The organism is Variovorax sp. 10L426 (genome assembly GCF_056395305.1).
Genome location: NZ_JBFTJF010000003.1, coordinates 56,809 through 168,636, shown reverse-complemented (window position 1 = coordinate 168,636; position 111,828 = coordinate 56,809). Strand labels below are relative to the sequence as shown.

At 66.0% G+C, this 111,828-nt stretch carries 106 protein-coding genes, 1 tRNA gene and 1 pseudogene (1 of these 108 only partly in view); 63 read left to right on the top strand and 45 right to left on the bottom strand.

Features of this window, described 5'->3' with window-relative positions:
• Nucleotides 1-138 precede the first annotated feature (138 nt).
• The 16 genes from ribD (at nt 139) to AC1DHL_RS05360 (ending at nt 13,202) form a co-directional block, all read left to right on the top strand.
• Entirely contained in the window at nt 139-1,269 is a 1,131-nt protein-coding gene (gene ribD, locus AC1DHL_RS05435) for a bifunctional diaminohydroxyphosphoribosylaminopyrimidine deaminase/5-amino-6-(5-phosphoribosylamino)uracil reductase RibD (protein WP_478161182.1), read from the top strand.
• A 44-nt stretch (nt 1,270-1,313) separates the two neighbouring features.
• Complete coding sequence (locus AC1DHL_RS05430) at nt 1,314-1,967, top strand: riboflavin synthase (protein ID WP_478101632.1); 654 nt, start codon at nt 1,314-1,316, stop codon at nt 1,965-1,967.
• Nucleotides 1,964-3,124 (top strand): bifunctional 3,4-dihydroxy-2-butanone-4-phosphate synthase/GTP cyclohydrolase II, encoded by a 1,161-nt coding sequence (gene ribBA, locus AC1DHL_RS05425; protein WP_478101630.1) that lies wholly within the window; start codon nt 1,964-1,966, stop codon nt 3,122-3,124. The genes AC1DHL_RS05430 and ribBA overlap by 4 nt, the downstream gene beginning before the upstream one ends.
• A gap of 32 nt (nt 3,125-3,156) precedes the next feature.
• Nucleotides 3,157-3,621, top strand: coding sequence for a 6,7-dimethyl-8-ribityllumazine synthase (ribH, locus tag AC1DHL_RS05420; protein ID WP_478101628.1), 465 nt, complete (start codon nt 3,157-3,159; stop codon nt 3,619-3,621).
• Nucleotides 3,618-4,151 carry a transcription antitermination factor NusB gene (gene nusB, locus AC1DHL_RS05415; RefSeq protein ID WP_478101626.1) on the top strand — a complete coding sequence of 178 codons (534 nt, stop codon included), beginning with the start codon at nt 3,618-3,620 and terminating at the stop codon, nt 4,149-4,151. The genes ribH and nusB overlap by 4 nt, the downstream gene beginning before the upstream one ends.
• Nucleotides 4,148-5,347 (top strand): pyridoxal phosphate-dependent aminotransferase, encoded by a 1,200-nt coding sequence (locus AC1DHL_RS05410; protein ID WP_478161180.1) that lies wholly within the window; start codon nt 4,148-4,150, stop codon nt 5,345-5,347. Before nusB ends, AC1DHL_RS05410 begins: the two co-directional genes overlap by 4 nt.
• 61 nt (nt 5,348-5,408) lie before the next feature.
• Complete coding sequence (gene ybgC, locus AC1DHL_RS05405) at nt 5,409-5,873, top strand: tol-pal system-associated acyl-CoA thioesterase (RefSeq protein ID WP_478161178.1); 465 nt, start codon at nt 5,409-5,411, stop codon at nt 5,871-5,873.
• Nucleotides 5,870-6,583, top strand: a complete 714-nt coding sequence (tolQ, locus tag AC1DHL_RS05400) for a protein TolQ (RefSeq protein ID WP_478101620.1) — start codon at nt 5,870-5,872, stop codon at nt 6,581-6,583. Before ybgC ends, tolQ begins: the two co-directional genes overlap by 4 nt.
• 16 nt (nt 6,584-6,599) lie before the next feature.
• The gene (locus tag AC1DHL_RS05395; protein WP_478101618.1) at nt 6,600-7,037 is read left to right on the top strand and encodes a biopolymer transporter ExbD; all 438 of its coding nucleotides are present in this window, start codon (nt 6,600-6,602) and stop codon (nt 7,035-7,037) included.
• 3 nt (nt 7,038-7,040) lie between these two features.
• A complete protein-coding gene (gene tolA, locus AC1DHL_RS05390) occupies nt 7,041-8,000 on the top strand; it encodes a cell envelope integrity protein TolA (RefSeq protein WP_478161176.1) in 960 nt (319 codons plus the stop codon).
• A 10-nt stretch (nt 8,001-8,010) separates the two neighbouring features.
• On the top strand, nt 8,011-8,973 hold the full coding sequence (gene dmeF / locus AC1DHL_RS05385) for a CDF family Co(II)/Ni(II) efflux transporter DmeF (RefSeq protein WP_478161174.1): 963 nt from the start codon (nt 8,011-8,013) through the stop codon (nt 8,971-8,973).
• On the top strand, nt 8,864-9,400 hold the full coding sequence (locus tag AC1DHL_RS05380; protein WP_478161172.1) for a DUF2946 family protein: 537 nt from the start codon (nt 8,864-8,866) through the stop codon (nt 9,398-9,400). Before dmeF ends, AC1DHL_RS05380 begins: the two co-directional genes overlap by 110 nt.
• A 104-nt stretch (nt 9,401-9,504) precedes the next feature.
• Nucleotides 9,505-10,917 carry a TolC family protein gene (locus AC1DHL_RS05375; protein ID WP_478101610.1) on the top strand — a complete coding sequence of 471 codons (1,413 nt, stop codon included), beginning with the start codon at nt 9,505-9,507 and terminating at the stop codon, nt 10,915-10,917.
• 10 nt (nt 10,918-10,927) lie between these two features.
• Nucleotides 10,928-12,295, top strand: a complete 1,368-nt coding sequence (locus AC1DHL_RS05370) for a multicopper oxidase family protein (RefSeq protein ID WP_478161170.1) — start codon at nt 10,928-10,930, stop codon at nt 12,293-12,295.
• A gap of 29 nt (nt 12,296-12,324) precedes the next feature.
• The gene (locus AC1DHL_RS05365) at nt 12,325-12,825 is read left to right on the top strand and encodes a cupredoxin domain-containing protein (protein ID WP_478161168.1); all 501 of its coding nucleotides are present in this window, start codon (nt 12,325-12,327) and stop codon (nt 12,823-12,825) included.
• 44 nt (nt 12,826-12,869) lie between these two features.
• Nucleotides 12,870-13,202: a copper-binding protein gene (locus tag AC1DHL_RS05360; RefSeq protein ID WP_478161166.1), complete on the top strand. Its 333-nt coding sequence runs from the start codon at nt 12,870-12,872 to the stop codon at nt 13,200-13,202.
• Nucleotides 13,203-13,230: 28 nt separating this feature from the next.
• Here the strand turns inward: AC1DHL_RS05360 and dnaE are convergent, their stop codons facing one another.
• Nucleotides 13,231-16,731: a DNA polymerase III subunit alpha gene (dnaE, locus tag AC1DHL_RS05355; protein ID WP_478161164.1), complete on the bottom strand. Its 3,501-nt coding sequence runs from the start codon at nt 16,729-16,731 to the stop codon at nt 13,231-13,233.
• Between the two features lie 72 nt (nt 16,732-16,803).
• On the opposite strand from dnaE, the gene AC1DHL_RS05350 reads away from it, so the two are divergent.
• Nucleotides 16,804-17,589, top strand: a complete 786-nt coding sequence (locus AC1DHL_RS05350; protein ID WP_478161162.1) for a sulfurtransferase — start codon at nt 16,804-16,806, stop codon at nt 17,587-17,589.
• 99 nt (nt 17,590-17,688) lie between these two features.
• Here AC1DHL_RS05350 and AC1DHL_RS05345 read toward each other — a convergent pair whose 3' ends face one another.
• The 4 genes from AC1DHL_RS05345 to AC1DHL_RS05330 all read right to left on the bottom strand — a co-directional run bounded on the left by AC1DHL_RS05345 (nt 17,689) and on the right by AC1DHL_RS05330 (nt 20,507).
• Nucleotides 17,689-18,579: a pirin family protein gene (locus tag AC1DHL_RS05345; RefSeq protein WP_478161160.1), complete on the bottom strand. Its 891-nt coding sequence runs from the start codon at nt 18,577-18,579 to the stop codon at nt 17,689-17,691.
• A gap of 28 nt (nt 18,580-18,607) precedes the next feature.
• On the bottom strand, nt 18,608-19,159 hold the full coding sequence (locus AC1DHL_RS05340; protein WP_478101596.1) for a flavodoxin family protein: 552 nt from the start codon (nt 19,157-19,159) through the stop codon (nt 18,608-18,610).
• A 153-nt stretch (nt 19,160-19,312) separates the two neighbouring features.
• Nucleotides 19,313-19,753 carry a DoxX family protein gene (locus tag AC1DHL_RS05335; RefSeq protein ID WP_478161158.1) on the bottom strand — a complete coding sequence of 147 codons (441 nt, stop codon included), beginning with the start codon at nt 19,751-19,753 and terminating at the stop codon, nt 19,313-19,315.
• A gap of 52 nt (nt 19,754-19,805) precedes the next feature.
• On the bottom strand, nt 19,806-20,507 hold the full coding sequence (locus AC1DHL_RS05330; RefSeq protein ID WP_478161156.1) for a pirin family protein: 702 nt from the start codon (nt 20,505-20,507) through the stop codon (nt 19,806-19,808).
• 143 nt (nt 20,508-20,650) lie between these two features.
• On the opposite strand from AC1DHL_RS05330, the gene AC1DHL_RS05325 reads away from it, so the two are divergent.
• The 4 genes from AC1DHL_RS05325 (at nt 20,651) to trmB (ending at nt 24,434) form a co-directional block, all read left to right on the top strand.
• On the top strand, nt 20,651-21,604 hold the full coding sequence (locus tag AC1DHL_RS05325; RefSeq protein ID WP_478101590.1) for a LysR family transcriptional regulator: 954 nt from the start codon (nt 20,651-20,653) through the stop codon (nt 21,602-21,604).
• An 80-nt stretch (nt 21,605-21,684) separates the two neighbouring features.
• Nucleotides 21,685-22,755: an NAD(P)/FAD-dependent oxidoreductase gene (locus AC1DHL_RS05320; protein ID WP_478161154.1), complete on the top strand. Its 1,071-nt coding sequence runs from the start codon at nt 21,685-21,687 to the stop codon at nt 22,753-22,755.
• Between the two features lie 21 nt (nt 22,756-22,776).
• Nucleotides 22,777-23,691 carry a tRNA glutamyl-Q(34) synthetase GluQRS gene (gene gluQRS, locus AC1DHL_RS05315; RefSeq protein ID WP_478161152.1) on the top strand — a complete coding sequence of 305 codons (915 nt, stop codon included), beginning with the start codon at nt 22,777-22,779 and terminating at the stop codon, nt 23,689-23,691.
• Nucleotides 23,661-24,434 (top strand): tRNA (guanosine(46)-N7)-methyltransferase TrmB, encoded by a 774-nt coding sequence (gene trmB, locus AC1DHL_RS05310; RefSeq protein ID WP_478161150.1) that lies wholly within the window; start codon nt 23,661-23,663, stop codon nt 24,432-24,434. Before gluQRS ends, trmB begins: the two co-directional genes overlap by 31 nt.
• Nucleotides 24,435-24,444: 10 nt before the next feature.
• On the opposite strand, the gene AC1DHL_RS05305 is transcribed toward trmB, so the two are convergent.
• Nucleotides 24,445-24,864: a hypothetical protein gene (locus tag AC1DHL_RS05305; RefSeq protein ID WP_478101583.1), complete on the bottom strand. Its 420-nt coding sequence runs from the start codon at nt 24,862-24,864 to the stop codon at nt 24,445-24,447.
• A gap of 238 nt (nt 24,865-25,102) precedes the next feature.
• Between AC1DHL_RS05305 and AC1DHL_RS05300 the strand changes: the two genes are divergently transcribed.
• Nucleotides 25,103-26,281, top strand: coding sequence for an ABC transporter substrate-binding protein (locus AC1DHL_RS05300; protein WP_478101582.1), 1,179 nt, complete (start codon nt 25,103-25,105; stop codon nt 26,279-26,281).
• 16 nt (nt 26,282-26,297) lie between these two features.
• Here AC1DHL_RS05300 and AC1DHL_RS05295 read toward each other — a convergent pair whose 3' ends face one another.
• Entirely contained in the window at nt 26,298-27,026 is a 729-nt protein-coding gene (locus AC1DHL_RS05295; RefSeq protein WP_478101580.1) for a Crp/Fnr family transcriptional regulator, read from the bottom strand.
• A 170-nt stretch (nt 27,027-27,196) separates the two neighbouring features.
• Between AC1DHL_RS05295 and AC1DHL_RS05290 the strand changes: the two genes are divergently transcribed.
• Nucleotides 27,197-29,179: a helix-turn-helix domain-containing protein gene (locus AC1DHL_RS05290; RefSeq protein WP_478101579.1), complete on the top strand. Its 1,983-nt coding sequence runs from the start codon at nt 27,197-27,199 to the stop codon at nt 29,177-29,179.
• A 49-nt stretch (nt 29,180-29,228) separates the two neighbouring features.
• Here AC1DHL_RS05290 and AC1DHL_RS05285 read toward each other — a convergent pair whose 3' ends face one another.
• Nucleotides 29,229-31,007 carry a tannase/feruloyl esterase family alpha/beta hydrolase gene (locus tag AC1DHL_RS05285; RefSeq protein WP_478161148.1) on the bottom strand — a complete coding sequence of 593 codons (1,779 nt, stop codon included), beginning with the start codon at nt 31,005-31,007 and terminating at the stop codon, nt 29,229-29,231.
• Nucleotides 31,008-31,373: 366 nt separating this feature from the next.
• Between AC1DHL_RS05285 and AC1DHL_RS05280 the strand changes: the two genes are divergently transcribed.
• From AC1DHL_RS05280 to AC1DHL_RS05270, 3 genes are all read left to right on the top strand, one after another.
• A complete protein-coding gene (locus AC1DHL_RS05280) occupies nt 31,374-32,165 on the top strand; it encodes an SDR family oxidoreductase (protein WP_478161146.1) in 792 nt (263 codons plus the stop codon).
• A gap of 76 nt (nt 32,166-32,241) precedes the next feature.
• Nucleotides 32,242-32,835, top strand: coding sequence for an HD domain-containing protein (locus AC1DHL_RS05275; protein WP_478161144.1), 594 nt, complete (start codon nt 32,242-32,244; stop codon nt 32,833-32,835).
• 33 nt (nt 32,836-32,868) lie between these two features.
• Nucleotides 32,869-33,636 (top strand): class II aldolase/adducin family protein, encoded by a 768-nt coding sequence (locus AC1DHL_RS05270; RefSeq protein ID WP_478161142.1) that lies wholly within the window; start codon nt 32,869-32,871, stop codon nt 33,634-33,636.
• A gap of 108 nt (nt 33,637-33,744) precedes the next feature.
• On the opposite strand, the gene AC1DHL_RS05265 is transcribed toward AC1DHL_RS05270, so the two are convergent.
• On the bottom strand, nt 33,745-34,347 hold the full coding sequence (locus tag AC1DHL_RS05265; protein WP_478161140.1) for a MarR family winged helix-turn-helix transcriptional regulator: 603 nt from the start codon (nt 34,345-34,347) through the stop codon (nt 33,745-33,747).
• Between the two features lie 217 nt (nt 34,348-34,564).
• Here AC1DHL_RS05265 and AC1DHL_RS05260 point away from each other — a divergent pair, with 217 nt between their 5' ends.
• The 9 genes from AC1DHL_RS05260 to AC1DHL_RS05220 all read left to right on the top strand — a co-directional run bounded on the left by AC1DHL_RS05260 (nt 34,565) and on the right by AC1DHL_RS05220 (nt 43,837).
• Complete coding sequence (locus AC1DHL_RS05260; protein WP_478161138.1) at nt 34,565-36,892, top strand: xanthine dehydrogenase family protein molybdopterin-binding subunit; 2,328 nt, start codon at nt 34,565-34,567, stop codon at nt 36,890-36,892.
• Nucleotides 36,885-37,823 (top strand): FAD binding domain-containing protein, encoded by a 939-nt coding sequence (locus tag AC1DHL_RS05255; RefSeq protein ID WP_478161136.1) that lies wholly within the window; start codon nt 36,885-36,887, stop codon nt 37,821-37,823. Before AC1DHL_RS05260 ends, AC1DHL_RS05255 begins: the two co-directional genes overlap by 8 nt.
• A gap of 3 nt (nt 37,824-37,826) precedes the next feature.
• Nucleotides 37,827-38,303 (top strand): (2Fe-2S)-binding protein, encoded by a 477-nt coding sequence (locus AC1DHL_RS05250; RefSeq protein WP_478161134.1) that lies wholly within the window; start codon nt 37,827-37,829, stop codon nt 38,301-38,303.
• Nucleotides 38,293-39,105, top strand: coding sequence for a CoxG family protein (locus tag AC1DHL_RS05245; protein WP_478161132.1), 813 nt, complete (start codon nt 38,293-38,295; stop codon nt 39,103-39,105). The genes AC1DHL_RS05250 and AC1DHL_RS05245 overlap by 11 nt, the downstream gene beginning before the upstream one ends.
• A gap of 65 nt (nt 39,106-39,170) precedes the next feature.
• Entirely contained in the window at nt 39,171-40,394 is a 1,224-nt protein-coding gene (locus AC1DHL_RS05240; protein WP_478161130.1) for an ABC transporter substrate-binding protein, read from the top strand.
• Between the two features lie 15 nt (nt 40,395-40,409).
• The gene (locus AC1DHL_RS05235) at nt 40,410-41,279 is read left to right on the top strand and encodes a branched-chain amino acid ABC transporter permease (protein ID WP_478101559.1); all 870 of its coding nucleotides are present in this window, start codon (nt 40,410-40,412) and stop codon (nt 41,277-41,279) included.
• Nucleotides 41,276-42,301 carry a branched-chain amino acid ABC transporter permease gene (locus tag AC1DHL_RS05230; RefSeq protein ID WP_478161128.1) on the top strand — a complete coding sequence of 342 codons (1,026 nt, stop codon included), beginning with the start codon at nt 41,276-41,278 and terminating at the stop codon, nt 42,299-42,301. Before AC1DHL_RS05235 ends, AC1DHL_RS05230 begins: the two co-directional genes overlap by 4 nt.
• Before the next feature lie 80 nt (nt 42,302-42,381).
• Entirely contained in the window at nt 42,382-43,119 is a 738-nt protein-coding gene (locus AC1DHL_RS05225) for an ABC transporter ATP-binding protein (protein ID WP_478101555.1), read from the top strand.
• The gene (locus AC1DHL_RS05220) at nt 43,106-43,837 is read left to right on the top strand and encodes an ABC transporter ATP-binding protein (RefSeq protein WP_478101553.1); all 732 of its coding nucleotides are present in this window, start codon (nt 43,106-43,108) and stop codon (nt 43,835-43,837) included. The genes AC1DHL_RS05225 and AC1DHL_RS05220 overlap by 14 nt, the downstream gene beginning before the upstream one ends.
• On the opposite strand, the gene AC1DHL_RS05215 is transcribed toward AC1DHL_RS05220, so the two are convergent.
• The 19 genes from AC1DHL_RS05215 to AC1DHL_RS05125 are packed head-to-tail and all read right to left on the bottom strand — an operon-like array spanning nt 43,834 to nt 61,659.
• A complete protein-coding gene (locus tag AC1DHL_RS05215) occupies nt 43,834-45,129 on the bottom strand; it encodes an MFS transporter (protein ID WP_478161126.1) in 1,296 nt (431 codons plus the stop codon). The two genes, AC1DHL_RS05220 and AC1DHL_RS05215, sit on opposite strands and share 4 nt — an antisense overlap.
• Nucleotides 45,130-45,163: 34 nt before the next feature.
• Nucleotides 45,164-46,270 carry a porin gene (locus AC1DHL_RS05210; protein ID WP_478101549.1) on the bottom strand — a complete coding sequence of 369 codons (1,107 nt, stop codon included), beginning with the start codon at nt 46,268-46,270 and terminating at the stop codon, nt 45,164-45,166.
• Between the two features lie 38 nt (nt 46,271-46,308).
• On the bottom strand, nt 46,309-47,277 hold the full coding sequence (locus AC1DHL_RS05205) for a PDR/VanB family oxidoreductase (RefSeq protein WP_478161124.1): 969 nt from the start codon (nt 47,275-47,277) through the stop codon (nt 46,309-46,311).
• A 29-nt stretch (nt 47,278-47,306) separates the two neighbouring features.
• Complete coding sequence (locus AC1DHL_RS05200) at nt 47,307-47,756, bottom strand: RidA family protein (RefSeq protein ID WP_478101545.1); 450 nt, start codon at nt 47,754-47,756, stop codon at nt 47,307-47,309.
• Nucleotides 47,753-48,781 (bottom strand): Rieske 2Fe-2S domain-containing protein, encoded by a 1,029-nt coding sequence (locus tag AC1DHL_RS05195; protein WP_478161122.1) that lies wholly within the window; start codon nt 48,779-48,781, stop codon nt 47,753-47,755. The genes AC1DHL_RS05200 and AC1DHL_RS05195 overlap by 4 nt, the downstream gene beginning before the upstream one ends.
• Before the next feature lie 41 nt (nt 48,782-48,822).
• A complete protein-coding gene (locus AC1DHL_RS05190) occupies nt 48,823-49,053 on the bottom strand; it encodes a recombinase-like helix-turn-helix domain-containing protein (protein ID WP_478161120.1) in 231 nt (76 codons plus the stop codon).
• Between the two features lie 48 nt (nt 49,054-49,101).
• Entirely contained in the window at nt 49,102-49,437 is a 336-nt protein-coding gene (locus AC1DHL_RS05185) for a hypothetical protein (RefSeq protein ID WP_478101539.1), read from the bottom strand.
• A complete protein-coding gene (locus tag AC1DHL_RS05180; protein ID WP_478161118.1) occupies nt 49,434-50,609 on the bottom strand; it encodes an FAD-dependent monooxygenase in 1,176 nt (391 codons plus the stop codon). Before AC1DHL_RS05180 ends, AC1DHL_RS05185 begins: the two co-directional genes overlap by 4 nt.
• Before the next feature lie 20 nt (nt 50,610-50,629).
• Entirely contained in the window at nt 50,630-51,640 is a 1,011-nt protein-coding gene (locus AC1DHL_RS05175) for a Bug family tripartite tricarboxylate transporter substrate binding protein (RefSeq protein WP_478161116.1), read from the bottom strand.
• A complete protein-coding gene (locus tag AC1DHL_RS05170) occupies nt 51,637-52,608 on the bottom strand; it encodes a VOC family protein (protein WP_478161114.1) in 972 nt (323 codons plus the stop codon). Before AC1DHL_RS05170 ends, AC1DHL_RS05175 begins: the two co-directional genes overlap by 4 nt.
• A gap of 16 nt (nt 52,609-52,624) precedes the next feature.
• On the bottom strand, nt 52,625-54,103 hold the full coding sequence (locus AC1DHL_RS05165; protein ID WP_478161112.1) for an aldehyde dehydrogenase: 1,479 nt from the start codon (nt 54,101-54,103) through the stop codon (nt 52,625-52,627).
• 15 nt (nt 54,104-54,118) lie between these two features.
• The gene (locus AC1DHL_RS05160) at nt 54,119-54,937 is read right to left on the bottom strand and encodes an aspartate dehydrogenase (protein WP_478161110.1); all 819 of its coding nucleotides are present in this window, start codon (nt 54,935-54,937) and stop codon (nt 54,119-54,121) included.
• An 8-nt stretch (nt 54,938-54,945) separates the two neighbouring features.
• Nucleotides 54,946-56,646: a thiamine pyrophosphate-binding protein gene (locus tag AC1DHL_RS05155; RefSeq protein WP_478161108.1), complete on the bottom strand. Its 1,701-nt coding sequence runs from the start codon at nt 56,644-56,646 to the stop codon at nt 54,946-54,948.
• A complete protein-coding gene (locus tag AC1DHL_RS05150; protein ID WP_478101525.1) occupies nt 56,639-57,478 on the bottom strand; it encodes an SDR family oxidoreductase in 840 nt (279 codons plus the stop codon). The genes AC1DHL_RS05155 and AC1DHL_RS05150 overlap by 8 nt, the downstream gene beginning before the upstream one ends.
• A 19-nt stretch (nt 57,479-57,497) precedes the next feature.
• Entirely contained in the window at nt 57,498-58,337 is an 840-nt protein-coding gene (locus AC1DHL_RS05145; protein WP_478101523.1) for an IclR family transcriptional regulator, read from the bottom strand.
• Between the two features lie 31 nt (nt 58,338-58,368).
• Nucleotides 58,369-59,217 (bottom strand): alpha/beta fold hydrolase, encoded by an 849-nt coding sequence (locus AC1DHL_RS05140; RefSeq protein WP_478161106.1) that lies wholly within the window; start codon nt 59,215-59,217, stop codon nt 58,369-58,371.
• Nucleotides 59,218-59,240: 23 nt separating this feature from the next.
• Nucleotides 59,241-59,783: a cupin domain-containing protein gene (locus AC1DHL_RS05135; protein ID WP_478161104.1), complete on the bottom strand. Its 543-nt coding sequence runs from the start codon at nt 59,781-59,783 to the stop codon at nt 59,241-59,243.
• Nucleotides 59,784-59,807: 24 nt separating this feature from the next.
• Complete coding sequence (locus tag AC1DHL_RS05130; protein WP_478161102.1) at nt 59,808-60,623, bottom strand: SDR family oxidoreductase; 816 nt, start codon at nt 60,621-60,623, stop codon at nt 59,808-59,810.
• Between the two features lie 52 nt (nt 60,624-60,675).
• Nucleotides 60,676-61,659 carry a Bug family tripartite tricarboxylate transporter substrate binding protein gene (locus AC1DHL_RS05125; RefSeq protein ID WP_478161100.1) on the bottom strand — a complete coding sequence of 328 codons (984 nt, stop codon included), beginning with the start codon at nt 61,657-61,659 and terminating at the stop codon, nt 60,676-60,678.
• A gap of 378 nt (nt 61,660-62,037) precedes the next feature.
• On the opposite strand from AC1DHL_RS05125, the gene tcuC reads away from it, so the two are divergent.
• Nucleotides 62,038-63,345, top strand: coding sequence for a tricarballylate/proton symporter TcuC (gene tcuC / locus AC1DHL_RS05120; protein ID WP_478161098.1), 1,308 nt, complete (start codon nt 62,038-62,040; stop codon nt 63,343-63,345).
• A gap of 6 nt (nt 63,346-63,351) precedes the next feature.
• Here tcuC and AC1DHL_RS05115 read toward each other — a convergent pair whose 3' ends face one another.
• Together AC1DHL_RS05115 and AC1DHL_RS05110 are read right to left on the bottom strand one after the other, a co-directional pair.
• Nucleotides 63,352-64,281 (bottom strand): dihydrodipicolinate synthase family protein, encoded by a 930-nt coding sequence (locus tag AC1DHL_RS05115; protein WP_478101513.1) that lies wholly within the window; start codon nt 64,279-64,281, stop codon nt 63,352-63,354.
• A 40-nt stretch (nt 64,282-64,321) separates the two neighbouring features.
• Nucleotides 64,322-65,086 (bottom strand): SDR family NAD(P)-dependent oxidoreductase, encoded by a 765-nt coding sequence (locus tag AC1DHL_RS05110; RefSeq protein ID WP_478161096.1) that lies wholly within the window; start codon nt 65,084-65,086, stop codon nt 64,322-64,324.
• A 93-nt stretch (nt 65,087-65,179) separates the two neighbouring features.
• On the opposite strand from AC1DHL_RS05110, the gene AC1DHL_RS05105 reads away from it, so the two are divergent.
• A complete protein-coding gene (locus AC1DHL_RS05105) occupies nt 65,180-65,929 on the top strand; it encodes a transporter substrate-binding domain-containing protein (protein WP_478161094.1) in 750 nt (249 codons plus the stop codon).
• A 14-nt stretch (nt 65,930-65,943) separates the two neighbouring features.
• Here the strand turns inward: AC1DHL_RS05105 and AC1DHL_RS05100 are convergent, their stop codons facing one another.
• Together AC1DHL_RS05100 and alaS are read right to left on the bottom strand one after the other, a co-directional pair.
• Entirely contained in the window at nt 65,944-66,963 is a 1,020-nt protein-coding gene (locus tag AC1DHL_RS05100) for a 2-dehydropantoate 2-reductase (protein ID WP_478161092.1), read from the bottom strand.
• Nucleotides 66,960-69,596: an alanine--tRNA ligase gene (alaS, locus tag AC1DHL_RS05095; RefSeq protein WP_478161090.1), complete on the bottom strand. Its 2,637-nt coding sequence runs from the start codon at nt 69,594-69,596 to the stop codon at nt 66,960-66,962. The genes AC1DHL_RS05100 and alaS overlap by 4 nt, the downstream gene beginning before the upstream one ends.
• 117 nt (nt 69,597-69,713) lie before the next feature.
• On the opposite strand from alaS, the gene AC1DHL_RS05090 reads away from it, so the two are divergent.
• Nucleotides 69,714-70,085, top strand: a complete 372-nt coding sequence (locus AC1DHL_RS05090) for a DUF2784 domain-containing protein (protein WP_478161088.1) — start codon at nt 69,714-69,716, stop codon at nt 70,083-70,085.
• 26 nt (nt 70,086-70,111) lie between these two features.
• On the opposite strand, the gene AC1DHL_RS05085 is transcribed toward AC1DHL_RS05090, so the two are convergent.
• The gene (locus AC1DHL_RS05085) at nt 70,112-74,230 is read right to left on the bottom strand and encodes a CHASE domain-containing hybrid sensor histidine kinase/response regulator (RefSeq protein ID WP_478161086.1); all 4,119 of its coding nucleotides are present in this window, start codon (nt 74,228-74,230) and stop codon (nt 70,112-70,114) included.
• Nucleotides 74,227-75,198, bottom strand: a complete 972-nt coding sequence (locus AC1DHL_RS05080; RefSeq protein WP_478161084.1) for a diguanylate cyclase domain-containing protein — start codon at nt 75,196-75,198, stop codon at nt 74,227-74,229. The genes AC1DHL_RS05085 and AC1DHL_RS05080 overlap by 4 nt, the downstream gene beginning before the upstream one ends.
• Nucleotides 75,199-75,395: 197 nt before the next feature.
• Between AC1DHL_RS05080 and AC1DHL_RS05075 the strand changes: the two genes are divergently transcribed.
• Genes AC1DHL_RS05075 through AC1DHL_RS05055 form a run of 5 tightly spaced genes read left to right on the top strand, consistent with a single transcriptional unit; the run spans nt 75,396 to nt 81,001 of the window.
• On the top strand, nt 75,396-76,517 hold the full coding sequence (locus AC1DHL_RS05075) for a sugar ABC transporter substrate-binding protein (RefSeq protein ID WP_478101496.1): 1,122 nt from the start codon (nt 75,396-75,398) through the stop codon (nt 76,515-76,517).
• A 31-nt stretch (nt 76,518-76,548) separates the two neighbouring features.
• The gene (locus AC1DHL_RS05070) at nt 76,549-78,069 is read left to right on the top strand and encodes a sugar ABC transporter ATP-binding protein (RefSeq protein WP_478161082.1); all 1,521 of its coding nucleotides are present in this window, start codon (nt 76,549-76,551) and stop codon (nt 78,067-78,069) included.
• Entirely contained in the window at nt 78,069-79,052 is a 984-nt protein-coding gene (locus AC1DHL_RS05065) for an ABC transporter permease (RefSeq protein ID WP_478161080.1), read from the top strand. Before AC1DHL_RS05070 ends, AC1DHL_RS05065 begins: the two co-directional genes overlap by 1 nt.
• A 10-nt stretch (nt 79,053-79,062) precedes the next feature.
• The gene (locus AC1DHL_RS05060) at nt 79,063-80,031 is read left to right on the top strand and encodes an ABC transporter permease (protein ID WP_478161078.1); all 969 of its coding nucleotides are present in this window, start codon (nt 79,063-79,065) and stop codon (nt 80,029-80,031) included.
• Nucleotides 80,032-80,065: 34 nt separating this feature from the next.
• Nucleotides 80,066-81,001: an SMP-30/gluconolactonase/LRE family protein gene (locus AC1DHL_RS05055; protein WP_478161076.1), complete on the top strand. Its 936-nt coding sequence runs from the start codon at nt 80,066-80,068 to the stop codon at nt 80,999-81,001.
• Here the strand turns inward: AC1DHL_RS05055 and AC1DHL_RS05050 are convergent.
• A complete protein-coding gene (locus AC1DHL_RS05050) occupies nt 80,975-81,760 on the bottom strand; it encodes an FkbM family methyltransferase (RefSeq protein WP_478101486.1) in 786 nt (261 codons plus the stop codon). The genes AC1DHL_RS05055 and AC1DHL_RS05050 overlap by 27 nt on opposite strands.
• Before the next feature lie 182 nt (nt 81,761-81,942).
• Here AC1DHL_RS05050 and AC1DHL_RS05045 point away from each other — a divergent pair, with 182 nt between their 5' ends.
• A complete protein-coding gene (locus AC1DHL_RS05045) occupies nt 81,943-82,494 on the top strand; it encodes a 2'-5' RNA ligase family protein (protein ID WP_478161074.1) in 552 nt (183 codons plus the stop codon).
• 22 nt (nt 82,495-82,516) lie between these two features.
• Here AC1DHL_RS05045 and AC1DHL_RS05040 read toward each other — a convergent pair whose 3' ends face one another.
• Nucleotides 82,517-84,748, bottom strand: coding sequence for a galactose oxidase-like domain-containing protein (locus tag AC1DHL_RS05040; RefSeq protein ID WP_478161072.1), 2,232 nt, complete (start codon nt 84,746-84,748; stop codon nt 82,517-82,519).
• Between AC1DHL_RS05040 and AC1DHL_RS05035 the strand changes: the two genes are divergently transcribed.
• The 7 genes and pseudogenes from AC1DHL_RS05035 to AC1DHL_RS05005 all read left to right on the top strand — a co-directional run bounded on the left by AC1DHL_RS05035 (nt 84,747) and on the right by AC1DHL_RS05005 (nt 90,288).
• Nucleotides 84,747-84,893, top strand: coding sequence for a hypothetical protein (locus AC1DHL_RS05035; protein ID WP_478161070.1), 147 nt, complete (start codon nt 84,747-84,749; stop codon nt 84,891-84,893). The genes AC1DHL_RS05040 and AC1DHL_RS05035 overlap by 2 nt on opposite strands.
• A gap of 567 nt (nt 84,894-85,460) precedes the next feature.
• Entirely contained in the window at nt 85,461-86,045 is a 585-nt protein-coding gene (gene cysC, locus AC1DHL_RS05030) for an adenylyl-sulfate kinase (RefSeq protein WP_478161068.1), read from the top strand.
• A complete protein-coding gene (locus AC1DHL_RS05025; protein ID WP_478161066.1) occupies nt 86,042-86,938 on the top strand; it encodes a hypothetical protein in 897 nt (298 codons plus the stop codon). The genes cysC and AC1DHL_RS05025 overlap by 4 nt, the downstream gene beginning before the upstream one ends.
• Nucleotides 86,939-86,979: 41 nt before the next feature.
• Nucleotides 86,980-87,053: transfer RNA gene (locus AC1DHL_RS05020), tRNA-Gly, on the top strand.
• A gap of 60 nt (nt 87,054-87,113) precedes the next feature.
• Nucleotides 87,114-89,093 carry a DUF6538 domain-containing protein gene (locus AC1DHL_RS05015; protein ID WP_478161063.1) on the top strand — a complete coding sequence of 660 codons (1,980 nt, stop codon included), beginning with the start codon at nt 87,114-87,116 and terminating at the stop codon, nt 89,091-89,093.
• 13 nt (nt 89,094-89,106) lie between these two features.
• Nucleotides 89,107-89,259 (top strand): annotated as a pseudogene (locus AC1DHL_RS05010) (DUF4236 domain-containing protein); the annotation flags it as partial.
• Nucleotides 89,260-89,334: 75 nt separating this feature from the next.
• A complete protein-coding gene (locus tag AC1DHL_RS05005) occupies nt 89,335-90,288 on the top strand; it encodes a hypothetical protein (protein ID WP_478161438.1) in 954 nt (317 codons plus the stop codon).
• Nucleotides 90,289-90,423: 135 nt separating this feature from the next.
• On the opposite strand, the gene AC1DHL_RS05000 is transcribed toward AC1DHL_RS05005, so the two are convergent.
• The 3 genes from AC1DHL_RS05000 to AC1DHL_RS04990 all read right to left on the bottom strand — a co-directional run bounded on the left by AC1DHL_RS05000 (nt 90,424) and on the right by AC1DHL_RS04990 (nt 96,265).
• Complete coding sequence (locus AC1DHL_RS05000; protein ID WP_478161061.1) at nt 90,424-91,197, bottom strand: hypothetical protein; 774 nt, start codon at nt 91,195-91,197, stop codon at nt 90,424-90,426.
• 497 nt (nt 91,198-91,694) lie between these two features.
• On the bottom strand, nt 91,695-92,060 hold the full coding sequence (locus tag AC1DHL_RS04995) for a hypothetical protein (RefSeq protein WP_478161059.1): 366 nt from the start codon (nt 92,058-92,060) through the stop codon (nt 91,695-91,697).
• Nucleotides 92,061-93,133: 1,073 nt separating this feature from the next.
• Entirely contained in the window at nt 93,134-96,265 is a 3,132-nt protein-coding gene (locus tag AC1DHL_RS04990) for an adenylate/guanylate cyclase domain-containing protein (RefSeq protein WP_478161057.1), read from the bottom strand.
• Nucleotides 96,266-96,554: 289 nt separating this feature from the next.
• Here AC1DHL_RS04990 and rnk point away from each other — a divergent pair, with 289 nt between their 5' ends.
• Nucleotides 96,555-96,956, top strand: coding sequence for a nucleoside diphosphate kinase regulator (rnk, locus tag AC1DHL_RS04985; RefSeq protein WP_478161055.1), 402 nt, complete (start codon nt 96,555-96,557; stop codon nt 96,954-96,956).
• A 12-nt stretch (nt 96,957-96,968) separates the two neighbouring features.
• Nucleotides 96,969-97,514 carry a hypothetical protein gene (locus AC1DHL_RS04980; RefSeq protein ID WP_478161053.1) on the top strand — a complete coding sequence of 182 codons (546 nt, stop codon included), beginning with the start codon at nt 96,969-96,971 and terminating at the stop codon, nt 97,512-97,514.
• Here the strand turns inward: AC1DHL_RS04980 and AC1DHL_RS04975 are convergent.
• Nucleotides 97,496-97,846, bottom strand: coding sequence for a hypothetical protein (locus AC1DHL_RS04975; protein WP_478101474.1), 351 nt, complete (start codon nt 97,844-97,846; stop codon nt 97,496-97,498). The two genes, AC1DHL_RS04980 and AC1DHL_RS04975, sit on opposite strands and share 19 nt — an antisense overlap.
• Before the next feature lie 154 nt (nt 97,847-98,000).
• Nucleotides 98,001-98,915: a hypothetical protein gene (locus AC1DHL_RS04970; protein WP_478161051.1), complete on the bottom strand. Its 915-nt coding sequence runs from the start codon at nt 98,913-98,915 to the stop codon at nt 98,001-98,003.
• A 39-nt stretch (nt 98,916-98,954) separates the two neighbouring features.
• On the opposite strand from AC1DHL_RS04970, the gene AC1DHL_RS04965 reads away from it, so the two are divergent.
• On the top strand, nt 98,955-100,115 hold the full coding sequence (locus tag AC1DHL_RS04965; RefSeq protein WP_478161049.1) for an NAD(P)/FAD-dependent oxidoreductase: 1,161 nt from the start codon (nt 98,955-98,957) through the stop codon (nt 100,113-100,115).
• Nucleotides 100,116-100,124: 9 nt separating this feature from the next.
• On the opposite strand, the gene AC1DHL_RS04960 is transcribed toward AC1DHL_RS04965, so the two are convergent.
• Nucleotides 100,125-101,003 carry a LysR family transcriptional regulator gene (locus AC1DHL_RS04960; RefSeq protein WP_478161047.1) on the bottom strand — a complete coding sequence of 293 codons (879 nt, stop codon included), beginning with the start codon at nt 101,001-101,003 and terminating at the stop codon, nt 100,125-100,127.
• Nucleotides 101,004-101,136: 133 nt separating this feature from the next.
• Here AC1DHL_RS04960 and AC1DHL_RS04955 point away from each other — a divergent pair, with 133 nt between their 5' ends.
• The 6 genes from AC1DHL_RS04955 to AC1DHL_RS04930 all read left to right on the top strand — a co-directional run bounded on the left by AC1DHL_RS04955 (nt 101,137) and on the right by AC1DHL_RS04930 (nt 108,082).
• Nucleotides 101,137-102,117 carry a DMT family transporter gene (locus AC1DHL_RS04955; RefSeq protein WP_478161045.1) on the top strand — a complete coding sequence of 327 codons (981 nt, stop codon included), beginning with the start codon at nt 101,137-101,139 and terminating at the stop codon, nt 102,115-102,117.
• An 84-nt stretch (nt 102,118-102,201) separates the two neighbouring features.
• Nucleotides 102,202-103,230 carry a TRAP transporter substrate-binding protein gene (locus AC1DHL_RS04950; RefSeq protein WP_478101463.1) on the top strand — a complete coding sequence of 343 codons (1,029 nt, stop codon included), beginning with the start codon at nt 102,202-102,204 and terminating at the stop codon, nt 103,228-103,230.
• A 50-nt stretch (nt 103,231-103,280) separates the two neighbouring features.
• On the top strand, nt 103,281-105,128 hold the full coding sequence (locus tag AC1DHL_RS04945) for a TRAP transporter large permease (protein WP_478161420.1): 1,848 nt from the start codon (nt 103,281-103,283) through the stop codon (nt 105,126-105,128).
• A gap of 19 nt (nt 105,129-105,147) precedes the next feature.
• Nucleotides 105,148-106,236 carry a LacI family DNA-binding transcriptional regulator gene (locus AC1DHL_RS04940; RefSeq protein WP_478101462.1) on the top strand — a complete coding sequence of 363 codons (1,089 nt, stop codon included), beginning with the start codon at nt 105,148-105,150 and terminating at the stop codon, nt 106,234-106,236.
• Complete coding sequence (locus tag AC1DHL_RS04935) at nt 106,233-107,264, top strand: hydroxyacid dehydrogenase (RefSeq protein ID WP_478161043.1); 1,032 nt, start codon at nt 106,233-106,235, stop codon at nt 107,262-107,264. Before AC1DHL_RS04940 ends, AC1DHL_RS04935 begins: the two co-directional genes overlap by 4 nt.
• Nucleotides 107,261-108,082 (top strand): amidohydrolase family protein, encoded by an 822-nt coding sequence (locus AC1DHL_RS04930; RefSeq protein ID WP_478101458.1) that lies wholly within the window; start codon nt 107,261-107,263, stop codon nt 108,080-108,082. Before AC1DHL_RS04935 ends, AC1DHL_RS04930 begins: the two co-directional genes overlap by 4 nt.
• Before the next feature lie 22 nt (nt 108,083-108,104).
• Here AC1DHL_RS04930 and AC1DHL_RS04925 read toward each other — a convergent pair whose 3' ends face one another.
• From AC1DHL_RS04925 to AC1DHL_RS04915, 3 genes are all read right to left on the bottom strand, one after another.
• Nucleotides 108,105-108,293 carry a hypothetical protein gene (locus AC1DHL_RS04925; RefSeq protein WP_478161041.1) on the bottom strand — a complete coding sequence of 63 codons (189 nt, stop codon included), beginning with the start codon at nt 108,291-108,293 and terminating at the stop codon, nt 108,105-108,107.
• Nucleotides 108,294-108,399: 106 nt separating this feature from the next.
• Nucleotides 108,400-109,971: a cation:proton antiporter gene (locus tag AC1DHL_RS04920; protein WP_478161039.1), complete on the bottom strand. Its 1,572-nt coding sequence runs from the start codon at nt 109,969-109,971 to the stop codon at nt 108,400-108,402.
• 36 nt (nt 109,972-110,007) lie between these two features.
• A complete protein-coding gene (locus AC1DHL_RS04915) occupies nt 110,008-110,340 on the bottom strand; it encodes a hypothetical protein (RefSeq protein ID WP_478161037.1) in 333 nt (110 codons plus the stop codon).
• Between the two features lie 165 nt (nt 110,341-110,505).
• On the opposite strand from AC1DHL_RS04915, the gene AC1DHL_RS04910 reads away from it, so the two are divergent.
• The 3 genes in view from AC1DHL_RS04910 to AC1DHL_RS04900 are tightly spaced (at most 7 nt apart) and all read left to right on the top strand, a layout consistent with a single transcriptional unit that may run on beyond the window.
• A complete protein-coding gene (locus AC1DHL_RS04910; protein WP_478161035.1) occupies nt 110,506-111,393 on the top strand; it encodes a S1C family serine protease in 888 nt (295 codons plus the stop codon).
• The gene (locus tag AC1DHL_RS04905; protein ID WP_478161033.1) at nt 111,390-111,767 is read left to right on the top strand and encodes a response regulator transcription factor; all 378 of its coding nucleotides are present in this window, start codon (nt 111,390-111,392) and stop codon (nt 111,765-111,767) included. The genes AC1DHL_RS04910 and AC1DHL_RS04905 overlap by 4 nt, the downstream gene beginning before the upstream one ends.
• A 7-nt stretch (nt 111,768-111,774) precedes the next feature.
• Nucleotides 111,775-111,828, top strand: partial view of a S1C family serine protease gene (locus AC1DHL_RS04900; protein WP_478161031.1) — the 5' end (the start) only. 945 nt of this gene lie beyond the right edge of the window; only the first 54 of its 999 coding nucleotides appear in the window; its start codon is at nt 111,775-111,777; the stop codon falls past the right edge of the window.

Sequence of the window (111,828 nt, the reverse complement as noted above, 5' to 3'; positions counted from 1 at the left end):
AGTCTAGTGACGGCTCACGTCGGTGCGCCGCCGTTCATCTCCGTTTGGCTACCGCTCGTATGATTCGACCGGTGCGTCGCGCGACGATCTTCCAGACTCTCGCAGCGCGGTACTCCGTTCGACTACATGGTTGCTTCCATGCCCCCTCTCAACGCCGATGCGCAACAGATCGCTGCAGCACTACAACTCGCCGTCGATGCGTGCTATCTCACCGATCCCAACCCCCGTGTGGGCTGCGTCCTGACGGATGCCGCCGGCAACATCGTCGGAGTCGGCCACACACAACGCGCAGGGGGCCCCCATGCGGAGATCGTGGCATTGCAGGATGCTGTGGCGCGAGGCCATTCGGTCAAAGGCGCAACGGCCTATGTCACGCTGGAACCCTGCTCCCATCATGGCCGCACCGCGCCCTGCTGCGATGCCTTGGTTGCCGCGGGCATCCGCCGTGTGGTCGCCTCGGTCTCGGATCCGAATCCGCTTGTCGGCGGTCAGGGCTTCGAGCGCCTTCGCGCCGCGGGCATCGAGGTCGTGGTCGGGCCCGGCGGCGCCGAATCGCGCGAGCTCAACATCGGCTTCTTCAGTCGCATGGTGCGCAAGACGCCCTGGGTGCGACTCAAGGTCGCCGCATCGCTCGACGGCAAGACAGCCCTGACCAATGGCGTGAGCCAGTGGATCACCTCCGAATCCGCGCGCACCGACGGCCACGCGTGGCGGGCGCGAGCGAGCGCGGTGCTGACCGGCGTCGGCACGCTGATGGACGACAACCCTCGCCTCGACGTGCGCCTGGTCGAAACCCCGCGGCAACCGCATCTGGTGGTGGTGGACAGCCGGCTCCAAACGCCGCCCGAGGCGAATATCTTCGACGTCCCCGACCGCAAAGTCTGCATCTATGCAGCGAGCAGGGACGAAGCCAAAGCCCGAGCCCTGGAGGCGCGGGGCGCCACAATCACGGTTCTGGCCAACGCAGACGGCAAGGTGGATCTTGCCGCCATGCTGCACGACCTGGCGGCGCGCGAGATCAACGAGTTGCATGTGGAGGCCGGCCACAAGCTCAATGGCTCACTGATCCGCGAAGGATTGGTCGATGAATTCCTGGTCTACCTGGCCCCGAAATTCCTCGGCGACGGCTTGGACATGGCAAGCCACCCCTTTGCCGGCGGCCCGCTGACAGCCCTGGCGGGGGCCCTCCCCCTGGATTTCCGCTCCGTCGATCGCTTCGGATGCGACATCAGAATCCTGGCCCGAATCGCGGGCCGAGACGCTTTCTAGGGTCTGCACACAGCAGGGGCCCGCATCTCTGCGAAAATGCCGGGATGTTCACCGGAATCATCACCGGCGTGGGGCGCATCGCCGCCGTCCACGACCTCGGCAGCTCTTCATCCCACGGCAAGCGCCTCAGCATCGCGGTGCCTGACGGCTATCTCGACGACGTGGGCCTCGGTGACAGCATCGCGCTCAATGGCGCCTGCATGACCGTCACCACACTCGACCCGGCGCAGCAAGTCTTCACCATCGACATTTCAGCCGAATCGCTCGACAAGACGGCCGGCCTGTCGGAGGAGGCGACGCGCGTCAATCTCGAAAAGGCATTGCGCGCCAGCGACCGGCTGGGCGGCCACATCGTGTCCGGCCACGTCGACGGCATCGGCACGGTGAGCCATTTCGCGCCGGTCGGCGAAAGCTGGGAGCTCCGCGTGCTCGCCCCGCCCGTCCTGGCCCGCTTCCTGGCCTACAAGGGCTCGATCACCGTGAACGGCGTGAGCCTGACGGTCAACACCGTGAGCGACGGCCCGAACGGCAGCGAAATCAGCATCAACCTGATCCCCCACACCGTCGAGAACACCGCCCTCGGCAGCCTGAAGGACGGCAGCCGCGTGAACCTCGAAATCGACACTGTGGCGCGCTACGTGGAGCGCATGCTCCAGGCGGGCGCCCTTCCCTTTGCAAAGAAAGACAACGCGCCATGAATGCATCCGTCACACCGATCGGAACCCCGCGGGGCGCCCGAGCACCGGCCCCCATCTCGCCGGTTGAAGACATCGTGGCCGAACTGCGCGCCGGCCGCATGGTGATCCTGGTCGACGAGGAAGACCGCGAGAACGAAGGCGACATCGTCCTCGCCGCCGACCATGTGACGCCGGAGGCCATCAACTTCATGGCGCGCCATGCCCGTGGGCTGATCTGCCTCACGCTGTCGCGCGAAATGTGCGAGCGGCTTCAGCTGCCGCCGATGGTGGCGCGCAACGGCGCAAAGCATTCGACTGCATTCACCGTGTCCATCGAGGCCGCGGAAGGCGTGACGACCGGCATTTCGGCAGCGGACCGCTCGCGTACCGTGCAGGCCGCCGTCGCGCCCAACGCTGTCGCCGCCGACCTGGTCCAGCCGGGGCACATCTTCCCCCTGCAGGCCGTGGATGGCGGCGTGCTCATGCGGGCCGGCCACACTGAAGCCGGCTGCGACCTCGCCGCCATGGCCGGCTGCTCGCCGGCTGCTGTGATCTGCGAGGTGATGAACGAAGATGGCACCATGGCCCGGCTACCCGACTTGCAGCTCTTCGCAGCCGAGCACGAGATCAAGATCGGCACCATCGCCGCCCTGATCGAGCACCGCAGCCGCACCGAGTCCCTGATCGAAAAAGTGGGCTGCCGCGAGATCGAAACCGCGTGGGGGCCCTTCACCGCCCACGCGTTCAGGGACAAGCCCAGCAACGGCGTGCACCTGGCCCTGGTCCGCGGCAAGTGGAACGCCGCCGACACAGTGGACGTGCGCGTGCATGAACCGCTCTCGGTCCTCGATGCGCTCGAACGCAATCGCGCCCTGCATTCCTGGAGCCTCGACGCCAGCCTCGCCCATCTTGCGGCCGAAGGCAAAGGGGTTGCCGTTCTGCTGAACTGCGGCGAAACCGGCGCCGAGCTGCTGGCGCAGTTCGACGGCACCGCACGCCCTGCCCAGGCACCCGAGCGCGGCCGCATGGACCTGCGCAGCTACGGCATTGGCGCACAGATCCTGCGCGAATGCGGCGTGCACAAGATGAATCTCCTGGGCGCGCCGCGTCGCATGCCCAGCATGGCGGCAGGCTACGGCCTCGAGATCGCCGGCTACATCTCCAAGGACAACGAATAAATGAACCACCGACACCTAGGGCGGGCCGACTGATGCAACACGCGAACAAGGGCGCCGACGTCGAACTCGACGGCAAGGGGCTGCGCATCGGCATCGTGCAAGCACGCTTCAATGAAGACATCACCAATGCGCTCGCCGAGGCCTGCCTCGGCGAACTCGCCGCGATGGGCGTCGCCAAGGCCGACATCGATCACGTGAGCGTGCCCGGCGCGCTCGAGGTGCCGGTCGCGCTGCAGGCGCTGGCCGAGCGGAACCGCTATCAGGCGCTGATCGCACTGGGCTGCATCATCCGCGGCGAGACCTATCACTTCGAACTGGTCGCGAACGAATCCGGCGCGAGCGTGAGCCGCCTGGCGCTCGACTACCGCATCCCGATCGCGAACGCGATTCTCACGACCGAAAACCTCGAACAGGCGATCGCGCGGCAAACCGACAAGGGCCGCGACGCTGCACGCGTGGCCGTCGAGATGGCGCGACTGCTCGCCACCCTTTCATGACCGAAGACACCAAAGCCACCGGCGGCAAGCCGCGTCAAACCCGCACGGGCCTCACCAGCACCGGCGTACGCAAGGCTTCCGCCAAGTCCACGCGCAGCCGTGCGCGCGAATTCGCGTTGCAGGCGCTCTACCAACATCTGGTGGGCCACAACGACGCGACGGCGATCGACGAATTCACGCGCGACCTCGCCGGCTTTCACAAGGCCGATGCGGCGCACTACGACGCGCTGCTGCATGGGTCGATCGCGTCCGCCGAGCAGCTCGATGCGCTGATCGTCCCGCTGCTCGATCGCAAGCTCGCGGAGATCTCGCCGATCGAGCACGCGGTGATGTGGATCGGCGTCTACGAATTCCAGAATTGCCTGGACGTACCGTGGCGCGTGGTGCTGAACGAATGCATCGAGCTCGCCAAGGAATTCGGCGGGACGGACGGCCACAAGTACGTGAATGCCGTGCTCAACGGACTCGCGCCGCAACTGCGCGCATTGGAGGTCGAGGCCGACCGCGCGAGTGGGAAGGCGAGGCCATGAGGATTTCGAAGCGCGCGGAGCGCATCGAGCCTTTTTATGTGATGGAGGTCGCCAAGGCCGCGTCAAAGCTCGCTCGCGAAGTGGCGCACACCGACCGCCCGATGATCTTCCTCAACATCGGCGAACCGGACTTCACCGCACCGCCGCTCGTGCAGGAGCACGCCGCCCGCGCCGTGCGTGCCGGCGCCACCCAATACACACAGGCCACCGGGCTCGACCACCTGCGCGAACGCATCAGCAACTGGTACACGCAGCGCTTCGGCGTCGACGTGCCGGCGCGCCGCATCGTCATCACAGCGGGAGCTTCGGCTGCCCTGCAGTTGGCCTGTCTTGCCCTGATCGACGCCGGCGACGAGATGCTGCTGCCCGATCCGAGCTATCCGTGCAACCGCCATTTCGTCACCGCCGCAGACGGCCGCGCCGTGCTGGTGCCGACCACGGCGGCCGAGCGCTTCCAGCTCAGCGCCGCCAAGGTCGAAGCCGCATGGACCGACCGCACGCGGGGCGTGCTGCTGGCATCGCCATCCAACCCGACCGGCACCTCGATCGCGCCGGGCGAGCTTCGCCGCATCCACGAGGTTGTCAGCCGACGTGGCGGCATCACGCTCATCGACGAGATCTACCTCGGCCTGTCGTACGACGATGCCTTCGGGCAGACCGCGCTGGCGATCGACGACCAGGTCATCAGCATCAACAGCTTCAGCAAGTACTTCAACATGACGGGCTGGCGTCTCGGCTGGCTGGTGGTGCCGGAGTCGCTGGTGCCTGCGGTCGAGCGACTGGCGCAGAACCTCTTCATCTGCGCGAGCACGGTGTCGCAATACGCCGCCCTCGCCTGCTTCGAGCCCGACAGCATCGCCGAATACGAGCGGCGTCGCGCGGAGTTCAAGGCGCGGCGCGACTGGTTCATCCCGCAACTCAATGCGCTGGGCCTCGAGGTGCCGGTGATGCCCGACGGCGCCTTCTACGCCTGGGCCGACTGCACCAGCTTTGCTGAGCGGCTCGGCATCTCCGGCAGTTGGGACTTTGCCTTCGAGGCCATGAAGCAGGCCCATGTCGCTGTCACGCCGGGCCGCGATTTCGGTACCGCCGAAACCTCGCGCTTCATCCGTTTCTCGACGGCGAGTTCGATGGCGCACCTCGAAGAATCGATCGCGCGGCTGCGAGCCTGGGCAGGCGCCGCCGTTCCCGCATGAGCGCAGCGCCGGGCCGCCCCAAGCAAGCTCGCACCGCAGTGCGAAGCACGAAGGTACTCCAGTGAGCTTCGCGCTGCCCATCCGCGTCTACTGGGAAGACACCGATGCGGGTGGCATCGTGTTCTACGCCAACTATCTCAAGTTCATGGAACGCGCCCGCACCGAATGGCTGCGCTCCATGGGCATCGCCCAACGGCAACTGCGCCAGGAAACCGGCGGCATCTTCGTCGTCAGCGAGACGCAACTCAAGTACCACCGTCCGGCACGGCTCGACGATGAACTGCTGGTTACAGCCGAGCTTCGCCAGATCGGTTCCGCGTCGCTCATAATCGCGCAGCGCGTGCTATCAAAATCAGAGCAATACGCGGAGGTGGAGAAGATGGCGGATACCGCCCTCTTGTGCGAAGGCACGATCCGCATCGGCTGGGTCCATGCCGACACGCTGCGGCCTGCGCGCATCCCACGCCAAGTTTCGGGAACCCTCGAGCGCCACGCCGGCTCCATGTCTCAACCTTTCAAGCCATGAATCAAGAACTCTCGATCATTTCCCTGCTGCTGCACGCCAGCCTTCCGGTGCAGCTCGTGGTGCTGCTGCTCATCGTCGTTTCCGTCGCAAGCTGGGCCGCGATCTTCCGCAAATACTTTGCGCTCAAGCGGACCCGCTCGCTCAACGAAGACTTCGAGCGCGACTTCTGGTCGGGCACCAGCCTGAACGAACTCTTTTCCTCGGCCGCGCAGAACGCCAAGTTCGCCGGGCCGATGGAACGCATCTTTGCGTCCGGCATGCGCGAATACCAGAAGCTGCGCGAACGCCACGTGTCCGACACCGGCACCCTCCTCGACGGCGCACGTCGTGCGATGCGCGCGAGCTTCCAGCGTGAACTCGATGCGGTCGAGCAGAACCTCTCCTTCCTCGCGACCGTCGGCTCCGTTTCGCCTTACGTCGGCCTGTTCGGCACGGTGTGGGGGATCATGCATGCCTTCACGGGTCTCGCGGCCCTCGCACAGGTCACGCTCTCCACCGTCGCGCCCGGCATCGCAGAAGCACTGGTCGCCACCGCCATCGGCCTGTTTGCGGCCATTCCGGCCGTGGTCGCCTACAACCGCTTTGCGCGCGAAATCGACAAGATCGCCATCGCGCTCGAGACCTTCATCGAAGAGTTCTCGAACATCCTGCAGCGCAACCTGACGGCGCACGTGCATCCGGCGTCCGTCACCGCGGCCACGGGCCGCTGAAGCGGAGCATCCCACCATGCCAGCCCTGTCCTCCCGCGGCCGTGGCCGCCGAACGATCAACGAGATCAACATGGTCCCGTTCATCGACGTGATGCTGGTGCTGCTGATCATCTTCATGGTCACCGCGCCGCTGATCACGCCGAGCGTGATCAACCTGCCCACGGTCGATCGCGCCAACAAGCAGCCCGACAAGCCGATCGAGATCGTCATCAAGAGCGACGACGAAGTGCAGATCAAGAAAGACCCGTCGACCGGCAGCGGCGGCAGCTCCATCCCGATGACGCAGATCGGCTCGGCCGCCAAGACCGCGCAGGGTGGCGACGTCGACCGCCCGGTGGTCATCAGTGCCGACAAGTCCGTGAAGTACGAGACGGTCGTCAAGGCGATGAACCAGCTCAAACGCAGCGGCATCGAGCGTGTCGGCCTCTCTGTGCAGACGACAGGCGCGAAGTAAGGCATGTCGCTGGCCGCAGACCGCCCCGAATTCGCGCCGCCGCCGCAGCGCGGCACGCCGCGCGCGGTGTTGCTGGCGCTGATTGCGCACGCGCTGCTCATCGCCGCCCTGACCTGGGGCGTCAATTGGCGCAGAGAAGCCGAGAACGACGCGGTCGAAGCCGAGCTGTGGTCTTCGACCGTCCAGCAGGCCGCGCCGCGTGCCGTTGCGCCAACGCCCACGCCGCCGGTACCGACGCCGACCCCCGCCCCGCCGCCACCGCCCCCTCCGCCTCCTCCGCCGCAAGCGGTGAAGCCACCAGAGCCCACACCGGCCCCGCGCGCGCCCGACATCGCGCTCGAACGCGAGAAGAAGCTCAAGGAGCAGAAGGAACGCGAACTGGAGCAGCAGGCGCAGCAACAGAAGAAGCTCGATGCCGCCAAGAAGGCCGCGCAGGAAAAGAAGGACGCCGAAGCGAAGCAACGCGCCGAGGACGAAGCCGAGCAGAAGAAGGAAGATCAGCAGAAGCAGGCGGAGCTGAAACGCAAGCAGGAAGCCGAGGCCAAGCAGGCCGAAGCCGCGAAGAAGAAGGAAGCCGAAGCCAAGCAGGCGGCGCAGGCCGCCGCCGACCGCGCAGCCACGCTCAAGCGCATGCAGGCCATGGCCGGGTCGGGCGGAGAAGGCGCCGCGGCGAAGTCTTCGGGGCCTTCCGGCAGTTACGGCGGCAAGGTCGCCGCGGCCGTGCGGCCCAACGTCGTGTTCCCCGACGCAGACCTCGTCGCCGGCAATCCTGCGGCCGAGTTCGACGTCCGCCTTGCGCCCGATGGCACCATCGTCGGCACGCCGACGCTCACGAAGTCGAGCGGCCTGCCGAATTGGGACGAGGCCGCGTTGCGCGCGCTACAAAAGACGGAGAAACTCCCACGGGACGTCGACGGAACCGTGCCACCGCGGTTGGTCGTGTCGCTGAAACCGAAGCGCTGAGTTCCGTCCAATGCACACCAACGACCTGACAGCGTGGCAACACGACCACGTATTCGACCAGGGCAACGCCGCCGGCGAGCGCGGCACGAAGCTCGTGATGTGGATCACGGCCATCATGATGGTGGCCGAAATCACCGCCGGCTGGGCCTACAACTCGATGGCCCTGCTGGCCGACGGCTTTCACATGAGCTCTCATGCGGTCGCCATCGGACTCAGCGCATTCGCGTACGCGGCAGCGCGGCGCCATGCCAAGGACCGGCGCTTTGCATTCGGGACCTGGAAGATCGAAGTTCTCGGCGGCTTCGCCAGCGCGATCTTTCTGCTGGTGGTCGTCGGGCTGATGATCGTGGGCTCGGTCGAGCGGCTGATTTCCCCTGCGCCGATCCGTTATCAAGAGGCCATCGTCATCGGTGCGCTCGGCCTGGTGGTCAACATCGTGTCGGCATTCATCCTGGGTGCGGCGCATCACCACGGGCACGATGACCATCATCACGATGGGCACCATCACGGGCACGGCCACCACCACGACCTCAACCTCAAGTCGGCCTATGTCCACGTCGTTGCCGATGCGGCGACGTCCGTGCTGGCGATCGTTGCACTCGTGGGCGGCTGGCTCTACGGCTGGTCGTGGCTGGACCCCGTCATGGGCATCGTGGGCGCAGTCGTCGTGGCGCTTTGGGCCAAGCGCCTGATCGCCGATACGAGCAAGGTGCTGCTCGACCGCGAAATGGACCACCCCGTGGTGGATGAGATCCAGGAAGTCATCGAAGACGGCGGCCGTGCCAGCGAAACGCGCGTGACAGACTTGCACGTCTGGCGGGTTGGCAAGGCGACCTACGCCTGCGCCGTCAGTGTCGTCACGCATGACGAGGCGCTCACCCCGGAAATCGTTCGCCGCTGGATCTCGGTGCACGAAGAGGTCGTCCACGCCACGATCGAAATCAACCACTGCCCGGACGATCACGGTTCTTGACACTCCCACAGTGGCAAGCTTTAGAGTCGCAGCTTCGCCTGAAACTCGGTCCATCGTCTTCTTGAAGTTCCTTCGGATATTCCTCCTGCTCATGCTTGCGATCTCGCTGCCCATCCGGGGCGCGAGCGCAGCGGCCATGCCGTGCATGCCGGCGGCAGCGGAAATCCATACATCGGCAGCTGCGGCCGGTCACGACCACACGGCGCATGTCCACGACTCGACGGCGCATGAACAGCACGACAAGTCCGCCGGCACTTCGCACAAATGCAATCTCTGCTGCGACCTCTGCTCCCTGACGCCGCTGGCGAGCAGTTGGCCCACCATCCCGATGCCGCAAGACACTGCATCGGTCATCTTCCCCGACGTTTCCGCTCCCTCTCCGAGCTTCCTCTCGGAGCGGCAGGAGCGACCTCCACGAAGCATCTGACCCCACACGGCCTCCATTGCGAGGCCTGAAGGCGCTCGTGCGTCCGCCGCACGGGCAATGGTTGGCCGGCCCAGACCCAGGCCAACGGCTCAGATGCTTCCAACATGAATATCTACGTCAAGACAATGGCGGGCGCTGCGGCACTCGTCCTTGCTGGCTGCGCCTCTTTCTCGAAGGACGGTGGCTTTGACAAGGTCGCCGAACTGACGAAGGAGCGCACCGGGCAAACCGCCAAGTGGCAGCGCACGCCTTCGGACACCGACTCCGCCCAGAAGCGCACCAGTGAAATCCTGAGTCAGCCGCTCACGGCGGACGGCGCCGTTGAACTCGCGCTCCTCAACAATCCCGGACTGCAGGCCAGCTATGCCGACCTCGGTATTGCCGAATCCGACCTCGTTCGGGCCGGGCGCCTCGCCAACCCGTCCTTCGGCTTCGGGCGGCTGAGCGGCGGCGGTGTCACCGAAATCGACCGCTCCATCCTGTTCAACGTGCTGGGGCTGCTGACGCTGCCCGTTGCCCAGGAGGTGGAGCAACGCCGCTTCGAGCAAGCCCAATACCAGGCCGCCTCCAACACCGTGGCGCTTGCGGCCGACACGCGCAAGGCGTTCTTCGGCGCGGTGGCGTCGCGTGACCTCGTCACGTACTACCAGCGCGTCGAGAAAGCCGCGGACGCCTCCAATGAGCTCGCACGCCGCATGGTTCAAGCCGGCAACTTCAACAAGCTGTCGCAGATGCGCCAGCAATCCTTCCATGCGGATGCGACTTCGCAACTGGCCCGCGCTCAGCATCAGGCGATCGCCGATCGGGAGCGTCTGGTCCGGCTGCTCGGCCTGCCCGGCAGTCCGAACGCCCTCCAGCTTCCCGAGCGCCTGCCGGACCTGCCGAAAGAGCCGTTGGAGCCCAAGGACGCGGAACAGACGGCGATGGACAAGCGCCTCGACGTTCAGATGGCCAAGCGCAATTCGGAAGCCACCGCCAAGGCCCTCGGCCTGACCCGGGCGACGCGGTGGGTCAACGTCCTGAACGTGGGCTATGCGAACAAGAGCCAGACAGGCGAAGAGCGCGAGAACGGCTACGAAATCGAGGTCGAGCTGCCGCTGTTCGATTTCGGGACGGCACGCACCACGCGCGCCGAAGCGACCTACATGCAGTCGATGCACCGCGCCGCGGAAGTCGCCCTCAACGCGCAGTCGGAGGTTCGGGAATCGTATGCCGCCTATCGCACGGCCTACGACCTGGCCAGGCACTACCGCGATGAGGTGGTGCCGCTGAAGAAGCGCATCTCCGACGAGAACCTGCTTCGCTACAACGGCATGCTCATCAGCGTCTTTGATCTCCTTGCCGATTCGCGCGAACAGGTGATGAGCGTCACGGCATACATCGAAGCGCTACGCGACTACTGGGTCGCCGAAACAAACCTCCAAACGGCGCTCACCGGCCGATCGCCTGGCGCGGGCGGCCCATTGTCGCGCCCCTCCGCAAGCGCAGCCGCCTCTGGCGGCGACGCAGCGCATTGAGAGAACAGCCATGAACAACCGCAGAAACTTTCTCCGCAGCGCCGGCGCAACGGCACTTGGCACGACGGTCGTGAGCCGCGTCGGCGCGGCGTCCTTGCCGGAAGCCGCCACCCAGGCATCGCCGGCCACGCAGCCGCCGCTCGCCCCGAAAACGGGTCGCCCGTACAACCCCGTCGTCACGCTCAACGGCTGGTCGCTGCCGTGGCGCATGAAAGGTGGCGCCAAGGAGTTCCACCTCGTCGCAGAGCCCGTGGTGCGCGAACTGGCACCGGGCATGAAGGCGAACCTGTGGGGCTACAACGGCACGAGCGCAGGTCCGACCATCGAAGCCGTCGAAGGCGACCGTGTTCGCATCTTCGTGACCAACCGGCTGCCGGAGCCAACCAGCATCCACTGGCACGGGATGCTGCTGCCCTCCGGGATGGACGGGGTGACCGGCCTGACACAGCCGGCCATCGCACCCGGCAAGACCTTCGTCTACGAGTTCCTTCTCAAGAAGTCGGGCACCTTCATGTACCACCCTCATGCGGACGAAACGCTGCAGATGGCGATGGGAATGATGGGCATGTTCATCGTCCATCCGAAGGATCCGGACGCGTTCAAGGTCGACCGCGACTTCGTCTTCCTGCTCGCAGCCTATGACATCGAGCCGGGCTCGGCGACGCCCAAGGTCAACACGATGCTCGACTTCAACCTCTGGACCTGGAACAGTCGCGTGTTCCCCGGCATCGACCCCCTCGTCGCGAGGACCGGCGACCGCGTGCGCATTCGCGTCGGGAATCTCACGATGACCAATCATCCGATGCACCTCCACGGGCACCACTTCGAGGTGACCGGCACCGATGGCGGCTGGGTGCCGCCATCCGCCCGCTGGCCGGAAGTGACGACCGATGTGGCGGTCGGGCAGATGAGAGCGTTCGAGTTCGACGCAACCGCCGGCGACTGGGCGTTCCACTGCCACAAGTCACATCACACGATGAACGCGATGGGTCACGACGTCCCCACGATGGTGGGTGTCGATGCCCGCGATGTCGCCGAGAAGATCACGCAGCTCATCCCCGACTACATGCACATGGGCGACCGCGGCATGCACGACATGGCGGAAATGGAAATGCCGCTGCCGGACAACACGCTGCCGATGATGACGGGCTCCGGTCCGTTCGGTGCCATCGGCATGGGCGGCATGTTCAGCGTGGTCAAGGTGCGCGACAACCAGAAGCCCGGCGACTACAAGGACCCCGGTTGGTTCAAACATGCCGCCGGCACGCTTGCGCGGGAATACACGGGCCACCTCGAACAACCCGTTCGCGGTCGAGCACCCGCCGCGGACGCTGGCACGCTCAACGCCCGCAAGCCATCGGGCCATCAAGGCCACTGACTCTACGCAATCCCATTGAAAGCATCGCCATGAAAACCAAACTCGGCCTGCCTGTCCTTGCCGCTTCTCTTTTGTTCGCGTCGAACGCAGCCCTCGCTCACGGTGACGAAGACCATGCCGCAACACCAAGGAAATACGACGCCGGCAAGGTGGAAGCAAAGTCCTTCGGCCAGGAAGGCGACCCGAAGAAGGTGACACGCACTGTCAAGGTGAGCATGGCCGACACCATGCGATTCACGCCCGGCAACGTCACGATACGTCGAGGCGAAACCGTCAGGTTTCTCGTTCACAACGATGGGACGGTGCTCCACGAAATGGTGCTCGGCACCCCGGAAGAACTCAAGTCGCATGCCGAGTTGATGAGGAAATTCCCGGAGATGGAGCACGCGGACGCGAACATGGCGCACGTCAAGCCCAACGCCAGCGGTGAAATCGTCTGGCAGTTCACCCAGCCGGGTGAGTTCCAGTTTGCGTGCCTCATTCCCGGCCACTTCGAAGCAGGAATGGTCGGCAAGATCACCGTCAGATGAAAGCCTTCGCCTACCCTCCCCGACTTATTTCAAGAAGCACTCCCATGAAAAAACTACATCTGTTGACCGCCGCACTTGTCGTTGTTTCCGCCGTAGGCGTTCATGCACAAACCAACCCGGCCGCGCCCCCGGACTCAGCTGCTGCGGCAGCGACATCCATGACTGACGGCGAAGTCCGGAAAGTAGACCCTGGCGCGGGGAAGGTGACGCTGCGTCACGGCCCCATCGCCAACCTCGACATGCCTGGCATGACGATGGTCTTCAAGGCCACGGACCCGAAGATGCTGGAGCACCTCAAGGAAGGCGACAAGGTTCGGTTCTCGGCGGACCGCGTCAACGGCACGATCGCCGTGACGCGCATCGAAGCGGTGAACTGACCGCGCTCACCGCGGGCGCCGCGCTCGCCTATTCGTAGACCACCGCCGCCTTGCCGGCCTCCGCCTGCGCCATCCAACTCGCCAGCGCAGCATCCGTCGGGAAGAACTTCGCGCGCTCGCCCAGTTGCAGTTCGACCTGCGCGCCGCCGCGCGCCATCGACAGCCGCACGCCGAGCCCTTGCTGCAGTTCGCCGTGCTCGCTCTGCTCGGTGCGCGGCGGGAACTCCCGCACCAGGCGCGCGATGTCCGGCGCCTTGCCGTTGACCGCCACGCGCAGGTACTTTCCGAAACGGCAACGCGCGGCCGCGAGATCCCAGACCTGCATGACCTGGAAGCGCGCCTCGAAGCCGCCGCGGCCCGGCTGAAGGCGGCCGCTCACGATGATCAGTTCGTCGTCCTTGAGAACGTTGCGGTTGTTGTTGCAGAGCGCTTCGTCGGCCGTCGCCTCGATCGAACCCGACTTGTCGTCGAGCTTGAAGATCGCCAGCCGGCCGCGCTGGCCGTTGATCACGCGGAAGTCGCTCACGATGCCGGCAATGACCTGCTGTTCGCGACTGTCGATCAGGTCATCGATCTCCCGCTTGCAGAAGCGACGCACTTCATGCGCGACTTCATCGAAGAGATGGCCCGACAGGTAGAAGCCGACCGCGGTCTTCTCGTAAGTCAGGCGCTCCTTCACGCCCCACGGCGTGGCGTCGATCAGATCGGGCTCTTGCGTCGCGGAGCCGTGCTCGCTGTCACCGAAGATATCCACCTGCGCCGCATTGGCGTCTGTGGCAACGGCGAATTCGAAAGCGCGGTCGAGCGATGCAATCAACGACGCCCGGTTCTGCTGCAACGAATCGAAGGCCCCGGCCTTGATCAAGGCCTCGACGGTGCGCTTGTTGATACGCTGCCGGTCCACGCGCACGCAGAAGTCGAAGAGGCTCTTGAACGGCCCGCCCTCTTCCCGCGCCCTGACGACCGACTCGACCGCCAGTTGGCCCGTGCCCTTGACCGCACCAAGGCCGTAGCGGATGACCTTGTCGTTGACCGGCTCGAAGCGGTAGTTGCCGCGGTTCACGTCCGGCGGCTCGAAGCTCATGCCGAAATTCTTCTGCGCATCCTCGAACAGCACTTTCAGCTTGTCGGTGTTGTCCATTTCCACGGTCATGTTGGCGCAGAAGAACTCTGCCGTGTAGTGCACCTTGAGCCAGCCCGTGTGATAGGCCAGCAGCGAGTAAGCGGCCGCGTGCGACTTGTTGAAGCCGTAGCCCGCGAACTTCTCCATCAAGTCGAAGATCTCGTCGGCCTTCTTCTGGTCGATGCCGTTCTTGGCGGCACCCTTGCGGAAGATCTCGCGGTGCTCGGCCATTTCCTCGGCCTTCTTCTTGCCCATCGCGCGGCGAAGCAAGTCGGCGCCCCCCAGCGAGTAGCCGCCGAGGATCTGGGCGGTCTGCATCACCTGTTCCTGGTAGACCATGATCCCGTAGGTCTCGGAAAGCATGTCGGCCACCAGCGGATGCGGATACTCCACAGGCTCGCGCCCATGCTTGCGCGCCACGAAGCTCGGGATCAGGTCCATCGGGCCCGGGCGGTACAGCGCGTTCAGCGCGATCAGGTCTTCGAGCCGCGTCGGCCGCGCGTCCTTCAACATGCCCTGCATGCCGCGCGATTCAAACTGGAACACGGCCTCCGTCTTCCCGTCGGCGAAGAGCCTGTAGGTCTGCGCGTCGTCGAGCCGAATGTTCTCGAAGGCGAAGTTCTCCTGGCCCTTGTGGCGCTTGACGATGAATTCCTTGGCGATCTCCAGGATCGTCAGCGTCGCCAGCCCCAGAAAGTCGAACTTCACGAGGCCGACGGCTTCGACGTCGTCCTTGTCGTACTGACTCACGGCCGAGTCGCTGCCCGGCTGCTGGTAGAGCGGGCAGAAGTCGGTGAGCTTGCCCGGCGCGATCAACACGCCGCCGGCGTGCATGCCGATGTTGCGGGTCATGCCTTCGAGCTTCTGGGCCAGCTCGACCAGGGTGCGGACTTCCTCTTCCTTCTCGATGCGGGACGCAAGCTGCGGCTCCATGTCGATGGCGTAGTTGTTCTTGTCGCCCTCGACCTTCGGACTCGGCGGGTATTGCAGCGTGACCGACATGCCCGGCTTGTTCGGGATCAGCTTGCTGATGCCGTCGCAGAACATGTAGCTCATGTCGAGCACGCGTCCCACGTCGCGGATGGCGGCGCGCGCCGCCATGGTTCCGAAGGTGGCGATCTGGCTGACGGCATCGCGGCCGTATTTGTCCTTGACGTAGTCGATCACGCGGTCGCGGTTGCCTTGGCAGAAATCGATGTCGAAGTCGGGCATCGAGACGCGCTCGGGATTCAGGAAACGTTCGAACAGCAGCTTGTATTCGAGCGGATCGAGGTCGGTGATCTTCAGCGCATAGGCGACCAGCGAGCCTGCGCCCGAGCCGCGGCCCGGGCCGACCGGGCAGCCGTTGTTCTTGGCCCAGTTGATGAAGTCGCCCACGATCAGGAAGTAGCCGGGGAACCCCATCTTGAGGATGGTGTTGATCTCGAATTCGAGCCGCTCGACGTAGCGCGGCCGCTCGCCATCGCGCTTGGTCACATCGGGGTACAAGTGCGCGAGGCGCTCTTCCAGGCCCTCGAACGAAGCGACCCGGAAGTACTCCTCGATCGGCATGCCGTTGGGCGTCGGAAAATTCGGCAGTTGCGGCTTGCCGAGCACGAGCGTCAGATTGCAGCGCTTGGCAATCTCGACCGTATTGGCAATGGCGCTCGGCACGTCGGCGAAAAGCTTCTCCATCTCCGCGGCCGACTTGAAGTACTGCTCGCGCGTGAACTTGCGAACGCGGCGCGGATTGCCCAGGATCTCGCCTTCGGAAATGCAGACGCGCGCTTCGTGCGCCTCGTAGTCGTCGGCCGTGCCGAACTGCACCGGATGCGTCGCCACCACCGGCAGCTTGAGCCGCGCGGCAAGTTGGACCGCCGCCACGACGTGCGGCTCATCCTCGGGACGTCCGGCACGCTGCAGTTCGATGTAGAAGCGATGCGGAAAGAGGCCAGCCAGTTGCAGTGCGACTTCGGCTGCCCGCTCGGCCTGGCCTTGCAGCAGCGGCGCACCCAGGGGGCCTGCCTGCGCGCCCGACAGCGCGATCAGCCCGCCCTGCAATTCCTGCAGCCAAGCCAGCTTGCAGGCGGCCTGCGCCTGTCCCCGGCCCACGTTCTGCGTCCAGGCGCGCGCGAGAAGCTCGGAGAGATTGAGATAGCCCTCCTTGTTCTGCACCAGAAGGATGATGCGCGTGAGCGAGCCGGGCTCCGCGCCGAACCCTTCGACGAACACTTCGGCGCCCAGCACCGGCTTGACGCCCTTGCCGCGCGCCTCCTTGTAGAACTTGACGCCGCCGAAGAGATTGTTGAGGTCGGTGATCGCCAAGGCAGGCTGGCCATCCTTGGCGGCGGCCTTGACGATTTCATCGATGCGGTTGGTGCCGTCGACGACGGAAAACTCGGTGTGCAGGCGCAGGTGAACGAACATCCGTCGATTGTAGGAAGGCCGCCCCCCACGATGTGATGTGGCTCTCCCTAGCCCCACCTAAAATCCCGCCCCGTGCAACAGATTTTGAATATCGCGGCCTACAAGTTCGTCCCGATTGACGACGCCGCAGAACTGCGTGAAGAACTTCGGACGAGCACCCACGCGCTCGCGCTCAAGGGCACGATCCTGATCGCGCCGGAGGGAATCAACCTTTTCCTGGCGGGCGCCCCCGAATCGGTGCATGCGTTTCTGGCGTCGCTGAGAGCGGATGCGCGATTTGCCGACCTGGAGGCCAAGGAAAGCTGGTCTGCCAGCCAGCCTTTCCGCCGCATGCTGGTCAAGCTCAAGCGCGAAATCATCCGAATGGACCACCCGGCCATCCAGCCGGCCGCCGGTCGCGCACCGGGGGTGGACGCGCCGACGCTCAAGCGCTGGCTCGACCAGGGCCACGACGATGCGGGCAAGCCGGTTGCGCTGCTCGATACGCGCAATGCCTTCGAGGTCGACTACGGCACCTTCGAAAGCGCCATCGATTGGCGCATCCACAAGTTCACGGAATTCCCGAAGGCCTTGCAGAAGCACCGCGACGACCTCGCGGGCAAGACCGTGGTCAGTTTCTGCACGGGCGGCATCCGCTGCGAGAAGGCCGCGATCCTGATGCGAGAGGTCGGCGTGGCCGATGTGCTGCAACTCGAAGGCGGCATCCTCAAATATTTCGAACAGGTGGGCGGCGCGCACTACCAGGGCGAGTGCTTCGTCTTCGACGGACGCGAATCGCTGTCGCCGGACCTGAAGGCGCGTGCCAGCGGCGTGAGCGCCCGGGCTGCCGAAGACCCGGACATTACGATCAAAAAATAAGCTCGCCCCCAGGTTGCCCGCACTTCGCGTCGGGCGCCCACCCCCTACCGGGGGCAACACCGGCGGCCCGGCAAAGCCGGTTCCGCGGTGTTCCCCCGATCAGGTCGGTGCCTGGACCTGGAAGGGATGACCCGGCAGCGGGATGAATTCGGTCTCGCCGGGCACATGGCCCATGCGTTGAGCGGACCAGTCCGTGCCGGCTTCGAGAATGCGCTCGCGCCGGCTGGAAACGAAGTTCCACGTGATGAAGCGCGGTCCGTCGAGCGGCTCGCCGCCGATGACCACGACCCGGACGGCGCCCTGGGTCGTCAGCACGGCGCCTTCGCCATCCGCCAGCATTGCCATCGTGTGCTGCTCGACGGGCTCGTCGTCGATCGACAGATCGCCATCGACCGGGTAGATCGCGAGCTCGGGCGCCAGGGCAGGCAACTCGAAACGCGCGCCGGCCGGTAACGCGAGATCGAGGTAGATGGTCTTGGAAAACGTCGCCACCGGCGAACGAGCGGCGAATGCCTCGCCCACCAGGACCCGGACCTTCACCCCTTGCACTTCCAGTGACGGAATGTCTTCCGCCGCCGTGTGCGCGAAGCTCGGTTCGACCTCCTCGTAGGCCTGCGGCAAGGCGGCCCACAGTTGAAGGCCGTGGTTTTCGTAGGTCGCTTCGAACAGGCGCTCGGGCTTGCGCTCCGAGTGCACGATGCCGCGCCCGGCGGTCATCCAGTTGATCGCGCCGGGGCGGATTTCCTGCACGCTGCCGAGGCTGTCGCGATGCATCATCGCGCCCTCGAAAAGATAGGTCACGGTCGCCAGGCCGATGTGCGGATGGGGCCGCACATCATGCTGGGAACCGGGCACTTCGGTCGCGGGACCGAAATGATCGAAGAACACGAAAGGCCCGACGGAGCGGCGCTTGGCCGCAGGCAGGAGGCGCCGGACCTTGAAGCCCCCGCCCAGATCCTTGTCATGTGGTTGCAGCAGCGTGGCGGTCATCGGACGTTCTCCATGGTCGGGCGGTGAATCAGCCGCGTGATCTTGCCACCTCGGCTACGCGTTCGCCAAATGCAATCGCGGTGTCGAGGTCGCCCCGCGCCATCTCGGCCGGACTGGCATCGGTAGGCGACGTGGTCAACAAGCCGTTGTAGCCGCCGACGTAGTTGATCGAATCGCGCTTCGCCGCCTTGTCGCTGCTCGGCATGATGCCGAGGCTGACCCACAGGCCGCCGTGCTGCATGGCGAGGTGCCAGAGGTAGGTCAGCGTGGCGTCCTTGTCGCCGTTCATGGTGCCGCTGTTGGTGAAGCCCGCGAAGAGCTTGTTCTTCCAGCCCTGGGTGTACCAGACCTTGGAAGACGCATCCGCGAACTTCTTGAACTGCCAGCTGACGCCGCCCATGTAGGTCGGCGATCCCATGATGATCGCATCCGCCGCCGCCAGCATCTCCCAGCCATGGGCCGGGAGGTTGCCGTCGGCATCGATCGCAAGCAGATGCGCGCCAGCGCCGTCGGCCACCGCCTGCGCAACGCGCTGCGTGTGGCCGTAGCCCGAATGAAAGACCACAACAATGTCGGCCATCACGTTTGTCCGAGTGAATGAACCCGCATCCTACGGCCGGCGCAGCCCTACCCAATTCGTGAAACACCGCGGAACCGGCTTTGCCGGGCCGCTGGTGTTGCCCCCGGTAGGGGGTGGGCGGGCTACACGAAGTGAGCCCAACCTGGGGGCGAGTTATTTCTTATCGATGCTGAAACGTCCTGCGCCGAAGGCGGCAACAAAGAGCAGGCCACCGGCGATCGCGATGTTCTTGAAGAACATCAGTTGGTTCACGTAGGCCTTCTCGACAGGCATGGCCCAGTAGTTGTGGAAGAACACCGCAGCAGCCACTGTGAACACGGCGAGGACGATGGCCGTCAGTCGCGACTTGAAGCCGACCAGAAACAGGATGCCGAAGCCGAGTTCCACGATGATCGCGAGCGCAGCGCCAAGCTGTGGCAACGGGAGGCCAGCAGAGGCGATATAGCCCACGGTACCGGCAAAACCGGTGAGCTTGCCGAAGCCGGCCGGAATGAAAAGCAGCGCGATCAGAACGCGACCGATCAGTGCCAGCGCGTCTTGTGCAGCGCCGGTCGTGGCCGGGGCGGCATAGTTGGGAGCAGTGGTGGTGGTCATGGGTGGACTCCTGGGTTGAAAAAGACTGTGGATTGAAAAAAAGCTCGCGGACTCAGGCCGCGAGGTCGAACACCAGCACTTCGGCCTTCTTGCCGGCGCCGAGCGTGAGTTGCGATTCGCCCTGGATCAGCGCGGCATCGCCTGTCGTCAGTTTCGTGCCATTGGCCTCGAGTTCGCCGCGCACCAGGTGCACGTAGCTCTTGCGCTTCGGGTCGAGCGCCATGCTGGCCTTTTCATCGCCGTCGAGCAGCCCTGCGAACAGCCGGGCATCGGCGTGCACCAGCACCGACCCGTCCGCGCCGTCAGGCGAAGCGACAAGGCGCAGCTTGCCGCGCTTCTCGGCTTCGGCAAAGGTCTTCTGTTCGTAGCTCGGCGCGATGCCGCGCACGTTCGGCTCGATCCAGATCTGCAGGAAGTGCGTCGTCTCGTCGGCCTTGTGGTTGAACTCGCTGTGCATCACACCGCGTCCGGCACTCATTCGCTGCACGTCGCCCGGCGGAATGGACTCGACATTGCCCATGCTGTCCTTGTGCGCGAGTTCGCCTGAAAGCACGTAGCTGATGATTTCCATGTCCTTGTGGCCATGGGTGCCGAAACCGGCGCCTGCCGCCACGCGATCCTCGTTGATCACGCGCAGGTTGCCGAAACCCATGTGCTCGGGATCGTAATAGCCGGCAAAGGAAAAACTGTGAAACGAGCGCAGCCAGCCGTGATCGGCATAACCGCGTTCCTGGGATTTACGGACTTGCAACATCGTTGAACTCCTGCCCTGTCGAGGGCCTTCTTGCATGCCGCGCCCTGTGCGCAGCGGATGTGAAGAACTTTAGGGCCCGCGCCGGCTGCGAAAAGCGATGCCGTTTGATGGCATCATTCAATTTTTTTGATCGATCGGCCCTCATGCCCACTGCCCGCGACGTTCTGACGCCCGATGCGCTGTCCATGCTGCAGACCGTGGCCAGCACAGGAAGTTTCGCGGCCGCCGCACGCTCCCTCAACCTTGTTCCCAGCGCGCTGAGCTACCGGGTGCGCCTCATCGAAGACGCGCTCGACGTGCTGCTTTTCGACCGCAGCGGCCGCCAGGCGCGCGTGACGGAGGCCGGCGTGGAGTTGCTGCGCGAGGCAACCCGTCTGCTCGGCGAGATCGATGCCGTGGCCAATCGCGTCAAGCGCATCGCGACGGGCTGGGAGCCGATGCTGACAATCGCCGTCGACAGCGTCATCGCGCGCGATCCGCTGCTCGACCTGGTCAACGCCTTCTATGCGCTCGAACCGCCCACGCGGCTCAAGCTGCGCGACGAAACGCTGTTGGGCACCATCGAGGCGCTGACGAGCGGCGAAGCCGACCTTGCGGTGGGCGCGGTACTCGATGCGGCCAGCCTCGCGTTCACCGCGACGGGCATCCGCAGCCGGCCGCTGGGCAAGCTGGCCTTCGTCTATGCGGTGGCGCCGCACCATCCCCTGGCGCGCATCGACGTGCCCTTGAGCGACGAGGTGCTGCGCCAGCATCGCGCCGTGGCAGCAGCCGATTCGTCGCGCGCCGGGCCCAGCATGACGGTCAATCTCGTCGGCGGCCAGGACGTGCTGACCGTACCGACCATGCAGGCCAAGCTGGCGGCGCAATTGCACGGGTTGGGGGGAGGTTTCCTGCCCGAGCCCATGGCGCGGCCCTACATCGAGGCCGGGCACCTGGTCGAGCGAAAGACGGAACGTGTCGCCCCGTTGGCCACCATGCATTGCGCCTGGCGCGTTCGCACCGCGGGCAATCCGGGACGCGCGCTGCAGTGGTGGCTCGAACAGTTCGAACACGAAGGCAGCCGCTTGGCGCTGCTCGAGCGTCACCGCGGACGATAGAAATGAACGGCCCGGCGCAGGCCGGGCCACCCGCCAACCCGGTTAGAGTGCTTTGCCTGCCACACATCAATGAGACTGCCATGACCATCCGACCCATTGCCGATCGCCACCGACCCACCCCCCAGCGCCACTTCGCCATCATCGGCGCGGGCATTGCCGGCGTGGCATGCGCCCGCACGCTGCTTCAGGCCGGCCACCGCGTCACCGTGTTCGAGCGCGAGTCGGTACCGGGAGGCCGCATGGCCAGCGTGTCGACACCTTTCGGCCGCTTCGACAGCGGCGCGCAGTATTTCACCGTGCGCGATCCGCGTTTCGCGCAGGCTCTGGAGACCGCACCCCGAATCTGCAAGCCCTGGAGCGCGAACCTGGTCCGCGTGCTCGACGCACACGGCCGCGTCGCCGAAGCCGCCCTGCCCGGCATGGAAAAGCACTGGGTCGCGCAGCCTGGCATGGATGCACTGGTCATCGATTGGGCGGCGCCGCTGGGCGACGCACTCATCACGCAGACGCAGGTGACGCGGATCGAACGCGACGCACTCGACGCGAAGCGCTGGCAGCTCCGCACCGCCGGCATCGATGATTCGCAGCACGTCTATTCGGGTTTCGATGCGGTGCTCCTCGCAGTGCCGCCGGCCCGCACGCGCGAACTGCTCGACAACGGCAGGCTCTCCGCTGAACTGAGCAAGAAGATCGAATCGGTGCGCATCGCGCCGTGCTGGACGCTGATGATTGCCTTCCCCCAGGCCAACCAGCCCACGCTGTCGCATCTCGGCCCGCAGTGGAACGCCGCACGCAGCAATCACCATCGCGTCGCCTGGCTGGCGCGCGAGTCGTCCAAGCCCGGCCGCGACCTGATCGAGCGCTGGACCGTGCAGGCCAGCCCGAAGTGGTCGCAAGAACATTTGCGCGACGACCACTCGCGCGTCGAGGCGAAGCTGCTTCGCGCCTTCGCGGAGATCACCGGCATTCGCGCCGAACCATCCCATGCGCAGGCACGCTGCTGGCCGGAAGCGCAGACCGACGTGTCGGTGGGCAAGCCACACCTGTGGGACCCCAAGGCCGGCATCGGCGTGGCCGGCGACTGGTGCACGGGCCATCGCGTCGAGGACGCGTTCCTGTCGGGGCTCACGCTCGCGCTCAAGCTCGCCTGATCTGCCCCCGATGTCGCGGTCATGACCCGGATCGGCCGCTTCGCCCCCTCGCCCACCGGACCGTTGCACGCTGGCTCGCTCGTGGCCGCGCTCGCAAGCTGGCTTGACGTGCGGGCCCGCGGGCCTCAGGCGCGTTGGCTGGTGCGGATCGAGGACGCCGACACTGAGCGTTGCCTGCCTGGCATGGGCGAAGTGATCCTGTCGCAACTGGCTGCCTGCGCCATGATTCCCGACGAAACGCCGGTCTGGCAGACACGGCGAACCTCGCTGTACGAGCGTGCATTCGAGCAGTTGCAGGCCGCGCAACGGGTCTACCCCTGCGGCTGCTCCCGCAAGGACATCGACGATGCACTGGCGCGCCGCGGCGTCGTGCACACCCGCCATGGCGAGCGCGTCTACCCGGGCACCTGCCGCAACGGCCTGCACGGCAAGCCGGCACGTGCATGGCGCTTCGCCACCACGAAATTCGAGGACTCGCCCGCGCACGAACCGATGCGGTGGCGCGATCGACGTCTCGGCACACAACAGCAGGACGTCACGCGCGAAGTGGGCGACTTCATCCTCAAGCGGGCGGACGGCCCCTGGGCCTATCAGCTTGCTGTCGTGATGGACGACGCCGATCAGGGCGTGACGGACGTCGTGCGTGGCGAAGACCTCGCGGACAACACAGCACGTCAGATCCTGCTGCAGCGGGCGCTCGGCCTGCCGACGCCTACCTACCTCCACACGCCGCTGGTGCGCGGCACGGACGGCGACAAGCTCTCGAAGCAGAACGGCGCGACCGCGCTGCAAACCGACACGCCCGCCGACGCGCTGGCGGCCCTGGATGCTGCCGCGCGGGTGCTGGGCCTGCGCTCGACCGCAGCCTCGTCACCCGCCGTGGCGCTCGCGCTCTGGATTCCGCAATGGCGCGATCTCTACAATGCGCGGCCGTGATCAGCCCCTCCATCGACCTCCCCCCCGATCCGCCGGACGACAACGCCGGCGACAAACCCACCGGCGAAGCGCATCCGTTGCACCGCCGCCTCAAGAGCTTCGTCAAGCGCGGAGGCCGCACGACCGAGGGCCAGGCACGCGCCTACGAGCAGTTCGGCCCGAAATTCCTGCTGCCCTACAAGGCCGAGGCGCTGGACTTCGAATCGGCCTTCGGCCGCAAGGCGCCAACCATCCTGGAAATCGGCTTCGGCATGGGCGAAGCCACCGCGCACATCGCCGGCCTGATGCCCGAGAAGAACTTCCTGTGCTGCGAAGTGCATGAACCCGGCGTCGGCGCGCTGCTCAAGCGCATCGGCGAGCAGAACCTGCAGAACATCCGCATCTGCGCGCACGATGCCGTCGACGTGATCGACCACATGCTGCCCCTCGCGACACTCGCAGGCGTGCACGTGTTCTTTCCGGACCCATGGCACAAGACGCGGCACAACAAGCGACGGCTGATCCAGCCGCCCTTCGTCCGCAAGCTGGCGGATCGTCTGGCACCCGGAGGCTACCTGCACTGCGCCACCGACTGGCAGCCCTACGCCGAGCAGATGCTCGAAGTGCTCTCGCAAGAACCTCTGCTGCGCAACACCGCGCAGGCCTATGCGCCCAAGCCGTCCTACCGGCCATTGACCAAGTTCGAGAACCGCGGCCTCAAGCTCGGCCACGGCGTGTGGGACGTGGTCTTCGAGCGTGGCTGAGCGACGTCCTTCAGTCGCTCAACGCAGCGAACATCGAACGCTCCCCACTGTCCACTGACGCGGCACGCTGCGTTGCCGGGGTGTTTTGCTGTGACGCCATGATCAGCGCAGCCCGGTGGGCAGACCGGCTGGCGATCTTGGTGTAGGTGATCATCGCTTCCCACTCGCGCTCGATGTCGTGCGACGCGCGTTCGCCGCGCGCGCTGATCAGCGTTCGGCTCACATCGACCAGGGCCGCCGCGGCACTCAGGCAGACGTTGGCCGCAGACTCCGCGGCACTGGAGTTGAATCGGTGCTGTCCGGCCCACGCGCGGGCGTTCAGACCTTCGAGGGACGCTTGTTGGGAGTTGCTATCGGCATGCGCAAGCACTTTCTCGATGGCCAGGAGCGCGTTTTCGAGCAGTGCAATATCAGTTGACTTTGGCTTCATTTCATCCAGCCGGATGTATTCCGGTCCGCCTCGGATTTGACCGCGGAACCCGCTTTGCCGCTGTGCAAAATGCCACAAGCGAGATACATAAGTTAACAAGCTGGCGATTGCCCTGATGGGTTGGAAGCATCATCCGACAGCTTTTTGACCGGGCACGCGTCACTCCCGTGAACTAATCCCTTCGTTTGTGACACTCGTGTTGCTACATTTTTCAAGATCTGCAACAAAGGGTTTTGACATGCAACTGACGCGCAGGAATTGGATGGGCAAGGCCGGCGCCACGTTGTGGCTCGGTTCCGGATTGTTGGCAGGCCGGGCGAGCCATGCCCAGGCGCAGACGGCCCCGCGCGCCGCCGCTTCCGCGACACGAACCGTCATCCTCGGGCAATCGGTCCCACTGACAGGCGCCGCCAGCGAGATCGGCCTGGCATTCGCCGCGGGAAGCAAGCTCTACGCGAACCAGTTCAACGACGCCAATGCGGCAAGCGGCTTGCAGCTCAAACTGCTGCAACTGGACGACGGCTACGACGCCACCCGCGCCGCCGCCAATGCGAAAACCCTGCTCGCCAGCGAGAAGGCCGACATCCTCTTTGGCTTTGTCGGCACGGCCAGCAGCGACGCCGCCGCGGCCGTCGCCACCCAGCAGGGCGCGGTGCTTTTTGCGCCCTTTGCCGCTGCCGACAACCTGCGGGGATCGAACTTTCCCAACGTCTTCCACGTGCGCCCCAGCATGGCCGACGAGGCCGTCAAGATCGTGCGCCAATGCGGCGCTGTCGGCCAGACACGCATCGCGCTGGTCGGCGATGACGATGCCATGGGCCGCGCCGGACTCGCTGCCGTGCAGCAGGCCCTGGCCGATCTCAAGCTTCAACCGCTCGTCGCAAGTGCACTCGTGCATGCGAATGGCGACAACCTGGATGCAGGGCTCCAGGCCGTGCAGAAACAGTCACCCCAGGCCATCGTGCTGGTATCGCTGTCCGGCACGACGGCCACCGTCGTTCGCAAACTGCGAAAGAGCAGCTACTTCGGCACTTTCATGGCCTTCTCGATCGTCGGCATCGACCCGCTTTTCACGGCGCTCGGCAAGGACGTCAGCGGCATCGTGATCTCGCAGGTCGTTCCGTCGCCGCGCCCCTCGGCGATTCCGATCGTCAAGGAGTATCTGGAAGCCATCGACAACTCGGACCAGTCGCCCTCCTACGAAGGCCTGGAAGGTTTCATTGCCGCCAAGGCGGCGGGCGAGGCGGTTCGCCGTGCGGGCAAGGGCTTCACGCCCGCGACGCTGCAACGCGTGATGGCGAGCATGACCGACTACGACGTCGGCGGCTTCCGCATCAACCTGCGGCCTGGGCTGCACGATCCGGCACGAAGCATCGACCTCGTGAGCATCACCAAGGAAGGCCGGATCCTGCGTTGACACCGGGGCCGCGCACTCATGCGCTGGCGGCCAGCCTGTGCAGTTCGTCGAGCGACAGCAGTTCGATGCGACCGTAGCCCAGCGCGATCACGCCGTCGCGCGCCAGCGCGTTGAGTTCCTTCGAGAGCGTCTGCCGCGTGACGCCGAGCATCATCGCGAAGGACTCCTGGGGCAGCGTCAAATGCCGTCGTGCAATAGGTGATTGCGTCACGTCGCCATGCGCGAAAGCCACCAGCCGGCGCGCCACGCGCGCACGCAGACCACGCAGCGTGGCGTCCTCCATCAGCCCGTAAAGGCCGCGCACGCGCGACGCGAGCAACGCTGCGATCGCCCTCGCGAAGCCCGCCCCCTGCATCTGCTTCGCGAAGGCCTCGTAGGGCACAACAAGCAGATCAATGGCCGAGAGGGCCGTCGCGTCGTGCGTGCGCGGGGATCCGTCGATCAGGCTGATTTCGCCGAACCAGTTGCCGGGTTCGAGCACCGCGAGGATGGCTTCGCGGCCATCCTGGCGCAGCGTCGAAATCTTGATCGTGCCGGCTGCCAGCCCGTAGAAACCCGCCCCCGCCACAGGGACGGGGTCGCCCTGGCGGAACACCATCGCGCCCCGTCGCACGTGGATCAGTTCGGCGGCGCCCAGCAGCGATTCGCGCTGCGCGCGAGGCATCGAAGCGAACCAGGGGTTGGCCTCGATGGCGGAGAAGTGGTCGGTGGCCGCAGCCGCCCGCGGCCGGGATTTCGAAGGCATGGAAGATCGGAGCTTACGGGGTTTGTCAGCGTTGACCGAGGCGCTTCACGACCTTACGGTCACGGCTTCAGTCTACTGGCGTTGACCGCCGAACCGCTGCCGTGGATCTCGTCTTCAATACCCAAGAATTCTCTGCCGCCAAGCGCTTTGAAGCGAAACACGATCACGACATGCCCGCAGGCATGATGAGCACGGTCCAGGCCGACGTCGGTCGGCAGGTCGCCAGTGCACTGATCGAACTGCTTCATCAAGGTGCAACCGCCGACGACTTCGCGCGTTGTCTCGCCGAGGTGGAGGCGCTGCCGGACGGATGCACGGGCAAGTCGAAACTGATCGAAACGGTTCGAATGGCGATGGGTGTTCGCAACCGGCTTGAACTGCTGCAACAGCGCGAGCGCGGCATGCTTGCCGTCATCGAGTCGGCCCAGGATCTTTCGAGCCGACTCGACCTGACCGGCTTGCTCAGCGCGATCGTTTCACGCGCTCGCAACCTGTTGGACTCGCATGTGGCGTGGCTCTCCACCTACGATGCGGAGCGCGGCGAGTATCAGGTGCTCGTCGCCGACGGTGCGCTTTCGCAGAGCACCTCGAGCATGGTCGCCAGCCGCGATCGCGGCGTGGGGAGCATCCTGATGTCGACGCGGCTGCCGTTCACAACGCCGGACTACCTGCATGACACGCGTTTCGCGCACGATGCCAAACTTGACGACACGTTTCGCGACGAAGGCATCGCCGCGCTGGTCGGGGTGCCGCTGATCTGGGACGGGGAAGTGATCGGTCTGCTTTTCGTGGCCGATCGATACCCACGCATGCATACGGCGCAGAGCGTCTCGATCCTCAGCACGTTGGCGACGCATGGTGCGGTCGCATTGAAAAACGCGAGGGATTTCAAGCGGGCCAATGCCGCGCTCGAAGCGGCCGAGCAGGCCCGCGCCGAACTCGAGCGGCACGTACGCGGCATTCAGGCTGCCGCCGAGGCGCACGAGCAGATGACATCGCTGCTGGCAAAAGGCGCATCGCTGTCCACGTTGTGCCAGGCGGTCGCGCGACTGCTCGGCGGCGGCGTGCTGGTGCTGGACGAAGCGGGACAAGTCGTCAGCAAGGGCACCGCGCCTGGTTACACCGGAACGGCCATCCAGACTTACGCTCCGCACGGAGATCGGAGTGTCGAACTGGGATCCGCACTGAGCCTGAGCCGCCAGTTGGGGCGCTCGGTTGTCGCCTACGAGACCGAGACCGAGGGCGAGTCATGCCGAGTCATGGCGGTGATCGGCGGCGACGACGTCCTGGGATCGACCGCGCTCTTTCATCGCGGCGACCTCGAGGAAATCTCGATCCGCACGTTCGAGCGCAGTTCGAGCGTCATCGGCATTGTGCTTCTGTCTCAGGAGCGCATGGAAGCGACGAAGAGCCGAGGCGTCTCGACTTTGCTGCGCGCGCTGGTCTCGCCACGACAGGACGAACCGGCTCTGATGGCGAACAATGCCGAGCGTCACGGCATGGATCTCTCGCAGCCGCTGTCGCTGATGCTGATCGAAATGGACGGCCCGAGCGCCGGCTACGCTGCGCGCCGGCTTAGGACCTTGACGCCGCTGGCGAATGTGCTGGTCGACGAGATCGACGGCATCCTCATCATCCTCTGCAGCGCAACCAGCGCCCCCGACGTGCGCCAGACCGTCTCGACCTGGGTACGGCGCGAGATCGGCGCCGTCCATCGCGGCGTGCTGTCGCGACCGGTGTCAGGCCCGGCGGAGATCCCGGCGTTGTACGCGACGCTCAAGCGCGCACTGGGGGTGCTTGGCCGCATCGGTGTCCACGGCCAAGTCATCAGCCAGAACGAACTGGCTCTCTACTCGACGTTGTTCGAGACTCATGATCAGGCGAGCCTGGCTGACTTTCTCGACGCGACGATCGGTGCGCTGATCTCGTACGACCGCAAGCGCGCCTCCGCGTTGACCCCCACGTTGCTGAGCTATTTCGACAGCAACCAGAATGCCACGATCACAGCTCAGCGGCTGCAGATCCATGTCAACACCGTCAGGCAACGGCTGGCCACCATCGAGGACCTGATCGGCCACTGGGGCAACGCCTCGCGGGCGCTCGAGATCTATGTCGCGCTGCGGTTATGGAGCCTCAACTCGTCGGCTGAGTGAGGTCGAAACTTGCGTCACCCCGGGTGCCACCGCGAGCCGGGGCGCGTACCTAGTCCGTGCAGGTGAACGAGGCCGCCAGGTTCACATCGCCTGCGCCCTTGTATTGAGGCCACTTCGGATAGTCGCAAAGGGGCCGGGTCCGACCCGGCACGCCTGCCGTGTCGGTCGTCACTTGCGCGCTCGGGCCGACGCCCTTCTCGACCCAGTTCTCAAGTGCCGTCAGCGAATCCCAGGTTGCGTTGAATACCGAACTGACCGCGTGCCCGAGGCCTGGCACCTCATAGTATCTGGCAAAGGTATCGACGTAGGCCGGTCCCATCTGCGCTTGCAGGCGCTGGTAATACTGCTCGGTCGCCCGCGTGCTGACCAGCACATCCGCCAAGCCGTGGGCGAGCAGAAGCTTGCCGCCGCGGTTCGCGAATGCCGAGATATCCGTGCTCGTGTCGAGCTGTGTGCTGAGCTCGCTGATCCGGCTGGCCCACGGTCCGGGGTTCTCGGGATCAAGCGTGAGCGAATGGAACGTCGGGTCACGTGTCACGGCGTACTTGACCCACTGGTCCAGCAATAGGCCAATATAGGGTGCACCTGCTGTCGGCATGGGGTCCGCCGGCGCGACGGTTCCCATGGCCAGGAAGGTGACGGTCGGCTGCAATGGCGAAGAACCCGCCCTGCCGAGGTCCCCGCCCCAGACGTTGTAGCCCGGGTATCCCGTCTCTCCACTGGCTAGCTGGAAGTTGAACCGTGCATCCGTGTTGAGCGTCTTGAGTGCGTTGATCTGCGCGTCCGACAGGCAGGTGTCGCCCGTATCTGCGCCGTTCGGGCAGCGCACGGCCACGCCGGCCAGGGTTGCGGTCGCGGGATCGAAGACGGCGTTGCATTTCGACTGGTTGCTGATGAGGCCGTCGACGACACCGTCCAACGCATCACAGGCCTCCATCGCGGCCTGGAAGATGACTCCCTTCTTGGCAGTGTTCGGGTAAGCGCCCGGCTGCGCCAAGGTCCGGTTGGCCTTCTGGCCGAACAGGAGGGCGGAAGCATCGTTCCAGGCCGGATACCAGGCGATAGCGCCGTTCCAGTCGGCTGGCCACCGCTGGATCGCTGCCAGCGCTTCACGCCCGCCGGTCGAGCCGCCGGCAAAATAGGCCTTGGCTGGAGCGCCGGCGGCGTAGCGGGCATTGATCAGGAAGATCGCGGCGTCGCGTGTCTTCTTGAGCGCGTCGCCTCCAAAGTTCCGCACGGCCTCGTCATTGACGAAGGAAGACCCGTCCTGCGAGCCGAACGCGTTGGCCTGGTGCCCGGAGTCGCTGGCGAACGTCGCGTAGCCGCGACCCAACGGCGTCGGTTGGTCGGTCGGACCATTCGGCACGTTGCCCGCCACGTTGGGAATGGTGCCATTGAAGCCACCGCCGCCGAACATGACGACCTTCGTGTTCCAGACGGTCGGGAGCGCGACCCTGAACAGGATCTTTGGTGCAGTACTGTCGACCGGCGAGATGCTGCCGTTGACGAGGCAGTATTCGGGAATGGCGGCGGCACCGGTTCCGCTGGGGGCAACCACAACGGCCGTCGTCACGGCCCCACCGGTCGTCGGCAGGCCTATCGAAGTTGCTGGTATTGCCATGCCCGCCAGTTGCGTGCAACTGAGCGGCGTGGCCGCTGACGGCGGCGCGGGAGGAGGCGCAGGCGCAGGAGCGGGCGCGGGCGCAGGAGTGGGCGCGGGCGCGGGAGTGGGAGTGAAAGCGAAGTCGTGGCTGCCGCCGCCGCAAGCGGCCAACTGCGCTGCGATCGCGAGTGTCCCAAGGAAAGGCCAGGGGCGCTTCATATTCATTTTGTCTCCTGAAGTTGTAGGTCTGTATGCCCGGTGACTTTGCAAATCGATACAGAGTGTCCGATTCGCAGTCTGATGCTCGCCGAGGCAAAAACCAATGTGGTTCGGCCACACATGGGAGAGACCTTGAATGTGCGAAGCGACGCGTCAAGGATGAGCGAAGCGCATCTCGCCCCGTTCAGCCTCGCCAGCAACCGACGCATCCGAGCCACCACCGCGGACGGCCACATTGTTTGGCCCGCAAAAGTGTGCGTGCGCCACATTGGGTTCGCACGTCCATCAGGCGAGACTTGGGTGATTCGGCGCCCGTCGGTGATGGCGCCAATGCACCGCTGGGCATCGAGCCGCGGTGGTGGAAAGACTCACATGCCCATCCTGGATTCACTTCGTCCGGCGCGCGACCTGCGCGTCCTTGTTACAGGGGCCGCCAGCGGCATCGGCGCAGCGATTGCACGCGCCTTTCATGAAGCGGGCTCGCGCGTGCACGTGTGCGACATCGATCGTGCCGCTCTCGATCGATTGAACGCGCAGGCGCCGGGCATCATGGCAAGCATGGCCGACGCCTCTGTCGCCGCCGATGTCGATCTCGTGTTCGACGACGTGAAGGGAACACTCGGCGGGCTCGACGTGCTCGTCAATAACGCCGGTATTGCCGGTCCCACGGGGGCGATCGAAAGCGTCGACACAGGCGGCTGGGAACGCACGATCGCGGTCAACCTGAACAGCCAGTACTACTTCGCGCGCCGCGCGGTACCGCTGCTGAAGCAGTCGAGCGCCAGCCCGTGCCTGATCGCGATCGGTTCGGTCGCCGGACGACTGGGTTATGCCTTCCGAACGCCGTACGCGTCGAGCAAGTGGGCGATCGTGGGTCTCATGAAGTCTCTCGCCATCGAGCTTGGCCCGCACGGCATCCGCGTCAATGCGATCCTGCCCGGTACGGTGGAAGGCGAGCGCATGCAGAGTGTCATCGCCGCGCGCGCCGCGGCCACCGGCGTCGGCGTCGACGCGATGCGCGAGCAGTACCTGAACAAGATCTCGCTGCGCCGCATGGTCAGCGCCGAAGACGTGGCCGCGATGGCGCTGTTCCTCTGCTCGCCGGCGGCGCGCAACGTCAGCGGGCAGGCGATCAGTGTCGACGGCAACGTCGAATACCTTTGACGGCAACTGTCAAATTCACGACAGTTTGAAAGCAAGCCGAGGTCTACAGTGCCTCACACCCACAGGAGACCTCACGATGAACGCAAGAGCGAATTTCACCCGCATGCAAGACAGCACGCGGGAAGACTGGCAACTGATCGGCGGCGAGTTCATGCAGTTCGCAGGCGCCCTGCCCGGACGCGTGATCAAGCACCTGCAGATCCTCGAAGGCGATTACGGCGGCTTCCCCATCGACCGCTATTCGCATTCGCTGCAAACCGCCACACGCGCCCTGCGGGATGGCCGCGACGAGGAATACGTGGTGTGCGCGCTGATGCACGACATCGGCGATACGCTCGGGACCTTCAATCATCCGGACATCGCCGCCGCCATCCTCAAGCCCTTCGTGAGCGAGGAGAACCACTGGATGGTGCAGCACCACGGCATCTTCCAGGGCCACTATTTCTTCCATCACATCGGCCTGGATCGCGACATGCGCGAGAACTTCCGCAGCCATCCCCACTTCGAGCGCACCGCCGAATTCTGCGAACTCTATGACAACCCGGCCTTCGACCCGAAGGCCGAGACCTTGCCGATCAGCGAATTCGAGCCGATGCTTCGGCGTGTGATGGCGCAGCCGCGCCAGAGCATCTACAAGTCGGCCGTGGCATCCGAGCCGGCCGCCACCTGATCCTCACCGCCAGATTCCGCCAGGAGACCCACCATGAACGCCACCTCCCCCTCCGAGATCCAGAAGCTTGTCAGCGCCGAAGAATGGCAGTTGCGCGTCGACCTCGCGGCCTGCTACCGGCTGGTCGCGCTGTACGGCTGGAGCGACCTCGTGTTCACGCACATCAGCGCGCGCGTGCCGGGTCCGGAACATCATTTCCTGATCAATCCGTACGGGCTCATGTTCGACGAGATCACGGCCTCGAGCCTGGTCAAGGTCGACCAGAGCTGCAACAAGGTGATCGACTCGCCCTACCCGGTCAATCCGGCGGGCTTCGTGATCCACAGCGCCGTGCATGCGGCGCGCGAAGACATCCAGTGCGTGCTGCACACCCACACGCGGGCCGGCATCGCTGTGAGCGCGCAGAAGAACGGCGTGCTGCCGATCAGCCAGCAATCCACCTTCGTGCTGGCCTCGCTCGCCTATCACGACTACGAAGGCGTCGCCTTCCGCGACGACGAAAAGCCGTGCCTGCAGGCCGACATGGGCGAGGCCAACTTCCTCATGCTGCGCAATCACGGGCTGCTGACGGTGGGCAAGACCATCGCCGATGCCTTCCTCAGCATGTACACCTTCGAGAACACCTGCCAGATCCAGATCGCGGCACAGGCTGGCGGCGGCGAACTCACGCAAGTCGATCCGCGCATCGTCGAAGGCGTGGGCCATGCGATGAAGGTGCAGACCGGCGGAATGGGCGGCGCCTTCGTCTGGCCTTCACTCGTCCGCAAGCTGGACCGCGTCGACCCGTCGTATAAGAACTGACCCCCCAGGCTGCGCGCACTTCGTGTCGCTTCGCCCACCCCCCTCTTCGGGGGGGCGCCGCCGACGGCCCGGGTTCCGTGGCGGCTCCCGATTCCCGTTGCAGGCGAATCAAATGTCTAGGGAAGAAGAATCGGGGGAATCGTCCTCGTGACCTCCTCGTCCTTCTCGCGCCTCTCGGGCCTCTTCCCCCTCTTCCTCCACCCGGCAGTACTCGCGCAGCTTGATGAGCGCGCGGTACATCGCATCCCTCTCTGCCGGCTCGAGCACGCGGATCGCCGCGGCCTGCCGCCTGCGCGCGATCGGAATCGCCTCGGCATGAAGCTTCTTGCCTTCCGGCGTGACGGTGCAGAAAACCTTCTTGCGCGGCGTGTTCCCTTCGGAACTCAGTTGAACCAGTCCTCGGCTCTCGAGCAGTTTGAGGGTTCGGCTGACGAGTGCCTTGTCGGATGTCGACTGGACGACCAGGTCGCTGAACGCCACGGTCTCGGCGTGCGCCACGAGCGCCAGCACGCGCCATTCAGACACTGACAAGCCGAACTGATCGGCATAAGGCAGCGTGATCGTGCGCCTCAAGGCGTTGCCCACCTGACTCATCATCGTCGTGATGAATGCATCCACCGTCAGGGTGGTGCCCGCTTCATCCAGGTGGGTCCAGGGCGTGGGCTTCGCGTCGGTCGAGGCAGCGGAAATGGTCTTGCTTTCGTCTGTCATGTGGCGCGCATTGTGTTCCAAGTCAATGACGCGCAAGCCCGCGCCTCGAAACAATTTTCCGAAATAATTATTGACGTAGTGTCAATTGGTGTTTACGGCAAGTTGATGCATCAACTTGATCCTCGACAATGAGCATTCATTGGTGAATCAGCGTTTCACCAATGAATCACCCTCGCCTTGCAACGTGCAGACGGGCCACTTTCGAGGACTTCAAACCATGCGCAATCCTCCAGATCTTCCGCCCGCCAGCGCTTCGACGCTGGGTACCGACATACCGCAGGTGACGGCGCGGTCCAAGGTATTGGGCCGGGCGATCTACGCGGGCGACCTCAAGGTGGCCGGCATGCTGCATGGCAAGGTGCTTCGCAGCCCCTACCCCCACGCGCGCATCGTTTCCATCGACACGTCTGAAGCGCTGGCGCTGCCGGGCGTGAAGGCTGTGCTCACAGGCGCCGAAGCCCCACGCGCCATGTGGGGCGTGCATCACAAGGAGCGACGCATCCTGGCCGAAGGCGTGGTGCGCTTTGCCGGCGAAGAAGTCGCAGCCGTTGCAGCGACGACCGAGGAGATCGCCCGCGATGCGCTGGACCTGATCCGCGTCGAGTACGAAGAGCTCCCCGCGATCCTCACGCCCGAAGAGGCGATGGATGAGGAAGCGCCCGGCGTGCATCCGGGCCGCGACAACGTCGCGCACGAGATCCGCTTCGAGCGCGGCGACATCGAAGCCGGCTTTGCCGCGGCGCACGTGATCCACGAAGCCACCTACGACACGCATGCCCAATACCCCGGCTACCTCGAGCCGATGGGCACCGTCGCCAGCATCGACCCGGACGGACGCCTCGTGGTGTGGACCTCGACGCAATCCGTCACCCAGGCCCGGCTGCGCTTGGCCGCCGCGCTGGAACGGCCCATCTCCAGCATCCGCGTGATCCAGGCAACCACCGGCGGTGGCTTCGGCGGAAAGATGGTGGAAGACGCCAACAACCTCGTCGCCGGATTGCTCGCCGTGAAGACAGGCAAGCCGGTGCGGGTGGTCAACAACCGGCTCGAAGACTTCCTCGCGGCCTGCTCCAGCGTGCCGGAGCGCATCACGCTCAAGCTGGGCATGGACCGCGACGGACGGATCGTCGCCAAGGACGTGCGCATCGTCGCCGAATGCGGTGCCTACAGCGGACTCTCCGGCGAAGTGATGCACGTGACCGCCATGCGCAGCGACAACATGCATCGCAACCCCAACGTTCGATCGCACGCCACGCTGGTCTACACGAACAACCCGCCGCACGGCGCCTTCCGCGGATTTGGCGGTACACAGATGCAGTTCGCGCTCAACAGCCACATCCACACGATGGCCGGCATGCTGGGCCTGGACCCGGTTGAGATTCACAAGCGCAACGCCATTGGCGCCGGCGAAGTGTCCGTCCACGGATGGCACATCGGCAGCACCGGCCTCGTCGAGTGCATCGACCAGGCCACCGAAGCGATCGGCTGGGAAGCCAGGCGCGCGGCGCCGAAATCGCACGGCGTGAAGCGCCGCGGTGTCGGCATGGCCGCGGCGATGCACGTCAGCGGCAACCGCACCATCGGCAACTGGGACGGCTCCACCGTCGTCGTCAAGATCAACGAGGACGGCCGCGTCTTCATCATGAGCGGCGAATGCGACATGGGCCAGGGCGCGATGACCATGCTGAGCCAGGTGGTCGCGCACGAGTTGGACCTGCCCCTCGCCCACATGTACGTGGTGCCGCCGGACACCGACACCTCGCCCATCGCCATCGGCTCACTCGCTTCGCGCGTGACCATCGCGGCCGGCAACGCTGCCATCGTGGCGGCCCGCATGGCGCGCGACAAGCTCTTCGCGCTCGCTTCCAAGAAGTGGGACGTGCCCGTCGAACAGCTCAAGATGGCCGGCGGTGCCGTGTTCGTCGCCGATGCGCCCGAGCGCCGCGCGTCGATTGCCGAACTCGCGAAGCTCCACATCTGGACCCATGGCGGCGAAGGCATCCAGGTCAGCGGCACCTGGGACGCCAAGACCGTCATGCACGACGACAAGGTCTACGGCAACATCGCGCCGGCCTATTCGTTCGCCGCTCAAGCGGTGGAAGTGGAAGTCGACACCGAGACCGGCCAGGTCACCGTGCTCGACAGCTACGTCGCCGACGACTGCGGCAAGGCGCTCAACCCCATCGCCATCCACGGCCAGACGAACGGCGCGACGGTGCAGGCCATCGGCTGGACGCTGTACGAGCAGATGCAGCTCGACGGCGGTCGCCTGATGAACGGCAACTTCGCCGACTACACGATGGCCACCGCAGACGCCGTGCCGCTGCTGCGCGGCGGCTTCGTCGAATCGAACGACCCGAACGGCCCCTACGGTGCCAAAGGCGCGAGCGAGACGGCCATCCTCCCCGGCGCGCCGGCCATCGCGAATGCGGTCTACGACGCTGTCGGCGTGCGCATCACCGACCTGCCGATCACTCCCGAAAAGATCCTCGCGGGGCTGCGCGAGCTGAACGCAAAGGACGCAAAGGAGATCAGCCATGCGTGATTTCGACTACCTCGAACCAACCACCATCGACGAGGCCAGCCGCATGCTCGCCGACCTCGGCGACGACTGCCGCGCCATTGCCGGCGGCACCGCACTGATGCTCGGCATGCGCCAGCGCATGCTGACGCCGACGCACCTCGTCTCGCTCGCCCGCCTGGAGCAGCTTCGCGGCATCGACTTCGACGAGCGGCACGGCTTGCGCATCGGCGCCCTGTCGCGCCATGCGGACGTGGCGAATTCGCCCGTCGTGCGCACGCACTACCCGGTGCTCGCAAGCATGGCGTCGCGCGTCGCGAATCCGCAAGTGCGCAACCAGGGCACGATCGGCGGCAACCTCTGCTATGCCGATCCGTCCACCGATCCGCCGGGCTGCCTGATGGCGCTCGACGCCAAGGTCGTACTGGGCGGTGCGCGCGGCGAGCGCGTGCTGAGCATCGAGGAATTCCTCGTCGACTACTACGTGACGGCGCTGGAGCCCGACGAGATGGTGGTCGAGATCCGCGTACCACCGCTCGCGGCCGGCACCTCCGGCGTGTATTCGCGCTTCCTGCGCACGGCAGCGGAGCATCGGCCGCTTGCCAGCGTCGCATTCATCGCACGGCGCGAAGGTGCGCTGTGCCGCGAGGCACGGCTCGCCGTCGGTGCATCGACGCCCATCCCGACGCGGCTTCGGCGTGCAGAAGCCTTCCTCGAAGGCCGTACGGTCACCGCCGACATCGCGGCCGAAGTGGCCGACATCGTCGCCGCCGACATCGAACCGGTGTCGGACACGCGCGGCTCGGCGGACTTCCGCCGCGACATGGTGCGGGTCGTCGCGCGCCGCACCGTCGCCGAACTGTTCGGCATCGATATCCATGAAGGGGCCATCCATGAGCGCCGCGCCGGGCCGCCCCAAGCAAGCTCGCACCGCAGTGCGCAGCACGGAGGTTAACTTATGAGCCAGCACCGCATCGAATGCATCGTCAACGGCGAGCCCTGCAGCGTCGACGTGCCCGCACGCCGCCTGCTGTCCGACTTCCTGCGCGATGACCTGCACCTCACCGGCACCAAGCGCGGCTGCGAAACCGGAATCTGCGGCGCCTGCTCGGTGCTGGTCGACGGCGAGGTCGTCAAGTCCTGCCTGATGCTGGCCGTGCAGGTTCAGGGACGCGAGATCAGCACCGTCGAGGGTCTCGGCAAGGGCGACGAGCTGCACCCGCTGCAGGAGAGCTTCATGCAATGCGGCGGCCTGCAATGCGGCTACTGCACACCGGGTTTTCTCATGACCTCGTGCGCCATGCTGAAGAACAACCCCGACCCGACCGTCGACGAAGTGCGCCATGGCCTCAACGGCAATCTCTGCCGCTGTACGGGCTACACGCAGATCGTCGAATCCATCCTGACTGCCGCGGAGAAGATGCGTGGAAATTGAAAAGACACTGACCGTCGCGGCACCGCCGCAACGCGTATGGGCCCTGCTGCTCGACCCGCAAGTGATGGGCGGCTGCGTGCCGGGCATGAAGTCCATCGAGGTCGTGAGCGACGTCGAGTACGTGGCGCTCATGCACGTGAAGATCGCGTTCATCAACGCCAAGTTCAAGCTGCGCACCACCATCGTTGAGCAGCGCGCGCCGAGCTACCTGCGCGCCGAAGGCACGGGGGAGGATGCGTCGGTCGCAAGTTCGCTGAAGCAGCAGAGCGAGATCTTCCTCACGCCCACGGCCGAGGGTGGCACTGAACTGCGCATCAAGGTTCAGGTCGACGTGCTGGGCCGCCTGGGCACCTTCGGCCTCAGCGTGATGAAGACCAAGGCCGATCGCATGTGGGAGGAATTCGGCACCAACCTCGTTGCGCGGATCGATGGCGGCGTCTTGCCCGCTCCGGCGCCAACAGCAGCACACGCGCCTGCACCTGCGCCCGCTCCTGTGGCGGCCAAGACACCCGCCCCAGCGATGGCGCCCGCCACTCAGGCTGCCCGTCCTGCCCCCGCGCCGGCCCCCGTTGTCGCGACCGCACCCGTGATCGCAGCCCCCGCCGATGCAGCCGACAGTCGCAACGATTCCACCTGGTGGTCCCGCCTGATCGGCAGCAAACCCGGCCGTTCGGCAAGCCTTGCCGGCTCCGGTCGCTTCATCCGCATCGAGGTGCGCCAACTCGACAAGACGATCAACGTCGACTGGCCGCTCGAAGGTGCCGACCAGTGCCAGGCCTGGCTGCGCGCCCTCCTGAAGTGAAACGTCGGCCAGCAACCGTCAGCCCCACCCCCTCTCCCTCAACCCCAGCCCAAAGAAAGCCCCACATGACTGCTCCCCTCTTCACCCGCAGAAAAGTCGTCCAGTTGACGGCCGCCACAGCCGCCGTGGGCGCGCTGCCGATTCTTTCGGCACGCGCCGCGACGCCCACCAAGGTCGGCGTGCTGCTCCCGACCAGCGGCGTCTACGCGTCGTCCGGACAGGCTGCGCGCAAGGGGATCGAGTTCGGCGCGCTCATCAACAAGGAGCAAGGCGGCCCGGAACTCGAACTGATGTTCGCCGACACCGAATCCAAGCCGGAGAACGGCCGCGTCGCCGCCGAGAAGCTCATCCGCGCAGGCTGCTCCGTGCTCATCGGTGCATGGGACACGGGTGCCACGATCTCGGCCGCGCAAGCTGCCGAAGCCGCCAAGGTGCCGCTGGTGATCAACATCGGCTCGGCGCCGCAGATCACCGAGCAGGGCTTCACGCAGGTCTTCCGCAACTTCACGCCCGTCACCTCGTTGATCGACAACGCCGTGGTGCGCATCAAGGAACTCGCCGCCTCCTCGGCCAAGCCGCCGAAGACGGCCGTGTTGCTCTACGTGAACGACACCTACGGGCAGGCCGCGCTGGCGGGTGTCTCCGCGCTGTGGGACAAGCAGAACGTGCCGATCAAGATCGTCGACAAGATCGGCTATGACGTCAAAGCCAAGGACCTGTCGGTCGAAGTCGCCAAGGCCAAGGCGAGCGGCGCGGACCTGCTGCTGCCGCTCACGCGCGTGAACGACGCGATCATGATCGTGCGCGAAGCAGTGAAGCAAAGCTTCAACCCGATGGCCATCATCGGCCCGGGCAGCGCCGGTCCCTACGAGCGCGCGTTCACCGACGCAGTCGGCAAGTACGGCGACGACTACATGATCTGCGTGCCCTGGTACAACCCGCAGAACCCGCGCGCCAAGGCGCTGGTCGAGCGCTACGAGCGCACCGAGAAGGGCCAGCGCTTCGAACTCAACGTGGGCTTCTCCTTCGAGGCGGTCGAGATCGTCGCCGATGCGGTCAAGCGCGCGAAGTCCTCCGACCCGGCCGCCCTGCACGCGGCGCTCAAGACGACGAACATCACCGACCACGTCATGTACGGCGGCCCGATCGTGTTCAACGAGAAGGGCCAGAACCCCAACATCGGGGTCGTGATGCTGCAGAACCGCAATGGCGCGCCGATCGTGGTCGGTCCGAAGGACGTCGCGGTGGCCACGCCGAACTTCCCGATGCGGCCCTTCGACCAGCGCTGATCCGCGGCCAGCCCCATGTTCGACCTCTACGCAAACGTCGTGGCCGGCGGCGTGCTCATCGGCCTCATCTACGCGCTCGTCGCGCTGGGGCTGACCATCATGTTCGGCGTGATGAAGATCGTCAATTTCGCGCACGGCGAAATGGTGGTCATCGGCATGTACCTCGGCTATGCGCTGTGGACTGCCTTCGCGCTGCCGCCGTGGGTCGCGATGCCGATCGCGGCCGTTGCGATGTTCGGCCTGGGCTATCTGCTGCAGGCCACCTTCGTGAATCGCTTCATCCGCAGGCCGCACCATGTGCAGTTCATCCTGTTCATCGGGCTGGCCTTTGTCATCACCGGCATCCACCTGATCGTCTTCGGTCCCGATACGCGCAGCATCAGTTCACCCGCGAACTTCGAAGTGGTGTCGCTCGGCGCGCTGCGGCTCGACATGGTCCGGCTGCAGGGCGGCGTCGCCGCATTGCTGCTGATCGTGCTGCTGCTCGCGTACCTGCGCTTCTCGCTGACCGGCGCATCGATCCGCGCTGCGGCGGACAACCAGGTCGGCGCACAAGCCATCGGCCTCCGGGTCAAGCATGTGTACGCGGTCACCGCAGGCATCGGCCTCGCATGCGCCGGTGCCGCGGGCGCGCTCGTCGCGCCGATCTTCGACGTGCAGCCCACGCTTGCGCAGGGCTTCACGATGGTCGCCTTCGTGACGGTCATCATCGGCGGCCTCGGCAGCCTGGTGGGGGCGCTGGTCGGCGGCATTCTCATCGGCGTGTCGGAGAGTCTGGCCGCCCTGCTCATCAACCCGGCCATGAAATCCATGATCTCGTACGGACTGCTCATCGTGATGCTGCTGGTCCGACCCGAAGGGCTGTTCGGCGGGAGGCGTCGATGAATCGCTGGCATTTCCAGGCGCTGCTGCCCACGGCGCTGTGCTTTGTCGCGCTCGCGCTGCTTCCGCTGGCGGTGGGCGAGTCATACCTGTCACTCCTGACGCTCGTGCTGATGTGCGCGTTCTTCGGCCAGGCGTGGAACCTCATGATGGGCTTCGTCGGCCAGTTGTCGCTGGGGCACGCGCTCTATGCGGGCATCGGCGCCTATTCGGCGGCCGTGGCCATCGGCACTTTCGGCGTATCGCCTTGGCTGGGCATCCTCGTGGGTGTCATGCTGAGCGCCGCAGCCGGCGCCATCGTCGCGTGGCTCGGCTTCCGCTTCGCGGTGCGCGGCATCTACTTCACGCTGCTGACCATCGCCTTCGCGGAAATGGGCCGGATGCTGTTCGAGAACTGGAGCTTCGTCGGCGGCAACGGCGGGTACTTTCTCAAGACCGTGGGCGCGGGCCATCCGCTGCTCACGCTGCGCGGCGGCACCACCTTCTATTACTTCGCCTTCCTGGTGCTGTGCGGCCTCGCGCTGGCGCTGTGCACCGCGCTGACGCGCTCGCGCCTGGGCTATCTCTGGCGTGCGATCCGTGAAGACGAAGACGCCGCGCGCGCCATCGGCGTGCCGGCCCTTCGACTGAAGATCGTCGCGGTCATGATCAGCGCGGCCATGACCAGCGTGGGCGGCTCCTTCTACGCCTTGTTCAACGGCAGCCTGTTCCCGGAAACCATCATGGGCATGCATTTCTCGATCGAGATGATCGTCGCGCCGATCCTCGGCGGCCTGGGCACGCTGCTGGGTCCCATCCTGGGCGCCCTGTTCGTGATTCCGGTGACGGAGTTCTCGAACCAACTGGCGCAGAGCATGAACATCTTCGGCTTCAACACGCTGATCTACGGCGTGCTGGTGCTGGTTGTCATCGGCTTCCTGCCGAACGGCATGTCGCCGGCGATTGCCTCGCTGGTGCGGCGCTGGAGCGGCCGCGATGCACGCGGTGCGAAGACAGCGGCAGCACCCGCGGAGGCCACGCGATGAGCGCAGTACCGGGCCGCCCCAAGCAAGCTCGCGCCCCCTCGGGGCAGCGAGGACACGAAGTGCCGAGCGTGGGGGCTGCAATGAACAACGCACTCCTGAGCGTGCGCGGCCTCACCAAGCGCTTCACCGGGCTGACTGCCGTCAACGATGTCAGCTTCGATGTCCAGCCTGGCGCCATCGTCGGCCTGATCGGGCCGAACGGCGCCGGAAAGACCACCTGCTTCAGCATGATCGCGGGCGCGCAGACGCCCACCACCGGCTCCGTCCTCTTCGAAGGCCAGCCGCTCACCGGACTGCCTCCGGAACAGGTTTGCCGACGCGGCGTCGCGCGCACATTCCAGGTCGTGCGTCCGCTGCTCGAGATGACGGTGCTGGAGAACGCCACGGTCGGCGCGCTCCTGCACGCGACCCATCTGCAGGAAGCCCGCGAAGTCGCCGCGCAAACCCTGCGGCGCGTGGGCCTCGGGCACAAGCTCGATGTGCTCGCCGTGCACCTCACGCTGCCGGATCGCAAGATGCTCGAACTCGCGAAGGCCCTCGCCACGCAGCCCAAGCTCCTGTTGCTCGACGAAGTGATGGCCGGGCTGCGCCCGAGCGAAGCGAACGCCGTCATCGACGTGCTGCGCGAACTCAACGCGGGCGGCCTGACGATCATGCTGGTCGAGCATGTGATGCGCATCCTCATGTCGGTGGCAAGCCACGTCGTGGTGCTCCACCACGGCGAACTGGTCACGCAAGGCGCACCCCAGGAAGTCACGCAGGATCCGCGTGTCATTGAAAGCTATCTCGGACGAAAGGCCCAGCGTGAACACCACTAGCAGCCCCGCTCCCCTGCTCGAAGTCACGGACCTGCAGGCCTTCTACGGCGAGGCCCAGGCGCTCAGCGGGGTCAGCTTTCATATCCTGCCCGGCGAGATCGTCTCCATCGTCGGCGCCAACGGCGCGGGCAAGACGACGCTGATCCGCGCGATTGCCGGTATGACGCCGGTGCGCTCGGGCAGCATCCGCTTCAACGGGCGCGAGATCGCCGGTTCATCGAGCCCCGTGGTCTGCGAGCTGGGCATCGCCCAGGTGCCGGAAGGACGGCAGATCTTCCCCAGCCTGTCGGTGGAAGAGAACCTCCGCCTCGGCGCCGTGCTCCGTCGTGCGCGGGCGGACAAGGTCCGCAACTTCGAGCGCGTCTACGCCAGCTTTCCGAAGCTCGCCGAGCGACGCACCCAGAGCGCCGGAACGCTCTCGGGCGGCGAGCAGCAGATGCTCGCCATCGGCCGCGCGCTCATGGCCAATCCTTCACTGATCATGTTCGACGAGCCTTCGCTCGGTCTTTCTCCGGCGCTGACGGGCCAGATGTTCGACGTCGTCGCGTCGCTGCACCAGAGCGGCCTGAGCGTGGTCCTGGTGGAGCAGAACGTCGTCGAGTCGCTCGAACTCTGCCAGCGCGCCTACGTGCTCGAGAACGGCTCGATGACGCTCGAAGGGACGGGCGCCGAACTGCTCGAAGACGATCGGGTCCGGCGCGCCTATCTCGGGCTCTAGGCTGGCGTAGCCCTCACCCCGGACACCGTCACGTGGCGCTCTCTCAGCCAAAGGATGAAGCCGCAGATGAACACGATCGCCTGCGTGCCGATCAGCAAGGAGAAGCCCGCGAAGAACCCCGAGGCCGCGCCGCCGGAGGCGCCCTGCCCTGCGCTGACTGCGCTGATCACGCCACCCATGACCGCCGGCATGAAGCCCGCGACCAGACTGCCCGTGCCGTTGACGACGCCGAATGCGCTCGCGACGTGTTCCGGACGAGAGCAGTACTGCACGGTGCTCGGAATGGCCGGGCTGGCGAGACCCCAGCAGAAGTTGGCAGCGATGAGCGCATAGGCCGCCCAGTAGCGATCCTGCGCATTGATGGCCAGCAGCACCGCCAGCGCAACGCCGAGGCTCGCCCCCATGAAGATGAAGGGCACGCGCCGACGCTCGATCTTGTCGATGATCACGCCGCCCACCATCACCGCGACCACGGTGGCGTACTGCGGCAACGATGCGAGCCAGCCCATCTCGCGGAGCGAGAATCCGCGCGCCTCCTTCAAGTAGGTCGGCAGCCAGTTGCTGCTGCCCCAGAGATAGGCCAGCGTCGCCGAAGTCAGCACGGTGATCAGCACCAGGTAGCGCGTGTGCAGCGCACCCTTCACGATGTCGCCCACTTTCGTCATGGCCTCGCCGAACGAAGCCGGCTTGCGCATGTCCGCGTAGGAGGCCGGCATGCGCACGAAGGCGATCACCAGCGGAATGCCGAGCGCGATGTTCAGCAAGCCCAGCACATAGAAGGACACTTCCCAGTGGAAGCTGGCGAGCAGCAACCCGATCATCGGATAGCCGAGCGCCAGTCCGAGGCCGGTGCCCATGTTGACGAAGGAATTGGGCTTGCCGTTCTCATGCGACTCGAAATGCGCCTTGATGTACGACGAAGCCAGCGAGAACAGCGGCCCTTCCGACACCCCGAGCAGGATGCGGGACGCCAGCAGCATGCCATAGCCGTTGAACCAGGGCGTGATGAAGGTGACCACGCCCCACAGCAGCAATCCGAACACCAGGCTCTTTCGAACCCCGAAGAGTGCCGCACAGAACGGCGTCAGCACGAACGCCGAAATGCCGTAACCGACCATGAAGGCGGTTGCCAGCAGTCCCTGGCTCACCCGGTCGCTTTTCGCGATCCCGACGTGATCCAGGAATCCGGCGTCGGTGATCAGGACCGCGATGTTGATCCGGTCGATGTAGGAGATGGCGACGATCACGAACAACGTGATGACGCCGTACCAACGAAACTGTCTGGCTTGCATTGCTTTGCTCCTTGGGTGGACTTGTTCGCCCGCGCTAGAACGCGTGGCGCATTCCGAATTCGGTGCCGGTCGACGCATGGTTCGGCGAGGTCATCACGCCACCGAGCGCCTGCGCCGCGCCGTTGCTGTTGGTCAGTCGCGCGACCGTCGCGTAGACCGCGCTGCGCTTCGACAGGTTGTAGATGTAGCCCAGAGCGATCTTCGAAGAGGTCGGGTCGGGCAAGTTGCCGGCGAGCTCGCGCTTGTAGCGTCCGTACGAGGCCTTGATCTCGCTGGCGCCGATCGGCAGGATGAAGCCCACGAGCGCGCCCTTGCCGTCCACGGAACCTTGCGATTCGTCGTAGTACTCGCCCATGAGCTTCAGGCTCATCAGCGACTCGAAGGTGTACCACGCACCCACGTTCGTCACGCGCAAGTCACCAATGGCGTTCTTGGTCTTGCCGGTAGACAGAGCGATGTTGAACGGACCGTTGAGGTAGCCCACGCGGACGCCGGCGTAGTCGCCATCGTCTTTCGTGGACAGCGGCACGGGGCCCGGCAGGACCGCATCCGAATTGTTCTCGCCCATCGCATACATCACCTGGCCGTAGAAGCCGGCAAGGTTGGGGGGCAGGAAATAGCCCACGCTGTTGGACGCACGCGTGCCGGTCGGCGAGCTGAGGCCGCCCAGGCTCGAGAAGTAGATCTGGTTGGCGCCGATTCCGCTGCCCGTTCCGAACGGGTCGAAGAGCGCGGTGTTCCAGAAGGTAGGCGTGTAGTCGCGGCCCGCGCGCACTTCGCCGAAGGGGCCGGAAATGCTGACCGTGGAACGGCGGTTGAAGGTCAGGCCGCCGGGCTGCGTGTTGCCGCTGGCCTGGTTGTTGGTGTTGGTGGAATAGCCGCTGCCGGTGTCGTTCATCAGGCCGGCTTCGAGCCAGAAGCCCGCCGCATAGCCGCCACCCAGGTCTTCGGTGCCCCGGAAGCCGAGGCGGCTGAAGGTGTTCGCGCTGTTCGTCAGTTGCCATTTGCTGGTCGAGACCGGGCCTGAACCGGTGGTGTAGGTCACCGCAGCGTCGACCACGCCGAACAAGGTCACGCTCGATTGCGCGCAGGCCCAGGACGCGACCGTGCACGCGGCCACGGCCACAATTTTCTTCTTCATGAGTTTTTCTAGGGAGTTGAGGAAAACTGGCAGGTCGATCAGATGTCGAGGACAAGCGGCCCGCGCTTGCAACCCGAGACACAAATCATCATGGTCTTGTTCGACGCGCGTTCCAGCTTGGTGAGGATGCCGTCGTGGTGGTCGATCTCTCCCGAGATGACCTTCGTTTCGCAGGCGCCGCAAACACCTTCCTTGCAGCTGTGGTCGGGGTTCAGGCCGGCATCGATCAGGCTGTCGAGGATGGACTTGCCCGGTGGCACTTCGACCGTCTTGCCGCTCTTCGCGCACTCGACCAGGTAGGTTTGCGTTGCGCTGGGCGCTTCGACGTGCACCGCGGCAAAGCGTTCGATGTGCGCGTTCGGGTAGCCGAGCTTCTCGCAGGTTTTCTCGAAACCGTCGAGCATGGGCGTGGGGCCGCAGCAGTAGTAGTGGCTGTCGGCGCCCTTGCCGCCCAGCAGCGCCGCGAGATCCGGCGGTCCGCCCTTCTCTTCGTCGAAGTGCCAGGTGAGTTGCACGCCCTTTTCGGCCGCCAGTGCGCCGATGGCTTCGCAGAAGGCCGCCTCCTTGCGGGTGCGTGCGCAGTAGAGCAGCTCGACCGGCTTGCCGATCGCCACCAGGCGCTGCAGCATGCACCAGATGGGCGTCACGCCGATGCCGCCGGCCACCAGCACCGAACGCTCGGCGCCCTCTTCCAGCTTGAAGTTGTTGCGCGGCACCGAGATCGGCAGCGTCATGCCCACGCGCAACTGCTGGTGCACGTAGCGCGAACCGCCACGGCTCTTGCGGTCGTTGAGCACGCCGACCACATAGCGCTGGCGGTCGCTCGAAGGGTTGCACAGCGAATAGCTGCGCACCAGCCCGTTGGGCAGGTGAAGGTCGATGTGGGAGCCGGCCTCGAAAGCGGGGAAATCCACCTCCGGCGAGGCCGGGCGGAATTCGACACTGACGATGCCGTCGGCTTCGTAGCGCATCGTGTGCACCAGGGCGTTCAGCGTGGGGGATGACATGGCGGGAACCTCGGGAGAAACGATTCGATTCAGTGGGCCGTGCGCAGGTCGACATCGAGCCGCGCGAATGCGTCGATCTCGACGCGGAGTTCAGGAAACACGAGCGCCTGCACCGCCACCAGGGTGGAGGCCGGGTAAGACGCTCCGGGCGCCTGCGCGAAGAACTCTCGTCGCGCACGTCCGACTTCGTCCTTGTCCGCGATGTCGGTCACGTACACGACGAGCTTGACGATGTTGTGCACGCCGCCGCCAGCCGCTTCCAGCAATGCCTGGATCTTGCGCAGCACCACGAGCGTCTGCTCGTAGGCGCCCAGCGGCGCGCCTGCCTGTGCGGCATCGCGTGTCGCGGGATGCGCGGTCTGTCCGGACAGCACCACCTCTTGCCCGACGACCAGTGCGTTGGACCAGGTGGCGTGCGGCAGATCGGGCACCGCTTCGCAAGCGACGCGACGGACCGGCATGGCGGCTTGGGTTGTCATGCTTCCTGCGTGCCTTCGAGCTGCTGCTGCGCCAGGCCGCGCAGGTGGCGACGCAGGCGGACGATGCCAAGGTCGTGCTGGTAGAGCTGCTCGTGCTGGTTGGCATCGGGCTCCATGTTCTCGATCAGCACGCGGTCCTGTTCGAGCACGTGCCAGTGACGCGCTTCCAGGCGGTTCTTGTAGAGGAAGCGCCAGGTGTCGCGCTCCCAGCCCTTTGCCAGCTTGCGCACGCGCCAGTGGAAAGCGCACGACAGCGTCGGCGAAATCGGCGTGTAGCTGCCGATGATGATGAAGTTGCCGCCGGGGCCGCCGGTCTTCGGGTACGGAATCTCCAGGCGCATCCAGTGCATACCGGTATCAGCCCACTCGGTCCAGTCGAAGTTGACGTTGCGCTGGCCTTCCTTCTCGAACACGAAGCCGGTGTCGGTCTGGCGGATGCCGAACTTGGCGGTCGAATCGCCCTCGGCCATCGAGTGCGACTGCTTGTGCAGGAAGGTGCCGTGCATCGGGTCCATCACGTTGTCCAGCACGTAGCGGTAGTCGCCCTTCCACTCCGCGTAGCAGAGGAAGGACGAGTATTCGTCGTCATTGGTTAGCTGCTCGGGCAGCACCAGCGGCGGCGGCGTCTCGACCGACTCCTTGCCGTTGTAGAGCCAGACGGCGCCGGCCTTCTCTTCCACGTGGAAGAAGCGCGTGGCCTGCGAGCCTTCGAGCTTGCAGCCGGGGCTGCCGGGCACCTTCGTGACCACGCCGTCGCAGCGCACTTCGACGCCGTGGTAGGGGCACGACAGGCGGTCGCCGAGGATCACACCCTGCGACAGCGGTGCGCCGCGGTGCGGGCAGCGGTCTTCCAGCGCGTGCAGCTTGCCGGCGTGATCGCGCCAGAAGGCGAACTTGCGGCCGAGGCGGCGCAGCGAGACTGGCGATTCCTTGATGAAGGACGACGGGCAGATCGGATACCAGAGATCCTTGAGTCCGACTTCGAGCAGTTGGTCGACCGGGTCACCGTGGATGGTGGTTGTCATGATGGTTCCTCTTGAAGGGAAGAAAGTGAGTTCGTGACGAATCAGACGCCCAGGGCGGCGATCTCTTCGCGGTAGATGGCTTCGGTCCAGAGTTGCCCGCTGGGGCTACTCAGGCCGCTGCCGTTGAGCGCTTCCACAAGGCCCGCCAGATCGTGGATGCCTGCCGCGTAGGCCCGCTCGATCGCATCGCCGAGCAGGTCTTCATAGGTGGTGGGGGTACGTGTGCGCGCTTGGTGCGGTTCGAGGTTACGGTCAGTCATGGTTCGCTCCATCGGGGTGGGTTGGACGTGCGGAAAAAACAGAAGGCGATCGGTGCGGCCTCACTGGCCGCCGTTGCGTACGCGCTCGCGAATGCGTTCGCGCACCGGAACGAAGTCGTAGGTCGCATAGCACTCGGTGCTGAACACGCCCCACGCACGACGTTCGAGTTCGAGGTTCACCAGCGGCAGCTTCTCGGGTGGCAGCTCCAGGGTGAGGATCTGGCCCAGGCCCATCGCCACCGTCCACGAAACGACCCGCGTGCCCTCGGGCGGGAAAGACTCCCACCAGTCGCTGGACTTCATGCGCGACTGCACGTCGTCCAGCGTGAGGCCGGGGTGGTGCTTCATCACGATCGTGAGAAGCAGGTTCGGCGAAGCGACGGGCGTGGTGCTCATTGCGTGCTCGCGCTTGCAGTTGCAGTTGCGGTCTGGGCCGCCACGGGCACGGCCCAGGCGTCGTAGGCGTAGACCCAGTCGGCATTGCCGCCTTCGCGCAACCAGTTGTTGCCGCGCGAGCCGAGCTGGATCTTGCTGGCGCGCTCGATGCGGGCCTCTTCGTAGCGCTTGAGCGCCTTGGGCGCGTCGCCGGCTGCGATGCCTTCGAGATGACGCGCAAGCACCACGGCGTCTTCAATGGCCATCCCGGCGCCCTGCGCCATGAAAGGCAGCATCGGGTGCGCCGCGTCGCCAAGCAGCACCATGCGGCCGGAAGCCCAGGCCGTCATCGGATCGCGTTCGTACAGCGCGGTCTTGAGCACCGTGTCGCAGGCGTCGAGCAGCGCGCGTGCATCGGGGTGATAGGCCACGTATTGCTCGCGCAGTTCATCGACGCTGCCGGGCGCGGTCCACGATTCGAGGTGCCAGGTATCTTGCGGCGTGGTCGCGAAAATGAAGATGTCCTTGCCGCGATTGAGCGGGAAGGTCACGATCTGGCTCTCCGGATTCGGACCCCACCACTTGGTGAAGGCGCCCAGGTTCGGCACAGCGGACACGCGCTCGGCCGGCACCACGGCGCGATAGGCAACGATGCCCGTGAAGCGCGGGCTTTCGGCGCCGAACATTGCGGTGCGCACTGCCGAGTGGATGCCGTCCGCGCCGATCAGCACACCGACGCGCACGCTGGTGCCATCTTCGAAGCTCAGGCTCACGCCCTTGTCGTCGGGGACGATCGACTTGGCGCGCTTGCCCAGCGCGACGCATTCGGCCGGCACCATGTCGGCCAGCGCGGCCAGCAGGTCTGCACGGTGAATGGTGAGTTGCGGCGCGCCATAGCGCTGCTCTGCCGAGTCGGCCATTTCGAGGCGCGAGGTTTCCTCGCCCGTGTCGTAGGTCCGGCTGATGCGGTGCGATGGACGCGCCGCCGTCACGCGGGCTGCCTCGCCCACGCCGAGGCCGTCGAGTGCGCGCACTGCGTTGGGCGTCAGGTTGATGTCGGCACCGACGCGGGCGAATTCCTTCGCCTGCTCGAACACGATCACGTCGTGCCCCGCGCGGCGCAGCGCGATGGCGGCAACCAGCCCGCCGATGCCGGCACCGACGATGCCGATGGTGGATTCGTTCGTTGTCACGTAAGTCTCCTGTTCCTGCTTTAATCGGCGACGATGTTCCGGGCCTTGATGATCTTGGCCCACACCGCCGACTCTTCGCGCATCGCGGCAGCGAACTCGGCCGGCTTCATCGCAGCGCTGGTCATGCCCTGCGTCTGCAGGCGTTCGCGCACTTCGGGCGTGGCCAGGATCTCGGCCGCATCCTTCGCGAGCTGGTCGACGATGGCTTGCGGTGTGCCGGCCGGCGCGAGCAGGCCATACCACGAGGTCACGTTCACGCCCTGGATGCCCTGCTCCGCCAGCGTCGGGATCTCGGGCGCAACCGGCGTGCGCTTGGCTTCGGTGACGCCGAGCGCAACCAGCTTGCCGCTCTTGATGAAAGGCAGCGTCGCGGGCAGGTTGCTGAACATCAGCGGCACCACGCCGCCGAGCACGTCGTTGAGCGCCGGCCCCGTGCCCTTGTATGGCACGTGCAGCAGATCGACGCCACCCTGCTGCTTGAACAGTTCGCCCGCGAGATGAAGGCCGCTGCCCACGCCCGGCGACGCGTACGACAGTGTGTTCGGCTTGGCCTTCGCCATCGCGATGAGGTCCTTCGCGCTCTTGATGCCCGATGCCGGCGAGGCCACCAGCACGTTCGGCGCCTTGGCCAACATCGTGACGGGCACGAAGTCCTTCTCGATGTTGAACGGGAAGTTCGGCATCAGGGTCGGGTTGATCGTGAGATTGCCCGCCGGCACGACCAGCAGCGTGTGGCCGTCGCCCTTGGCACGCTTGACCTTGTCCATCCCGATATTGCCGGCCGCGCCTGCATCGTTCTCCACCACTGCAGCCTGGCCATAGCGCTTGCCGAGGCCCTCCGACAGCATGCGCGCCAGCGTATCGACCGGACCACCGGGCGGGAAAGGCGAAATGATCGTGAAGCGATTGCTGGCGAGTTGCTTCTGTGCATCGCTCTGCGCATAGGCCGACGTGACGGCGGCGATGGACAGGAGCGCCGTGCCAAAGACACGAACGAGCGAGTTGCGGCGATTCATGGTGAGCGTGTTCATTTTTTTTCGGTCAGGAACTTGCCTTGGGGGCCTTCAACGTTCTTCTGACGACGCGTATTGCCGTCCAACCCGCCATCCACGGCCCATTCGGCGAACACCGTCGGACCCGGTTCGAACTCGCGCGGTTGCCACTCGGCAGTGAGTTGGTCTTCGTCGGCGTAGTACTCGATCAGCCCACCGGCCGGGTTCTTGAAGTACCAGAAGTACGCCGACGACACCGGATGCCGGCCCGGGCCCAATTGCGTTTCCCAGCCCTTGCGCGAGAAGTGCAGGCCACCGCCGAACACTTCGTGGATGTCGCGCACGGTGAAGGCCACGTGGTTGATCCCGCGCTTGCCCGAAGGAAGTTGCAGCAGGAAGAGATCGTGGTGGCCGCCGCTGGGTGCGCAGCGCATGAACGAACCCCGGTTGGGATAGCTGTCCGACGCGACGAAGCCGAAACGGTCGCTGTAGAAAGCGCTCGTCGCCTTCACGTCGCTGACGAAGAACACCACGTGGCCGACTTCGATCGGCGTTCCACGCTCATAGACCGGCGCCGCCTGGTTGATGCGCGGCTTGGCGTTCCAGGTGTTCATGGCGCCGCAGTCGATGTCGATGGAGTGCTTGCGGCTGACCTGCAGGCGCACGGCCAGGCCGTTGGGGTCGGTGCAGCCGATGCGACGTCCGCCATCGACAACGCTGTCGACGAAGCCGGCATCCTTGGCGATCGCAGCGGCATAGCGGTCGAGGTCCGCGTCGCTCTCGACGCCCCAGACCACTTCGCGCAGGGTCGGTCCTTCTTCGATGGCCGGCGGCAGGCCGGGCTTGTCCAGCGCGGCGACGATGACGCGGCACCCGTTCAGGCACTCGAAGACGAGTTCGTCGACTGCCTCGGACTTCAGGGTCAGGCCCCAGTCCTGGAAGAAGGTGCGGCAGGTGGCGAGGTCGTCCGCGCCGTAGGTGATTTGGTCGATGCCCAGTACGCTCATTTCAATTTCTCCGTGTTCACGCGTTTGCCCACGGCAGCGGCTGCTCGTTCGTGCCCCAGTACATGCTCTTCTGCTCCATGTACTGGAAGATGCCTTCGCGGCCCTTCTCGCGGCCCAGGCCGCTGTCGCGCCAGCCGCCGAAGGGCGTGGAGACGGAGAACTGCTTGTAGGTATTGACCCAGACCGTGCCGGCCTGCACCGCACGGCCCAGGCGCCAGGCGCGCTTGAAGTCACGGCTCCACACGCCCGCGGCCAGCGCGTAGACGCTGTCGTTGGCCTGTGCGATCAGCTCTTCCTCGTTGTCGAAGGGCATCGCGACGAGCACCGGCCCGAAGATCTCTTCCTGGCTGATGCGCGCGTTGTTGGTCAGGCCTTCGAGGATGGTCGGCGTGTAGAAGTAGCCACGGTCCATCCCATTGCCGTGCGGGCGCACGCCGCCGGTGCGAATACGTCCACCCTCGGACACGCCGAGCTCGACATATCGCTCGATCCCCTCACGATGGCGGGCGGTGATCAGTGGACCCATCTGCGTGCGCTCCGAGGCCGGGTCGCCCACACGCAACGCGTTGGCGCCTTCGGCGAGCCGCGTCAGGAACTCGTCGTAGATCGAGCGCGCCACGAACAGGCGCGAGCCCGCGATGCACGATTCGCCCGACGAACTGAAGATGCCGTAGAGCACGCCATTGACCGCATGGTCGAGGTCGGCATCTTCGAGCACCATGGTGGGCGACTTGCCGCCGAGCTCCAGCGACACCGGCATCATCTTGTCGGCCGCGATGTGCGCGATGTGCTTGCCGGTCGTGGTGCCGCCGGTGAAGGACACGCGCTTGACCAGCGGATGCTTGGTGATCGCGTCGCCGATGACCGAGCCTTTGCCCGGCAGCACGCTGATGATGCCCTTGGGCACGCCGGCCTCTTCGCAGATGCGGGCGAGTTCGAGCGCCATCACCGGGGTGACCTCGGCGGGCTTGACGACCACCGCATTGCCGGCCGCAAGTGCGGGGGCGAGCTTCTGCGCTTCGCTCGCAATGGGCGAGTTCCACGGCGTGATGGCGGCGACGACACCCATCGGCTCGTGCACGCTCATCGTCACGAAGGGGCCGCGCGATGGGGTAATGGTTTCTTCGAGCGTCTCCAGCGCAGCGGCAAAGAACTGGAAGGTGCCCGCGGCGCTCGCCACCAGGGCACGCGTCTCGCTGATGGGCTTGCCGTTGTCCAGTCGCTGCTTCTGCGCCAGCGTCTCGGCCTGTTCGCGGATCAGGTGGGCCACGCGATGCAGCACCGCGGCGCGCTCGTGCGGCAGCTTCTGGGCCCAGCCGCTGGTGAGGAAGGCGTGGTGCGCACGGGTGATGGCTTCTTCGACATCGGCGAGGCTCGCGGCCTGCAGGCGCGCGATGGGTTCGCCCGTGGCCGGATAGAGGCTCTCGTACACGTCGCCGCCGCCGAGGCGCCATTCGCCCGCGATGTTGAGGGGGAGCAGTTCAGAGGAAATCATGAGAGGTGCCTCGCTTCAGATCGAAAGTGCCGCGACGCGGTTGCGCAGCGCCCGCACGGCGCTGTAGACAGTCAGTGCGGAAGTCTTGGGATTGGCCGCCAGCGCCTTGTTGCGCATCGTCAGCTCGAAGCTGCCGAAGGCACCATCGGCTTCGACCGTGTGGACGTTCTCGGCGACGGCCGGGTCGGCAATGAGGCGCACGTGGGTGCGATCGAGACCGAGGCCGGCGAGCGACACCGTGGCAGCGACGTTGGCGTTCTTTGGATAGAGCGTTGCGGCCTCGCGGGCGCTGCCTTCGAAGATCACGGTTTCGCCCTTGAGCGCAGAGAGATCGCGGCCTTGCTCTGCCGGGGTCCCCTTCCACGCATGGGGCGGCTTGCGGCCGGTGTAGCGCACGCTGTCGAGTCCGCCGATGCGGGCTGCAGCCAGCGCATCGATGGCGCCGATGGCACCTGCGATCAGTTGCACTTGCGTCCTGCCGGCTGTTGCCGCCGCTTCGAGCTGCTCGGCCAAGCCTTTCGCCGAGAGCGCGCCCACCGAGGCCACGATGCACGGCGTGCCGCGCTGCAGGGCCGGAAGGACGTGCGCTTCGATCGCCGCGTGGCCGGCCGCCTCGATCACGAGGTCGATGCCCTGCTCGGGCACGGACGACACCACCTGCGCGCCGGGCGCCAGACGCCGCGCGACGACCTGGGCGGCCTCGAAGGCATCGGCGGGCACGACGATCGCCGCGACCGACAGGCCCGCATCGTCGCGCAACAGTTCGAGCGCGGCGGTGCCGATGGCGCCACAGCCGATGAGTACAACGCGCAGGACGGGCACGGACATCTTCATGGCCTCGCTCACTTGCCCAACACGCCGAGCGCGGGGATCTGCGTGATCTTGTTGGTCGGCGGGCCAGCGAAGGTGCTCTTGAAGCCCCCGATCGACAGCATGTCGATCTCCAGCAGGAAGGGACCATCGGTCGACAACGCCTCGTCCAGGCGCGCCGGCAGCTCGTCCAGGCTCTTCAGGCGGGCGTGCGGCAGCGCGAGCGACTTGCACAGCAGGTCGTAGTCGGGCGTGTGCAGCTCGGCGTAGCAGCGGCGGCCGCCGTACTGCACGTCCTGGATGTTCTTGATGACGCCGTAGCTCTTGTCGTTCATCAGCACGATCACCATGGGGGCCTTCTCCTGCACCATGCAGGCCAGTTCGCCCAGGTTGAGGATGAAGCCGCCGTCGCCGGCCAGGCAGAAGGTCTTGCGGCCGGAGCCGGTCACCGCCGCGCCGATGGCCGCGCCGATGGCCATGGGCATGCCCTGGCCGATGCCGCCGCCGGTGGCGTGCACGCCGGCGCTGGGTTCGAACACGCGCAGTTCGCGGTTGCCCCAGGTGCTGTTGGAGACGGTGACGTCACGCACCCAGTTGAAGTTGCGGCCCGCTACGGCCTGCAGTTGGCGCACGAGTTCGGCATACGGGCCGAGACCGTCGCGCAGCGTGGCCACAGCCTGGTCGTGGGCCGCGCGCAGGTCGCTCAACAGCTTCGGGTCAGCCTTGTACCCGATCGCTTCCAGGCGGTCTGCCAAGCCTTCGAGCGCCAGTGCAGAGTCGCCGCAGACAAAGGCGTCGGTGGCATAGCAGCGGCCTTCCGCGGCAGCGTCGGCGTCGATGCGGTACAGCGGGCGCGGCAGCTTCAGCTCGTACTTGAGCGTTTCGTTGCCGCGCAGGCGCGAGCCCACCACGAGCATGGCGTCGCAGGTCTGGTAGAGCGCTTCGACGGGCTTCTGGATGTTGTAGGCGCCCAGCGACCCTGCATCGTCCTCGGGCACGATGCCGCGGCCCTGCGTGGTGGTCACGACACCGAAGCCGAGCTTCTGCAAACGCTTGATCGCCGCACCGGCGTTGCGCGCACCGCCGCCGACCCACAGCATCGGGCGCTTGGCCTTGGCCAGGCTTGCAGCCAGTGCATCGAGGCCAACCTTCGAGGGCACGGCGGCCTCGATGGGCAGCGGCGACAGGTCCGCCGGCATCGTCGTGAGTGCCGACTGAATGTCGATTGGAATCTCCACGCTCACGGGGCCGGTCGGCGCGGTCATCGCGACCTGCACCGCGCGCTTGAGCGTGCCGAGCACGTTCTCGACGCTGCGCACGCGGAAGGCGGCCTTGGAGACGGCCTTGAGCATGGTGAGCTGGTCGGGCGCCTCGTGGATGTACGACATGCCCTTGTCGATGTAGGGCGTCTCGATCTGGCCGGTGATGTGCAGCAGCGGCGCGCCGGCGGTGAGCGCCTCGACCATGCTGCCGGCGATGTTGCCCGCGGCGGGGCCGGTGCTGGTCACACACACGCCCAGGCTGGCGGTGGAGCGCGCATAGGCGTCGGCCATGTTGCCCGCGCCGGCTTCGCCGCGTGCCGAGATGAAGCGGATCGCGCCGCGCTGTGCGAAAGCGTCCAGGATCGGCATGTTGTGGATGGAGATCACGCCGAACGCAGCCTTCACGCCGCACTGTTCGAGGAAAGCCGCGACGACGGCGCCGACGGTCACGGTGTTGGTGGGGTTATGCATGGCGGGAATGACCTCCGGAGATATCGATGTGGGCACCCGTCGTGTAGGACGCGAGGGGCGAAGCGAGGAAAAGAATGGCACGCGCGGCTTCGATCGGAAGTCCCAGGCGGCCCAGCGGGATGTGTTTGCTGTGGGCGAGTTGACTGCTCCAGGCGGACCAGTCGAGCGACTTGTCTTCGCGCGCTTCGAAGCGGCGGCGCCATTGGCCGGACTCGACCAGACCGATGAGGATGCCGTTGACGCGCACGCCCTGCGGCGCGAACTCGGTCGCCATGGAGCGCACGAGGTTGAGCAGCCCCGCGCGTGCGGCCGATGTGGCGACCATGTGCGGCTCGGGCTGGCGCGCGAGTAGCGAATTGGCGCAGACGATCGCGGCGTCGCCAAGCACGACGCGCTGGGCCGCCAGTTGCGGCAGGAAGGCGCGCGTCGGATGGATGACGGAGAAGAACTTGAGGTTCAGCTCTTCGGTCCAGGCCTTGTCTTCGGTGTCGGCAAAGGTCGACACGCGGCCCTGGCCTGCGTTGTTGATGAGCATGGAGGCCGGGCCGAGCGCGGCCTCGCTCTCGGCGGCGAAGCTCTGTACGGCGGCGGGATCGAGCACATCGCAGGTGCGGGCGAAGAGCTTGGCTTGCGGGCGCTTGGCACGCAGGGTGGCCACGGCGCTATCGAGGCGCTCGGCATTGCGGCCGCACAGCGCAACGGCGGCGCCGCAATCCAGAAGCTGCTCGACCGTCGCCAGGCCGATGCCGGAGGAGCCACCGGTCACCACCGCCACGCGGCCCGAGAGGGCGTGGGGCGAGAAGAAGGATGCGGAAATCGTGGGCGTCGTCATGATCGTCGTCCCCTGCCCTTCAGGCGCGGTTGCCGCCGCGCAGCGGAACCACCTTGGACGCCGGCGAATAGTTCAGCAGCCCCGAGATGCCGTCGGCCGTCTCGCGCACCCGCTGCACCATCTCGTCCATGCGGGCTTCGTCGATGTGACCCGAGGTGATGGTGGCGCCCAGCGCAGCCACGATATGGCCGCTGTGGTCGCGCACCGGCGCGGCGATGGTGGAGATGTTCGACTCGAAGAAGCCCTCGCCCAGCACATAGCCGCGCTCGCGGTCGCTCTGGACCATGTCGAAGAGTTCGTTGACCGTCTTCGGCGTGCTCGGCGAGAAGGTTTCGAGCTTGTCTTCGGGATAGAGCGCGCGCAGCTGCACCAGGCTCAGGTCTTCGAGAAGGATGCGACCGAGCACCGTAGCGTGCGCGGGCAGCCGCGTGCCGACCGTGACGGAGCTGGCGAATGGCGTGGGCGGCGCGACCTTCGCCACGTAGACGATCGAGCGGCCGTCGCGCACCACCAGGTTGCACGGCGTGCGCAACTCCTCGCACAGGCGCTGCAACAGCGGCGTGCCGAGCTGCGTGAGCTCCAGCGAAGCCAGGTATTCGAAGCCGAGACGCAGCACGGCGAGGCCGAGCCGATAGTCGCGACCGCCTTCGGCACGCTCCAGGAAGCCCATGTTCTCGAGCGTCGTCAGCAGGCGAAACACCGTCGAGCGCGGCAGGTCGAAGCGGCGCGCAAGTTCGGGTGCGGACAGCGTGCGGTTCTCGCGGCTGAATTCGCACAGCACGCGCAGGCCGCGTTCGAGCGCCGGAACGTTGTAGCGGTCGGCGCCCTCTTCGATCACTTCATTGCCAGGGGTGGTCATAAGTCTCTGGTTCCTGTTGTTTGTTGTTCGGTCAGGACGACAGCGTGTCGCGCAGGATCGCGGCCACGGTCTCGGGCTGTTCCACGTAGCTGGCATGCCCGGCGCCCGCCAGCAGTTCGAGCGTGACGCCGCACTTGCGCGCGACTTCGTCGCATGCGGCGGGCGTCGTGACGACGTCCAGCGCACCGCAGGCCACGCGGACCGGTATCGCGGGTGGCAGATCGGCGAGAAGATCGCCACCGCACAGCAACTCAACAGCTTGGCGGTAGCCGTGGTCATTCAAACGAGCCATGTTCCAGCGCACCCATTGGCGGGCCAGCTCGCTCGCGTTGTCCGACACGAGGCGGCCGGAACGCTGCGCAGCCATGCCGGCGATGCCGAGCTTGGCGAGCGTGTCGAGTCGTTCCGTGTGGACGCGTTGGCGGGCTTCCGCACGCGCGGGCGCGCCGTATCCACCGGCCGGGCTGATGAGGACCAGCCTCTTGATCCGTGCGGCCGACGGTGATCCCGCACGCGCAGCGGAAGCAGCCGTGAGCGCGCCGAGTGAATGCCCGACCAGCACGCAGGATTCGATGTCCATCGCATCCAGCAAGGCATGCAGGCGCTGCGCATAGTCCGCTGCGGTCGGCACCTCGGGCGTCACCGGCGTCGATTCGCCGTAGCCGGGCGCGTCCCACGCGATCAGGCGAGCGTGCGGCGCCAGCACCCATGCCGTGTCGAGCCACGAGGCCGCGCCCGAACCGATGCCATGCAGGCACACCACGACAGGCCCCGCGCCGCACTCGCGCACGGACACCACGCCGCCGCTCACCGGCACGCTGCGTGCCGGAAAGCGCGCGTCAAGGCGCGCGACTTCGGACTGGGGCAGGACAGAGGTCATGGCGGCTTCGCTCATCGCAGTGCTCAGCGTTTGATCTTCGCCAGGGGGTGATCGGCTGGGTACGTCGGCGTCACCGGCTTCTTCGCGCCGAGCATCACGCACATCAGCGCGTCTTCGTCGCCGATGTTGATTTCCTCGCGGTAGACGCCCGGGGGCACGGAGATCAGGTCGCGGTCGGTCATGATGGTCTCGAAGCGCTCGCCGTCCTTCTCGATGACGACCTTGAGCTTGCCGCGGATCAGGAAGAAGACTTCTTCCACGTCGGTGTGCAGGTGCGGCGGGCCTTCATGGCCGGCCGGGATCACCATGGTCGAGAAAGTGAAGTTCTCGGCCGGGACGGTGTTCATGTCGCTGGCGACGCCGGTGCCACCCGTGCCGATATAGCGCATTTGCGCGCGGCGGAACTTGGGGTCGTGGTCGGCCTGGAATTTCAGCGCATCCCAGTCGTACTTGCGCGTCGAGTAGCGCGCGATGCGGGTGTTCATCCACGCTTCGAGGCTGGCGCCTTCGGGGCACGCCCAGCTCGGCGTTTCATCGATGTTTTGTTGTTCGGACAGATCGCTCATCAGGGTTCTCCTTGGTCGAAAAAATCAGTGCATCACGAAGCCGCCGTTGACGGCGAGCAACTGGCCGGTCACGAAGCGCGACAGGCCGGACAAGGCAAACAGGACCGCGCCGCAGACGTCGACCGCCTGCTGTTCGCGCGGAATGGCGCGGCCTTCGAGGTATTTCTGGTGCCGCGCCATGGGCACGTACTCAGTGGCTTCCACCAGCGTGAGGCCGGGTGCCACCGCGTTGACCGTGATGCCGTCGCCGCCCCACTCGCGCGACAGCGAACGCGTCATCGAGATGACCGCGCCCTTGCTCGACGCGTAGGCCAGCAGGTTGGGCGCGCCCCACAGCGCGGTGTCGGACGCGAGGTTGACGATGGCGCCGCGGCCGCTCTTCGCGAGCGCAGGCTGGCAGGCGCGGCTCATGAGCCAGGTGCCGCGCACGTTGACGTTCATCACGCGGTCCCACATGTCGATCTCGAGGGCATGGGCATCGCGGCCGCCGGAGTTGGTGATGGCGGCGTTGTTGACCAGTCCGTCGAGCCCGCCGAGCAGGTGGACGGCTTCGGCGCCACCCTTCTCGATCGAGGCCGGATCGGACAGGTCGATCGTGAGCGCGTGCGCAGTGAAGCCGGCTTCGCGCATCGCCTGGGCCTCGGTCTGGGCGAGGTCGGACAGGATGTCGGCGAGCACGACGCTCGCGCCGGCCTTGGCGATGCACTTGGCAAAGGCGAGGCCCAGCCCGCGCGCGGCGCCGGTCACGAGCACGCGGCGGCCGGCGAGCAGATTGGCGGGCAGCTCGGCAAGCAAAGCCTGCAGGCCAGCGGGATCGGGGGTGGTGTTCACTGAAGTCATGGCGTCGACGTCTTTGCGTACTTTGCGTACTTTGGATACTTTGGAGAGGGCCTCAATCGGCCTGGATACCCAGTTCCTTGATGATTCGGCCGAAGCGTTCGAAGTCGGCGGCGTTGGTCTTGGCGAGCACATCCGGCGAGCCGCCCAGCGGCAGCGCGCCCAGCGTCGCCATGCGCGAGACCACGTCGGGCATCTTGAGGATCTCGTTGAAGTGGCCGTTGAGCATCTTCACGGTCTCGGGCGACATGCCCTTGGGGCCGAAGAGACCGTGCCAGGCGGTGACTTCCACGTCCTTGATACCCAGTTCCTGGAAGGTCGGCACATTGGGAGCCAGCGGGGAACGCTTCTTGTCGGCGACCGCAAGCACCACCATCTTGCCGTTGGGCAAGTAGGGGTCCACAGGGCCCAGCGTGATGTAGGTCAGCGGCACATGGCCGCCGAGCACGTCGTTGACGGCCGGTGCGACGCCGCGATATGGCACATGGCGAAGGTCCAGACCCGTCGCTTTGTTGACCATCTCGCCGAGGATGTGCATCGGCGAGCCGCTGCCGGGGCTTGCGTAGGCCATCGACTGCGACTTGGCGGCGGCCATTGCGCCCTTGAAGTCCTTGAAGCCGGCGCCCGAACTCGCAACCAAGGCGAGCGGCAAGGTGCCGGTCTCGATGATGGGGGTGAAGCCGTTCAGCACGTCGTAGCTGGACGAGCCGTTGGTCTTGAGCACCAGTTGCGCGATCGAGAAAGTGCTCGGCGCCAGCAGGAGCGTGTAGCCGTCGGCGGGCGCCTTGGCGACATAGCTGCTGCCGATCACGCCGCTGGCGCCCGGCCGGTTGTCGACCACCACGGGCTGCCCGATGCGGGTGGAAAGCTTTTCGGCGAAGAGGCGGGCCAGGGCATCGGTGTCGCCGCCGGCCGGATAGGCCACCACGATCGTCACCGGCTTGCTCGGGAATGCTTGCGCCCAGGCGGGGCCGGCGGACGCCGCGGCGGCGAGCGACAGGGCAAGGGCGAGAGCTTGGCGGCGTGTCTGCTTCTTCATGGTGGGTTGCGATCCGTACGAGGGTTGGAACTGAAAACCGGCCTCCGCTCCGGGTTCAAATCCGCTGATCGACTGTCAGCTCGTTGATCCGGTTTGTTTCACTAATAAAACAGTGGTTTATTACTGGAACGACCTACGAAGAATATTCGCAAACGTGTCACGGAAGATAGGTACAAACCCTGATTTTTTCGTTCGCTTACAGGAAGCCGCTGATCGGCGGAATGCGGCGCCAAAACCCGTCACCCGATCACCTGATCGGCGCCTGACTTGAGCGCCCGGGACAAACCCCGACTGCGAGGATGGCCGTTCGACGGCTTCGCTCCCTACGATGAGGAGACTCCGCACCCGCGGCCCTGGCCATCATCTGGAGACACAGCCATGAGCACCGCCACCCTGGCCTCCGGTCAAGCAGCGCCTCCGCACAGCACCTCCAAACTCGGCGCCGTGCTGCGCGTGACGAGCGGCAACTTCCTCGAACAGTTCGACTTCTTCCTGTTCGGCTTCTATGCCACCTACATCTCCAAGGCCTTCTTCCCCGCGAGCAGCGATTTCGCCTCGCTGATGCTGACCTTCGCGGTGTTCGGCGCGGGCTTTCTGATGCGCCCGCTGGGCGCGATCATCCTGGGCGCCTATATCGACGAAGTGGGCCGTCGAAAGGGCCTGATCGTCACGCTCGGGATCATGGCCAGCGGCACGGTGCTGATCGCGTTCGTGCCGGGCTACGCGACGATCGGCCTGATCGCGCCCGTGCTGGTGCTGCTCGGCCGTCTGCTGCAGGGCTTTTCGGCAGGCGCGGAGTTGGGTGGCGTGTCGGTCTACCTGTCGGAGATGGCGACGCCCGGGCACAAGGGCTTCTACACCTCGTGGCAGTCCGCAAGCCAGCAAGTGGCGATCGTGCTCGCCGCCGCGCTCGGCTTCGCGCTCAACGAGATGCTCGATCCGGCCGTGCTGTCTGCCTGGGGCTGGCGCATTCCGTTCTTCGTCGGCTGCATGATCATCCCGTGCATCTTCGTGCTGCGCCGCTCGCTGCAGGAGACCGAGGCCTTCCAGCAACGCAAGCACCATCCGACCACGCGCGAGGTGTTCCAGTCGATGGCGCGCAACTGGCGCATCGTGCTGGCCGGCATGCTGCTGGTCGCGATGACCACCACGACCTTCTACCTGATCACGGTCTACACACCGACCTTCGGCAAGACCGTGCTCAAGCTGAGCGCGCGGGACAGCCTCATCGTCACCCTGCTGGTGGCCGTGACCAACTTCATCTGGCTACCGATCGGCGGTGCGCTATCGGACCGCATCGGCCGCCGGCCCATGTTGCTGGCCGTGTCGATCCTCGCGATCGTGAGCGCCTACCCGGCCATGCACTGGCTCGCCGCGGCGCCGAGTTTCGGGCGGATGCTCGACGTGCTGCTGTGGTTCTCGTTCCTCTTCGGCATGTACAACGGTGCGATGGTCGTCGCGCTCACCGAGGTGATGCCGGTGGAGGTGCGCGTGGTCGGCTTCTCGCTCGCCTACAGCCTCGCGACGGCGGTCTTCGGCGGCTTCACGCCGGCGATCTCGACCTGGCTGATCGAAGTGACCGGCGACAAGGCGGCGCCCGCCTACTGGCTGAGCGTGGCGGCGGTCTGCGGGCTGGGGGCGACCCTGGCGCTCTACCGCAAGGGGCGCCGGCCCGCCGTCGCGTAGCTGCCGTCAGCGGCCCCAGCGCAAGACCAGCGCGTCGAGGCGGCGCGCCGTCTCGATCAACAGCGAGCGGCTGGCAGGATGGATCGCGGGGAATGGATGGCGCGGTGCCTCGCACGCGATCACGCCACCCTCCTTCATGAGCGACTTGGCGGCCAGGAGCCCGCACTGTCGATTCTCGAGATTGATCAGCGGCAGCCAGCGCTCGTAGGCTGCGATGGCTTCGTCGCGCCGCCCCGCGCTGTACGCGTCGAGGATCGGACGGATCCCGTCGGGATACCCGCCGCCGGTCATTGAGCCTGTCGCGCCGGCTTCGAGGTCGGGCAACAGCGTGATGGCTTCTTCACCGTCCCACGGCCCTTCGATCGCATCGCCGCCGAGGCGGATCAGTTCGCGCAGCTTGGCCGCGGCGCCGGCGGTTTCGATCTTGAAGTACGCGACATGCTCGATCTCCTTCGCCATGCGCGCGAGGAAGGCGGCCGACAGCGGCGTGCCGGCGGCCGGTGCGTCCTGAATCATGATGGGAATGCCCACGGCATCCGACAGCCGCGCATAGAACTCGTGGATCTGCGGCTCGGCGACGCGAAAGGTGGCGCCGTGATACGGCGGCATCACCATCAGCATCGCGGCGCCCATGTCCTGCGCGCGGCGGCTGCGTTCGGCGCACACCTTGGTGCTGAAGTGCGTGGTGGTCACGATCACCGGCACGCGGCCTGCGACGTGTTCGAGGATCGTGCGCGTGAGCACCTCGCGCTCGTCGTCCGACAGCAGGAACTGTTCGGAGAAATTCGCCAGGATGCACAAGCCGTCCGAGCCCGCGTCGATCATGAAGTCGACGCAGCGCTTCTGGCTTGGGAGGTCGAGGTCGCCTTGTTCGTCGAAGGTGGTCGGCACCACCGGAAAGAGGCCTCGATAGCGGGCGGTCGTGTTGGAACTCATGTCGTCCTTTCAGATGTATCGAATGAAAAGCACCACGCCCTCACGTCCAGCCGCCGTCGACGATGAAATCCTGGGCAGTGCACATGGCGCTCTCGTCGGCCACGAGGAAGAGCGCCATGCTGGCGATGTGATCGGCCATCAGCGGCTTGTTGATGCACTGCCCGCGCGCGATGTCGACACGCGCCTGGTCATCCACCCACATCTTCAGTTGCTTGTCGGTCATGACCCACCCCGGCACCAGCGTGTTGACGCGGATGTTGAAAGGGCCGAGGTCCCGCGCCAGGCTGCGCGTCAGCCCCTGCACCGCCGCCTTGGAGGTGGTGTAGACCGGCATGCCGCCCTGCTTGAGCTTCCAGCTGATCGAACCGAAATTCACGATCGAGCCGCCGCCCGCCTGGCGCATGTCATCCATGACATTGCGCGCTGCGAAGAACTGGTGCTTGAGGTTCACACCGACGCCGGCGTCCCACGATTCAGGCGTGGTCTCCTCGATGCGGTGGCGGCGGTCGTTGGCAGCGTTGTTCAGCAGCCCGGTGATGGGGCCGAATTGCTGCCGCACCGAAGCGATGGCGCCTTCGAGTGCCGCGATGTCCGTCAGGTCCGCCGTGACGAACAGCGGCGCATGGCGCGCGCCCGCCAAGGCTTGCGCAAGTGCCGCACCGGCGGTGGCGTCGATGTCGACGAAGCCGACCTTTGCGCCCTGCGCGACGAAGCGTTCAACCAGGCACGCGCCGATGCCGGTGGCACCGCCCGTGATGAGGACAGTGCGGTCGACCAGACTGGGGTACTGGGCAAAGGTGGTCATGGCAGGAGGTGCGAGCGGATGAAGCGCGAATTATGGGGTGTTGCTCGATCACGGATTCAGACCTCTGTCACCTGATCGCGGCAGAATCCCGAAATGAGCACCACCCTCCCCACGGCCGTGGTTTCGGCCTTCGCACCCACCGGCGCGCTGCGCGCCTCGATCAATCTCGGCAACCCCATCCTCGCGAACCGGGATGCCGCCACCGTGGAGCCGGTCGGCGTCTCCATCGATCTCGCCCGCGAGTTCGCGCGGCGACTCGGGGTTGCGGCAGAACTCGTGGTCTTCGAAAAAGCCGCCGCTTCGGTCGACGCGGTGCGCAACGAACAGGCGGACATCGGCTTCTTCGCGATCGATCCGCTGCGCAGCGAAGGCATGCAGTTCACCGCGCCCTATGTGCTGATCGAAGGGAGCTATCTCGTTTCGGCAGCCTCGCCGGTCATGCGCAACGAAGAGGTCGACCGCGACACGCACCGTATCGCCGTCGGCGCCGGCAGTGCCTACGACCTCTTCCTCACGCGCGAGATCAAGCAGGCTCAGATCGTGCGCGTCCAGGGCGCCAAGGGCGTCATGGAAAGTCTTCACGCCGGCCAGGCCGACGTGGCGGCCGGCATCCGGCAAGTGCTCGAAGCCGAAGCCGGGCGCGTTCCGGGCCTTCGTCTCCTGCCAGGCCGTTTCATGGTGATCCAGCAGGCGATGGGCACGCCCGCGTCGCGCGGCGCCGAAGCGGGTGCAGCGCTCGCGGCGTTCGTCGAAGAGATGAAAGCCAGTGGCTTCGTGGCCGACGCGCTCGCGCGTCATGGCATTCAAGGCGCCAGCGTCGCGCCAGCAGGCCGGGCGGTCTAGAAGCGGCCTCGGGCCTACAAGCCCAACTCTGTGACCAACTGCCGCGCCGCCCAGCGCTCCTTGCGCTCGGGCCAGGCTTCGAGCAACTCGACCATCTTCGCGTTGCGCGGCGCCTTCGAGCCATTCGCCTCGGCGAGCCGCACCACCTCGCCGCACAGCGCGTCGATCTCGGTGCGGCGGCCCAGCGCCAGATCGTCCGCCATGCTCGAACGCGCCTTGCGGTCGATGCGCAACATGCGTGCCGCAACGATGCGAAAGACCGGCGTCGGCAGCCGCAGGATGCCCGGCAACTTGGCAGCCGGCACGGCCGCGAGCTGCGCCGGCTGTATGCCGGCCATGGCGAGTTCGGCCAGCGCCTCGTCCATCAGCGCGGCAAGGCAGCGGCGATAGCCGCGTTGCAGCAGTTCGTCTCGCAAGGGCAGGCCCGACAGCGCATTGATCGGATTGTTCAGGTTGAGCAGCAGCTTGCCCCATTGGATCGGCTGCAGATCGGCATGCAGGTCGATCGGGACACCCGCTTGCTCGAACACCGCCACCCAGCGCCGAAGCGTCGGATCGTCCTTCGCCGCCAACCGGCCGACCGTGCCGCGATGGAAAGCGCCGGGTCCGATTTCCGCGACGTTGTAGGGGACCATCGCCGGCAGGATGTTGAGCCTCGGCGCCGCCTCTGACGCCACGGCTGCATTCGAGATGCCGTTCTGCAGCGAAAGTACCGCCGTGTTTGCCGGCAGCCTTGCGGCGAGTTCGGCGGCGGCCTCGGCGGTCGCGCCACTCTTCACGGTCAGGAGCACCAGCCCCGGACGAATGCCGGGCGGCACCGCTTCCGCGAGCCGGATCATGCCGGGCGCGACGTGTTTGCTGATGCCGTCCAGATCGGTCAGCGTGATGCCGCGCGACGACAACGATCCCAGCACGCGAGGCCGCCCGACGAACGCGACGCGCACGCCAGCCGCCGCCAGACTGCCCCCGATGAAACATCCGATCGTCCCGGCCCCCATCACGAGGACGTCGACCGGCAGTTCCTCGCCGTTCATCCCTTGGCTTGCAGGCGCTCGGCCACCCAGCCCTGCACCGACTTCAGCGCCGCCGGAACGCCGGCAGCATCGGTCCCGCCGGCCATCGCCATGTCGGGCTTGCCGCCGCCCTTGCCGCCGACCTGCTGTGCGACGAAGTTGACGAGATCACCGGCCTTGAGCTTGGCCATCGTGTCGGCCGTGACGCCGGCCGCGATCTGCACCTTGGCGCCATCCACGGCGGCGAGCACGATGGCAGCCGTCTTGAGCTTGTCCTTGAGCTTGTCCATGGTGTCGCGCAGGGTCTTGGCATCGGCGCCGTCGAGCTTGGCCGCGAGCACCTTGATGCCGTTGACGTCGACCGCCTGGGCCAGCAGCTCGTCGCCCTTTGACGACGCGAGCTTGCCCTTGAGCGAGCCGACTTCGCGCTCCAATGCACGCACCTGTTCAAGCACCTGCGCGAGGCGCGCCTGCAGCTCCGAGGCCGGCGTCTTCAGCGTCGCCGCCGCGCTGTGGACGGTGGCTTCGAGCTGCTGCAGATAGGCCAGCGCGTTGGCACCGGTCACGGCCTCGATGCGCCGGACGCCGGCAGCCACGCCGCCTTCGCTCACGATCTTGAACAGGCCGATGTCGCCGGTGCGCGAAACGTGCGTGCCGCCGCAGAGTTCGCGGCTGCTGCCGATGTCGAGCACGCGAACCGTTTCGCCGTACTTCTCGCCGAAGAGCATCACGGCGCCGGTCTCCTGGGCCGACTCCATGTCCATCAGGCGGGCCTGCGTCGCCTCGTTGGCGAGGATCTCGGCGTTCACGCGTCGTTCGATCTCGACGATCTGCCCGGCCGTCACCGGTGCGTTGTGCGCGAAGTCGAAGCGCGTCTTGTCGGCGTCGACCAGCGAGCCCTTCTGCTGCACATGGCCACCGAGCACTTCGCGCAAGGCCTTGTGCATCAGGTGCGTGACACTGTGGTTGCGCATGGTGGATGCACGGCGCTCGGTGTCGACGCGCGCCGTGACGGTGTCGCCGACCTTGAGCGAGCCCTGCGTCTGCGCACCATGGTGGCCGTACACGTCGGCCTTGATCTTCTGCGTGTCGTCGACGCCGAACTGCACGCCCTCGGCGACGAGCACGCCCTGGTCGCCGACCTGGCCGCCGCTCTCGGAATAAAAAGGCGTGGTGTCGAGGACAACGATGCCGGGCTGGCCTTCATTCAGTTGCTGGACCGGCGCGCCTTCGAAATACAGCGCGACGACGGTGGCCTTTTCTTCGAGATGCTCGTAGCCGGTGAAGGCGTTGCCCGCGCCTGTGTATTCGACGGCACGCTCCATCTTGAACTTGCCCGCCGCGCGGCCTGCCGCCTTCTGCTTTTCCATGGCGGCGTTGAAACCGGCCTCATCGACCGCCACACCGCGCTCGCGGCACACGTCGGCCGAGAGATCGAGCGGGAAGCCGTAGGTGTCGTGCAGCTTGAAAGCCACTTCGCCCGGCAGCACCTTGGCACCATCGGCCAATGCTGCATCGAGAATTTCCATGCCGTTTGCGAGGGTCTCGAAGAAGCGCTCTTCCTCGGCCTTCAACGTATCGGTGATGCGCTTTTCGTCGGCGCGCAGCTTGGGGTAGGCATCGCCCATCAACGCCACGAGGTCGGGCACCAGCTTGTGGAAGAACGGTTTCTTCTGGCCGAGTTTGTAGCCGTGGCGGATCGCGCGGCGCACGATGCGGCGCTGCACGTAGCCGCGCCCTTCGTTCGACGGGATCACGCCGTCGGCCACCAGGAATGCGGTCGCGCGGATGTGGTCGGCGATCACGCGCAGGCTCTTGTTGCCGAGATCCTTCTCGCCGGTCTCGCGCGACGCGGCCTTGATGAGCGCGTCGAAGAGATCGATCTCGTAGTTGCTGTGCACGTGCTGCAGGATCGCTGCGAGGCGCTCCAGCCCCATGCCGGTGTCGACGCAGGGCGCCGGCAGCGGCTTGACGCTGCCGTCCGGCTGCATGTCGAACTGCATGAACACGTTGTTCCAGATCTCGATGTAGCGGTCACCGTCCTCGTCGGGGCTGCCGGGCGGGCCGCCGGCGACCCCGGGGCCGTGGTCGTAGAAGATCTCGCTGCACGGGCCGCAGGGGCCGGTGTCGGCCATCATCCAGAAGTTATCGGACATGTAGCGGCCGCCCTTGTTGTCGCCGATGCGCACGACGCGTTCGGGCGGCAGGCCGATTTCCTGGGTCCAGATGTCGTAGGCCTCGTTGTCCTCGATGTAGACGGTGGCCCAGAGCTTCTCGGCCGGCAGCTTGTAGACCTCGGTGAGCAGTTCGAACGCCCACTTGAGCGACTCGCGCTTGAAGTAGTCGCCGAAGCTCCAGTTGCCCAGCATCTCGAAGAAGGTGTGATGGCGTGCGGTGTAGCCGACGTTCTCGAGGTCGTTGTGCTTGCCGCCGGCCCGCAGGCAGGCCTGGACGGACGCGGCGCGCACGTAGGGGCGCTTGTCGGTGCCGAGGAACACGTCCTTGAACTGCACCATGCCGGAGTTGGTGAACATCAGGGTCGGATCGTTGCCCGGCACCAGCGAACTGGAGGGCACCACGGTATGGCCCTTGGTCGCGAAGAAATCGAGGAACGACTTGCGGATGTCGGCGACGCTGAAGGTGGGCTGGCTCATCTTGGGTTTAGGCTTGTGGCGAAGGCGGCCGGTTGCGGGCAGCCCCTGCATCGAACCCACCTAACTGCTTGATCTGCTTGAACATTCGATTATAGGTTTGGGGAAGAATCTCACCGCATGCGTGACCGCATCCTGGCCGACGCCCTGCTCCTGCTGCACGGCCTCTTCATCGTGTTCGTCCTGGCGGGCGGCGCGCTGGTCTGGCGCCTGCCCCGACTGGCCTGGCTGCACCTGCCGGCGGTGGCCTGGGCCGCGTGGGTGGAATGGACCGGATGGATCTGCCCGCTGACGCCGCTGGAAAATGCATTCCGGCACGCGGCCGGCGAGGCCGGCTACGAGGGCGGCTTCGTCGAGCATTACCTGCTGGGCCTGATCTACCCGGATACGCTCACACGCGGCATGCAGATCGGATTGGGCGTGGGAGTGGTCCTGCTCAACCTCACGGTGTATGCGCTGCTGATTCGCGCACGGCGTCGGAAACGTGGCTGATGCCAGAGCGACACCGCCGCGGCCGGCTACGCGAATGCCGCGCCGCGCAGGATCTCGACGGCGCGCTTGAACTGAAGCGCCCTGATCGCGCCGTCCAGTTCCGCGAAGCGTTCATGCCCGATCGCGCCGCGCAGCGAGGGGCCGACTTCCTCGAACCAGGACATGGCCGAAAGATCCTGCCGTCCCAAGGCGTCGATCAGCAGCGCAAGACCTTCCGGATCGACGGGTGGGTCGGCCTCTCCGCTGGAATCTGCATCCGCCGCCGTGTCCGCCTCCAGATAGGGCTGCGCCGATACGCTGAGCCTGCGCAGTGCAGCGTTCAGGTCACGCAACGCCTGCTCGGCACGGCCGGTGTCGCCGGCTTTCAAGGCCGCCTCGCCGGCACCGGCCGACTGTCGCACGCCCTCGATGCCGACCAGCCCGGCACTCCCCTGGAGCTTGTGCAGCCGTGCCGCCAGCGCTGCGGCCCCGTCACCGACCGGCAGGGCGACATCCTCGCCAGCCAGGTCCCCGAACTCCCTCAGCAAGCCCCGAAGGACACTGAGCAGGAGCGGTCGATCGCCTCCCAGCCGGCGGAACGCATCCGCCGCATCGACGCCATCGATCGCCGGCCAATCCGGCGGCAACGGCGTGAGGACCGGCGCCTCATGCATCGTCGACACCCGTCTGCCCTTGGCCCGCTCCGCGCAGCGGCGCACCGTGCGCACCAGCAGCTCGACATCGAAGGGCTTGCCGATGAAATCGTTCATGCCGGCTTCCAGTGCGCGGTCGCGCTCGGCGATCAGGGCGCTCGCCGTCAGCGCGATCACCGGCAATGCCCGGAGGCCGAGTTCGCCGCGGATCCTGCGCGTGGCCTCGTTGCCGTCGAGGACCGGCATGTGGACGTCCATCAGCACCGCATCGAAGCCCTGCGGCTCGACGCGCAGCCGTTCGACCGCCTCGCGGCCGTCCGACGCAACACCGACCTGGGCGCCCTCGCGTTCGAGGATGTGCTGGCACACCTCCAGGTTCACGGGGCTGTCGTCCACCACGAGGATGCGCATCCCCGAAAGCCGCCGCCCAGGCGAATCGCCGCTGAGCACCACCGGCGACACGTCACCTTCGCTGACGATATCCAGCGGCAGGACGACCCAGAACTCGCTGCCCTCGCCCGGCGTGCTGTCGACGCCGAATTCGCCGCCCATCAGCTCGGTCAGTTGCTTGACGATCGACAGCCCGAGCCCGGTGCCGCCGAAGCGCCGCGTCGTCGACGTGTCGGCCTGCGTGAACGGCATGAACAGGCGCTCCAGAACCTCGGGCTCGATGCCGATGCCCGTGTCCACGACGGCAAGGCGCAGGCGCACACGATTTTGCAGTTGGTTCTGAACATGCGCGGTCAGCCGCACCGAACCCTGCGCGGTGAACTTCACCGCATTGCTCAGCAGGTTCACCAGGATCTGTCGGATGCGCGTCACGTCGCCGCGCAGGCGCGGCGGCAGATCGGCGCCGGCGTCCAACCGCAACGTGATCCCCTTGTTGCCGGTGTCCACCACGGTCATCGCGATCACGTCGTCGAGCAGCGCGCGCAGGCCGAACTCGGCTTCGTCGAGCACCATTCCGCCCGCCTCGATCTTCGAGATGTCGAGGATGTCGTTGATGACGCCCAGGAGCGCATTGCCTGCCGTGTCGATCTTCTGCAGGAAGTCGCGCTGCCGGTCGTCCAGCGCGGTCTGCCGCAGCAGGTAGGCCAGCCCGACGACGGTGTTGAGCGGCGAGCGGATCTCGTGGCTCATGTTGGCCAGGAACTCGCTCTTGGCCTTGCTCGCCGACTCGGCCTGCGCGCTGCGCTCGTTCAGTTCCAGGTTCAGGCTCTCGAGCTGGTCCTGCGCCTCCCGCATGTCGCTGACATCCACAGCCACGGTGATGAAGCCCTGCACGACACCCTTCTCGTCGCGATCGGGGACGAAGTGCAGCCAATAGTGGAGCGTCGAGCCGTCGCTCATGTTGCGGGTGCGCATCACGCGCTGGTCCTTGCCGGCAAGCACAGCCCGGACATAGGGCTCGTTGATGCGGAAGATCTCCGGCCCGAGCATTTCCTGGAAGGTGATGCCGATCATCTGCTCCGCCGTGCGCCCGAGCCATCGCAGATGGGCGCTGTTGGCAAAGGTGCAGTGCAGGTCGGGCGACCAATATGCGACGACGCCGGGGATGTTGTCGGTCACGATGCGCATGAAGCGCTCGTTCTTGCGCGTTCTTTCTTCAGCGGCCTTGCGCTCCGACAGGTCTGTCGCAATGGCGATGAAGCCGATCACCGTGCCCGCGGCATCGCGCAGCGGGCTCACGTTCAGGTGCACGAGCACCCGGCTGCCGTCCTTGCGGACGTAGGTCCACTCCCTCGGCTGCGCCCGGCCGGTGCCCGCCGCCGGCGCGAAGACTTCGCACACGTCGAGCGGACGGCCCAGCTCGGTGGTGAGCGCCATGGAACGCCCGTGGATTTCGAAGGCATCGTGGAAACTGTTCATCTCCATCCGGTCCACCACCTCGGCGGCGGAGTAGCCCAGCAAGGCCTCCGCGGCAGGATTGAACAGCGTCACCATGCCATGGACATCGGTCGCGATGATGGCGCTCGCCGCACCTTCGAGGATGGCGCGCTCGCGCGTCGACAGCGCCGCGAGTTGCGCGGTGCGCTCGAGCACCTGCTGTTCGAGCGTCGCGTTCAGTTCGAGGATGTGCGCCTTGCTCGCCTTCTCGTGCGTGATGTCGCGCACCGTTTCGGCCGCTCCGATCACGCGGCCGCTCGCCGAGCGGATCGGCGCGGCCGCCACCGACACGGCGACGGGAGAGCCGTCGCGATGCCGCCGGAAGGTCTCGAACGCGGCGACCGATTTGCCATCGGCGATATGCCGCAGCAGCGTCTCTTCTTCTCCCACGTGGTCCGGTGGCAGCAACAAGGCCTGCACGCGCTGCCCGAGGGCTTCCTCGATGCTGTAGCCGAAGATCTTGGTCGCGCCGGCATTCCAGTCGGTGATCGTTCCGTCGGGGCGCAGGCCGATGACGGCGTCGTTCGAGCTGGTCACGATGGCCGCGAGCCGCGATTGCTGCTCCCCGGCTTGCGCCTTGCGGCGCCTGTTCGACTGCTCGATGAAAGTCAGCAGCGCCAGAAGGACTGCCAGCATCGCGCCGATCAGGAAAACGATCCACGGGCTGCGCAGGTTCAGTGCTTTGTCGAACGGCGGCTGGGCGTTCACCTCCACCATCCAGGTCCGCCCGTAGAGTTGCAGTGGCAGCGCACGCTTGAGCGCATCGGGCGGGGCGCTCGCCTGGCCCGGCGACACGAAGAAGCGATCCGGCGTGCTGCCGGGTGTCGTGTCGACCAGCGCCATCGCGAACTCGCCGTCCTGGAAGTCGAGCCCCTTCAACACTTCGTCGATCAGCAGTGGCGCGTAGACCCAGCCGATCACCTCGTCGGGCCCGCCGCGCGCGGCAGCCGAGCGACGTTGGCGCTGCTGGAGTTTTCTGAGTTGCGCCTCGGCCCGGAAAACCGGCAGGAGCAGCGCGACCGAACGCTGGCCCCGGGGCGCCGGCTGCGCCTGCACCAGGGAGATCGGCGCGGTCACCGTGGTCTCGCCGGTCCGCATGGCGCGCTCCGCGGCCGCGCGTCGATGGGGCTCCGACGCGATGTCGAGCCCGATCGCAGGACTGGACGCTTCCAAGGGTTCGAGATACTGGATGACAAAACGCTCGCCGTCATTCGCACCCAGTTGGCGCACCTGGAAGTCCGGCTTGCCGTCGAGCCGCGCCGCGGCGACGAATGCAGCCTCCTGCGCGACCGGCACGCGGCGGATGAACCCGAAGCCACCCGCGCCGGGAAAATCGCGCCCGATATCGCGCGAAGCAATGGCCTGGGCAAAGCGCAGCCGCGTGATGCCGCCTTCGCCGCCGGCCGCAATGACAGCGCCCCGCACACCCAGCAGGCCTGTTTCGTAGGCATGCATGCGCGAGTTCACCTGCTCGACCGCCCGCCGCGACAGCACATCGAAGCGTTCCTGCGACAGCGTCTCGTTGTAGTTCGCCTGCCACAGCGCGGCACCCGCCGCACCACAAAGGCCGACGGCCAGCCAGATCAGCGATCGGGCGGACTGCCGAAGGCCCACGGTGAAGCTCAATCCATCTCTGCGCCGGGCTGCGGCGCGGCCTCCGGTGCCTTCAGGCCGGCCTGTGCGCGCCCTGCCCTCGCCGCCGTTTCGAGCGCGGCGCCGGCTGCGCTCGCCAGTGCTTCCGCTGGCGAGCCGCCTGCTGCCGACAGTGCGCTGCGTGCGGAAGCATCGAGGCACGTCACGCCGGCGCTGCACGTCACGTGTCGAGACACGGCGGAGCCCTGGTGGCTGATGTCCAGCGTTTCAACGGCGCGCAATGCGCGATTCGCGACGTGCAGCGCGTCGTCGGCATTCGTGTCGGGCAGAACCAGCGCGAAACGTTCACGCTCCAGCCTGGCGGCGAAGTCGCCCGGACGGCGGGTGCTGCGCCGCAATGCATCCCCGACCGCCGCGAGACAGGCGTCCGCCGCCTTGCGGTCGTACAGGGCTTCGAAGGATTGGAAGAAATCGACTTCGATCAGCACGACCGAAATATCCTGCCCCGCCTCCCCGGCCCGGGAAATTTCTCGTGCCAAGGTCTCGGCGTAGGCACGATCGTTGGCCAGTCCCGTGAGCCCGTCGATCCGCGACAGCCTGCGCAGGTCGTCGGAAAGTCGCTTCAGCTTGAGTTGCGTGTTGACCCTCGCGAGCACCTGTTGCGCATTGAAGGGCTTGCGGATGAAGTCGACGGCGCCCATTTCAAGCACGGCCACTTCGAGCTCGGACTCCTGATGGCTGCTCACGAAGATCACCGGCACTTCGGCCAGTGACGGATCGGCCTTCAGCGCTTCGCACACCTGCAGGCCGCTCATGTCGCCCATCTGCGCGTCGAGCAGGATCAGGTCCGGCGTCGCCTCCTTGCTGAGTTGCAGCGCATCGGTGCCGCTGGTCGCGAATCGGACCGTCGAGTAGTCCGAAAGCATCCGGCTCAGAACCTGGATGACGGAAGGATCGTCATCGACGAGAAGCAAGCTCGCTTCGACAGGAAGTTTCTTCATCGCCGAATTTTGCCGCACCTGCAAGCAAAGGTTACGTCGCGCGGTGCAAGGGTATGTCCCAAGCGGGCCCCGACGCAACGAATTCGTATGATGATCGTGCAACCCGCTCACCGGAAGGCGGGCAGGTGTGCGCGGCGTAGTTTTGCCTGTGGCCGGTCCCGCGCAACCGGGCCTCTATCCAACAACAGGAGACGGCAATGACTTTTCGCACTGGCATCGTCGCCGCGGCTGCGGCATTGGTTGCATCTTCCGCCCTCGCGGCCGGCCCCTCGGTCGTCAGCGGGCCCGGCGAAAACCCGGCGTGCTTCAAGCCATGGGACGCCAACACGAAGTACTTCCAGTGGCCCGCCAAGAAAGGGCCGTATCGCATTGCCCTTGCCAACGGCTTCGTGGGCAACACGTGGCGCATCCAGATGATCAAGATGGCGAAGGCTTATGCGGCCACGCCGGAGATGAAATCGCAGATCAAGGAATTCAAGATCGTTTCCACAGGCACCGACGTGGCGGCGCAGATCGCGGCCATCGACAACTTCATCAACTCCGGCTACGACGCGATCGTGACGATCGCGGTCAACCCGACGGCTTTCGCGCCGGTCATCAAGCGTGCCAATGCCGCCGGCGTGGTGGTCGTGCCCTTCGACAACGTGCTCGACAGCGACCAGGTGATGATGGTCAACGAAGACCAACTCGCCATGGGCCAGCAGTCCGGCGAGTGGGTGGTGAAGAACATCCCGAGCAAGAGCGGCAAGCTGCTGGAGGTCCGCGGCGTGCCGGGCAATTCGGTGGACCGTGACCGTCACCTGGGTTTCCGCAAGGTGGTCGAGGCGCCGGGCAACAAGTTCGAAGTGGTCGAGGTGGTGGGCAACTGGGACGACGGTACGGCGCAGAAGGCCGTGGCCGACGCGGTCGCGGTGCACAAGAACTTCGATGGCATGTTCGTGCAGGGCGGATCCACCGGTGCGGTGCGTGCCCTGATCGACGCGAAGCACAAGATGATTCCGGTGGCGGGCGAGGCCGAGAACGGCTTCCGCAAGCTGTGCGTGGAGCACGCCAAGGAAGGGCTGGTCTGCGCCTCGCTCGGGCAGTCTCCGGGCCTGGTGGCCATTTCGATGAAGGCGGCCGTGTCGGCCCTGCAAGGCAAGGTGATGCCGCAGATGATCTCGGTACCGATCCCGATGGCGTCGCACCCGAACTTCAAGGCCGGCGAGAACTACTTCCCCGACCTGACGGACAACTTCTTCACGACCAACGATTTCCCGCCCTGCGATGTGAACCTCAAGGCGACGGACATCATGTCGAAGGACGAGAAGAACAACTGACGCGACTGACCACCGGTCTGGCGGCTCCGCCTTGGAACCGATCCTTCGCCTGATCGACGTCTCGAAGCGCTACGGCGGCGTGCGTGCGCTGGAGCATGCGAGCTTCGCCTGCGCGCCGGGACGCATTCATGCGGTGCTCGGCGAGAACGGTGCGGGCAAGTCGACGCTCATCAAGATGATGGCCGGCGTGGTGCAGCCCGACGAGGGCCGCATCATGCTGGAAGGCGTGGAGCGCCGCTTTGCGCATCCGCAGGAAGCGGTCTCCGCCGGCATCGCCTGCATCTTCCAGGAGTTGTCGCTGATGCCCGACCTGAGCGTTGCCGACAGCATCTGCATCACCAACCCGCCACGGCGCCTGGGCCTCATCGACCGCGCCGCGCAACGGCGCATCGCCGAAGCGGCGCTGGCGCGCACGGGCGCGGAGGACATCCATCCGCTCGCCCCGGTCGAGAGCCTGACGCTGTCGCGGCGGCAGATGGTCGAGATCGCCAAGGCGCTGGCGCGCGACCCGAAGATCCTGATCCTCGACGAAGCGACCTCGGCGCTCACGGCCGCGGACGTCCGGCGGGTCTTCTCGCTGCTCAAGCGACTGCGCAGCGAAGGCCTGGCGATCGTCTACATCTCGCACCGGATGAACGAGATCACCGAACTGGCGGACGACTGTTCGGTGTTTCGCAACGGCAGCCATGTCGCCACCTTCGAGGCCGGCACGCGCAGCAATGCGGAGACGATCGAGATGATGATCGGCCGCGACATCGAGCACGCCTTCCCGCCCAAGCCACCAGCACGCGCCGCGACCGCAACCGGCGCGCCGGCCCTCGAAACGCGTGGCCTCACGTGGAACGCGCGACTGCACGACATCGACATCGCGGTCTGGCCGGGCGAGATCGTCGGTCTCGGCGGACTCGACGGACAAGGCCAGCGTGAGCTCTTCCTGGCCCTGTTCGGCGTGCTGCGCGGCGTGAGCGGTGAAGTCCTGCTGAGCGGCAAGCCGGTGCAGGTGCGCGACCCCAGGCAAGCCAAGAGCGCCGACTTCGGCATCGCGCTGGTGCCGGAGGATCGCAAGACCGATGGCCTGATGCTGCCGATGTCGGTGAACGACAACCTGAGCCTGGCCGCGCTCGACCGGCTCAGCCGCACCGGCGTCCTGCTGCCGGCCGAGGAAGCCAAGGCCGTTGCCGGCATCGTCCGGCGCCTGTCGATCAAGGTCGCGGACACCGGCGATGCCGTCGGCACGCTCTCGGGCGGCAACCAGCAGAAGGTGGTGATCGGCAAGTGGTTGATCAACGCCCCGCGCATCCTGCTGCTGAGCGACCCGACGCGCGGCATCGACGTCGGCACCAAGCAGGAGATGTACACGCTGATCCGCAACCTCGCCGACGAGGGCGCCGCGGTGATCCTCTACTCCACCGACTACGCCGAGTTGATCGGCTGCTGCGACCGCGTGGCGGTCTTCTTCGACGGCCGCATCGTGCGCTGGCTGGCCGGTGCCGAACTCACCGAACGGGCGCTGGTGTCGAGCGCCCTGAACCTCGAAGCGGCAGAAGCGTGATGCGTCCTGACTGGCACTTTCATCTGCGCGAACACCGCGCCACCTTCGCAACCGTGGCGATGTTCATCGTGATCTTCGCGCTGTACATCACCAAGCATCCGGTCGGTTGGAACGCGGCGGTCCTGACGACGGCGGCGAACAAGGGCGTGCTGCTCGCCATCGTCGCCATGGCGCAGACGCTGCCGGTGCTGACGGCCGGCATCGATCTCTCGGTCGGCATGGTGTTCGTGCTGGCCAACTGCATGGCGTCGCATCTGGTGGTCGGAACGCCGTTGCAGGCCGGGCTGGGCATCGTCGCGGTGCTGGCGACCGGTGCACTGTGCGGCTTCATCAACGGCGTGATCATCGTGTACGGGCGCTTGCAGCCGATCATCACGACGCTGGCTACCGGCATCGTCTACTTCGGTCTCGCGCTGGGCCTGCGTCCGGTGCCGGGCGGCGATGTGCAGGCGGATCTGGCCGACGCATTGACCGGTGCGTTGCCCGGTGGCATCCCGACCATGCTGATCGTGCTCGTCGGCATCGTGTGGGTGATCTGGGTGCCATACCGGCGCTCCGAGACCGGCCGCGCAGCGATGGCGATCGGATCCTCGGAGACGGCGAGCTACATGTCGGGCGTGGCGATCGGGCGCACGAAGATCATCACCTACACGCTCGCGAGCCTGCTGGCGGCCATTGCGGGCCTGCTGCTGACCTTCGTGACCTATTCGGGCGAGGCCTCGTCGGCCATCGGCGGCGTCTACACGCTGAACTCGATCGCGGCCGTCGTCATCGGCGGCACGGTGCTCTCGGGCGGCGCCGGCAGCGCGATCGGCTCGATCTTCGGCGCCTTCGTCCTGCGCACCATCGGCGATCTTCTCTTCGTCTTCGACCTGGAGCCGCTCTGGCAGCCGCTGTTCCAGGGCGTCATCCTGCTGACCGCGGTGAGCTTCGGATCGATCCGCCTGCTCAAGGTCAACAACCGACTCGAACTTTTCAAATGAGCATGAAGCCATGACGACTTTGGCGTTGCGTCTGAAGCGGTCGGGGCATCTCCCCGTGCTGGCGGGCGCCTTGTGCACCGTCGCGCTGCTGTTGATCGGCAGCCTCTATTCGAAGAACTTCCTGTCGCTCGACTACCTGTTGCTGCAATTGCAGATCGCTTCCTTTCTCGGCGTCATCGCGACCGGCGCGATGCTGGTCATCCTGTTGGGCGGCATCGATCTTTCGGTGCCGTGGCTGGTCACGGCGGGCGGCATGATGTCGGCCGCCGCTGCGGGCTGGTGGGGTGGCGCCGGCAGCGCGCTGGCCATCCCCTTCGGCATCCTGTGCGGCGCCGCGCTCGGGCTGCTCAATGGCATCGGCGTGGCTTACCTGCGCGTGCCGTCGATGATCTTCACGCTGGGGATCAACGCAGTGGCGCAAGGCCTGATCGTGGTGCAGACCGGCGGCTTCGCGCCGCAGGACCGCGCGACGCCCGCGATGCACCTGATCGCCACCGGCCGTTCGCTGCTCGGCGTGCCCAATGCGCTGCTGGTGTGGATCGTCGTCGGCGGGGCCACGATGTTCATGCTCCATCGGACGACACTGGGCCGCGCGATCTATGCCGTCGGCAATCGCGAGCGCGCCGCATACCTCTCGGGCATCGACACGCGTCGCGTCACGCTGCTGTGCTTCGTGATCGCGGGAGCGTGCTCGGCGGCGGCCGGCGTGCTGCTGACCGGCTACTCGACCAAGGCCTACCAGGCCATGGGCGACGCCTACCAGCTTCCGGCCATCGCCGCCGTGGTGCTGGGCGGCACGAACATCCTCGGCGGCCAGGGCTCGTACCTCGGCACCGTGGTCGGCGTCATACTCATCACTTTGCTGCAATCCATTCTGTCGGTGATGCAGATCCCGGAGATGGGCCGCCAGGTCACCTATGGTGTGGTGATCATCGCGATGCTGCTGGTGTACGGCCGCGGCCGGCGGCAGTCCAACTGAAACGACACCTGAAAAGAAAACAGAGGAGCGCCACATGGCCATCGAACTCGCGGCCGGCTTCGAGGTGATCGACCCTCGATTCCATCGATTGATCAATCCGAACGTACACGTCGAGAAGCTCTACACGGGCTGCCGATGGGCCGAGGGTCCGGCGTGGTTCGCGGCCGGCCGCTACCTGGTGTGGTCGGACATTCCCAACGACCGGATGATGCGATGGGACGAGACGGACGGCTCGGTATCGGTCTTTCGCCAGCCGGCGCTCAACACCAACGGCCATACGGTCGATCTGCAAGGACGCCTCGTCTCGTGCGAGCACCGCGGGCGCTGCGTGTCGCGCATAGAGCACGACGGCACGCGCACCGTGCTCGCGTCGCACTTCGAAGGCAAGCGCTTCAATTCGCCGAACGATGTGGTCGTGAAGTCCGACGGCAGCATCTGGTTTTCCGACCCGAGCTACGGCATCGACAGCGACTACGAAGGCGACGCCGCGCCCAGCGAGATCGGCGACCGGTGCGTCTATCGCATCGAAGCCGACCTGAGCGCCGTCACCCGGGCGGTCGACGGCTTTGTGCAGCCCAACGGACTCGCCTTCTCGCCGGACGAGCAATGGCTGTATGTCGCCGACACCGGCGCCACGCACGTCGCCGACGGGCCGCGCCACATCCGTCGCTTTCGCGTCGCGGAAGACGGTCGCAATGTGAGCGGTGGCGACGTGTTCGCCCAATGCGGCAGCGGCCTGTTCGACGGCTTCCGCATCGACGCGAACGGCAACCTGTGGACCAGCGCCGGCGACGGCGTGCACTGCTACACGCCCGATGGCGAACTGATCGGCAAGATCCGATTGCCCGAGGTCGTCGCCAACGTGTGCTTCGGCGGGCCGAAGCTCAACCGCTTGTTCATCTGCGCGACGACGTCGCTCTACGCGGTCTACCTGAACGCCCGCTCAGCCGCTCGCCCGGCCATCCGGTGAACGGACGAAGAGCGCGTCGAATTGAAGCAACTGACTCGTTCGCCGGTCCGCGAACCCCGGCGTCAACGACCACAGCGTGAAGCCTGCTTCCTGGAAGAAATCGAAGAAGTCCCGATAGAGCAACTGGGATTCGTAGAGCGGCACGACCGACAGCTCCAACTGCACCGCCATGATGCGAGGCAGCGATGCACGCGCGCCATCGAGCACCTGTTTTTCATAGCCCTGGGTATCGATCTTCAGGAACACACGCTCGCCACCGGTGCAGTAACGGTCGAAGACAGAATCCAGCGTGACGACGCGGGTCAGGTCCTGGCCGATGTAGGCTGACTCGGGCGCGGCGTCGGAATGTGTCGCAAGCATCGGCAGCAGCGAGGAGCTGAACGAGTTCTGCGCCACGTTGATGTTCGCCTCGCCCGACGCAGCGCCGAGTGCGCAGCGCTCATGGACGATCCATCGCTCGTCGCCGCCCGCGCTCTGGATCAGCAATCCGTGCGCGACCGACAGCGGCTCGAACGAGACGATCGTGTTCCTGTAGCCCTCCTCCCTGGCGTTTCGCGCGAACTGCCCGACATTGGCGCCAACGTCGAACAGAAGATCGATGCCCAGCGAGAGCAGCGGCGAAGGCGGGTCCGCATGCCGCGTTCGCGAGATCCGAATGCCGCGTTGCTGGAGAGAACGCTTGATGGCTCTTTTGAGCCAGGTGTTCGCGGCACGAAGGCCGAGACCGTTGAACGACGCCGCAGCTTTCGGCGCGCTCATACTTAAACGCGTGGACATCAGTGAAACCCGTCTTCCTGCTGCGGCCGCGGCAGAATCCCGGATGCAGCCTCCGAGTGCCAGTACCTCAATGCCTCGGGTTTCTACTGGCCCGGCTTGCGCCGACGCTGATGTTGTAACGGGCGTTGTGTTGCAAAACTGACCAATTCTGTCAGGTAGCAATCATGCAGGCAATCCCTCGAAAGGCAATGGCGCCGCAACACCCGGGACCGGAGCCGGAACTCTACGTGTGGCTGGCTCCGGACACCGCGGTGCAGGCAGCGATCGATGCTCATCGCCGTCAGTGGCTGTGGCCGCGGGAGAGCCATCTGCCCAAGGCGCATCGGCTGCACCTGACCCTGTGCCTGCTCGGCACGCGCAGCGACGCCGAGGTCGAGGACATCGGCAAAGCACTGGCCGGCGTACGGGCTGGCAGCTTCGATCTCGTGCTGGACTGGTCCGGCGTGTGGTCACGCAATGGCGTGGCGGTCATTTGCCCAGGTGAGCACCCGGGTTTGACCCGGCTGCACCGTGCGATCGATCGGGGGATGTCCCCATGGGCGCGGCCCGCGGCGTGGAAGCCGCACGTGACGATCGCCCGGCGCGCCCAAGGAGCGGACGCGCCGCCATTGACGCCGATACGTTGGCAAGTGCGGGAGTTTCTGTTCGTGCGGTCCTGGTTGCCGCCGCATGCCCCGTGGCATGAAGTGCTGCGCCGCTATCCGCTGGCGTCCTGAGCCGGACCCCCGGCTGGCGAACTCACGATCCGGCGACGCACCGCTTCACAACAAACGGCGCTGGGTCCGTGCCGAAGAAGGCGTTCGTGCAGGGCACCGTCCCTGTGACCGTCTTTTGCACCCAGCGCGTATCGGCCCCGTAGCTGACCAAGGTTGCCGTCGCGACGGTGAAAGTGCCTCCTTCGGCTGCCAGCGTCGTCCCTGAGGGCGGAGCCGGCGGCGGCGGGGGCGGTGGAGGCGCCGGCGGCGGCGGGGTGCCCGACGGCCCCACGCAGGATTTCACCGTGAAGGGGGCCGGGTCTGAGCCGAAGAACGCGTTGGTGCAGCTTCCCGTACCAGTCACTGTCTTCTGGATCCAGCGCGTATCGGCGCCGTAGCTGACGACGGTCGGGGTCGCCACAGTGAAGGTGCCTCCTTCCGCGGCCAAGGTCACCCCGCCCGAAGGCGGCGGCGCCGGCGGGGGCGGCGGTGGCGGGGAAGGTGGCGGCGGGGGCGGTGGTGGCGGGGGCGGTGCGGGTGGCGGGGCCGCAATCCCGGTGTCCGCGACGCAGGACTTCACCACGAATGGTGCCGGGTCCGAGCCGAAGAACGCGTTGCTGCAGGTGCCGGCGCCGGTCACCGTCTTCTGGATCCAGCTCGTTCCGGTGCCATAGCTGACCACCGTCGCAGCGGCCATGTTGAACGCGGCGCCCTCGGCCGCTACCTGCCTGTCGCTGGTGATCCCCTGGGATCCCAACGTGATGCTGGAAGCCAGCGGCGAAAGAACATAGCAGCCCTTGCCGATGGTCGGAGATGGGTTGGTGCCGAAGAACTCGTTCCTGCAACTCACGGTGCCGGAGAGGGTCTTCATCACCACCTTGCCGGTGCTTCCGTACTGAACCGGCGTCGTCGATGGCAGTATCAGTGACTGCCCTTGCTGCGCGACCTGCGTCCAGGTGGCGTCCACCTTCACGATCTTGGCAACCGAAGGCACTCCGGCACTGTCGATCACGAACAGCATGTAGTGACCGATGGGAAGGGTGTTCGGGCTCTCGTTGATCTGGATGTCGACGTTCGAGTCGCCCGCCGCCTGCGTGAAAGGCAGTTCCAGGAAACGCTGCCCGAAATCGGTCGAGTGCGTGACGGAGCCCGTGCGCATCAGCGTGACGCGCTGGATCGGCAGGGACGACGCAACCGTGATCCGGAACGTGGAGCCCAGGTTCACCTGGGCAGGCGTGGTGTTGATGATCGGGCGTGCAGCGGGTTGGCCGGTACTGTCGAACAGATACGGCGGCGAATAGACCTCGGCGTTGAGGTTCGTGACAGGACCGGGCGAGCCGCCACCCGAGGTCAGCACCGTGGCGTCGGGAAGCAGTATCGCGTTCGAGTGGTACAGGCGCGGCTTCTGCGCCGCCGCGCCGACAGACCACTGTTTCGTCGCCGGGTCCCAGATCATGGCCGAGTAGGCGGTGTCGACCAGTTCGTTGTCCGTCGCGGAGCCGCCGGTGACCAGCACCTTGCCGTCCGGCAGCACGGTCGCGTTGCCCCAGACGCGATTCGCACCCGGCCCTGCCACGACCGTAGCCACTGGCGTGGTGCCGTTGACGTCGAGCATCACCGCGCTGCCGTCGTCCGCGATCAACAGGACCTTGCCGCGGTCGTATATGGCCCACGGCAACATCCAGTTGAGTGTCTTCGGCAGCGTTCCGATCTGCGTCATGCTGGGGGCATCGGGGTCGATGCTGTAGAGGCTGCTTGCGCTGGCGACGAGCACCTTTCCATTCGGCGCCAGGAAGGCACGCGGATAGAAATAATCAGCCGGCCAACTCGAGATTTGCGTGAGGTTCTTCCAACTGCCCTGCCCCTGCCCCTGCGCTGGCGTGTAGATCTCGGGGATCGCGGCGCCTGCGCCCGTGGCGTCGAGGCCGGCGAGCGTCAGCACCCGCCCGTCGGCCAGGGGGACCACCGTTCCGTACCAGCGCGCCGAAAACATCCGTGGGCCGGCAGTGAGCTGATTGTTGGACGGATCGAAGAAATTGACGTCCGGCACGCCGTCGTTGACGTGGTTCGGGTCGACCCCGCGCGAGTCGCCGCCGGCCAGCAGCACCAGTCCTCCGGGCAACACCACCTGCGCCGAGCAAAAGATATCGGTGACGCGGGTGACCGTCTGCAGAAGCAGGCTGTGCGCGTTGGTGGACGGCGTCCACACGTCGTAACACATGGCACCCTGGCACAGAGCACCCTGATTGCCGCTCTGGTCACTGCCATAGTTCATGACCCTGCCATCGGGCGTCAACACCGTATGGATGGCATTGAGCGGCCAGTTCGTGGCTATCGACCATTGGCCGACAGTGTTGGGCGCGGGGGCTGCGGCCGCGTCCGTTGCCGACATCGCACCGGGCGACACCGTAGCGGGCTGAAATCTGCCGGTCGCGGTGCCGCGGTCGATGGGCGCCGGATGATCTCTTTCGAGCGCCCTGCGCGCGGCTATCTCGGCAGGCGTCGTGACCTTGCGCGAGGCGGCGAACCCGCTTTTCGGCGGAGGCGCTGGCTCGAGGGGCGGCAACGGGGGCGCACTCCCTGCCACAGTGACCAATGCCGCGGCAGTCGGGTCGCCGGCAGCCGCGCCGCTATCCGTACCCGTCGCGGATTTTTGGGGGGCCGTACCGACAACCGAGGCGCCGGTGACCCCAGTTCCGCTGCCGCCGCCGCAAGCTACCAAGACCAAGGGAACGCACACGGCGGCCCACTTGAACTCGGGGAGATCGCGCGGAGCATTGCGCATGGGACCACCTCCAAATGAAGACTTTTTGGTTATCAACGCTTCACAAAGCAATGTATCCGAAAGTTCTACTTTTTTCGCCATCTGTGAAGGCATATGGCGAGCGTAGGACGCAGGTGTCCACACAATTCTTTACGCAAGCGACAAGAAGCGTTGAACCGGCTTTCCTAAGGTCTCAGGTTGCTCAGCCCACAGCCACGCACACATGAAGCTCGAACCCCGCACCGGCCTCGCGTTGAACCTCGTTTCAACCGTTTCACGAGTCGCCTGGTTCACGGGGCTGTCAGGGGCAGGCAAGTCGACATTGGCCGTTGCGCTGCGCACGCGTTTCATTGCGCAGGGCACGGCGGTGGCGATCCTCGACGGTGACGACGTCCGCAGCGGCCTGAGCCACGGCCTGGGCTTCGGCCCCGACGACCGCACGGAAAACATCCGCCGCATCGCGCACGTGGCGCGGTTGCTCAGCGACCAAGGGATTGTGGTGATCGTGGCGGTGGTATCGCCTCTTTGCGATCAGCGCCGGCTGGCGCGCGAGATCGTGGGCCCAGCGTTCCTCGAAGTACATGTCAACACGCCGTTGGTCGTGTGCGAGCGCCGCGACGTGAAGGGGCTCTACGCGCGCGCCCGGCGCGGCGAGATCGCGCACTTCACTGGCGTGTCGGATGCGTACGAGCCACCGACCAAACCCGACTTGCTCATCGACTCCTCAACATGTGAACTGGCGCGCGCGGTAGATTTTCTTTTTTCATCCCTCAACGAAGGAGGGCGGATCGCTGCGCAACGCTCATGAAGCATCACCTGATCATCGGCGGCACTGGCCGCGCCGGCACCACCTTCCTGGTCCAGTACCTTGACGGCTGCGGGCTGGAAACGCACATCTCCAGCAACCCAGGCCATGATCACTACGACGAGAACGCGAACGCGGGCCTCGAAGATGTGCCGATGGGCGAAGACGACTATCCCTACGTGCTCAAGTCGCCCTGGCTTTACGAATATGTCGGGCGATTGCTTGCGCGCGACGATATTGCGGTGGACGCGGTGATCCTGCCCATGCGCGGCATCGTGGAAGCCGCAGCGAGCCGCACCCTCAACGAGCTGCGTGCTCGTTGCGGCCACGGAACGATCCTGGACGATTGCACGCTTTGGGAGACGTGGGGGACCACGCCGGGCGGCGTCGTGTATTCGCTGAACCCGCTCGACCAGGCAAGGCTGCTGGCCGTGGGTTTTCACGAAGTGCTGCACGCCGTGGTGAAGAAAGATATTCCGGTCGTGCTGCTCGACTTCCCGCGCTTCGTCGAGGACGCGGAATACCTTTGTACCAAGCTGCAGGGCGTACTCGGCGACAAGGTCACGCGCGCCCAGGCGCTGGAGGCTCACCAGAGGTTGGCGCAGCTCGACAAGGTTCGCGTGGGACGCGACCTGGCCATCGGCGCCATGGCGGCCTCGGCGCACAGCGTGGCCAAGCCGACATCCGGGCCGGCGTATCCCGACTTCAATTCGCTCGACCGCGTTGCGCTCCGACGCGAACTCGACCGAAGCCGGGCACGCAGCGCGGACCTCGAGCGGCAGCTGGCGCATGTCAAGAACTCACTCTATTGGCGCTCGATCCAGCCACTGCGCAATCTGCTAAACGGAGTGCGCAATGGACTCCGGCGCGCCATGGCGGCGTACGCGCAGCACTGAGCCTCCACTATCAGCGACCACAGTAGAATCTGCGCCGAGACGCGGGCGTAGTTCAATGGCAGAACGGCAGCTTCCCAAGCTTCATACGAGGGTTCGATTCCCTTCGCCCGCTCCATCATCTGTCGAGTGAAAACGCAAGTTCCCAGCGAAGCTGTGGACTATTGCTGTGTACTGGATGCGTACCACGTTCATCATCCGAACCGTGGAAAAAGACGTGTCACTGCCAACCGGAGTCGCCAAGCGCGGCTCGAACTACCATCTACAAATCAAGGTGCCGCTTCGGCTGCGCCCAGTCATCAATCGCGAGTTCTGGGTCCGTACATCGCTGGGTACCGACGACCGACCAACGGCAGCCGCCCTGGCCCATCGTCACTGGGCCGAGGCTACGGCCGCCTTCGCTGCTGCTGAAGCCAAGCTCAAACCTCGTGAGGTTGTACCGCTCACGCCTGCGCTGTCTGCATATGTCGTGGCCGAGGCCAGTCGTGAGGCGCTTGCATTCGATGATGCTGTCCGCTTCGAGCCCGGCGCATTGCTGGCGCTGTTGCGGTCTATCGAACCGCCGCCCCGGCGATTCCTGACGACCGACGCTGACGGCCCCTTTCCCGAGCCCGAGCACCTGAAGCCGAGCCCCGATGGCTCGCTCACGCTCGTGCAAGTTGACCGCCTCCGCGCCATCGCGCAACTGAACATCGACGACCTCGGGCGCTCGCTGTCCATGGGCCGGCTGGACGTTGCCAAATCCTTCGCCGAGACCGCCTGCGCCGCCATAGGCGTCTCCGTGGACTGGACGGCACCTGCGGCCCGTCCGACGCTTGTGGCCGTCCTGCCAGAATTGCTTGTCGCTTGGATCGCCGCCGCTGACCGCAACGAAGGCAAGCCGACCGAGACGCCGCCGAAGCCCGAGGCGCCCATGAAGGTCGCGGCGATTCCCAAGGCGTCCAAGGGCAAGACGCTGGAGGACGTGTTCGACGAGTGGAAGGTCGGAAAGAAGCGCGACGCGGTCAACAAGACATCGAGGTCGCTGGCGCTGCTCAAGGCGGCCGGCATCAAGGCGCCGCTACGCGACCTGACCCGTCAAGACGGACTCGCGTTCCGTGATCACATCAACGCCACCATGACTGGAACGAGCGGCAAGACGCGGTCGGATGTGCTGGCGTCCATTCAGGCATTGTTGAACTATGCCGTCAAGGAAAAGGGATGGATCGATTTCAACCCGTGGAGCGGAACCGCCATCGCCAAGGGCCAGCGCGAGGCATGGGACAACGAGGCGTTGACGACCCTGCTGACTGCACCGCTTACCGAGGACCGCCGCGTTGATCTGGCCGCGCAATACTGGCTTCCGCTGCTGGCGCTGATGTCCGGGGCCCGACAAGCTGAACTTTGCCAACTGCGCACCGCTGACGTGATCAAGCGCGATGGCGTCTGGCTGCTGGACATCAACGAGAACGACGACGGCAAGAGCGTCAAGAGCGCAGCCGGCGAGCGATGGGTCGCGATCCACTCGAAGCTGATCGAGCTTGGCTTCATAGATCACGTCGAGCGCATGCGAGAGGCCGGCGAGTCGCTGGTATTCCCCGGAATCCTGACGGCCAAGAGTCGCACCGCTTCGCTATACGTGTCGGACTGGTTTCGCGTGCGCTGCAGAGCGCTCGGTCTGTACCAGAAGTGGCGCGACTTCCATGCGCTGCGAACGACGGTCGGGACCGCTTTGCGTGCTGTGGACCCGCCGCTCGGCGAGGCGCTTATAACGGCCATCATGGGCCACGAAGCCGGCAACGTCGGCGCAGCGAACTACCACCGTCCGGCGCCGCAGACCCTACAACGAGCGATTGAGAAGCTGAGCTTCCCAGCCCTCGACGCGGTCAAGCCCTACGGCGTTTCCACACCACCTGACGCCCTGCCCCTAGAACGGGTCAGCCCTGGGGCTGCGCTGACGTTTACGTCGGCGCCCGGCGCCGGCCGGGGCCACCGCCCAGGGGCACTCGACTTCCGGGGTCTGCATGTGGCCCCAGAGCGTGCCCTATTTCACACCGACCCGACTTTTCGCAGCCGCACACAACCAACGCGCAGGCAACCTCCTCCCTCGAAGTTAGGCTCGGCCCGGCTCTTGGGTCCACTGGCGACTCTGGAGCCGCAGAACTACAAATCCACATGAGGGGACTGCACGCATGTCGTGGCGCTTTCGTAAGAGTTTCAGCCCGATCCCGGGCGTTCGCCTGACCCTTTCGCCGCGAGGCATCACCACCTCGGTGGGTGTGGGACCTCTGCGCCTTACGCACGGGATCAACGGGGCTGCCCTGACAGCCCGCATTCCTGGCACAGGCATGTCATTCCATCAGCCGCTAACACCACGTAGCGGCCCGGCATCGCACCCCGGCAATGCAATACCCCTTCACTTGAACCCGCCTGCTGCACCGCCGCTGCCAATGCCGAGCCGCGAGTTCCCAGCGGTGCAATCGCCCGCATTGCAGGAGATCAAGAGCGCAGGCTCTGCGGCCCTAACCAGTCCTGGCCTCGCCGCCTTCAAGGAAGCCTTGGCGCAAGCGCAGCGGCAGCACACGAGCGTCCAGGATGACCTAGCGAGCGCCAAGGAAGCCGAGATGCGGGAGGTAAGCCTGTACCGCAGTTGGTCCAATGGCTGGCTCTACAAGCGCCTGATGAAGCGGCGGTTCGCTGAACTCCAATTGAAGGCTGAGGACGCCCAGGCGCTGCGCCGCGAGTTGCAGGAGCAACTCGAATTGTCTCGGCTGCATACGCAGTTCGAGATTCCTGACGCGTTGGCCGCTGCATTCGCGCGACTGTGCGATGACTTCGTCGCCTGCTCGCGTTCGGAACGAGTATGGGACAACGTGGCCCACCGGGCCGCCAATCAGTTTGCAGAGCGCACCGTCGCGAATCGCGTCGTGGACCTGAAGCCGGTCAAGTTCAGCCTCGGGCACTGCGGTGTCATCGCGACGCCGATGCCGGTACCCTGTCTGCAGAACGCCAACGGCGGGGACATCTACGTTTACCCCGGTTTTTTGATCTACCACGCGGCGGCAACCAACTACGCCTTGATCGAGACCGCTGATGTTGATCTGAAGGTTCAGCGAATGCGCTTCCATGAGGAGCAAGCCGTTCCTTCCGACGCCGTTCAGGTGGGCACGACCTGGGCAAAAACCAACAAGGACGGCACACCGGACAAAAGGTTCAAGGACAACTACCCGATCCCCGTGATGCAGTACGCCCGTCTCACGGTGCAGTCATCCTCCGGCCTCAATGAAGAATACATGTTGAGCAATGTAGAAGCTGCAGAGGAGTTCGAGCGGGCTTGGCAGACCCTTCGCGAGACCACACGCCAAGGCGCATAGGCAGCCGTGAGCGAGCCACTGGGTCGGCAAAGTCGGCGCCGCGAACTGCCACCGGCCCGGTGCTCAAGACGATCTAGCGGCCATTGGAAGGTCTAACAGCCTCTCGGGGCTGACACTTCAACGCGCCGAACCGGCTCAGAGCGCCCGCTTGTTCCATACCAGCGGGTAGAACTGCTTGATGTAGCCTAGGACCCAGTCTCCACCTCGCGTGAGCCTGTACAACGGCCCCTCAGGCGGGCCCACGTTTTCCATGAGACCCTGGTTCAACAGGAACGCTAAGTAAGCATGGATCGCCACCGGCTGCGGCGCGGCCACCAGCGCGACATGCTTCTCGTGGAACGGCATTAAGTCCCCCAGCGGGTGACTTCCCGGACTCAGGCGCAAGTACTCAAGCAGATCGACCTGGGTCCCGAAAATCAGGTTGAAGCAGCGTTCCGCCTTCAGCGAGGAATTTGTCATCACAAAGTCCCTGACGGTCGGTCCGGGGTTCCTGTGGACCCAATGTGCGACCGCGTTAAGGTCGACCCCTGCCGGCGCTAGGCTGATCGCTTCCTCCGCAATCGTCCAATCAAACGCGGGCTCCTGGGCATCTCCCTGCGGCATCAGTTGCCCCGGCTGCTCCTGGGGCGCCTGATGCACGGCTGCCGGTACTGGTGGCGCGAGCGACTCCCCTGGACCTTCCCCAGGAAGTGGGAACGTGGTCTCAACCTTGGCGGCCTGGGCCTGTTGAGCGGCCCCAATGACCGCTTCGACACTCCCGGCCTTGAACTTCTCAAGTCGAGCGATGACCCGCGCTATCTCGGCCTGAAATCGCCACAGGCAGACCATGACGCCGATGAACACCAGCGGCGGCCACGACAGGGCGACCTTCACGTACTCCAATAGCACGAGCCAATTGACCTCATACATGCGCTCTCCTCCAGTTATTGACGGCGAGCGTAACTTGTGAAGCGCCGACAGACCGGTCCCGGGGTTGCATGTTCAAGGAGCGGCCTGGAATTTTTCCCGGAAATCCGTGACCACTGCTGGTGCACCCCGGCCCTCGCGAGGCGCCCCCCATGGCCCCCGGGTCGATCTTGGGAACTTTGCGAGCAAACTGAGCAAGGGATTCTGAAGATGACCCAGGACGATCTGTTGGACCTCTCCACCTGGATCGAGGCTCGCAGGGAGCGCCTGGAGGCCCGGGGACTTCCTGTGTCTGACCCGCAAGTCGGATTCCTTTCGGACGGCCGGATGTGCTGCCCTAAGTGCATGAGCCTGTCTCAGGACTGCAGGGGCCACCGGGAGCCCTTTGAGCCTTACGTCTCCAAGTTCGGGCTACCAACGGGCTGGCACCGCCTCAAAGGCAGGCCCTTCGATCCCGCCATCTGATCCCAGGGGTCGCTACCCAATGGCCGGAATCCTCTTCAGGCCGGACACACAAGAGGGTTGTATTCCGGGTCCAAGCAATATGCAATTTTTTCACCAAAGTCTTGCACTGACTGCACATCGGGACGGCATCGACGAGCCCTGGCGAAGGCGTCCGGAGTCGATGTCGCATTCGGCACAGCCATTATTTGGTTCGTCGATAGGGTTGCGGTAAATCTGGTGTAGATAAAAGAATCACAAGTCAATTCCGCTGACGCGTGGCGCTCGATATCTCGCGCATCGCGCAAAGCATTTCCAGAAAGGCAGAGGCCTTCGACAAATTGTTCAGCGCCGTCGTCATCTTCAGATGCGAAAGTAATTTCGCATTGCAGCTTTAAAGTGCCATTCAACGGTGAAATTTGCATCAGAGTCTCCAAAAGTTTATGGTACGGCCGCCCACCATCCCTCAGTACGATAGTGCATTTCGTCCTGCATTCGGTCAATAAGGGAAAGGCTCCCCGTCCTTGTGGTGGAGCGGGAATTCAGTCTTTCCTCCGCCTTTGGAAATGACATTGGTCGGCCTGCACGGAGGCCCGTGTGCGCCAGTTACACAATACTTAAACGGAATGAAGCCTGAGCATTCATTGGTTACCGCATGCAATACAAACGGTCCTTGATTGCTGAAATTAGGACCATAAGCAACATAGATCTGGTAATCTAGAGCGCTATCATTCTGCCACTGATGCTCCCATTGCTTACACTGCTGCGGCGCAGGAATTATTGCTTGGCAGCGCCCTGATCCTATATAGCTCGGGTCACATTGACATACCCCAGGGCCTACGCTCTCGCCGGGGTTGACGCCGACAGATTTAGGTTGTCCTACAGAATCGTTATAGGCGCAATGCGATCCTCTGTCCATGCAGTACCAGCCAATCTTATGGCCTCCACGCATTACGGCCTTAAGTGCCACGCCGGGATAGCAGCTATTCGAAATACACGTGGCGTCACGTGCGCCCCATGAACTGGGCGGTCCGGGATCTTTTCCCGGCGCCAAACACTGACCCCCATTGGGTATCGTGCCCGCCGCCAAAGCAAAAGGGCCTAGCAATTGCGAAACGGAAATCGCAAAGATTCCGAAGTGATTCCAGCTCATTTGCCGTACCCCGCTTTTCCATGCCGATCGCAGCATGCTCGTCGTGGGAGAGCCGGTCAAGAGCTTCCGTGACTGACGGTAGTCAGTGCAAGCGACCTGTTTTGCCCTCTGCGGGCCGCGCCGCCGCATGCCGACCGAAGACAGTCAAGACGGGCTGCTGATACGGGAATCGGATCTACTGCAAATCAGCGGCGGTAGCGCTCTGCGTCTGCTACATTCCCGCTTCGCCGTGTGTACCAGCCCTGAGTACTGACACTGGCTGATGCTGGAGTTTCCCAATGGAGAGCGCCAAACCCTATGGGTTCGATTCCCTTCGCCCGCTCCACTCCTTCCCCGACTTTCTCCCTAGGCCAAGAACGGCAACACGATCAGCGCATCCGGATCAAGCCCCGCGCGATCGCAGATATCCATCGCCAGCGCCATGTAGCGCTCCGCCCGCACCCCGTCGCCCAGATCAAGACACAAGGTCGCCAGACCGTCGTAGCACGGAAACAGCAGCTGCGGCTCTGCGGACTTCTCCGCCAGCGCCAACGCTTCCTGGTAATGGCGCAGCGCACGCGCAGGCTCGCCATGGCACTGGTAGATCTGCGCCAGCACCACAAGCGACACCGCAAGATGATCGAGCTGCCCTGTGCTCCGGTCGATCCGAATGGCCTCATGGGCAGCCCCCATCCCGCGTTCGTCGCATCGGTTGGTGAGCGTGCAGTAGGCCACCGCGAGGTTCGCCGACAGCCGCGATTGAAGCCCCAGGTCACCGATGCGGTTGGCCGTCTGCAATCCACGTTCGCAAGCGTCGATGGCCCTTTGCGGGTTGCTTCCGCTGTAGAGCACGCCGAGGTTCGACAGCGCCCGGCATTCCGCCTGCGGCAGGTCGGCCTTGCGCGCGACCTCCACGCTGTGCTCCAGGCATTCGACAGCCTCGTCCAGCCGATCCAGCCGCGCGAGTGCGACACCCTGGATGTTGAGCGCGAGCGCGACCGCGGCGCAGGTGGCCTCGTCGTCGCGCGCAGTGAGCCCTTCGATATGCGTCAACGCGCGCTGCGCCCATTCCAGGGCCCCGCGGCTGTCACCGCTGCGGAACGCGAGTTCGCCCATCTTCTGATACAGCCAGGCCAGTTCGATGTGAGGCACCGCCTCGTCCATGAGCGCAAGCCCAGAGGCCAGGCATTGCCTCGCGTCGTCGCGCTGGCCGGCCTCCCACCGCAAGGCAGCGATCTTGCGCAGCACGCGCGCCTGCGCGATGGGGTCGCCGGCCGATGCATGCCCGTCGCGCACGGCTTCGAGGTGCGCCGTCGCATCGGCGATCCTGCCCGCTGGTGCCAGAACATCGGCGAGGCGCTCGCGGACGGAGAGTCTTTTTTTTGTGTCCGCATCGTCGTCGGCGCCGAGCGTCTCGAGCGCGAATTCGTAGTGCCGGATCGCATCGGCGTTGGCGTAGGTGTTGCGTGCCCAGTCGCCCGCGGCGACCAGGTAATGCACGGCGCGCGGCTTGTCCGCGCCAAGGCGGAAGTGATGGGCCAGCGCCTGGAGTTCTTCCAGGTGCCGGGGCGATCCGCCGCACAGGCGCTCCAGCCCTTCGCCGATGCGCGTGTGCAGATCGGTACGCCGGCTCATCAGCAGGGTCTGGTAGGCGACCTCCTGGAAAAGCCCATGGCGAAATCGAAACTGCCGAGCCTCCAGCCCGGCCGGCCCGGAAGCGGTCGGCGCAACCGAAAGCAGGCCGGCGTCGACGAGAGCGTCCAGCGCTTCGGTCAACGCATGTGCGCGCGCGGTCGCGATGTCGCGCAGCAGCGCCTCGGCAAACACGGGGCCGATCACAGCCGCCTCGCGCAGCGTCTGGCGCACCGGCACGGCCAGACGGTCGATGCGGCCCAGGAGCAGACCATGGATCGTCAGAGGCACCTGCACCGCCGAAGCGCGCGGAAGATAGACCCACACATCGTTCTGCCGCTGCAACACACCGTCGGCGATAAGGGCGCGCACCATCTCTTCGAGGAAGAGCGGATTGCCGCCGGCGTGCTCGACGATGCGCATGCGCAGTTCGTCCGGCAAGGTATGCCGCGCGGCTCCGAACAGTTCGTCGAGCATCTTCGCGCTGCATTGCGGCGACAGGGGTTCCAGCGCGACCGTCGTGTGCGCGACCGCGTCGCTCGTCAGGCTCGCAGCCTCGGGCGTGGGCCGATGCGTCACCAGCAGCATGAAGGGCTGACCACCCAACTGGTCGAGCAGGTAGCGCAACACGTCGAGCGACGCTGCATCGGCCCAATGAAGATCCTCCACGATCAGCATCACCGGGCCTCGCTGAAGACGGCGCCGGATGACCCCGAGCACCGCGGAAAAGATCTGCCGCTTGAGCTGCTCCGGGTCCAGGTAGCGCGTGCGCGCGTCGTCGGCTTCGAGCCCCAGCACGTAGGCGAGATAGGCGGTCGTTTGCTGTCGCTCCTGATCGTCCACACCCATGTCCGCGAGCGCTGCCTCGATCTTCCGTTGCGCTTCGCCAACCGGCTCCTGGGAGGACAGGCCGTAGGCATCGCGCAGCAGCGCGGCCGGCACACCGTAGGTGCGCTCCCCCAACGACGAGCAGGCTGCATTGCGCACGGCGACGCCCGCCAACGCATCGCGCGCGAGCAGTTGCGCGAGGAACTCCGACAGAAGCCGGCTCTTGCCTGTACCCGCCTCGGCGACGATGCGCACCTGTTGGCTCTGCCCGCTCCGCATGGCCTCGAAGGCTTGCCAGAGCACGCGCAGTTCCGAATCCCGCCCGACGAGCGAGGTCGCGAGACCGTGTGCCTGCAGGCCGCGCACGGCATGCGGCGCGGCCAGCGCGCCGACGAGACGAAACGCCGCCATCGGCTGGGCCTTGCCCTTGACCGGCAACGGACCCAGTTCCTCGAATTCGAAGACATGCTGCGTGAGCATGTAGGTCGACCGGCTGATCAGCGTTTGGCCCGACGCCGCCGCGGACTGCAGGCGCGCCGCTGCGTTCACGGTGTCGCCCGTCACCGCGTAGGTGGCCGCAGGGTTCGAGCCGATGTGGCCGGCAACCACGGGCCCGGTGTTGATGCCGATGTGCAAGGCCAGCGGCCGGCCGATGCGTGCCATCCAGCGTTCGCTCAATGCGCTGATCTTCTCGTGCAGGAGGATCGCCGCGCTGACCGCGCGTTCGGGATCTTCATCGTGCGCGACCGGTGCGCCGAACACAGCCATCACGGCGTCGCCGACGTATTTCTCGACGAAGCCATCCAGGCGTTGGATGGCGGCGGACATCTCTGCGAACAGCTCCGTCTGCAGCGACCGCACGACTTCGGGATCGAGCGATTCGCTCAGCGACGTGAAGCCTGACAGATCCGCGAACATGACCGTGACCGGACGGCGGTCGGACTCCGCCTGGGCGGGCGGTGCAGCAAGCCGCTGCCCGCACTTCGGACAGAAGGCGAATTGAACGTCGGCTTCAAACCCGCAGGCAGAACAGGCCATGACGCGGGCATCGTACTGCGAAGCGCGCTGCCTTCATCCCGTGGTTGCGCGAGTCCCGCGCCTACAATCGGCCCCATGTGCTCTCCAGCGCCCTTCCGCATCAACCGCCCCGCCGCAGCGAACCTCGCTGGCGCGGCGAGTTTTCGTGCGGGACTGCGTCAGCCGGCCGCACCCTTCCCAGCCCGGCGATCACCTCTTCCCCTTCTTTAGCGCAACCATCGATCGCCGGGCCTCAGCCCCGCGCGGTAGCGGCCGCCCCAGAGGTATCCGCATTCGACTGGAGTGCTCCATGCAAGCAACGATTCACGGCGAGCGCGTGCTCACCGAACTTGATCACGTCCGACTCACCAGGCTGCTCGACGCGAAGTCCCACAACAACCTCGAGGCTTTGCTCGACAACGCGGAACTGGTGGAGTCGCGCGATGTCCCTGCCGACATCGTCACGATGCATTCGCAAGTGACGATCGTCGATGCGCGCACCGGGCATCGCGACCAGATGACCCTTTGCTATCCACGCGAGGCCGATCCTGCCAAGGGCTTTCTCTCGGTGCTTTCGCCGGTCGGCATGAGCCTGATCGGGCTTCGCCTCGGCGCCACGGCCACATGGAAGACGCCCGGGGGCGAAGAAGGCAGCGCCAAGGTCGCGGAGATCCTCTACCAGCCAGAGGCCAGCGGCGAATACACGAGCTGAGCGAGCCGCCGCATGAGCATCGGCACGCGCCGTACCCTGGCGCTCGACGACCATGAACTGGCCTCCTACCCGCTTCGGCAATCGCTGTCGGTGGATGCGCAGAAGCTCGCGTCACTGCGCGAGAGTGGCGCAGCGGAGTGGCTCTCCAAGCCGGAACGCCATCTGCTGGTGGACGACGGCAAGCAGTTCACTCTCTGCGCGGCCAACGAGCAGGCGCTGGATGAAGCGACGCCCCTGGTCGCCGCCGCGCTCGGTGCCTCGGCGCGATTCGATGCGCCGCGCGCCCATTGCGCGCTTCGCGCGCACGACGGCGTAGGCCTCCAGCCGGTGATGTTCGTCCGCATCCGGGCGCCGCATGCGCACGCCGCGCGGGTACGCGAAGAATTGCATCGCCGCGGCGCACGCGTCGTCGAGGAAGATGTGCAGGGCGACCGCATCGTGGTGCGCGCCGAAGCGCGTCTTGCCGACCTGATCGGCTACACGAAATTCCTGCGCGAAGCGACGAACGAGAGCGCGGAGCTCTGGAGCTGGCTCGTGCGCTATGAGACCGACACCTGAGCGGCCACGTCCTCCTGCGGGGACTGGATGGCCGCTGGAAGCGCTTCGAGAGCGTCCTGGTACTTGGCCAGCAACTCGCGAACGACGGCATCCGGCTGGCGCGCCAGCCGCGTCACCATCTGCTCGCCGACGCACAGGCCTTCGTAGCGGATGTAGACACGCGGAAAGTAGGTCAGCGCCTCCGCCGCATCGCGAAGGCAATCGGCGAACGAAGTCAGCCCCAGGTCGACGTAGCAGGCTTCGGGGGGAGGCTCGCCCCGCGCGCGAGTGGCGCGCACGGTGTAGGTGTATGAACGCTCGCCTAGCTTGCTGATTTCGAGAACGGGCTGCATGGCGGTTTCCTTGTGATCGTTGCGCCAACAAGGGCACTGTTTCGGCGGGCCGTTCTTAGTTTACGTTCTGTCGCACCTGTGACAAGGTGACTACGACTTCCGGCCAGGGTCGCGGCGTCAGCGGTGCGTCAGGTCCCGGGCACGTTCACCTTCTTCAGTCGTCGATTCCGGGCAGCGAGTCCTGCAAATCGTCTTCGAATCCGGCCACGGGCTGCGCCTTGGCCAGCGCCATCCAGACTGCGAAAGGCATGCGCGGCAACGCGCGATGCACCGCCGAGCGCGCGACCACGAGCCGCTCCGCCTGCGCGACCAGTACGCCGCATTCGGCCGGAATCTCGTCCGGCTCGCCGATGGGCCGGCCGCGTGCATCGCAGCCCAGCACGTACCAGCATTCGCCGCCGAGGTCGAGATAGGCGGCGCGCTTGTCGGGCTTGCGCAGATCGCTCAGGAGATCGGCCCTGCTGACCTTCACTTCATGCACGATGGGCTGCGCGTAGGCCTCCACGCTGGTGTTGCGAATGGAAAACAAATCCGGCCGCGCGATGCACCATCGGGCCTTGTCGCCTTCGCCAGCGGGCGGCAGTTGCGCACGCAGGCTCAGCCCGCGCCAGGCGATGCGGCCCGCGCGCGTCATCTCGCGTGCGATGCGCTCCACCAGCGCTTCGTGCCGCGACAACATGCCGCGGTTGGCGACCAGCGAGGTCGCGATGTGCGAGATGCCGGCGTCGGTCACGCGCAGCGTTTCATGGCCCTGCATGGAGCGGACGCGCTCCAGGAGGCCGGCGGCCAGCAGATCGACCTCGACGGTGTCGCAGCACGGCCAACCGGCAGATCGGTAGACATCGCGTAATCGGCGCGCGTGGATACGTCCGAGCGCCAGCGCACCCGGCGGCGGATCGGCCACTGGCGGCGGCGCGCCGGGTTCAACCCGCGGAGGGTCTGCCGCCGGAGGGTCGACCACGGGCGGCGGCGGCGGTGCGACAGGCGGCGGTGGCGTGGGCAGGTCGGGCGCCGGCGGCGGCGGGCCTATCGGTGTTGCGGCGTCGCGCTGCGTAGCGAAAGCGTTCATCGCGCTAGGTTAACGCCGCGGAGCCTTAGCATTCGCGTCATGACAACTTCCCCTCCTCCACAACAAGCCGATTTCCTCATCATCGGCGGCGGCATCGCCGGCGCTTCCGTCGCCCACTGGCTCGCGCCGCACGGTCGAGTGATCGTGCTGGAGCGCGAGTCGCAACCGGGCTACCACTCCACCGGCCGTTCCGCGGCGCTGTTCATGGAGAGCTACGGCACGCCGCAAGTACGTGCCCTCACGCTGGCAAGCCGTGCCTTCCTCGACAACCCGCCCGAAGGTTTCACCGAGCATCCGCTGCTCACACCGCGCGGCGCCATGATGGTCGCCGGTCCGGGACAGTTGCCTCAGCTTGAAGAACATTGGCAGGTGCTGCACGCCATGGCGCCGCATGCGCGCCGTCTGAGCAGCGAAGAAGCCTGCGCCATGGTGCCTGCGTTGCGCCCCGAGCAGGTGATCGGCGCAGCCTACGAGCCCGATGCCGCGGACATGGATGTGCATGCGATCCATCAGGGCTACTTGCGCGGCATGCGACGTGCCGGCGGCAAGCTGGTTTGCGACGCTGAAGTCACGGCCATGACGCGCGAGCAGAGCCAATGGCGCGTGAAAGCGGGCGGCCATGTGTATGAAGCGCCAGTCGTCCTGAACGCGGCCGGCGCCTGGGTCGACGTCATCGCGCGGCTGGCAGGCGTGCAGCCGCTGGGCATCGAGCCACGGCGTCGCTCCGCCTTCATCTTCGAGCCGCCCAGGGACATGGACATCTCCGGCTGGCCCCTGGTCCACGGCGCCGAGGAGAACTGGTACATCAAGCCCGACGCCGGCATGCTGCTCGGTTCGCCGGCCAATGCCGATCTCGTCGATCCGCAGGATGTGCAGCCGGAGGAGATGGACATCGCGCTGGCGATCCACCGCATCGAGGAAGCGACCACGCTTGCCATCCGCCGGCCGACGCGCATCTGGGCCGGGCTGCGGTCCTTCGTGGCCGATGGCGACCTGGTCGGCGGTTTCGACGACGAAGCGCCGGGCTTCTTCTGGGTTGCCGCGCAAGGCGGCTACGGCATCCAAACTTCGGCGGCGATGGGCGAAACTTGCGCCGCCCTCGCGCGCGGGATGCCGGTACCCGCGCATCCTGCATCCTTCGGGATCACTGCGGAGATGCTCGGCCCCGGTCGCCTGCGACGGGCGGCTGCCGGCAACTGACTTCCGCCCTCAAGCCCAGGCTTCCAGCACCGCGCCCCGCACCGCATCGACCGCCGCGGTGCGTGTCCCGCCGGCAGGCGCGACCCAACAGAGCCACGTATGCGATCGCCAGCCCTGCCAGATGGCCAATTCGCCTTGGCGCTCGGCCTGCTCCGCCTGGTCGAGACGCATCAGCCCCGCACCCAGCCCGCTGGCGATCATCGCGCGCATGGCGCTTTCGCCGTCGGCCGTCTGCGTCGGACGGTACTCGCGGCCGATGCTCGCGAACAGGCCGTCCAGATGCGCGCGCATGACGCATGACGGCGGCGTGCCGACCCACGGCAGGCTGGTCAGGGTTTCGAGATTCAGCGCCGGGTGCGCTTTCGCGAGCGACGGCGGCAGCGTGACGACCAGATCGACAACGCCGAGCCGCTGCACCGCCAGGCCATCGATCTCTTCGCTGTCGCTCAGCGCGTAGGCGCAGTCCAGTTCGCCGCGCCGAACGCCTTCCAGCGTCTGGTACGACAGCCCTTGCTGAAGTTGCAGCGTCACCTGCGGATGGCGCTCGGCCAGCTTGACCAGCACATGGCCCAGCCGCAGCGCCACCGGGTCTACCACGGTGCCGAAGCGGACCACGCCCTGCGCCGCCCCACGGATCTGCTCCGCCGTCGAGCGCATGCGCATCGCCGAAGCCAGTGTGCGCTCGGCTTCTTCGAGCAGGCTCAGGCCGGCTTCGGTCGGCGTCATGCCGCGCGGCGTTCGGTCGAAGAGCTTGACGCCCAGCTCGTCCTCCAGCGCCTTGAGCTGCGCGCTCACCGCCGGCGCGCTCGTGAACACACGCTCGGCCGCGCGGGTCAGGCTGCCTTCCCGGGCGATCGCCACGAAGGTCTTGAGTTGATAGAGCTCCATGCCGCAAATTGTGCGTGTATCGGCCGACCGCGGCCATTCGCAAATCCTGAGGGCCCTGTCCAAAGAAACGAATGGCCGGCGGCGGCTTCGGCGCCCATGCTTCAAGGCATCGATTCAACGCCTGAGGCACCCCATGACAACCCAACCTCGCTCGCTCGGCATTGCCGCCCTGCTACTTGCCACTTCCGCATGGGGCGGCATGTTCCTCGTCAGCAAGGGTGTGCTGCATCACGTGGACCCGTTCTGGCTCACGCTGATCCGGTACAGCCTTTCCGCGATGCTGTTCATCGCGTTGCTCGTGCCGCGCGGTGCGACGCCGTGGCTCAAGCTGCGGGCGCATGCGATGCCGCTGGCGATTCGCGGTCTTGCGGGCTTCGGCGTGTTCAGCGTCATGCTGCTGACCGGGCTGGCCCACTCCGTGCCTTCGCACGGCGCGATCATCATGGCCACCACGCCGATGACGACGCAGCTATTGCGCTGGGCGCTCGACGGCGTTCGCCCCACCAGGGCCACGGTGCTGACCAGCCTGCTGGCGCTGGCGGGCGTGATCATCGTCTCGGGGGCGCTCTCGTCGCATGGCGCGCAAGCAGGCGAATCCACCGCTTTCGGCGACGCGATGGCCTTCGTGGGCACGCTGGGCTGGGTCTGGTACACCCGCGGCGCCGCGCAGTTTGCCAACAAGCTCGACGTCGTGGAATACAGCGCGCTCACCGTGCTGGCCTCCTGGCCGCTGCTTCTGATCGGCGCCGTCGTCGCCACCGCCGCAGGATTGGCCGAGGTTCCGAGCGGCGCGGGGCTGATGTTGTCGTGGCACGCGCTCGCCTATGTGGGCCTGATCTCTTCCGCGGTGGCCGTGCTGGCCTTCAACTTCGGCGTTCGGACCATGGGCGCGGTCACCGGCACCGCCTTCCTGAACTTCGTTCCGGTCTCGGCTCTGCTGATGAGCGTCGCGCTCGGCAAGCTCCCTTCGGGCAACGAACTGCTGGGGATGGCGATGGTGGTCGGCGCCCTTCTGATCCACACCGCCAGCACGCGGACGAAGGCCGCCCTGCCCGTCCGCGCGGCCCGGCCGGTGCGGGCGCAAGCCCGCGGCGTTTGCGGCGCCGCATCATGACGCCATAGGGAGGGAAGACCCGGATCTCCGAGTGCTCGTAAATCGATACAGTAAATCGATACACAAGCACCACGGAGACAAACCATGGCTTCGATCTCTCGCCGTCAGTTCGTGCAGGCAGGCTCCGCGGCATCCGTTGCCGCCATCGCCGGGTTTCCAGCCATCACCCGCGCGCAGCAGGTCGTCTCGCTGCGCTTTTCGTCCTCGATGCTGGCGGACGACAACGCCGCGCACTACGTCTGGTACCAGCGCCTTCAGAACAACCTGCAGGGCAGCGTGGGCGACAAGATCAAGCTCGACTACTTTCCCAACAACCAGTTGGGCAAGGAAAGCGACGTGGTGCAGCAGGTCAAGGTCGGCTCGGTCGACATGATGGTGTCCGGCTCGTCGATCTTCGCCACGGTCTCGCCCGAACTCGGCATGCTCGACCTGGGCTACCTGTTCGACAGCTATGCCCACGCCGGCAAGGTGCTGGAAGGTCCGGCCGGCAAGACCCTGAGCGACCTGCTGGAGAAGCGCTCGGGCATCGTCATCCTGACCTGGGCATCGCATTTCGGCGCCCGCAGCGTCTACACCAAGGCGCCCGTCCGGTCGCTGGCCGAGATCAAGGGCGTCAAGCTGCGCGTGCTCCCGACGCCGGCATTCATCGAGACCTTCAAGCTGATGGGCGCGATCCCCACGCCCATCCCGTTCGGCGAGCTCTACATGGCGGCACAGACCGGCGTGGTCGACGGCTTCGAGCATGACGCCGCGACAGTGCTCGCGAGCAAGCTCAACGAAGTCGTGAAGTCGTGCTGGCTCACCGAACACCTGTTCAGCCCGATGGTGGTCGTGATCGGCAAGCGCGGCATGGACAAGATTCCCGCCGAGCTGCGCCCTGCCTTCCTCAAGGCGGTGAATGACGCAACGCTGCAGCAGCGCGCCGTCGCGGAAGACAAGGGCAAGGCTGCGGTGGAAGAACTCAAGCGCAAGGGGATGACCTTCTTCCCGATGTCTCCTGCGGATCGCGCCACGGTCCGCAAGGAGATGGAAGCCAACCTCTGGGCGGGCTTCGCCAAGCAATACCCCGTCACCGCCCCGCTCTTCGCCGACGTCAACGCTGCCCGGGTCTGACCGTGGCGGCGATCGTCGACCCAGTGGAGACGCGCCACGTACCGGCCTCGCTGGGATTTCGCCATGACACGACGTCGGGCGCGTGGCTGGGCACCCTGAACCGCTGGACGGAGTACGTCTCGGGCGCCGTACTGGCCGCCGACGTGATGGTGGTGTTCGTGTCGGTCGTCTTTCGCTACTTCCTGCACGACCCGCTGGACTGGGCCGAGGAGATCGCCCGGGCGTTGATGATCGTGCTGGTCTTCTTCGGCGCGGCCACGGTACTGGCGCGCAGCCAGCACGTGGGCATCGACCTGTTCCGGCAGATGCTGCCGGGGCACTGGCAGCCGGCGTTGATCCAGGTCGGTCACTGGATCATCGCGGGTGTCGCGGCCAGCCTCTTCGTCTCGTCGGTGCTGCTGCTGGTCGACACCTACGACCAGACCACGTCAATCGGACTGCCGCAATGGCTGTATGTCTATCCGGTGGTGGTCGGCAGTCTGTTCATGACGCTGTTCGGCATTGCGAATGCCGTCAACGGGCCGCGGCGCGTGGTGGCCGGCACGCTGCTCGGATGCGCCGCACTGGCTGCCATCGTCTTCGGCTGGAACACGCTCGTGCCCGCCCACGCGATCCCCCACGGCCTGCTGCTGGCAACGGGTTTCATCGGCGCCCTGGTGCTCGGCGTGCCGATCGGCTTCGTGCTGGCCTTTTCGTCGCTGCTCTATTTCCTCTCCGACCCCTCGCTGCCGCTGCTGATCTACTCGCAGCAGGTCATGGCGGGGACGGACCATTTCGTGCTGCTGGCCATCCCCTTCTTCGTGCTGGCCGGTCTCCTGATGGAAGCCAACGGCATGTCGTCCCGGCTGATCGAACTGCTGCTGCGGGTGTTCGGCCGCGTGCGCGGCGGGCTGGGCCTGATCACCATCACCGCGACGGCCTTCTTCTCGGGCGTCTCCGGCTCCAAGCTGGCCGACATCGCGGCCGTCGGCGGCATCGTGATGCCCGCGGTGCGCCGCACGCGCCAGGACCCCAACGAGGCTGCGGGGCTGCTGGCCTGCACCGCCGTCATGGCCGAGACGATCCCGCCTTGCATCAACATGATCATCATGGGCTTCGTGGCCAACATTTCCATCGCCGGGCTGTTCATGGCAGGCCTGGTGCCTGCCGTCGTGTTGGCAATGTCCCTGGCTGCCCTGACGGTGATCGTCGGCCAGAAGATCGACCCGGACCAGGCGTTCGAGCAACGCACGCCACTGCTGAAACTGCTCGGCGGCGCGCTGGTCGCGATCGTCATGGTGGGCATGATCGGCAAGGGCGTGACCTCCGGCGTCGCCACCTCGACCGAGGTGTCGGCCTTCGCCGTGATCTACGCGCTGGTGGTCGGTGGCCTCGCGTTTCGCGAACTGACCGTGCGCGCGCTGGCGCAGCTCTTCGTGCGTTCCGCGTCGATGGCGGGCGGCATCCTCTTCATCGTGGCGGCGGCGTCGAGCGTGTCGTTCGCGCTGACGATCGAGCAGATCCCGCAACTCGTCTCGGGCGCACTGATCGCGTTCGCACACCAGTACGGCAGCACGATGTTCCTGATCGTGTCGGTCGCGATCATGATCATCTTCGGCGCGGTCCTCGAAGGCGCGCCCGCACTCATCATCTTCGGGCCGCTGCTGACGCCCATCGCACAGCAACTCGGCATCCATCCCTTGCACTTCGGCACCGTGATGGTCATCGCGATGGGGCTGGGCCTGTTCGCGCCGCCGATCGGGCTCGGCCTTTTCGCCACTTGCGCGATTACCGGCACGCAAGTGAAGGATGTGGCGCGGCCCATGATGAAATACCTGGCAGTCCTTCTGGTGACGCTGGTCCTGCTGGTGCTCGTGCCGGCGTTCTCCCTGTGGCTCCCGAACCGGCTCGGGCTGTAGCCGACATCAGGACAACCGAGTGCCCACGATCCAGGACGTCGCCCGCCATGCCGCCGTGTCGATCAGCACGGTCTCCAACGTGCTTAACGGGAGGACCGACCGCATGCGCCCCGACACCCTCGCGCGCGTCAGGGAAGCGATCCAGACGCTCGGTTTCCGGCCGAGCACGCTGGCCCGACAGCTCAAGACCGGGCAGACCCCGCTGCTGGGTTTGCTGGTCCCCTCGATGGCCAATCCGATGTATGGCTACATCGCCCGCGAGATCGAGACCGTCGCGCAGGAGCAGTACGGCTTTCGCCTGCTGATCGGCAGCACCTACCGCGACAGGCAAAAGGAAAACGCCTTCTTCGAGGACCTGCTGGCGCAAAGCGTCCGCCGCGTGATCGTGATCTCGTCGCTGGCCGACGAGCGGCACTTCGAATCCGCCGTCGAGCGCGGTCTCGTCGTGGTCAGCTACGACCGCGGCGCGACGCCCGGAAAGCGCTCGAAGGTTGCCCACGTCATGCCGGACAACTTCGAGGCGGCGCGCATGGCGACCACCCATCTCATCGAGAAAGGCCACCGGCAGTTGGCCTTCGTCACGGTCGCTGGCATGACGATGAGCCGCAGCGCCAAGATCGACGGCTTCCATGCCGCAGCCGAAGCCGCTGGCCTGCGGGACAGCGCACGGGTTCTCGATGGCGGCCCGCTGAACGAGTACGGCGATTCGGTGATCGCCGAAGTCGGGCGCGCGACGGCGCTGCGGATTCCCGAACTGCCGAATCCGCCAACGGGCATCGTCGCGCTCAACGACCTGATGGCGCTCGGGTTGATGTCGGGGCTGCGCGAGGCCGGCCTGCGTGTGCCGCAGGACGTTTCCGTGGTGGGCATCGATGGCCTTTTCCTGGCGGCGCTGTCGAACCCGACACTCACGACCGTACAGTTGCCGATACGTGAGATGGCGCGTGCGATGGTCGAACGGGCGATGAAAACGGGCGCCGATCTTGCGCAGGAAGAGCACGAGATGGTCTTCACCTCGAACCGGCTGATCGAACGCGAATCCGTCGCACCCCCACCCGGGCACAAGCCCCGCCCGACGAGATCGAAGGCGGAGAAGGCGCCCACATGACCACTGTTTTCGTCACGCATCCGACGGACAAGTTCGCGCACTACTTCGGGCCTCGGGCCCTGCTGGCGCTCGAATCGATCGCGCAGGTCCGACTCAACCCGCAGCCGCGCGACCTGTCGACCGCCGAACTCGTCGTCGCTGCGCGGGACTGCGATGCGCTGATCGCCTACCGCCAGACGCCCGGCCCCGAAACCCTCTTTCGCGAACTGCCTCGATTGGCGGCATTCATGCGATGTGCAGTCGATATCCGCACGATCGACGTCGAGGCAGCGAGTTTGCACGGCGTGCTGGTGACGCAGGCCAGCCCGGGCTACACCGCTGCGGTTGCGGAATGGATCATCGCGGTGATGATCGATCTGGGGCGAGGCATCGGACGCTACACGCGTGCCTATCACCGCGACCAGCCGCTCGCGCCTTTCATGGGCCGCGAATTGCGCGGTTCAACGCTGGGGGTCATCGGCTTCGGCCAGATCGGGCAGTACCTGAGCGATCTGGCGCTGGCCTTCGGCATGCGCGTGCTGGCCAACGACCCTCATCCGGTCGCGGAGCATCCGATGCTGAAACACGTCCCGCTGCCCGCGCTGCTGTCGCAATCGGACTTCGTCGTCTGCCTGGCGCCCGCCAATGCGCAGACGAACGGGATGATGAACGCGCAGGCCTTCGCGTCGATGCAGCGCGGCGCCTTCTTCGTCAACGCGGCGCGTGGCGAACTGGTTGATGAGGCTGCGTTGCTCGAGGTGCTGGATTCGGGCCATCTTGGCGGCTGCGCGCTCGACGTCGGCCGCGCGCCCGACCAGATGCCGAGCCCCACGCTCGCCCGTCATCCGCTGGTGATCGCGACGCCGCACATCGGCGGACTCACCCTGCCCGCCGTCGAGCATCAGGCGCTTGAAACCGTCGCGCAACTCGCCGCATTGATCCAGGGCGAGTTGCCGACGGGCGCGGTCAACGCGGCGCACGCCACGCGATGGCGGCGCTGGTCTCATGCGCACGCGAACGCTGAACAGCCGCCGGGATTTCCATCATGAGCACGCCAGTGCAACCACCCGAAGACGCATGCGACTGCCACGTCCACGTCTACGAAGACGCGTACCCGCTTGCGCCGACCGCGACCTTCAAGCCGCCCCATGCACCGGCCGAGGCTTGCGAGCGCGTGCAACAAGCCCTGGGCTTCACCCGCGTGGTCGTGGTGCAGCCCACCGGCTACGGATTCGACAACCGCTGCACCTTGGCGGCACTCGCTCGACTCGGTGCAGGCGCCCGCGCCATCGTCGTCGTGCCGCACGACGTGACGGACGACGAACTCGCGCGCCTTCATACGGCAGGGGTGCGCGGCATTCGCTACATGATGCTGTCGGGCGGCGGCCTGCTGCCCTGGTCGACACTGGAGACGACGGCCGCGCGTATCGCTCCGCTCGGCTGGAACATCAATCTGCAACTGGACGGACGCGACCTGCCGTTGCACGAAGCGATGCTGAATCGGCTTCCCGGCCGGCTTGCCATCGATCACATCGGCAAGTTCCTGGGCCCAGTGGCGCTCGACAGCGAACCCGTTCTCTGCCTGCGTCGCCTGCTCGACAAGGGCAACTGCTGGATCAAGCTCTCCGCGCCCTACGAAAGCTCGCGAAGCGGCCCACCGGACTACGCGGATGTTGCCCCGATCGCGCAGATGCTGGCGAAGCACTATCCCGAGCGCTGCCTGTGGGCCAGCAACTGGCCTCATCCCAACGTCCATCCGGCCCCCTCCGAAACCAGCCTGCTGGCGTGGTCGCTTCGGTGCGTCCCAGACGATGCCGGACGCCGCAGGATGCTCTCGGACAACCCGGCCGAGCTCTATGGCTTCTGACAAAGAGCGAACGGGACCGAAGCTAGAAGTAATCGAGTCCGGCCACCACCATCAGCGCGACGCCCGCAGAAACGCTCGCCCAGTGGGCCACATTCGCGAACAGATCCCAGCCGCAGTACCTGTCCTCGGCGCTGCGCGCGAAGAACTCGGCGATGGGATCGGCGCCCCTGTTGCCAACATCGATATCGGTCCGTTGAAAGTCCAGAAACATGACTGCCACCTCGTGCTCCATCGTAGGGTCGCAATCAGTTTTGCTTCGATGAAAAGAGGGGGAGAGATTGATGCGGACGGCGCATCAATAGAGGGTCATGGAGACCTCACTCCCGCCTGCCACCACCCGCGCTCAGCTCGGCCCAATCAAGTTCCTGCACCAGCACGCGAAAGGCATCGTCGCCGATCACGTCGTCGCGCCGCATCTCGAACGCGCGCTGCCGGGCGACCGCAATGGCACGGCGCCTGAGCGGCCCGCCGGGCACTTCGTCGAGGCGCGCCTCGTTCGCATCGCTGGTGTTCAGTTCGACGACCGCAGCGTATTCCTTGCGCAGCAGCTTCGCGGAAAGGGTGTCGTCGTCCTTGATCGCATCGAGCAGCGCGCCGTATGCATGCGCACGGCCGAGACGGACCTCGCGACCGACCGGGTCGTCGTCGGTCAGGCCCAGGCGCCTGATCAACGGGCCGATCGTCAGTCCCTGCAGCACCAGCGTGCCGAGCACCACCGCGAATGCACACAGCAGGATCAGGTCGCGATACGGGAATGGCGATCCGTCCGGCAGTGTCTCGGGAATCGCGAATGCCGCCGCCAAGGTGACGATGCCGCGCATCCCCGCCCACGAGAGCACGACCGCGCTGCCGACCACCGGCCTCGGCGGCGCGGTTTCGGCCTCGCCCGCACGACTCTGGCGGTGGTGCGTCAATGCCTTGTAGCTCATCACCCACGCGAAGCGCGCTGCGATCGTGACGCCGAGCACCACCGCCGCGGTCACGATCGCATCGGTGCGCGAACCGCCGGCCTCGAGCCGCTGCCAGACCGGACGCAACTGCATGCCGATCAGGACGAAGGCAAAGGCGTTCAGCACGAAGACGACCGTCTCCCACACCGCGAAGATCGGCACGCGCATGTGCGCCGGCATCTGCGCGCCGCCACGGCGCGCGACCGTCATCGCATACGCCACAAGCGTCAGGATGCCGGACAGGCCGATGGCCTCGGCCGCAATCCAGACGCCGAAGGTGAGCGAGAACTGCACGATCAGCGCGATCGGCACCTCGCGCAGGCCTGACGTCAATGGCCGCAGCACGAAGGCGCAGCCCACGCCCGCCGCGAGGCTGCCGAAGACGGTCAGCAGAAACACCGGCGCGAAACTTCCGAAGCCGAGGTGGCCGGCCAGCACGGTCATGATCGCGAGCCGGTAGACCAGCAGCGCGCTCGCGTCGTTCAACAGGCTTTCGCCTTCGAGGATCTTCAGGAGCTTGTGCGGCAGCTTGACCTGCCGCATCACGGCGGTGGCAGCGGCGGCGTCAGGCGGCGCGACGATCGCGCCCAGCGCGATGGCGACCGGCCACGGCATCTCGGGCACCAGCCAGCGCACGGCGAGTGCGACAGCGACCACCGTCGTTCCGACCGCGGCAATGACGAGCCCGGCGATCGGACGCCAGTTCAGCCGCAGGTCGCGCAACGAGGTGTCGTAGGCTGCATCGAGCAGCACCGGCGCGACGAAGAGCGTCAGCGCGAGTTGGGGGTCGAGCGTCCAGTTCGGGCTGGCGGGCACGAATGCGAGCGCGGCGCCGCCAAGCGCGAGGAAGGTCGGGTACGGTGCGCCGACCTTGCGTGCCAGCGCCGCCAGCAGCGCCGCGCCGAGCAACAGCACGATGATCCATTCGAACGTGGCCATGGTGGGGTTGTGTCCTGCGCGTTGGACAGGCCGGGCTCAGCCTTCGGCCCGTTCGTAGCCCACGAACGGGCCGAAGAAGACCATTTCGTGGTCGAAGCCGTCGACGATTTCGTTCTGCTTGGGAAGCTCGTCGATGAATTCCGGCCACGATTGCGCCACGTGGCTCGACCATTGGCGGGGGTCGAGCCGCGTGATGGGCCCCTGCGTGTCGAGGAATTCGAAGCCCTTCGACGTGAGCCTGGTCACGGCAACCCTCACAGCGGAATCCTGATCATTTGCCGTCACATAGGCCGACACATAGGCGCCGGCGAGCGTCCTGGGTATGTCGCCATTGGAGCCTCGCCCCAGCTTGAAATTGATCAGGAACAAGCCGCGCCTCGGCGCCGGCCGCTTTGACTTGAACAAGCCAAACATCGGTTTCACCCCCTCGAATAGAGCCGGTATCGTAGCGTTCCGGCGGATCGACCCTGCCCATCAGGGCAGTGGCGCGAGGCCCTTGTGGCTTCACACAATGAAGCCATCTAAGGAGCTTCCATGGCCGATACCACTGTTTCTTCCCCTCTCGAACAATTGTCGGCGGCGATGGCCGACGCGGTGGCTGCCGCATCGGGCAGCGTCGTCGCCGTGCATGCCGGGCGTTCGCGCACCAGCGGCTTCGCCTGGCGCGACGGGCTGATCGTCACCTGCGAAGAGGCGTTGCCCGACGACGCGACGGACCTGTCGGTCCACCTGCCGGGCGGCGCGAGTGCTCAGGCGACCCTCGTCGGGCGTGATCCCGGCACCGACATCGCCCTGCTGCGCGTCGATGGCGCGCCACCCTCCCCGATCGCGTTCGACGCAACGCCGGTGCGTGCCGGTTCGATCGCACTCGCGCTCGGGTCGGTCGCCGGCACCCCGGTCGCCGCCGCCGGGGTGGTCGCGCTGTCCGGCCCCGCGTGGCGCAGCCTGCGCGGCGGTGAAATCGAAGCGCGGATCGAACTCGGACTGACGATGCGCCGCAGCGCCGAGGGCGGACTGGCGCTCGATGCGCTCGGCCGTGCCATCGGCATGAGCGTCTTCGGACCGCGCCGCCGCGTGCTCGTGATTCCGGGCGCGACGATCGAACGCGTCGCCGCACAGCTCGCCGCTCACGGGCGGGTGCCGCGCGGCTATCTGGGCGTGGCGCTCCAGCCCGTGAAGGTCGAGCCCGACGCCATCGGCGCGATGGTCATGGGCGTCGACCGCGACGGACCCGCCGCGGCGGCTGGACTGCACCAGGGCGATGTGATCCTGGCCTGGAACGGCGAGCCGCTGCGCAGTGTGCAGATGCTGCTGCGCGCACTGGGGCCGGCGAGTGTCGGGACCATCGTGAAGCTGTCGCTGCAGCGCGCCGGCGGCTCCGTCGAAGCCGAGATCACCATTGGCGAGAGGCCCGCCGATTGAACAAGACGAGCGTCACGGAACCGATCGTGATCGCGATCGACATCGCCGACGCCGAGTTGTCGGAGCGGCTGCTCGGGCTGCTCGCGGAGGTGCCCGGCCTGCGCATTGCGCGACACGGTGAGCCGGCGGATGTAGAGATCGTTCAGGCGGACGCAGCGCCCGCCAGCGATGCCGACACCACCCTGACCCGGCGGGAACTCGAAGTGCTGGCCCTCATGGCCGAAGGCGCATCGAACAAGGCGATCGCGCGGCGGCTGGGCATCTCGGTCCACACGGCCAAGTTCCACGTCGGCTCGCTGCTCGACAAGCTCGACGCCACCGGCCGCACGGACGCGGTGGCACAGGCGGTCCGGCAAGGCGTCATTCATCTTTGAGGTTCTCATGTTCGACGACAACTCACCTTCCATCCTCCCCAGCGGCGACGAGACCGAGCCA

Excerpts from the sequence above, each read along its gene's own strand:
- AC1DHL_RS04990 (WP_478161057.1), bottom strand. The coding sequence starts at position 96,265 with ATGGCCTGTTCTGCCTGCGGGTTTGAAGCCGACGTTCAATTCGCCTTC.
- AC1DHL_RS05075 (WP_478101496.1), top strand. The coding sequence starts at position 75,396 with ATGACTTTTCGCACTGGCATCGTCGCCGCGGCTGCGGCATTGGTTGCA.
- AC1DHL_RS05015 (WP_478161063.1), top strand. The coding sequence starts at position 87,114 with ATGCGTACCACGTTCATCATCCGAACCGTGGAAAAAGACGTGTCACTG.
- AC1DHL_RS05150 (WP_478101525.1), bottom strand. The coding sequence starts at position 57,478 with ATGACGACGCCCACGATTTCCGCATCCTTCTTCTCGCCCCACGCCCTC.
- AC1DHL_RS05055 (WP_478161076.1), top strand. The coding sequence starts at position 80,066 with ATGGCCATCGAACTCGCGGCCGGCTTCGAGGTGATCGACCCTCGATTC.
- AC1DHL_RS05320 (WP_478161154.1), top strand. The coding sequence starts at position 21,685 with ATGACCATCCGACCCATTGCCGATCGCCACCGACCCACCCCCCAGCGC.
- AC1DHL_RS05195 (WP_478161122.1), bottom strand. The coding sequence starts at position 48,781 with ATGACAACCACCATCCACGGTGACCCGGTCGACCAACTGCTCGAAGTC.
- dmeF (WP_478161174.1), top strand. The coding sequence starts at position 8,011 with ATGCACACCAACGACCTGACAGCGTGGCAACACGACCACGTATTCGAC.
- AC1DHL_RS04980 (WP_478161053.1), top strand. The coding sequence starts at position 96,969 with ATGAGCATCGGCACGCGCCGTACCCTGGCGCTCGACGACCATGAACTG.
- AC1DHL_RS05040 (WP_478161072.1), bottom strand. The coding sequence starts at position 84,748 with ATGAACTATGGCAGTGACCAGAGCGGCAATCAGGGTGCTCTGTGCCAG.
- AC1DHL_RS05410 (WP_478161180.1), top strand. The coding sequence starts at position 4,148 with ATGAGGATTTCGAAGCGCGCGGAGCGCATCGAGCCTTTTTATGTGATG.
- AC1DHL_RS05295 (WP_478101580.1), bottom strand. The coding sequence starts at position 27,026 with ATGCCTTCGAAATCCCGGCCGCGGGCGGCTGCGGCCACCGACCACTTC.
- AC1DHL_RS05285 (WP_478161148.1), bottom strand. The coding sequence starts at position 31,007 with ATGAATATGAAGCGCCCCTGGCCTTTCCTTGGGACACTCGCGATCGCA.
- AC1DHL_RS05190 (WP_478161120.1), bottom strand. The coding sequence starts at position 49,053 with ATGGAGCGAACCATGACTGACCGTAACCTCGAACCGCACCAAGCGCGC.
- AC1DHL_RS05050 (WP_478101486.1), bottom strand. The coding sequence starts at position 81,760 with ATGAGCGCGCCGAAAGCTGCGGCGTCGTTCAACGGTCTCGGCCTTCGT.
- ribD (WP_478161182.1), top strand. The coding sequence starts at position 139 with ATGCCCCCTCTCAACGCCGATGCGCAACAGATCGCTGCAGCACTACAA.
- AC1DHL_RS05395 (WP_478101618.1), top strand. The coding sequence starts at position 6,600 with ATGCCAGCCCTGTCCTCCCGCGGCCGTGGCCGCCGAACGATCAACGAG.
- AC1DHL_RS05380 (WP_478161172.1), top strand. The coding sequence starts at position 8,864 with ATGACGAGGCGCTCACCCCGGAAATCGTTCGCCGCTGGATCTCGGTGC.
- AC1DHL_RS05255 (WP_478161136.1), top strand. The coding sequence starts at position 36,885 with ATGCGTGATTTCGACTACCTCGAACCAACCACCATCGACGAGGCCAGC.
- AC1DHL_RS05265 (WP_478161140.1), bottom strand. The coding sequence starts at position 34,347 with ATGACAGACGAAAGCAAGACCATTTCCGCTGCCTCGACCGACGCGAAG.
- AC1DHL_RS04955 (WP_478161045.1), top strand. The coding sequence starts at position 101,137 with ATGACAACCCAACCTCGCTCGCTCGGCATTGCCGCCCTGCTACTTGCC.
- gluQRS (WP_478161152.1), top strand. The coding sequence starts at position 22,777 with ATGACCCGGATCGGCCGCTTCGCCCCCTCGCCCACCGGACCGTTGCAC.
- AC1DHL_RS05100 (WP_478161092.1), bottom strand. The coding sequence starts at position 66,963 with ATGAACGGCGAGGAACTGCCGGTCGACGTCCTCGTGATGGGGGCCGGG.
- trmB (WP_478161150.1), top strand. The coding sequence starts at position 23,661 with ATGGCGCGATCTCTACAATGCGCGGCCGTGATCAGCCCCTCCATCGAC.
- AC1DHL_RS05175 (WP_478161116.1), bottom strand. The coding sequence starts at position 51,640 with ATGAACACGCTCACCATGAATCGCCGCAACTCGCTCGTTCGTGTCTTT.
- AC1DHL_RS05155 (WP_478161108.1), bottom strand. The coding sequence starts at position 56,646 with ATGCATAACCCCACCAACACCGTGACCGTCGGCGCCGTCGTCGCGGCT.
- AC1DHL_RS05305 (WP_478101583.1), bottom strand. The coding sequence starts at position 24,864 with ATGAAGCCAAAGTCAACTGATATTGCACTGCTCGAAAACGCGCTCCTG.
- AC1DHL_RS05280 (WP_478161146.1), top strand. The coding sequence starts at position 31,374 with ATGCCCATCCTGGATTCACTTCGTCCGGCGCGCGACCTGCGCGTCCTT.
- tolQ (WP_478101620.1), top strand. The coding sequence starts at position 5,870 with ATGAATCAAGAACTCTCGATCATTTCCCTGCTGCTGCACGCCAGCCTT.
- AC1DHL_RS05135 (WP_478161104.1), bottom strand. The coding sequence starts at position 59,783 with ATGAGCGATCTGTCCGAACAACAAAACATCGATGAAACGCCGAGCTGG.
- ribH (WP_478101628.1), top strand. The coding sequence starts at position 3,157 with ATGCAACACGCGAACAAGGGCGCCGACGTCGAACTCGACGGCAAGGGG.
- AC1DHL_RS05080 (WP_478161084.1), bottom strand. The coding sequence starts at position 75,198 with ATGAAGAAACTTCCTGTCGAAGCGAGCTTGCTTCTCGTCGATGACGAT.
- alaS (WP_478161090.1), bottom strand. The coding sequence starts at position 69,596 with ATGAGCCAGCCCACCTTCAGCGTCGCCGACATCCGCAAGTCGTTCCTC.
- AC1DHL_RS05090 (WP_478161088.1), top strand. The coding sequence starts at position 69,714 with ATGCGTGACCGCATCCTGGCCGACGCCCTGCTCCTGCTGCACGGCCTC.
- AC1DHL_RS04910 (WP_478161035.1), top strand. The coding sequence starts at position 110,506 with ATGGCCGATACCACTGTTTCTTCCCCTCTCGAACAATTGTCGGCGGCG.
- AC1DHL_RS04925 (WP_478161041.1), bottom strand. The coding sequence starts at position 108,293 with ATGTTTCTGGACTTTCAACGGACCGATATCGATGTTGGCAACAGGGGC.
- ribBA (WP_478101630.1), top strand. The coding sequence starts at position 1,964 with ATGAATGCATCCGTCACACCGATCGGAACCCCGCGGGGCGCCCGAGCA.
- cysC (WP_478161068.1), top strand. The coding sequence starts at position 85,461 with ATGAAGCTCGAACCCCGCACCGGCCTCGCGTTGAACCTCGTTTCAACC.
- AC1DHL_RS05345 (WP_478161160.1), bottom strand. The coding sequence starts at position 18,579 with ATGACCGCCACGCTGCTGCAACCACATGACAAGGATCTGGGCGGGGGC.
- AC1DHL_RS05105 (WP_478161094.1), top strand. The coding sequence starts at position 65,180 with ATGAGCACCACCCTCCCCACGGCCGTGGTTTCGGCCTTCGCACCCACC.
- AC1DHL_RS05200 (WP_478101545.1), bottom strand. The coding sequence starts at position 47,756 with ATGACAACCCAAGCCGCCATGCCGGTCCGTCGCGTCGCTTGCGAAGCG.
- dnaE (WP_478161164.1), bottom strand. The coding sequence starts at position 16,731 with ATGTTCGTTCACCTGCGCCTGCACACCGAGTTTTCCGTCGTCGACGGC.
- AC1DHL_RS05185 (WP_478101539.1), bottom strand. The coding sequence starts at position 49,437 with ATGAGCACCACGCCCGTCGCTTCGCCGAACCTGCTTCTCACGATCGTG.
- AC1DHL_RS05235 (WP_478101559.1), top strand. The coding sequence starts at position 40,410 with ATGTTCGACCTCTACGCAAACGTCGTGGCCGGCGGCGTGCTCATCGGC.
- AC1DHL_RS05210 (WP_478101549.1), bottom strand. The coding sequence starts at position 46,270 with ATGAAGAAGAAAATTGTGGCCGTGGCCGCGTGCACGGTCGCGTCCTGG.
- AC1DHL_RS05430 (WP_478101632.1), top strand. The coding sequence starts at position 1,314 with ATGTTCACCGGAATCATCACCGGCGTGGGGCGCATCGCCGCCGTCCAC.
- AC1DHL_RS05225 (WP_478101555.1), top strand. The coding sequence starts at position 42,382 with ATGAACAACGCACTCCTGAGCGTGCGCGGCCTCACCAAGCGCTTCACC.
- AC1DHL_RS05140 (WP_478161106.1), bottom strand. The coding sequence starts at position 59,217 with ATGACCTCTGTCCTGCCCCAGTCCGAAGTCGCGCGCCTTGACGCGCGC.
- AC1DHL_RS05045 (WP_478161074.1), top strand. The coding sequence starts at position 81,943 with ATGCAGGCAATCCCTCGAAAGGCAATGGCGCCGCAACACCCGGGACCG.
- AC1DHL_RS04950 (WP_478101463.1), top strand. The coding sequence starts at position 102,202 with ATGGCTTCGATCTCTCGCCGTCAGTTCGTGCAGGCAGGCTCCGCGGCA.
- rnk (WP_478161055.1), top strand. The coding sequence starts at position 96,555 with ATGCAAGCAACGATTCACGGCGAGCGCGTGCTCACCGAACTTGATCAC.
- AC1DHL_RS05000 (WP_478161061.1), bottom strand. The coding sequence starts at position 91,197 with ATGTATGAGGTCAATTGGCTCGTGCTATTGGAGTACGTGAAGGTCGCC.
- AC1DHL_RS05325 (WP_478101590.1), top strand. The coding sequence starts at position 20,651 with ATGCCCACTGCCCGCGACGTTCTGACGCCCGATGCGCTGTCCATGCTG.
- AC1DHL_RS05290 (WP_478101579.1), top strand. The coding sequence starts at position 27,197 with ATGCCCGCAGGCATGATGAGCACGGTCCAGGCCGACGTCGGTCGGCAG.
- AC1DHL_RS05330 (WP_478161156.1), bottom strand. The coding sequence starts at position 20,507 with ATGTTGCAAGTCCGTAAATCCCAGGAACGCGGTTATGCCGATCACGGC.
- tcuC (WP_478161098.1), top strand. The coding sequence starts at position 62,038 with ATGAGCACCGCCACCCTGGCCTCCGGTCAAGCAGCGCCTCCGCACAGC.
- AC1DHL_RS05230 (WP_478161128.1), top strand. The coding sequence starts at position 41,276 with ATGAATCGCTGGCATTTCCAGGCGCTGCTGCCCACGGCGCTGTGCTTT.
- AC1DHL_RS05165 (WP_478161112.1), bottom strand. The coding sequence starts at position 54,103 with ATGATTTCCTCTGAACTGCTCCCCCTCAACATCGCGGGCGAATGGCGC.
- AC1DHL_RS05110 (WP_478161096.1), bottom strand. The coding sequence starts at position 65,086 with ATGACCACCTTTGCCCAGTACCCCAGTCTGGTCGACCGCACTGTCCTC.
- AC1DHL_RS04975 (WP_478101474.1), bottom strand. The coding sequence starts at position 97,846 with ATGCAGCCCGTTCTCGAAATCAGCAAGCTAGGCGAGCGTTCATACACC.
- AC1DHL_RS05270 (WP_478161142.1), top strand. The coding sequence starts at position 32,869 with ATGAACGCCACCTCCCCCTCCGAGATCCAGAAGCTTGTCAGCGCCGAA.
- AC1DHL_RS05275 (WP_478161144.1), top strand. The coding sequence starts at position 32,242 with ATGAACGCAAGAGCGAATTTCACCCGCATGCAAGACAGCACGCGGGAA.
- AC1DHL_RS05145 (WP_478101523.1), bottom strand. The coding sequence starts at position 58,337 with ATGACCACCCCTGGCAATGAAGTGATCGAAGAGGGCGCCGACCGCTAC.
- AC1DHL_RS05240 (WP_478161130.1), top strand. The coding sequence starts at position 39,171 with ATGACTGCTCCCCTCTTCACCCGCAGAAAAGTCGTCCAGTTGACGGCC.
- AC1DHL_RS05160 (WP_478161110.1), bottom strand. The coding sequence starts at position 54,937 with ATGAAGATGTCCGTGCCCGTCCTGCGCGTTGTACTCATCGGCTGTGGC.
- AC1DHL_RS05335 (WP_478161158.1), bottom strand. The coding sequence starts at position 19,753 with ATGACCACCACCACTGCTCCCAACTATGCCGCCCCGGCCACGACCGGC.
- AC1DHL_RS04970 (WP_478161051.1), bottom strand. The coding sequence starts at position 98,915 with ATGAACGCTTTCGCTACGCAGCGCGACGCCGCAACACCGATAGGCCCG.
- AC1DHL_RS04995 (WP_478161059.1), bottom strand. The coding sequence starts at position 92,060 with ATGCAAATTTCACCGTTGAATGGCACTTTAAAGCTGCAATGCGAAATT.
- AC1DHL_RS04930 (WP_478101458.1), top strand. The coding sequence starts at position 107,261 with ATGAGCACGCCAGTGCAACCACCCGAAGACGCATGCGACTGCCACGTC.
- AC1DHL_RS04935 (WP_478161043.1), top strand. The coding sequence starts at position 106,233 with ATGACCACTGTTTTCGTCACGCATCCGACGGACAAGTTCGCGCACTAC.
- AC1DHL_RS05205 (WP_478161124.1), bottom strand. The coding sequence starts at position 47,277 with ATGTCATCCCCCACGCTGAACGCCCTGGTGCACACGATGCGCTACGAA.
- AC1DHL_RS05130 (WP_478161102.1), bottom strand. The coding sequence starts at position 60,623 with ATGACTTCAGTGAACACCACCCCCGATCCCGCTGGCCTGCAGGCTTTG.
- AC1DHL_RS05365 (WP_478161168.1), top strand. The coding sequence starts at position 12,325 with ATGAAAACCAAACTCGGCCTGCCTGTCCTTGCCGCTTCTCTTTTGTTC.
- AC1DHL_RS04920 (WP_478161039.1), bottom strand. The coding sequence starts at position 109,971 with ATGGCCACGTTCGAATGGATCATCGTGCTGTTGCTCGGCGCGGCGCTG.
- AC1DHL_RS04960 (WP_478161047.1), bottom strand. The coding sequence starts at position 101,003 with ATGGAGCTCTATCAACTCAAGACCTTCGTGGCGATCGCCCGGGAAGGC.
- AC1DHL_RS05215 (WP_478161126.1), bottom strand. The coding sequence starts at position 45,129 with ATGCAAGCCAGACAGTTTCGTTGGTACGGCGTCATCACGTTGTTCGTG.
- AC1DHL_RS05370 (WP_478161170.1), top strand. The coding sequence starts at position 10,928 with ATGAACAACCGCAGAAACTTTCTCCGCAGCGCCGGCGCAACGGCACTT.
- tolA (WP_478161176.1), top strand. The coding sequence starts at position 7,041 with ATGTCGCTGGCCGCAGACCGCCCCGAATTCGCGCCGCCGCCGCAGCGC.
- nusB (WP_478101626.1), top strand. The coding sequence starts at position 3,618 with ATGACCGAAGACACCAAAGCCACCGGCGGCAAGCCGCGTCAAACCCGC.
- AC1DHL_RS05025 (WP_478161066.1), top strand. The coding sequence starts at position 86,042 with ATGAAGCATCACCTGATCATCGGCGGCACTGGCCGCGCCGGCACCACC.
- AC1DHL_RS05125 (WP_478161100.1), bottom strand. The coding sequence starts at position 61,659 with ATGAAGAAGCAGACACGCCGCCAAGCTCTCGCCCTTGCCCTGTCGCTC.
- AC1DHL_RS05360 (WP_478161166.1), top strand. The coding sequence starts at position 12,870 with ATGAAAAAACTACATCTGTTGACCGCCGCACTTGTCGTTGTTTCCGCC.
- AC1DHL_RS05060 (WP_478161078.1), top strand. The coding sequence starts at position 79,063 with ATGACGACTTTGGCGTTGCGTCTGAAGCGGTCGGGGCATCTCCCCGTG.
- AC1DHL_RS05340 (WP_478101596.1), bottom strand. The coding sequence starts at position 19,159 with ATGGCCGACATTGTTGTGGTCTTTCATTCGGGCTACGGCCACACGCAG.
- AC1DHL_RS04965 (WP_478161049.1), top strand. The coding sequence starts at position 98,955 with ATGACAACTTCCCCTCCTCCACAACAAGCCGATTTCCTCATCATCGGC.
- AC1DHL_RS05250 (WP_478161134.1), top strand. The coding sequence starts at position 37,827 with ATGAGCCAGCACCGCATCGAATGCATCGTCAACGGCGAGCCCTGCAGC.
- AC1DHL_RS05065 (WP_478161080.1), top strand. The coding sequence starts at position 78,069 with ATGCGTCCTGACTGGCACTTTCATCTGCGCGAACACCGCGCCACCTTC.
- AC1DHL_RS05115 (WP_478101513.1), bottom strand. The coding sequence starts at position 64,281 with ATGAGTTCCAACACGACCGCCCGCTATCGAGGCCTCTTTCCGGTGGTG.
- AC1DHL_RS05170 (WP_478161114.1), bottom strand. The coding sequence starts at position 52,608 with ATGAGCGTACTGGGCATCGACCAAATCACCTACGGCGCGGACGACCTC.
- AC1DHL_RS05035 (WP_478161070.1), top strand. The coding sequence starts at position 84,747 with ATGACCCTGCCATCGGGCGTCAACACCGTATGGATGGCATTGAGCGGC.
- AC1DHL_RS05375 (WP_478101610.1), top strand. The coding sequence starts at position 9,505 with ATGAATATCTACGTCAAGACAATGGCGGGCGCTGCGGCACTCGTCCTT.
- AC1DHL_RS05260 (WP_478161138.1), top strand. The coding sequence starts at position 34,565 with ATGCGCAATCCTCCAGATCTTCCGCCCGCCAGCGCTTCGACGCTGGGT.
- AC1DHL_RS05300 (WP_478101582.1), top strand. The coding sequence starts at position 25,103 with ATGCAACTGACGCGCAGGAATTGGATGGGCAAGGCCGGCGCCACGTTG.